Source organism: Nonomuraea marmarensis (assembly GCF_043197025.1).
Classification (GTDB): Bacteria; Actinomycetota; Actinomycetes; order Streptosporangiales; family Streptosporangiaceae; genus Nonomuraea; species Nonomuraea marmarensis.
The window spans coordinates 56,666-167,163 of record NZ_JBICRM010000010.1 but is presented as its reverse complement, the minus strand read 5'-3'; the positions used below and the strand labels follow the sequence as shown (position 1 = coordinate 167,163).

The window sequence follows — 110,498 nt, the reverse complement described above, 5'->3', positions numbered from 1 at the left end:
ACGGGCAGGTCGGGGTGACCGGGATGATCACGGCGCTGGCCGTCTCGGCGACGGTCGTGGACTCGACCCCGTTCTCGGCCGTCGGGGCGCTGACCCTGGCGACCGCCCCCGAAGTGGAACGCAAGTCGCTGTTCCGCGTGATGCTCGTATGGGGGCTCGCGATGGTGATCACCGCGCCTGCCGTGACCTGGCTGGTGTTCGTGTTGCCGAGCACCCTTTGACCGGCAAGGAGAGGAAACTCATGAAACAGCACGCGGATCGCCCGTGGCATGTGCTCCTGGGCGGGGCCCCGCTGCCGGTGGCCGCCCGCTACGCGGTGGAGGACCCGGCGACCGGCGCGCGGCTGGCCGAGGTCCCCGACTGCGCGCCGGAGGAGGTCGATCGGGTCGTCCGCGCCGCCGCCGAGGCGCAACGGGCGTGGGCGGGCCGGCCTCCCCGGGAACGCGCGGGGAAGGTACGCGAGTTCGCCGCGCTGCTACGGGCCAACGCCGAGGAGCTCGCGGCCCTGGACGCCGTCGACGCCGGGTTTCCGCTGGCCGTGATGCGCGCCGACGTGGCGGCGGCCGCGACCATCGTGGAGATCATGGCGGACCACGCGCTCGGGCTGGGCGGTCAGACGTACCCGCTGTCGGGCGACCTGCACTACAGCGTGCGGGAGCCGTACGGGGTGGTGGCGCGGATCGTGCCGTTCAACCACCCCCTGTTCTTCGCCGCGTCCAAGAGCGCCGCGCCGCTGGTGGCCGGCAACGCCGTGGTGGTCAAGGCGCCCGACCAGACCCCGCTCTCGGCGCTGCGGATGGCCGAGCTGGCCGCCGAGGTGTTCGGCCCGGACCTGTGCGCGGTGGTGACCGGCCGTGGCGCCGTCACCGGGCAGGCGCTGGTACGCCATCCGCTGATCCGCCGCATCGGCTTCATCGGCGCTCCCGCGACCGGACGGCTGGTGCAGCGCCAGGCGGCCGAGAGCGGCGTCAAGTACGTGAGCCTGGAGCTCGGCGGGAAGAACGCGCTGATCGTCATGCCGGACGCCGACCTGGCCAGGGCCGCCGCCGGCGCCGTCTCCGGCATGAACTTCACCGCCACCGCCGGCCAGTCCTGCGGATCGACCAGCCGGCTGCTGCTGCACGAGTCGGTCGCCGAAGAGGTGCTGGGCAAGGTCGTGGACCAGGTGCGGGCGATCAGGGTCGGGCACCCGCTCGCGGAAGGCACGCAGATGGGCCCGCTGATCGACCGCAGGCAGTACGACAAGTCCCTGACCGCGATCTCGGCGGCGACCACGGCCGGGGCCACGGTGCTGACCGGCGGCGGGCGGCCGGAAGGCGTGGGCGCGGACGGCTACTACGTCGCGCCCACCGTGCTCGGCGACCTGGCGCCGGACAACCCGGCCGCGGTCGAGGAGATCTTCGGCCCGGTGCTCTCCGTGCTGACGTTCCGCGACGAGGCCGAGGCGGTCGAGATCGCCAACCGCAGCGAGTACGGCCTCACCGCGAGCGTCTGGACCGGCGACGTCACCCGGGCGCATCGCATGGCCGCCCGGCTGCAGGCCGGATACGTGTGGGTCAACGGCAGTTCCCGGCACTACTGGGGGTTGCCGTTCGGCGGGGTGAAGGGGTCGGGGGTGGATCGGGAGGAGTCGCTGGACGAGCTGCTCTCGTACACCGAGACCAAGGCGGTCACCGTCGTTCTCGACTGAGATGCCGGGACGCCCTATTCTTGAGAGAGGAGAGTCTCTCTGTTGAGCAGAAAGTTGGAGTCAGACATGGCCGACCTGCCCTTCGATCCGGCCGATGTGCGGCGAGGGATGATCCCGGCGCACATCTACAACGACGACGAGGTGTTCCGGCTGGAGTGCGAGCGGCTGTTCAGCCGGGCATGGATCTTCGTCGGGCACGTCTCGGAGGTTCCCGAGCCGGGCGACTACGTGGTGCGGCAGGTGCTGAACGACTCGTTCATCGTCGCCAGGGGAGAGGACGGCCAGGTCAGGGCGCTGTTCAACATGTGCCTGCACCGGGGGATGCAGGTGTGCCGGGCCGAGATGGGCAACGCGTCGCATTTCCGCTGCCCGTACCACGGCTGGTCCTACCGCAACGACGGCAGGCTGGTCGGACTGCCGTTCCACCGGGACGCCTACGGCGGCGAGGCCGGCTTCCGCCGCAAGGGTCAGACGCTGTTGCCGGCGCCCGCGCTGGACACCTACAACGGGCTGATCTTCGTCAGCCTGGACCCCGACGCGCCGCCGCTGCTCGACTACCTCGGGGGCTTCGCCTTCTACCTCGACTACTACACCAAGCAGTCGGCGCAGGGCATCGAGCTGTCCGGGCCGCAACGCTGGCGGATCAAGGCGAACTGGAAGATCGGGGCGGAGAACTTCGCCGGCGACATGTACCACACGCCGCAAACGCACACGAGCGTGGTGGAGATCGGGTTGTTCCGCGAGCCGAGGGCGGAGAAACGTAAGGACGGCAGCACCTACTGGGCGGGCAACGGCGGCGGGACGACGTACAAGCTGCCGCCCGGCACGCTGGAGGAGCGGCTGCGCTACGTCGGGTACCCCGACGTGATGATCGAGCGGATGAGGCGGTCGTGGTCGGCCGACCAGCTCGACGTCGTCGGCAGGGACGGCTTCATGGTCTCGGCGGCGTCGGTGTTCCCGAATATGAGCCTGGTGCACAACTGGCCGCGGGTCGCCGACTCCGAGGAGGTGCTGCCGTTCATCTCGATCAGGACCTGGCAGCCGATCTCGGCGAACGAGACCGAGGTGCTGTCCTGGTTCGCGGTCGACGCGGGCGCGCCCGAGGAGTTCAAGGCCCTGTCGTACAAGGCGTACCTGATGTGCTTCGGCAGCACGGGCATGTTCGAGCAGGACGACGTGGAGAACTGGGTGTCGCTGACGCACACCGCGGGCGGCGCGATGGCCCGCAGGCTGCTGCTCAACAGCCGGATGGGGCTGCTGGCCGACGGCACCGAGATCACCCCCGCGCTGCCGAAGGAGCAGTTCGCCGGACCCGGCGAGGCGCACGTGGGCTACGGCGAGTACAACCAGCGCCACCTGCTGAACCGGTGGGTGGACTACCTGGAACGCCCCGCGACGACGGCGCGGTCCGTGCGACTCGGCGGCCAGGAGGTGACGGCATGACCTCCCATTCGGCGAAGTCCAGACTCGGCGGGCACGCGCCTGCGCTCCAGCGGACGGGACCGACCCTGCCGTTCGCCGACGAACGGCACCTGCTGGCGCACCAATGGCTGGTCGACGAGGCCTATCTGCTCGACGCCCAGGACTACGAGAGCTGGCTGGGCCTGCTCGCCGACGACATCCACTACCTCATGCCGGTACGGGTGACCACCGCGCGCGGCGCCGGATACGACTGCGCGCCGGGAATGGCGCACTTCGACGAGGACAAGTACTCGCTGAGCCGCCGGGTGGCACGCTTCCAGACCGAGCACGCGTGGACCGAGGACCCGCCGTCCCGGCTGCGGCACCACCTCGCGAACGTGCGCACGTTCGCCACGCCGGACCCCGGCCATCTCGTGGTCGACTCCGCGGTGCTGCTCTACCGCAGTCGGGGCGACGTGCGCGAGGCGGCCCTGATCTCCGCGGGGCGCGAGGACCTGCTGCGACGCGACGGCGACGGCTGGCGGCTGGCCAGGCGGACGATCCTGGCCGACGACGCGGTGCTGCGCACCCAGAACCTGGCGATCTTCCTATGAGAGCGGACGAGAGCGATGAGGTGATCGTGCTGGGCAACGAGTTCGCCGAGATCCGGGTCCGCCGCGTGGAGACCCGCAACGGGTCTCGGCTGCTCATCGAGTCGCCGAAGTCCGGGCATTGGGTGTCGTTGTGCCCGCTGGAGCTGGAGGCCCTGACCTGGCAGGGCACCCAGACGTTCTCCGCCATGATCGGTAAGCCGAACCAGCCGCTGATCGAGGAGGAGCCGTGAGCGGCTGGCTGGACGGCAGGCGGGCCCTGGTCGTGGGCGCCGGGTCCGGGATCGGCAGGGCGGTGGTGGCGGCGTTCACCGCCGAGGGCGCCAGGGTCGCCGCGCTGGAGCTGGACCCGGTCAAGGCCGGTGAGCTCGACTGCCCGGTGGTGGTCGGCGACGCCACCACGCGGGCCGCCAACGAGGAGGCGGTCGCCGCGGCCGTGGCGGCGTACGGCGGGCTGGACGTGCTGGTCAACTGCGTCGGCGTCTTCGACTTCTACCAGGGAGTCAGCGAGCTCGACGCCGATCGGCTGGACGAGGCGTTCGAGGAGATGTTCGCGGTGAACGTGAAGAGCCACCTGCATTCGGTGAAGGCCGCGCTGCCCGCGCTACGCGACAGCCGCGGCTCGATCGTGCTGACCGAGTCCACCTCGGCGTACTACCCGGGCCGCGGCGGCGTCCTCTACGTGTCCTCGAAGTACGCGGTGCGCGGGCTGGTCACCGCGCTCGCCCACGAGCTCGCGCCGGAGATCAGGGTGAACGGCGTCGCCCCCGGCGGCACGCTCAACACCGACCTGCGCGGGCTCGGCAGCCTCGGCCTGGACGGCAGGCGGCTGAACGACACGCCCGGGCGGGCGGCGGAGCTGGCCGGGCGGGTGCCGTTGCGGGTGGCGCTGTCGGGAGCCGATCACGCCTGGAGCTATGTGTTCCTGGCCTCCACGCGCTCCGGCGGCGTCACCGGAGGGGTCGTGCACACCGACGGCGGCATGGGAGTGAAGGGGTGAGCTGTGAAATCGCCGCATCCCTCGGACACGTACGCTGCACGCATGGAAGGAACCGAGGCCTATCCCGCAGCACCGGAGTACGGCGCCGCACCGCAGTATCCGATCGAATCGGTGGACAACGCCCTCCGTGTCCTCCTCCTTCTGGGAGAGCGGCCGAGCCTGCGACTGACCGACGTCAGCCGCCATCTGGGCGTGGCCTCCTCCACCGCACACCGGCTGCTGGCGATGCTGCAGTACCGGGGCTTCGTCCGGCAGGACGCGGCGACCCGCAGTTACGTCACCGGCCCGGCGCTGGACGGCGTGGCGCTGGCCGTGCTGCGCAGGCTCGACGTCAGGACGCTCGCCCACCCCGTGCTGGAGCGGCTCAACGCCGAGTTGCAGGAGACCGTGCACCTGGGCCGGCTGGAAGGCCGCGACGTGCACTTCATCGACTCCATCGAGAGCACGCGCGCCCTCCGCGTCGGCAGCAGGCTCGGCCGTTCCATCCCCGCGCACTGCACCTCGAACGGCAAGGCGATGCTGGCCACCCTGCCGGAGGAGGATCTGCTCAGGCTCTATCCCGGCGAGGAGCTGCCCACGCTGACCCCCAAGTCCGTCAGCACGAGGACCCAGCTCATGGAGGTTCTCGCCGAGGTCCGTCGGCTCGGCTACGCCACCAGCGACGAGGAGAGCGAAGAAGGCGTCTGCTCCATCGGCGTCGCCCTGCAGACCGGCCAGCCGGCCCGGCTGGCGGTGACGGCCTCGGCGCCCATCAGCCGCATGTCCCCGGCCACCCGGGAGAACATCCTCTTCGAGCTGCAGAAGGCGGCAGAAGAGATCAACGCACTACTGCTCTAGCGTCCCGCGATCATGCGGGGCGTCGTACGCACGATCGGAGGCACCACCCCGCATGAGCAACGCAATCCGAGACCTGGTCGCGACCTCGTCCCGTGTCCTGGCCGCGGAAGGGCACGGCGACCTCATCTGGGGTCACGCCTCCGCCCGCGACCCCGAGGGCCGAGGCGTGTGGATCAAGTCGGCCGGGTGGGGCCTGGAGGAGGTCGACGCCGACCGGGTGCACCTGGTCGACGGCGACGGCAACGTCCTCGACGGCGAAGGGAAGCGGCACAGCGAGTTCCCGATCCACACCGAGATCATGGCCGCCCGCCCGGACATCGGCGGGGTCGTGCACACCCACTCGCCGAACGCGGTCGCGCTGGCGGCGACCGGGCAGCCGCTGCGGCCGGTGAGCCACGCGGCCAACTACTTCGTGCCGCCCGAGGTACCCCGGTTCACCGAGACGGCCGACCTGATCCTCACCCCGGAGCTCGGCCGCTCGGTGGCGCGCACGCTGGGAGAGGCGCGCGCGGTCTTCCTGGTGAACCACGGGCTGGTGACCGTGGGTCCGACCCTGCAGATGGCGACGGTCGCCGCGGTGCTGCTCGAACGGGCCTGCGAGCAGCAGTTGCGCACCCACGCGGCCGGCGGGTGGCCGACCTGGTCGCCGCCGGGGGAGTCGCTGGCCAAGCGCGAGCACGTCTACCCCGATGCGGCCGTCTCCGGGGTGTGGGACTACCTCGTACGCCGCCTGTGATCCGCTCAATCTCGATCGTCCGTGACGCCATAGGTGGATGCCCGGAACAGGAACGAGGCCCAGGAGCGGTAGGGCCGCCACGCCTCGGCCAGCCTCCGGTACGCGGCAGGCGGCGCGTCCTCCGGCAGGCCGTACGCCTCGCGCAGGATCGTGAACAGGCGCGGCTCGTCGCCCGGGAACGCGTCCGGCGCACCCGCACCGCGGATCAGGATCAGTCCCGCGGAGAACGGCCCCACACCGGGCAGGGCGCGCAGCTCGGCCAGGGCCTCCTCCGGGCCGAGCGCGCGCAGGTGCTCGGTGGTGAGCACGCCGTCGAGCGCCGCGCGGGCCAGCCCGCGCAGCCACTCCTCCTTCTGCGCGGGCAGCCCGAGGCCCCCGGCCTCCAGCAGCGTCACGGGCGGAGGGAAGGCCGGGTACGTCCGCCCGTCCACGGTCACCTTCGCGCCGTACCGTTCCGCGATGCGCTGTTTGAGCCGGGAGGCGATGAGCATCGACGAGCGCTGCACGATCACCGCCCAGCACGCCGCCTCCCACGGGCTCCAGAAGCACACCGGCCGCAGACCGGGACTGCGCCGCTGCAGGTCGCCCAGCACCGGATCGGCGTCGCCGAGCTTGGCGAAGCCGGCGCCGTCCACGTCGAGGGAGAGGATCCGCGCCACCTCGCCCCGGATCCCCGGTCCCGCGGCCCGCGTGGTGGCGACGGCGACCCCGCCCGGCGCGCCGGTCACGGTCACGCCGATCGGCAGCCAGTCGGACTCCGCGCAGTAGGCAAAGCGCAACGCCCGCCCGTCGGAGGGTAGTCCGCTGGTGGCCGGCCAGTCCTCGACGAACCGCAACGAGGCGCCGAAGTCGAACGGGCCCTCGGCGGTGAGCCTGAATCCGTGCGTGGTCATGCGCGTATGTTAGGAGGCCGTCGGACCGGCCGGGACCCGTGGCTCGACGGAAACCCTTCTTGGCCAAGGCTTTCCCATAGCCAGAGGGCTGCTGGGCCAGGCCCTACTAGCTTGAAGGTGTGGGTAACTGTTTCTTGAGGTTGCGCCCACGGTCGATTCGCGGGCGGCTCACGCTGCTGAGCATCGTGACCATGCTGCTCATCCTCATCCCATTGGCAGCCGTCGTGAGCACGGTGATCTCGCAGATGATCGCTGATGTGATGTGGCAGGACACGCAGCAACAGGCGATCCTGGTGGCGGCAGCCGTTCGCGGGGGCTACCTGCCGCACGTGATCGTACCGACCGTACCGGGAGTCGACCTGGTGCAGGTCGTAGGACGGGACAAGCGGGTCATCGCGGCGTCCGCGGCGGCCAGGAACAAGCCGCCGATCAACATGGCCTGGCCTACGCCGGACGATCCGGTGCAGCATCTGCAAACCTGCTCCAACGGCGGCCCAGGCTGTCTTCGCCTCACGGCGCTCCGGGTCGATTCCAGGTCTGATTCCCCGGTGGTCTACGCCGCCCGGCACACCACGACCGTCATGTCCACCGGCTTCGTGGAGGCCATCGTGGGCGGGCAGGCCGCTGTCCTGGTCGCCTTCTTCGGCTGGATCTCGTGGAAGGTCACCGGGCGCATCCTGCAGCCCGTGAACGCGATCCGATCGGAGCTGGCCAATATCACCTTCAGTGACCTGAGCAATCGAATCGCCGAACCGGCGGGAGACGATGAGATCGCCCGGTTGATCCGTACCCTCAACCAGACCCTGCTCCGGCTGGAGCGGGCCACGCGGGAGCAGCGGCGGTTCGTCGCGGATGCCTCGCACGAGCTGCGCACCCCGCTGGCGGGGTTGCGCGTCAAGCTGGAGGAAGGCCAGATGCATCCGCACGACCTCGACGTGAACGGGCTGCTCGACCACACCCTCGGCGATGTCGACCGCCTGCAGGCGATCCTGGCCGACCTGCTCCTGCTCGCCGGTCTCGAGTCCCACGTGAGGGGTGTGCGTCAGCGGGTCGATCTGGCCGAGCTGACCCGCGCGGAGCTGGAGCGGCGGGCCTGTCGCGTTCCCGTGCGATCGAGCCTGGCGGACGGCGTCGCCGTGGAGGGCGTGCCCAGCCAGCTCAGCCGGGTCCTGATCAACCTGCTGGACAACGCGCAGCGGCACGCCCGGCACGGGATCGACGTCGAGGTACGCCGAGACCAGAGCGACGCGCTGCTGACGGTCTCCGATGACGGCCCCGGAATCCCCGAGGCCGATCGCGAGCGGATCTTCGAACGGTTCACCCGGCTGGATTCGGCCCGCAGCCGCGACCACGGCGGCACCGGCCTGGGCCTGGCGATCGCCAACGACGTGGTGCACGCCCACTCGGGAACCATTCTCGTCGGCGAATCCGCCGCCGGCGGCGCCCGCTTCGAGGTGCGGCTCCCGCTCGCCCCTCAGGCCGTCGCCAACTCTTCCCACTGACCGCGCTTTACCGGAGTTTTCGGGCACGCATGATCGGGTGGTCCGGACCAAGTCGCGAGAGAACAGGAGATCTTCGTGCGTCGACACCGACGACCCGTTCTGACGAGCCTGGCCGGGGTGTGCGTTGCCGTACTCGTGGCGGGACCCGCCGTGGCCGCGGCCGCTCCGCCGGATCCCGCGCCGGGAGGCCCGCAGCGGCCGTACGAGCCCGATGTCAACGGCCCGGAGAACATCGATTCGCTGACCGTCTCGGTGACACGTGAGAAAGGCACCAGGAAAGGCGTGACCGTGACCTTCGACCGGAAGAGCGTGAGCGCCTCCGGCGGGGTCCCGGCGGGGGCGCGGCGATTCGTGCTCCTTTATGACCCGTCGATCCGGTTCAACCCTGAGGCGTTCCCCACTTGCTCCCGTGACGTCCTGGTGGACGAGGGACCACAGGCGTGCCCGGCCGCCTCCCGGGTGGGACGGGCGGCGGGCACCCAGCTCGACGGGACCCGGCTGCAGGCGATCGGATACAACGCGCGGATCGCGGGCCGGCCGGGAATCCTGCTGCACTTCCCGGACACGGGTGTGCTCCTCGAGCAGACCATCGAGCAGGTGACGGCGCCCTATCGGGCGGACTACCGCTGGGCGATCGACGAGCTGATCATGCCCAACGACCAGCCGCCGGAGGAGCGCGCGGGTACTTCCCGGTTCGAGCTCACCTTCGGCGCCACGCGCTCGACGGCCGGTCGTACGGTGAGCTTCGTGGAGACCACCGCGAAACCCGGAGCCCGGCTGAAGTTCGGCTTGTGGAGCGAGTTCGTCACCGGCCAGGTGGTGCTGCCCACGGCGCACGCCGTACTTCCCGCGTCCTAGCGGGAACGGAGCGAGGGCCGTCCGTCCGGACGGCCCTTCGCTATGCCGCTAAGCTAATCCCACCCTTGACGAATCAAAATGAACAAACGTTTAATTCATTCATGGGGCGAATCGCGGGCGTCACCGCTGCTGAGACGCGGGAGCGGTTGCTGCGTGCGGCCGCCGAGGTGTTCGCCGAGCGCGGGTACGACGGCACGCGCGTGGCCGACATCGCCGCGGCCGCGGGGGTGAGCAACGGCGCGCTGTACGCGCACTTCGGGTCGAAGGCCAAGCTGCTGGTGGCCGCGTTGCGGGCGCACGGGCCGCGGTTGCTGGCCAGCCTGTTCGCCGCCGATCCCGACCGGTCGATCGCGGATCTGCTCATCGCCGTCGGCCGCCGGCTGCCGCACCGTCGCGAAGCAGGCGGCTATCTCATCGTCGAGGCGTTGGTCGCGGCCCGCCGGGACGAGGAGGTCGCCCAGCCGATGCGCGACTACGTCGGCGAACGCGCCGGCTGGCTGGCCGGGCTCGTACGCGTGGCCCAGGGCGGTGGCGAGCTCGACGGCGCGCTGTCGCCGGACGCGTTCGCCCACTTCTGCCTCCTGCTCGCGATGGGCAGCGCGCTGGTCACGCCGGACCTGCACGCGGTGGACGACGAGGAGTGGACCGCGTTGCTCACTCGCGTCGTCAGTGCCCTCGCCCCGCCCGAGACCACCGTACAGAGGGGAGCATCACAGTGAAAGTACAGATCGACTCCGCGCGATGCCAGGGGCACGGCCGGTGCTACGACCTCGCCCCCGAGCTGTTCAGCGAGGACGACGAGGGCTACGGGCAGGTCGTCGGCGAGGGCAGCGTGCCGCCGGACGAGGAGCGCGCGGCGCGCCTGGCGGTGTCCAACTGTCCCGAACGAGCGATCGAGATTCTCTAGGAGCCGTGGCATGACCGCCGATGACCGCTTCAGCCCGGACTTCCGGGAGACGCTGAAAGACCGTGCCCTCGGCGTCCGCAACGAGATCGTCACCGGCCCGGTCTCGGACTGGGCGACCGACTTCTCCCACGCCGAGCCGGAGTGGGCGGCCGACCCGTACCCGATCCAGGACGAGCTGCGGGAGCGTTGCCCGATCGCGCGCACCGAGCGGTTCGGCGGCGGGTGGTTGCCGACCCGCTACGAGGACGTCGCGGCCATCGCCTACGACACCGAGCACTTCTCGTCCCGGGCGATCATCATGAGCAACTTCCGGCCGCCCCGCGAGCTGGCCCCCGTGGGCGGCATCCCGCCGATCTCCTCCGACCCGCCCTTCCACCACCACGCGCGCAAGCTGCTGCTGCCGGCGTTCACCAAGAACGCGGTCGCCAGGCGGGAGGCGGCGACCAGGGCGTTGTGCCACACGCTCATCGACGCGCTGGAGGGGCAGGACGTCGTCGACGCCGCCCGCGACTACGCCCAGCACATCCCGATGCGGGTCATCGCCGACATGCTCGGCTTCCCGCCCGAGGACGGGCCGCGCTTCCGCGTGTTCATCGAGAACGCGCTCGAAGGCGTCAACCTGCAGCCGGAGGAACGCATCGCCCGTACGGAGAAGCTGTTCGACTACCTGTTCGCGCAGATCCGCGAGCACATCGACAACCCGCGCGACGACCTCACCAGCTACCTGATCGACGCCGAGTTCGGCGGCCAGAAGCTCGAGCCGTCCCACGTGGCGGGCACGATGGCGCTGCTGCTCATCGCCGGCATCGACACCACCTGGAGTGCGATCGGCGCGTCATTGTGGCACCTGGCGAAGACCCCCGCCGACCGCGAGCGCCTGGTGGCCGAGCCCGCCCTGCTGCCGACCGCGATGGAGGAGCTGCTCCGGGCCTACGCCCCGGTCACGATGGCCCGGCTGGTCAAGGAGGACATGCACTGGAACGGCGTCGACATGAAGTCCGACGACTGGATCCTGCTGTCGTTCCCGGCGGCCAACCGCGACCCGGCGCAGTTCGACCGGGCGGGCGAGGTCGTCATCGATCGCGAGGTCAACCGGCACGCCGCGTTCGGCCTGGGCATCCACCGCTGCGTGGGCTCGCACCTGGCCCGCATGGAGCTGCGGGTCGCCCTCGAGGTCTGGCTGGAGCGGATCCCGGCGTTCACCCTGGCCGACCCGGCGGCGGTGGCCTGGGCCACCGGTCAGGTCCGCGGACCGCGCACTCTGCCGATCCGCGTCGGCTGACCGCGGCCAGGCCGCGCTGTCAGGTGTGTCAGCTTGCCGGGAGCGAGGCGTACAGGTCGACGCCGTTGCCGTCGGGGTCGGCCACCGTGGCGTAACGCATCCCCCAGAACGCGTCGAACGGTTCCTTGATCCCGCGGTACCCGGCCTCGACCAGCTCGGCGTACTTGGCGTCCACTCCAGCCGGAGCGTCGAACTCGAAGCTCAAGAGGATACGGGGCCCGCCGGTCGGCGCACTCCAGCCGGGCAGGAACGGGGTGCGGAGGCCCTCGGTGTCCAGCATGATGTGCAGCCCGCCGGGCAGGTCGCAACCGGCGTGCTCGGGCATGCCGGCCTCGAGCTTGAACTCCAGTCCCAGGTGGGCGTAGAAGGCGATCGTGGCGTCCATGTCGGACACCACGATGTCGATCGTGTTCATCGTCGGATTCATGACGTGCTTCCTCTCTGGATCAGCAATTACGGCCTCCGGCCGGAGGCCTTCACCAGGGAGACGATTGGCGGCCCGGCCGATACGACACCTCGGCCGGGAACTTTGCGATCCGGGCTCAGTCCGGCCGGCTCGGGGGGAAGTCCACGGAGCGGGAGATGTCCTCGTGGGCGCTGATTTCGGTGAGCTTGGTGTGCAGTTCGCCGATTACCGCATCGTATCCGGCACTGCCCAGTACCAGCCGATGGGGCGGGTCGGGCCGGTTGATCGCCGCTATGACGGCTCGCGCGCCCGCGATCGGGTCCCCGGGCTGGTTGCCGTCCTGCTCGATCATGGTCGTACGGACGCCGTCCAGCAGCGGCCGGTAGTCCTCGATGCTCTCCCGCACCGGTTCGTGGGCGAACCCGGCGTAGGCGCGGGTGCGGAAGGCGCCCGGCTGCACGGCCAGCACCTTGATGCCCAGCGGCGCCACCTCCTGGCGGAGCACGTCGGTCATGCCCTCGATGGCGTGCTTGGCCGCGGTGTAATAGCCGAAACCGGGCACTCCTCTCAGCCCGGCGACCGAGGAGACGTTGACGATCCGGCCGCCGCGCCGGGCGCGCATCCCGGGCAGGACGGCGCGGGTGACCGCCAGGACGGCGAAGAAGTTCAGCTCGAACAGGTTCCTGACCGCCGCGTCGTCCATGCCTTCCACCGAGCCGTACCAGCCGCGTCCGGCGTTGTTGACCAGCACGTCAATGCCGCCGAAGCGGGCCTCGGCGGCCGCCACGGCCTGGTGGATCTGCCGGGTGTCGGTGACGTCGAGTCGCAGGGTCAGCACTTTGTCGCCGTGCGGCTTGGCCCACGTGTCCAGTTCCTCGGGTCTGCGGGCGGTCAGGGCCACGCGGTCGCCGGCCTCCAGCGCCGCGTCGGCGAAGGCCATGCCGAACCCGCCGGGTGTGCCGCCGGTGATGAACCAGGTCTTCATCATGGCTCGATGGTCAGGTGCTGGATGAGGTCGTCGCGCAGCGTGAAGCGGAAGCGCAGGTCCACCGTGCCCCCGGGGAAGTCGCCGGCCAGGTGCTGGGTGACGGTGTACTGGCGCTCGCCGGACTGCTCGGCGGCGAGCGGCGTGATCGTGTAGGTGAAGGCTTCGGCTGTTTCGTTCATCCACGCGGCGATCGCGGCGGCGCCGTCATGAGTGCGGCCTTCGTCGACCACCGTGGCGTCGGCGGCGAACAGGGCGAGCTGGGCCGCTGTGTCATGGTCGCTGTGGGCGCTCAGGTAGCGGGTGACGGTTTCGGGCAGCGCGGGCATGGCAGGTCCTTCGTAGGTCGATGTTGTGGCCGCAGGCACGCGGAAACAGAGGTGGTCTGCACACCTCTAATAACTGCTAAAATGAAAGGAACTGACTTCGATAATAGCAGTAACTTGTGTGAGGAGTGACCGTGCCAGGCCGCACCAGGCCAGAAGACCGCGAATGTCCGCTGTCCACCACGATCGAGCACATCGGCGAGTGGTGGACCCTGTTGCTGCTGCACGACGCCTTCGACGGCTACACCCGCTTCGACCAGTTCCAGGAGAACCTGCGCATCTCCTCCAGCATGCTCACCAGCCGGCTCAAGACGCTGGTCGCGGACGGCATCCTGGAGCGTCGCCCGTACCAGACGAACCCGGTGCGGCACGAGTACGTGCTGACCGAGATGGGCCACTCGCTGCGCCCGGTCATCGTCGCGATGGCGGCCTGGGGCAACGCCCGGCTGGCGCCCGAGCAGCGCAGCATGATCCTGGTCGACGCGGACACCGGTGAGGAGGTCGAGCCCGTCGTGATCGACGCCAAGACCGGCCGCCGCCTGGACGACAGCCGCGCGTACGTCTTCACCGCCGGACCGGCCGCCGGCCCGGCGATGCGCGCCCGCTACACCGCGTAGAACAGGCTCGGGTCGGCCGACAGGGGGGCCTTGGCTTTGACGCTCCACTCGTCGACCACGACCTCGATCCTGCCCTCCTCGATGCCGTCGAGCGCGGCGCGCGACACGTCCGCGGGATCGTTCATGTCGCCCTCGTAGCCGGCCATCATGTCCGTGTCGGCGGCCCCCAGGTGCACGCCCGTGACCAGGGTTCCCTGGCCGGCCAGTTCGAGGCGGACGCCGTTGGTCAGGCTCCACTCGGCGGCCTTGGCGGCGCTGTAGGCGTTGGCTCCGTCGTACGAGAACCAGGACAGGGCCGACAGGACGTTCAGTATCGCTCCGCCGCCGTTCGCGCCCAGGACGGGAGCGAAGGCGCGGACCACGTTGAGCGTGCCGTAGTAGTGGGTGTCCATTTCGAGGCGGATCTTCGCGAGGTCTCCGGCGATCAGGTTCGTGCTGGTGGCGACGCCGGCATTGTTGATCAGGAGCGTGACGTCCTGGGCGGCCGCGGCGGCGGCCCGCACCGATGCCGGATCGGTGATGTCGAGCCGCAGGGTCTCCACGCCCGGGAGGTCGACGAGTTCGGGGTTGCGCGCCGTCGCGTAGACCTTCTTCGCGCCCCGCTCCAGCAGTTGGCGGGCGAAATGGTGGCCGATGCCGCGGTTGGCGCCGGTGACGAGCGCGACGGAGCCGGAAATCCTCATGGTTGCCTCCTGGCAGGTGGTGGGTCACGGCTACGCTAAGACCTGACGTTGACGTCAGAGGCAAGTCTTGTGATCCGGATCACCGCGAGGAGGATTCATGCGCATCGGCGAGCTCGCCGCCAGGGCGGGCGTGAGCGTACGGGCCCTGCGCTACTACGAGGAGCAGCACCTGCTCAGCTCCGAGCGCAGCACCAGCGGCCAGCGGCACTATCCGGAGAGCGCGGTCGAGCGCGTCCGGCTGATCCAGCAGCTGTACGCCGCCGGGCTGGCCAGCAGGTCGATCGTGGATCTGATGCCGTGCGTCGTGACCGGCGAGGTGACGCCCGAGCTGCTCGACCGGCTGGAGGCGGAGCGCGACCGCATCGACACGCGCATCGGCGAGCTGACGAAGACCCGCGACCGGCTCGACAACGTCATCACGACGGCCGCCACGGCCGCCCGCGAGGGCCGGCCCTGCCCCCGGTAAGGCGCCGGTGTGAAACATCATCCGGAAATGCCGGGGTAGGGAGCGACCGTAGTCTGAAGAACAGGGAGAACGGGCATGAGCCGCATCGGGGAATGGCTGAAGAAGGCGGAAAACCTGGCCAGGGGGCACTCCAAGCAGGCCGACCAGTTGCTGGACAAGGCCGAGCGGTACACGAAGGAGCGCACCGGGCACAAGTACGACGAGCAGATCGACAAGGGCACGGACGCGGTGCAGCGTCGCTACGGCGGCGGCGAACAGCGGCCTGACCAGCAGCAGGAGCAGGAGCGCCGCAGGCCGGAGGGGTGACTAGCGGTCCTGGACGAAGGACAGGTAGCGGTCGGCTGAGCGGCGGACGGCCTGCGTGCCGTCCGTGTGGACGATGCGTTTCCACCAGCCGCCGTAAACCCGGTCGAACGCGTACGGCTCCAGCAACGACAGGGCGCGGCGCACGACCTGCGGACGTTCCGGGATGAAGTTTGGGTAGCTGTACATGAAGCTCACCCAGCGCCGGTCCTGGACGACCTGGAGGATGTCCCCGGAGAACAGGGCACCCTCGCCGCGGGACCAGTGCAGCACCTGGCCGCCTTCGAAGTGCACGCCCGCGTTGATCAAGGTGAGGTCCTCGGTGATCTGGTGGGTGTCGCCCTCCCAGAACACCACCGCGTCGTCCGGCCTGGCCACCCACTGCCGGTCGGCGGCGTGGATGTACACCGGGGCGTCGAACGCGTGGGACCACTCGATCATGGAGCCGTAGAAGTGGGGGTGGCTGATGGCGATGGCCGTCAGCCCACCCAGCTCCCTGACCTGGGCGATCAGGTCGTCGTCCAGGTAGGAGACCATGTCCCAGAGCACGTTTCCGGCCGGGGTGCGGACGAGGAGGGCGCGCTGGCCGATGGCGGTGGGCGGGGCGGTGCCGATGCCCACCACGTCCGGGCCCTCCTCCGCCACGCGACCACGGTGGCCCGCGGCCGCCAGCTCCGCCAGGGTGGTCCACTGCTGGCCGTCCCAGCCGACGTACTGGCGTTCGTCCTCGCAGATCGGGCAGTTCGGTCGGGGCTCGGCGTACTGGACTCCGCAGGTGCGGCAGATGGGCAGATCGGCGGGCATAGCCGCCAGCATAGGGGTCAGCCGCGGGCGGCCTCCATGACCTTGCGCGCGTCGCGTTCGAAGGACGCCCGGGCGCCGAGCGTGAGCAGGCCGCCGACCCCCTCGAACGCGACGCGCGCAAGGGCCACTACCGCCGCGGCCAGCGCGGCCGCCGTCGGGATCGAGCCCCCGTACGATGATCGCATGGTCAAGGGGGCGTTACTGGTCGCGGGCACCACGTCCGACGCGGGCAAGAGCGTGGTCACCGCCGGCATCTGCCGCTGGCTGGCCCGGCAGGGCGTGCGCGTCGCGCCCTTCAAGGCGCAGAACATGTCGCTCAACTCGTACGTCACCGCGGAGGGCGCCGAGATCGGCCGGGCCCAGGCGGTGCAGGCGCAGGCCGCGTTCCTGGAGCCGGTCGCCGACATGAACCCGATCCTGCTCAAGCCGGGCAGCGACCGCCGCAGCCAGGTCGTTCTCATGGGCAACCCGGTGGCGGACGTGGACGCGATGGAGTACGGCGCGCTCAAGGACCTCCTCCGCAGCACGGCGCTGGAGTCGCTGGACCGGCTCAGGAAGCAGTACGACGTGGTGGTGTGCGAGGGCGCGGGCAGCCCGGCCGAGATCAACCTGCGCCGCGGCGATATCGCCAACATGGGCCTGGCCAGGGCCGCGAACCTCCCGGTGATCGTGGTCGGCGACATCGACAGGGGAGGGGTGTTCGCCGCGTTCTACGGCACGGTGGGCCTCCTGGACGCCGCTGACCAATCGCATATTTCCGGATTTGTCATCAACAAGTTCCGGGGCGCGGCGGAGCTGCTGGAGCCCGGCCTCGACATGCTCAGGCGGCTGACCGGGCGCGCGGTCTACGGCGTGTTGCCCTGGCTCGACGGGCTCTGGCTGGACGTCGAAGACTCCCTGGCCCTGGACAACCGCAGGGTCACGGTACGCGGACCGTACGGCAGGCAGACCCTGCGGGTGGCGGTCGTCCGGCTGCCGCGGATCTCGAATTTCACCGACCTGGACGCGCTGGCCGCCGAGCCGGGCGTGGTGGTGCGGTTCGTGACCGATCCGGTCGAGCTGGACGATGCCGACCTGGTGGTGTTGCCCGGCTCCCGGGCCACGGTCACCGACCTGGCATGGCTGCGGGAGCGCGGCCTGGCGGCGGCCATCGAGGGTCGGGGAGGGCCGGTGCTGGGTATTTGTGGTGGGTTCCAGATGCTCGGGCGGGAGATCGTGGACGAGGTGGAGTCGGGAGCGGGGCAGGTCGAGGGGCTGGGGAGGTTGCCGGTGCGGGTCGAGTTCGCGGGGGAGAAGCGGCTTGGGCGGCCCGAGGGTGTGGCTTACGGGGAGCCGGTGCTGGCGTACGAGATTCATCATGGGCGGGCGTCGGTGGAAGGGGGCGAGCCGTTCCTCGACGGGTGCCGGGTGGGGAACGTCTGGGGCACCACCTGGCATGGGGCGCTGGAGAACGACGGTTTCCGGCGGGCCTTCCTGGCCGACGTGGCCCGGCGGGCGGGGCGGGACTTCGTACCGGCTCCTGACACGGACTTCGCCCGGCTCAGGGAGGAGCGGCTGGACGCGCTCGGCGACCTGGTCGAGCGGCACCTCGACACGGATGCGCTGCTCCGGCTCATAGAGGACGGCCCGCCGCCCGGCCTGCCGGTCCTACCGCCAGGCGCGCCTGCCGGCTAGTCCGCGCCGGTCCGTGCCATGCGCTGGGCGGTGATCCAGGCGTCGATCTGCTCCCAGTGGTCGAACAACCAGCGGATCCGGTCCTGGCGCTCGGTGGGCACTTCCGCGGCCGGGACCCGCCACCACTTCGCGGTGATGTGAGCGCTGAAGGGCAGCTTGCGCCAGACATCCCCGATCGTGATGAGCTCGTCGAGCCCGGTGTGCGCGACGAAGATGACGTCCGCGGATGGGCACGCCTCGATGGCCGTGATGGCGCCGTTCGGGCGGGGCGGCAGCAGGTGGTCCAGGCCGCGCGCCCGCTCCGCCTCCTCGGCCAGCCCCTTCTCCTCCAGCCGCCGGATCGCCAGCCGGCGGCGGCGCGGGGTGAAGTTCCCGCCCTCGGGGAAGATCACGAGGGCGTCCTGATCGTCCATCGTCGCGGCGAGGCGGTGGATCTCCTCGATGATCCGCTGCTGTCCGGATCTGCGCGGTACGAACGCGTTCGGCAACCGGTTGATCACCACGTCCAGCGACGGGTCGAACTGGAGGGCGGCCTTCATGACGATGCGCGGCCGCCGTCGATAGAGCGCTAAGAGGTGATAAATCAATAAAAAGGAGTCGCCGGGGCCCGCATGCCTAGAAAGCACAATGACCGGCCGGGTCAGCCGCGCCGCCTGTTCCTCCGCCGTGAGCTCCGGCTCCTCGACGTCCATGGTCAGCCGGAAGATCCGCACCGCGGCCGCGTACACCTTCGACAGGAACCACCTGATCAGCGCGTAATGCCGCTCCTGGCGCCGGGCCCCGCCGGCCACCCACAACCATAGGCACGCGATCAGCACGGCCGACTCCAGCGTCAGCCAGGCCACCCCGAACCAGACGAACCGCAGCCCCCGGCGCTGCGGCGGCGGCAGGCGCAGCGACGCGGCGGCCGTGACGACGAGCCAGAACGGCAGCGTCACCAGCATGAACACGGTCACGACGATGACCAGCGGAGCCAGCACCAACCGGCGCAGGAAACGTGGTGGGAGCAAGGTCGGCCTCCCTGAACGGTCAGGCCTTCATCCTCCTCCTGTCCGCAAATAGCGGGAAGACGCCTCGTAAGCCCGCTCGATGTACCGCGAGATCTGCGAAAGGTCGCGATAGCGCAGCGGCGAGAGCGGCTCGGCGACCCCGGCGGGCAACACGTGCACCTCCACCCCGGGCGGCAGGTTGGCCAGGTCCTCGGCGAAGCGGTGCCGGCGCGCGATCTCGAATGCCACCATGCCCACCTCCCAGAACCGCCTGGGCGGCGTCAAGGGCCGTTCGATCCGCCCGACGTGCAGGACGTAGACGCGCTTGGCCCCGAGCTGCACGGCCCGCCCGACGGGAATGCTGTGCACCAGCCCGCCGTCGAAGAAGTGCTCGCCGCCGATCACGACGGGCGGCAGCAGCCCGGGCACCGCGCACGAGGCCAGCACCGCGTCGACCAGCGGCCCGCTGGTGAACCAGTGCGCCGCCGCCCGCTCGACCGAGGCCGCCACGCACTGGAACGGGACTTCCAGCTCCTCGATCCGGGAAACCCGCACGGTCTTGCTCAGGACCTCACGTAGCGGCCCGATCGGGTGCAAATGGGTGCCCGTCCTGGCCAGCGTGGACAGCCGGGTCACCCATGAACCGGCGAACGCCGTACGTACGACATCGGAATGCCACAAAGACACCAGCCTGGCGACCGCCTCGGAAGGGGCGGCGGCGATGAGCGCCCCGTTCAGGGCCCCGACGGACGTGCCCACCACCAGGTCCGGGATGATGCCGGCCTCGTCGAGGGCCTGCAGCATGCCCACCTCGTGCGCGCCGAGCACGCCGCCGCCACCGAGCACGAACGCGGTCTCCACGCCACCACCCTCTCGTTGCCGCGTCCCGGAAGCAAAGACCTCGGCAGGCTGCCGAACCCCTCCGATGACGCGAAGCCCGGCAGGCGGGACGATTCCGCCATGACAGCAGTGGTGCAGGCCGAAGGGCTGACCAAGTATTACGGGAAACGCCGGGGTCTGGAGGATCTCACGCTCGAGATCCAGCCGGGCGAGATCTTCGGCTACCTCGGTCCGAACGGCGCCGGCAAGACCACCACGCTCCGGCTGCTGCTCGACGTGATCAGGCCCACCCGGGGCACAGTACGGGTGCTCGGCGCCGACCCGCGCGAGCCCGCGATCCGCTCCAGGATCGGCTACCTGCCGGGCGAGCTGGCGCTGGAGGGCCGCGAGCGGGCCAGGGACTACCTGCGCTTCCTCGGCCGGGTCCGCGGCGGCGTGCCGGACAGCCACATCGACGCGCTGGCCGAGCGGTTCGAGGCCGATCTGTCGGTGCAGATGCGCAAGCTCTCCAAGGGCAACAAGCAGAAGGTCGGGCTGATCCAGGCGTTCATGCACGAACCGGAGTTCCTCATCCTGGACGAACCGACCGGGGGGCTCGATCCGCTGGTGCAGCAGGAGTTCCTGGCCATGGTGCGGGAGGTGCGCAAGTCCGGTCGTACCGTGCTCATGTCCTCGCACGTGCTCGCCGAAGTCGAGAACGTCTCAGACCGGGTCGGCATCGTACGAGCCGGCCGTCTGGTGGCCGTCGAGGACGTGGCCGCGCTGCGCGAGAAGGCGGTGCGCCGGGTCGAGCTGCACTTCGACGCGCCCGTGCCGCCCGCGGCCTTCGCGAACCTGCCCGGCGTGCGCGACCTGCGCGTGGAGGGCGCCAGCGTGCGGTGCACCATCGACGGCCGCCCGGACGCCCTGGTCAAGGCGGCCGCCAGGTTCACCGTGGTGCATATGGTCAGCGCGGAGCCGGACCTGGAGGAGATCTTCCTGACCTACTACAGCGACGAGGAGCGGCGCCATGATCGCCAAGAGTCTGCGTGAGAGCCGGCGGGCGCTCATCTGGTGGTGCATCGGCATCAGCGCCTTCATGAGCGTCTATCTGGCCACGTACGCCAGCGTCAAGCTGGACCCCGCGACCTACGGCTCCGCGGCGATGGACAAGTTCCCGGGGCCGCTCAAGGACCTCATGGGCGGGTTCCAGGACTTCACCTCAGGCACCGGCTACCTGCAGACGGTCGTCTACCAGCTCTTCGTGCCGATGTTGTTCATCGTGTGCGCGGTGCTGGTGGCCAACCGGGCCATCGCGCAGCCGGAGGAGGCCGGGACGCTGGAGCTGGTCGTCACGCTGCCGGTGGACCGCAAGCGCCTGGTGCTGGACAGGTTCGCGGCGCTGGTCGTGTCGCTGCTCGTGGTGGCCGGGGTGACGCTGGTCGTCGCGTGGGCGGTCAGCGAGGCCGTGGAGATGAACGTGCCGTTCGACCGGATCCTGGCCGCGCACACGGGGGTGTTCCTGCTCGGGCTGCTGTTCGGCACCATGGCGCTGACCGTCGGGGCCGCCACGGGCCGCAGGGTGATCGCCTCGGCCATTGTGGGGGTGTGGGTGGTGGCCGGTTACGTGGTCGTCACGATCGGCGCCAGCGTCGACGCCATCGCCTGGCTGAAGTGGGTCTCGCCGTTCCACTACTACGCCGAGGGCAGGCCGCTCTATGAGGGGCTTCCGGTGGGGGACTACCTTGTGCTGGCGGGGGCGACGGCCGTGCTCGCGTTCACCGCCGTGCTCGCCTTCGACAGGCGTGACGTAGGAGTGTGATGGCGATCTCCGAGGTGCCCGCCGACCTGCTCGGCGGGCATCGTCAGGTGCTGGCGTCGTCCGCCGCGACCGGCCGATTACCGGATCGCGCGGCGCTCGACGACTATCGCGCCGCCGGCACGCGGGCCGCCGAGCTGGGGGTCCCGCTGCGGGTGCTGGTCGACTGCGCCCTCGCCGCCGGCGAGGGGCTGCCGTCGGTGCTGCCCGCGCTGCGCAAGGCGGTCTCCGCGCTGATGGAGGGGTACGAGCAGGCGCAACTCGCGGCCATCCGGAACGAGGAGGCGGCCCGCAGGGAGTTCGTGGACGACCTGCTCCAGGGGCGGGCCGAGCGGCTGGCGGAGCGGGCGGAGCATTTCGGGCTGCGGCTGGCCGAGTCCTACATGGTCGCGGTGGCCAGGGGCATGCGCGACGGCGACCAGGACCGGATCGAGCGGGACCTGATCGCCAGGTTCGGCTCGCACAACGTGCTCGTCGCCGTACGCGATGGGCTGCTGGTGTGCGTGGCCCCCGCGACGCTGCCCGCGGCGGTGGGGGAGTTCACCCACCATGTACGCGCCCGCTTCCCGGCCGGCTGGCGGGTCGGCGTGGGGCGTTCCCACCGTGGGCCCGGTGGGGTGGTGGCCTCTTACCGGGAGGCGGCGCAGGCCCTGGAGCTGGCCGACGGGCTGGGGCTCAGGATCGACGTGGTCAAGGCCGCCGACCTGCTGGTCTTTCCCGTGTTGCTGCGTGACAGGAGCGCCATCGAGGACCTGGTGACCAGCGTGCTGAGCCCCCTGCTGGGTGCGCGCGGCGGGCACGAGCCGCTGCTGGAGACCCTGGAGGCCATCTTCGCCTCGCACGGCAACCAGACGGCCGCTGCTCGGCGGCTGGGGCTCAGCCCGCGGGCGGTCACGTACCGGCTGGAACGCATCCGCCGCCTGACCGGCTTCTCACCGGACGATCCGACGCAGCGCTTCACCCTGGAGACCGCCGTGCTCGGGGCCCGCCTGCTGGGCTGGCCTACTCGTTGAAAGCCAGCCGGAGGCCGAAGCCGACGATGACCACGCCGGTCAGGCGGTCGAGGAAGCGGCGCACGGAGGGCGCACGCAGGAAGCCGCTCATCAGCGACGCGAACCCGATCAGCACCGCGCTCCACAACAACCCCTCGGCCACGTGCACGCTCGCCAGCAGCAGCCCCATCGCCGCGTGCGGCGCCCCGGCCGGGATGAACTGCGGCAACATCGCCACGTAGAACGCCCCGACCTTGGGGTTGAGCAGGTTCGTGACCAGGCCCCGCGTGAACCCCTTCCCGAACCCGACCGGCTCGGGCACGTCCGGATGGTCGGACCTGGTCAGGAGCATGCGCAGCCCCATCCACACCAGGTAGGCCGCGCCGGCCCAGCGCAGGATGTCGTAGGCCGGTTGCGAGGCCGCCAGCAGCGCCGACAGCCCCGCCGCGGTGAGCACGCCCCAGGTGAGCGTGCCGAGCTGGATGCCGAGCGTCACGCCCCAGGCCGGGCGCCGGCCGGCCAGCAACGACGTACGCAGGATGAGGGCCGTGTCGAGGCCGGGGGTGAGCGTGAGGAGGGCGACCACGGCGGCGAACGACCAGATTGATCCTGCGATGTCCATGGATATCAGGGTATGAGGAGCAATTTTCCGGTGGTACGGCGGCCCGCGAGGTCCTCGTGGGCCTGGCGCGCGTCGGCCAGCGGGTAGCGGTGCGAGATGTTGACGGTGAGTTGTTTCGCGGCGATCCAGCCGAACAGGTCGGAGGCCCGCTGGAGCAGCTCCTCCCGCTTGGCGATGTAGTGCGTGAGCGTGGGCCTGGTGAGGAAGAGCGAGCCCTTCCTGTTGAGCGTCTGGGGGTCGACAGGGGGGACGGGGCCGCTGGCGGCGCCGTACAGGGCCATGAGGCCGCGCGGCCGCAACACCTCCAGCCCGCCGTCGAACGTGGCCGCCCCGACGCCGTCGTACACGACGTCGATCTTGCCGCGCAGGGCCTCGGTGAAGTCCTCGTACCGCAGCACCTCGTCGGCGCCCGCCGCGCGGGCCAGCTTCTCCTTCTCGCTGGTGGACACCGTGGCGTGCACCTTGGCGCCCTTGAGCTTGGCCAGCTGGATCAGCAACTGCCCCATGCCACCGGCTCCGGCGTGAATGAGTATTTCCTCCCCTTCGCGTACGTCGTGGGTGGAGTGGGTGAGGTAGTGCGCGGTCATCCCCTGCAAGATCGCCGCCGCCGCCACGTCGGCGGGCACCCCGGCGGGCACCGGCACCACCCGAGCGGCCGGCACCACGGCCTTCTCGGCGTAGCTGCCCAGGATGTTCGCCCAGGCCACGGTGTCGCCCACGGCGACGTCCCGCACTCCGGCGCCCACGGCCGAGACGGTCCCCGCGCCCTCGTTGCCCATGGGGGTGGGGAGGGCGAGCTGATAGGTGCCGGCACGCTGGTAGATGTCGATGAAGTTGACCCCGCTGGCGGCGACGTCGACCACGATCTCCCCGTCACCGGGGACCGGGTCGGGGCGTTCGACGTATTCGAGAACCTCTGGGCCGCCCTGGGCGGAGACGATGATGGCATGCATGCCCCATAGTCAACTCCGCCCCGGGCGGCACGTGCCACCCGGGTCCTGGCGCAGGCGTGCCTCAGGGCTCCTTCCGGCCGCGTAGCTCGAAGTCGTCGAACGTCGTCATCAGTAGCGACTCGCTGTCCTGCGGAATACGCGCGAACAACCCCACGTACCCGTTCCCGATGCCGTTGGGGTCCTCCACCTGGTGCACCTGCCGGTCGTTCACCCACATCGTCAGCCGCACCGCGTTCCCGGCCTGCTCGCACAAGGCCACGATCCTGGCCTTGCCCGGCAATCCGTCCACCTGCACCGGCTGGGCCAGCGTGCCGCCGGACCCGTCCACGATGCGCCGGATCCGCGCCTTTCCGGTCGTGTCGAGGGCGAACTCGTAATAGGTGTCGTCATCGTCGGAGTTGTGGCAGTAGACGCCGTACTCGCCGGTGCCCGTCGACCTCTTGACCTCCGCGGTGACGCCGACGACCACGCTCGCGGGCAACATCGGCGTGGGCGTGGCGGACGGGTCCGGCGTGTTCGTGGGCTTGGCGATCAGGAAGGGTATGGGAGCCTTCGCCGCCCGCTCCTCGTACCCTTCCTCCACGTCCAGCCCGTACGTGCCGTCCGTACGGTAACCGTAGCTGGCGGTCTCGTCGGGATCGTAGGTGCCGTTCCAGCCGCCGGAGGTCTGCGTGAAGTCCTCGCGGTAGAGCACCCCCAGGTCGTCGGGCGGCCCGCTCGGGCTGAGCACCGCCCACGCGACCACGGACCCGCCCACGAGCACCGCCGCGGCCGCCGCGATGCCCGCGATCAGCTTGCTCCGGTGCGTCCGAGGGCCGGGCCGCACCTCGGTGAACGGCTTCGTGGCCTGCTGCCAGGCCAGCTGCACGGTGTGCGCCGCCTTCTCGGGTTCGGCGGAGCGCCCGACCAGGTGGTCGAGCAACTGCTGCGCGGTGGGCCGCATGGCCGGATCCTTGTGCAGCGCGGCCTTGACCAGCTCGTGCAGGCCGGGTTCGACGTCGTCGAGGTTCGGCTCCGTGTTGAGCACCTGGTAGACGATGGCCGGCAACGTGCCCCCGCCGAACGGCGCCTTTCCGCTGGCCGCGAACGCCACCAGGCATCCCCACGAGAACACGTCGCAGGCCGGCGACACCGGTTCGCCCCGCAGCACCTCGGGAGCCATGTAACGGGGCGTGCCGACCAGCTCGCCGGTGCCCGTGACGCCGCCGAGCGTGTCGAGCGCCCGCGCGATGCCGAAGTCGATCACCCGCGGGCCGACGGGGGACAGCAGCACGTTCGACGGTTTGAGGTCCCTGTGCACCACCCCGGCCCCGTGGATGGCGGTGAGCGCGGTGGCCACGCTGACGGCCAGCGCGTCGAGGCTGGAGCCGCGCAGGGGCCCGGACTGCTCGACGGCCTCTTCGAGGTTGGGCCCCGGCACGTATTCCGTGACCACATAGAGCTGGTCGCCGTCCAGCGCCGCTTCGATCACCGCCGCCGTACAGAACCTGCGCACCCTCTGGGCGGCATCGGCCTCCCTGCGAAACCGCATGCGGAACTGCTCGTGCTGGCTGAGCTCCGGGTTGATCACTTTGACGGCGACCCGTTGCCCAGCAGGATCCTCGGCGAGATGCACCGTGCCCATCCCGCCTCGCCCCAGCACGCTGAGCAACCTGTAGCGCCCGATGTGGGAGGTTTCACCGCTCACGCCGCGCAAGCTTACCGACACGGACCCGCCCACTGCAGACACCGGCCACGACACGGGTGTGCCGAGCACCGACCACCACCCCGATTCCCCAGGTCACACAGACCGGCACGGCCGCCATGACTGCCGCGCACAGGCTCAGGACCCTCCGCCCGGTGAACACCCCCAGGTCGGGATCGACCGGGCTCAGGCGCTTCCGGCCCCGAGCAGACCCGCACCCGGGTGGCAGCCGCCCTCATTCCCCGTACGCGGGAAATCGGCTCATCGGTCTCTACCTGATTGGCGGATGATCTCCACTATGAGCCAGGCGTTGGTGGATGGGTTACGACCCTTGCGGTTGGGCTCGCAGTGCTCTGGGTCCGCCCGCTGGGCGCGCTGTCGCGCGACCTCATGATTGGCGAAGGGGAAATCCCGGCTGAGATGCTTGTCGTAGTCGCTGATGTGTTTCCTGAGCCTGCGCCTGACTCCTTCCTGGTCGCAGGCAGCGGCGCAGTCCTCGAAGTGATAGAGGATCCACAGCTCGAAGCAGGGCAGAGAGACCGCCAGATTGACGTGTTCCTTGCGGGCCGCGATCAGGGCTTGGTCGAGCGTCTTGTGTTCATCGACGTCCACGACGCACCACACCTCGTCATAGGCGATGTTGGCGTCCCGCTGCGCCCGCGCCTCTCTGTCCTTCTTGTCGCGCTCGCGAATGGTGTACCCGACGATGGCTGCCGGGTCACGGCCGAGCCCGATCACCCTGCAGTTACGGATTTCCACGGGGAGAGAACGGAAGTAGTTTCGCATTCCTTCGAAGTATTCGACCTCCGTCACCTGGCCTTCGCACACGATCAGAACGCGCTTCTTGGGGGCTCGGCGGCCGGTGGGACGGTCAAGGCGCGGGGGGCTACGCCTGGGGCTCATGGCTTCTCCTTGGCCCCTTCCCGGAAGATTTCACGGATGCTCTCGAAGTTCACGTACGGTGCCGCCCCGTAGCGGCCCTGCAAGTAGCCGCGCTCGATGTTCTCGTCACGCCGGGTGTGGAACTCGGCTAGTGAATAGAGACTGGTCGCACCGGATTCATCTTTCTCCGTGAACCACACCTCGGCCCTGGCCAGGAGCTCCTCCTCGATCAGGGAACCAAGGAGCGTGGTGTCGTGCGAGGCGAAGATCAGCTGGGCGCCATTCGAGTTGATGCCGGGATCTTTGAACATCCGGATCAATGTCGAGCTCAGCAACGGATGCAGGCTGGAGTCGATTTCGTCGGCGACCAGAACGCCGCCGTTGTAGAGGACGGTCAGGGTGTGGCCCAATAGGGAGAGCCATGCTCTCGTGCCCGCGCTCTCTTCCGCCAAGCTGAGAGGGGGCGCTTCTCCCCGGCGGCGCAGGACCACTCTGGCTTCCGCCGGCGTCTCCACGAGCTCGGCCCGCTCGACTCCCAGGTCGGCCAGCCGCAGCAGTTCGTTGAGTGCCGGGGCGAAGACTTTTCGCTGCAGGATGTATTTCGCGATGTCGAGCCGGCGTTTTTCCTGTGACTCGCCATGCTGGACGAAGAGCACACTCATTGCCAGCATGTCGTAGATGCTGCTCAGCAGCGGATGGTTGTTGGATGCCGCGCATGAGAGGTAGAGCGAGTTCGGGCGGGTGAGCTTCAGTATGCGCTGCACTTCCCCGGAAAGGCCGCGGCCGAAGGTCATATCGGTCGGCCCGGTGCGGTCGAAGAGCTTCTTCGTCCGTCCCCGAGGAAAGGTATTCAGCCATTCGCCGAGGACCGCCGTATCGTCCACTTCGAAGCCGTACGAATAGCGGACGCCCTCGTGCAGAAAGTCTACCTCGAAGAACGAGGGCGTTCTCAGACCGGATTCTGAGAGCTTGAACGGCTGCCTGGGCACTCCCCTGGTCGGATCCCAGTGAGTGTGCGACGACCTGATCGCGCCGAACATCCACTGCAGGGCGTCAAGGACGTTGGACTTTCCCGACGCGTTCGCGCCGTAGATCCCGGCGACATGGAGCGGATCCGTGCGCTTCGGCTCTCCTCGACGCGAAACGGCGATCAGGGAAAGAGTCTGCTCGTCACGGATCGACCGATGGTTGGCGACCCTGAGGCGCAACAGCACGATCTTCTCCCCTCCGGTCAACCGGCCCCCACTCTACACTTTCAGGCCGCCTTACGAAGAGATTCCCCGTAACACCGCGCGTAAGTGCGTAGGCCAAGCAGCAAGGGGCACCCACAGCTGGGTCGTCAGCCTTCGTGCGAAGGAAAGGACTCGCGTACGTGGTCGAGCGAGGGCAGGCCGTTCTGCGGTGACACCACCAGCACGCGGCATCCCGCGGCGGTGGCGGCCGCGATGCCCGTGGGGCTGTCTTCGATGGCGACGCAACGCGACGGGGCCGCGCCGAGCAGGCGGGCCGCCTCCAGGTACGGGTCCGGGTACGGCTTGCCGCGCGCCGTGTCCTCGTTCGCGATCACCAGGTCGAACGTGTGCCCCAGCCGCGGCACCACCAGCTCCACGATGCTCCGGGGAGAGGCGCTGACCAGGGCCGTCGGGATGGCGGTCGCCGCCAGGTCGGCCAGCAGCTCCGGCGCCCCAGGCATGATCGTCAGGTCCTGCGCGATGCGGACGGCGAAGGCGTCCGTGAGCTGCCTGGCCACCGCCGCCGCGCACGGCTCGCCGCGGCGCAGCCGCCCGCCCAACGGCTCGTCCCCGTGCAGCCGCCCGGCCAACGGCTCGTCCAGGCGCAGCCGTCCGGCCAGTGGCTCGCCGCAGTGCGGCTGTCCAGCGAAAGGCCCGACCAAGTGGGCGGCCACGTCCTCGATCGTGCGGCCGTGGACGTGGGGAGCGTCGGCAGGGCCCAGCGGACGGCCGAGGGACTCGGCGACGGCGGCGGTCGCCTGCCACCACAGCCCCTCGGTGTCCACCAGCGTGCCGTCCATGTCCAGAAGGACCGCATCCAGGCCGCCGGGGTCAGACGGCATCGGCCGCCACGACCGGTGCGGGGACCGTGACCGTGCGGGTCGCCACCAGGACCGGGCGTTCCACCAGGCTGACCGAGACGCGGGTCCCGGGCGCGAGCCGTAGCGCCTCGTGCCCCGGCACGTCGGCGAGGACCTCGCCGCCCTCCACAGCGACCCTGAGCCGGACCGAGGCGCCGCGGAAGGACGCGGCCAGCACCTCGGCCGGACCATCCGCGACCGGTACGACCTTCACCGCCTCCGGACGGATCAGCACGTCCACGGACGGATCCGCGGGAACCGCGCCGTCCACCGGCAGGAGCTGGCCGAGCACCGTGACCTGGTCTCCCGAGACGTGCCCGGCCAGGTGGTTCATGGTGCCGACGAACTCCGCCACGAACGGCGTGGCCGGGCGGTCGTAGACCTCGGCGGGCGGGCCGGCCTGTTCGAGCCGTCCGTTCCGCAGCACCGCCACCCGGTCGGCGATCGAGAGGGCCTCCTCCTGGTCGTGGGTGACGAAGATGGTGGTGATGCCCAGGTCGAGCTGGAGGCGGCGGATCTCCTCGCGCAGTGACACGCGTACCTTGGCGTCCAGCGCCGACAGCGGCTCGTCCAGCAGCAGGACGCGCGGCTCCAGGGCGAGCGCGCGAGCCAGCGCGACGCGCTGCTGCTGGCCGCCGGAGAGCTCGTGCGGGTAGCGGTCGGCGTGCGTGGGGAGGCCGACGAGTTCGAGAAGCTCGTCCGCCTTCGTCCGCCTGGTGGCCACGGGCACCTTGCGCACGCGCAGGCCGAAGGCGACGTTGTCGCGGGCGTTCAGATTGGGGAAGAGGGAGTAGGACTGGAAGACCATGCCCGCGTCCCGCTTGTTGGCCGGCACGTTCGTGATGTCCTTGCCGTCCACCAGCACCGCGCCGGAGTCCGGCCGCTCGAACCCGGCCACGCACCGCAGCGCCGTCGTCTTGCCGCAGCCCGAGGGCCCGAGCAGGGCGACGAACTCGCCCGGCGCGATGACGAGGTCGAGGCCGTCGAGCGCGACGGTCTTGCCGAACTCCCGCCGCAACCCGCGCAGCTCCACCGATGCGGTCATTTCCGCTTCTCCTTACCAAATGCGCTAGATACGGCGAGTAGCAGCAGCCAGATGAGCACCAGGCTGAGAATCGACACCGCGACCGAGAGTTGCCCCTTGGAGCCCGAGACGGTCACGATCCACACCGCGAACGGCTCGTACCCCAGCAGGCTGGCGACGGTGTACTCGCCCAGCACGAGGGCCAGCGTCAGGAACGACGCGCTGGCCAGCGCCGAGCGCAGGTTGGGCACGATCACCCTGACCAGCACGTACGGCCACGAGGCCCCCAGATTGCGGGCCGCCTCCACCAGCGTCCGCACGTCCATTGTGCGCAGCCCCGCGTCCAGCGACCGGTAGACGAACGGCAGCACCAGCACCACGTATGCCAGCACCAGCACCAGAGGGAACGCCGGATCCTGCACCGCGATCAACGTGGCCCAGAACGGCGTCGGCGCCAGTACGTCCGTCCCGGTGCGCAGCGACGTGCTGATCCCGGCGACGAACGTGATCGGCGGCACCACCAGCGGCAACGTGCACAGCACCTCCATGAGGGGCCGCAGCCGCGGCGCGAAGAGCCGTACGGCCAGCATCGCGGGCAGCGCCAGCAGCAGGACCACCACGATCGTGGCGACCGCCAGCCCGAGGGACAACGACAACGACCGCACGAAGCCGTCGGCGCCGAGCAACTCGCCGTACGCCGAGAACGACACCCCGGTCGTCGGCGTGTAGATCGTGTACCAGAGCGAGGCGCCGAGCGGGATCAGGAAGTACGCCGCGGACAGCAGGAACACCGCCCCGCGCCACACCCGCGGCCGGGCGGGCGCTTTCACCCGGACGGCGACGGGCTCCAGGCCGGTCAGTGCAGCCATCGGGAGCTCCTCCTCTGCAGCGGCAGGTAGATCGCCATCACCAGCCCGGCCACCAGGACCATGTCGAGGCTGAGCGCCAGCGCGATGTTCTCGTAGCCGATCAGCACGTCGCCGGTGAGCGCGCTGGCGATCTTCAGGGTGACGAGCGGCACGACGGTCCCGACCATGGCGTTCGCGGTGGCGTACGCGGAGAAGGCCGAACCGAACAGCAGCACCACCCCGCCCAGCATCGACGGCGCCAGCACCGGCAGCGCGACGAAGCGCCAGTAGTGCCAGGCGGTGGCCCCGTTGTTGGCCGCCGCCTCGCGCCACTGAGGCCGCAGCCCGTCCAGCGCCGGGGCCATGGCCAGCACCATCAGCGGGATCGCGAAGTAGAGGTAGACCACGGCCAGCCCCCAGAAGGTGTACAGCGAGCCGGTCGGCAGCCCGACCAGGCCGCTGATCACGCCGGAGTTGCCGAGCGTGGCGATCCAGAAGAACGCCAGCGGCACCCCGCCGAAGTTGGCCAGCACGCCGGAGGCGGTCAGCACCGCCTCGCGCAGCAGGGCGAAGCGGGAGGTCACGACGGCGTAGGCGAGGAACGTCCCGAGCACGGCCCCCACCAGCGCGACCATGCCCGACAGCTTGACGCTGCCGATCATCGCGGTGAGGTAGCCGCCCTGGAGGCTCTGCGACAGGTTCGCCAGGGTCGGCCGGCCCTGTACCGTGAACGCCCCCGCCATCAGTGCGATGGCGGGGATGCCGAAGACGAGGGCGAAGAAGGCCAGCAGCGGCAGCGCTCCGAGCCAGCCCTTGGAACGGGCGCGGTTCATCCCGAGATCGCAGCGTCCCAGCCGCTGGCCAGCTTGGCCTTGGCCGCGTCCACCTGCTCGGTCGTCGGGAACGTGGGCGTGCCCTCCACCGCGGGCAGCGCGTCCGCCAGCGCCTTGTCGGCGGTGCCGTCGGTGGTCATCGAGGGCAGCAGGACGGGACGGGCGAAGCCCTTGAGGTAGAGGTTCTGGCCCTCGGCGCTGTAGAGGTATTCCTGCCACAGCCGCGCGGCGGCCGGATGCGGGGCGTCCTTGTTGACGGCCTGGGCGTACATCTGGAAGTACTGGCCGTCGTCGGGGATGTTCACCTTCCAGTCGAGGCCCTTGGCCGTCATCTGGGGCGCGTAGGCGGCGTTGTTGTAGTCCCAGTCGATGCTGATCTGGGTCTCGCCCTTCTCGATGGTCGCGGGCGTGGTCTCCACCGGGTTGTAGTTGCCGGCCGCCTTCAGCTTCTTGAAGAACTCGATGCCGGGCTGGATGTCGTCGAACGAGCCGCCGTTCGCGATGGAGGCCGCGTAGACGCCGGCGAAGGCCGAGCCGGACTTGGTCGGGTTGCCGTTCATCGCGACCTTGCCCTTGTACTCGGGCTTGAGCAGGTCGGCGAAGCTCGTCGGGCACGTGGCGATCTTCTTGGCGTCGCAGCCGATGGACACGTAGCCGCCGTAGTCGTTGACCCAGAGCCCGGTCGGCTCCTTCTGCCCCTCGGGGATCTTGTCGAACGTCTGCACCTTGTACGGCGCGAACAGGCCCTCGCCGGCGCCGCTGATCGCGAACGACTGGCCGAGGTCGAGCACGTCGGGAGCGCGGTCCTGGCCCTTGCGGGTCTTCACCGCGTTGATCTCGTCGGCGCTGGCCGCGTCGGGCGTCTCGCTCTCGATCTTGATGCCGTACTTGGCCTGGAACTTCTCGATGATCTCGCCGTAGTTGGCCCAGTCCGGAGGAAGGGCGATGACGTGCAGGTTGCCCTCCTTCTTGGCCGCCTCGACGAGCTTGTCGAGCCCGCCGAAGTCGGCGACGGAGGTGGCGGTGGCCGCGTTCGTGCCGCCCTCCGACGCCTGGGTGGTCTGCTGGCTGCTGGGTGCGGCGCCACACGCCGCGGTGACTACGGTTAGGGCTGCGACGACTCCGGCCGCACGGGCGCGAGGTGTGAACACGACGCCTCCATTATCCAGGGGGTGTGGAAAGAATCTAGGGGAACCTGTACAAACAAGCGAGCCCTAGTAAGTCGCATAAATATTGCTCTTTCATGAATAGGAAGGGTCGGGGATGGTTGCGCGCTATGAACGGATCGCCGATGAGTTACGGGGTGAGATCCTTTCCGGCGGGCATCCGATCGGTTCGCAGCTCCCCAGCGAGGCCGAGCTGGCCGAACGGTTCCGCGCGGCCCGCGGCACCGTGCGCCAGGCGGTGGCCGTGCTGGCCGCCGAGGGCCTGGTCGGCTCCAGGCAGGGCGCCAGGCGCATCGTGCTGGGCAGGACGCGCAGCCAGAGCTTCGCCGAGCTGCACAGCTTCGCGCAGTGGGCGCGGGCGAACGGTCACCGCTTCGGCGGCCAGGTGATCGACCAGCAGCGCAGGCCCGCGAGCACCGTCGAGTCGGCCAGGCTCGGCCGCGGCGAGGTGCTGGAGGTGCTGCGCCTGCGCTCGCTGGAGGGCGAGCCCGTGCTGGTCGAGCGGACGGTCTACGCCGGGTGGATGGCCGCCGCCGTCGAGCGGCTCCCCGCCGACTGCGAGTCGGTCACCGAGGCGCTGTACGACTCGATCGGGCTCGTGTTCGCTTACGGCGAGCACCTCATCGACGCGGTCCCCGCGGGCGCCCAGGACGCCCGCCTGCTCGGGGTGCGCCGCGGCAGCCCGCTGCTGCGCCAGCGCAGGACCACGACCACGCACGAAGGCCGTCCCGTGGAGTCGTCCGACGACCGCTACCGGGCGGGCAGCGTGACCTTCAGCATCCGCAACTCGATCGGCGCCAATCCCCTTGTGCGGCAAGCAGGCGACTTGCGCTTCAGGGCCTGAGAACATATGTTCGAGTCGTAGCGCCCGTCTTCCCCCGGGTGGCTTAGCAAACGACCAGAGCCGCGGGGAGAAGCGTCTTGAGCAGACTCTATGGCGATCCGATAGAGGTGTGGACCAGGGACGGGGAGCCGACCCAGTTCGTCTGGCGCGACCGGCTCTATATCGTCCGCCGCGTGCTCGACCACTGGGTGGTCGCGCGCGAGTGGTGGAAGACCAGCGAGGGCGATCCGGGTGAGCGCCAGTTCTGGCGGGTGGAGGCCAGCCCCGGGCGCGAGGTGGGTTCGTACGAGCTGCGTTACGACACCGCCAGCAACGGCTGGCTGCTGCTGCGGGCGTGGGACTGATGGCGCCCCCGTTCCCGCACCTCAACATGTGCTCCGCGTACTCCATGCGCTACGGCACCGCCTTCCCGCGGACGCTGGTGAGCCGGGCGGCCGAGCATGGCATGGACATCCTGGCGCTGACCGACCGCGACGGGCTCTACGGCGCGATCAAGCACGCGCAGGCGTGCGCGGAGGCCGGGATCTCTCCGGTCTTCGGCGTGAACCTGGCGCTCGACGTCCCCGCCTCGGCCTTCACCCCGGTTCCGGGGATCCGGACGCCGCGCCCCAGGACCGGGCCGAACGCCGAGGACCGCGTCACGGTGCTGGCCCGTGGCAAGGGCTGGTCCCGCCTGTGCCGCCTGGTCACGGCCGCCCACTATGCGGGCGAGCGCGGCGCTCCCAAGGTGACCCGCGAGCTGGTCGGCCAGTGGGCCGGCGGGCCGGGCGGCGATCATGGGTTCGGCGCCGAGGACGGGCTCGTGGTGCTGCTCGGCCCCAGGTCGGACGTGGGCCGCGCGGTGGCCGAGCGGCGCGACGAGCACGCCAGGACGCTGCTCGGCCTGTGGCGGGCCGCGGTGCCCGGCGTGGTGATCGAGCTGGTCGACCAGTACGGCTTCCGCGACGCCATCACGGCCGTGCGCATGCTCGGCCTGGCCGAGTCCATGGGCGTGCCCGCCGTGCTGACCAACGCGGCGCGCTACCTGGACCCGGCCGACCACCAGGTCGGCGACGTGCTCGACGCGGCCCGCCAGCTCGTCCCGCTGCACCCGCGCCACCTGGACCGCACCACCTCGCACGCCTACCTCAAGAGCACCAAGGAGATGTGGCAGGTGGCGGCCAAGGTCTGCGGCGCGGACCAGGAGCGGGTGGCGCGGTTGTTGTTCACCACCAGGCGGCTGGCGGAGGCGTGCTCGATGGAGCCGGTCGAACTGCTCGCGCTCAAGACCGGTAACTGGCATCTGCCCGAGATCGGCCGCGACCCGGTGCCGCTGCTGCGCCACCGCGCCGAGGACGGGCTGATCTCGCGCGGCCTCAACCGCTCGGACGACGCCAGGGAACGCCTCCAGGCCGAGCTGTCCATCATCGAGCAGAAGCGCCTGTCCGGATATTTCATAGCCGTGGCCGGCATCACGGACATGATCCGCGGCATGGGCATCCGCTGCGCCATCCGCGGCTCGGGAGCGGGCAGCCTGGTCAACTACCTCATCGGCATCGGCGAGGTGAACCCCCTCGACCACGGCCTGCTCATGGAACGCTTCCTCTCCGAGGGCCGCATCGGGCTGCCCGACATCGACGTGGACGTGGAGTCGGCCCGCAGGCTCGACTGCTACAAGGCCATCTTCGACCAGTACGGCGAAGCGCGCGTGGCCTGCGTGTCCATGATGGAGACCTACCGGGCACGCAGCGCCATTCGCGACGTCGCCGGAGCGATGGGCCTGCCTCCGCACGAAATCGACGCCATCGCGAAGGCGTTCCCGCACATCAGGGCCAGGCAGATCACCGCGTCGCTGAGCGACCTGCCGGAGCTGCGCGAGAGCCGGCTCGGCGAGGCGGGGCTCGACCGGGTGTTCCGGCTGGCGGAGAAGCTCGACGGGCTGCCCAGGCACATCGCGCTGCACCCGTGCGGCGTGCTGATCGGCAACTCGGGGCTGCGCGACCGGACGCCGGTGGAACGCAGCCTGCTGGAGTTCCCGATGTCGCAGTTCGACAAGGACGACGTGGAGGAGGCCGGGCTGCTCAAGCTCGACGTGCTGGGCGTGCGCATGCAGTCGGCCCTGGCGTACGCGCTGGGCGAGATCAAGCGCGTGGACGACGTTGTGGTCGAGCTGGACATCCAGCAGGGCGACGACCACCCGGACGTCCAACCAAATGTTCAGTACGTCCCGCACGACGATCAGGAGACCTACGACATGATCTGCGCCAGCCGCACCCTCGGCTGCTTCCAGATCGAGTCGCCTGGCCAGCGGGAGCTGGTGGCCAAGCTGGAGCCGCGCACGATGCACGACCTGATCGTGGACATCTCACTGTTCAGGCCGGGTCCGGTCAACTCCGACATGGTCACCCCCTACCTGGAGGCCAGGCACGGGTGGCGGCAGCCGTACTATCCGCACGAGGGGCTGCGGGACGCGCTGAAGGAGACGCACGGCGTCGTGGTGTTCCACGAGCAGGTGCTGAGGATCATCGAGGTGATGACGGGGCGGGACCTGTCGTTCGCCGAGAAGCTGCGGCGCACGCTGGACACGCCGGAGGGGCGGCAGCGGGTACGCAGGACGTTCGTCCCCATGGCCAAGGCCAACGGGTTCGACGACGCGGCCGTGGAGCGGGCGTGGCAGGTGCTGGACGCGTTCGGGGCGTTCGGGTTCTGCAAGGCGCACGCGGCGGCGTTCGCGCTGCCCACGTACCAGTCGGCCTGGCTCAAGCGGCATCACGCGGCGGCGTTCTTCGCGGGGGTGCTCACGCACGAGCCCGGCATGTACCCGCCGCGCGTCATCATCGACGAGGCCAGGCAGTGCGGGATCAAGATCCTGCCGCTCGACATCAACAAGTCGGGCAAGGACTGGCGGGTGGAACGGCTCGGGCTGCGCGTACGTCCTTCCGCGCTGGAAGGCCCTCAGCCGCGGCGGGAGTTCAAGATCGAGGAGATCGGCAAGGGGTACGCGTTGCGGGTGCCGTTCTCGGCGATCAAGGGGGTGAGCGAGGCGGAGGTCGAACGCATGGTGGCCGGGCAGCCGTACACGTCGCTGGCCGACTTCTGGGACCGCGCCCGCCCCTCGCGGCCCACGATCGAGCGGATCGTCCAGGTCGGCGGCCTGGACGCGCTGCACGACCTGCACCCCGGCGGGCCACGGTGGCGTCCTGGCGAGCTGACCCGCCGCGACCTGATCGCCCAGGTGGGGGCGCTCGACCGGGCCTCGGCGATCGGCGTCCGGGCGGGCCCGCGCAAGTCCAGGCGCTACACCGCCCGCCCCTCCCCGGTGGACCAGCCGTCCGTGCAGCTCCCACTGGGCTTCAGCGAGCATCTCCCGCCCGGGGAGCTGCCGGAGATGACGGAGACGGAGATGGTCGAGGCCGAGCTGGAGATCCTGGGCATCGACATCAGCCGGCACATCATCAGCTTCCACGACGAGCTGCTCGACGCCATCGGAGTGGTACGTTCCAGAGATCTCCTCGCGCAACGCAACGGCGCGAAGATCCTGGTCGCCGGGGTCAAGGTGGCGACCCAGACCCCGGCCGTGCGCTCGGGCCAGCGGGTCATCTTCACCACGCTCGACGACTCGACGGGGCCGATCGACCTGACGTTCTTCGAGTCGGTGCAGGGGCGGTGCGCGTCGACCGTGTTCGGCTCGTGGCTCATGCTGGCCAGGGGAGTGGTCCGGCGCACGGGCACGCGGGCGGTGTCGATGCGCGCGGTGGACTGCTGGAACCTGACGGACCTGGACGCGCTCTGGCGCTCCCAGGGCATCGAGGCGGTCCGCGCCCACCTCGCCCGGGCGCCGGAGGAGCTCGCGGGGGTCGGCGGCGGCAAGATCGAGTACGCCAACGGCTTCCGCCTCTCGCCCTACGCCGACCTCGGCCCGGCCATCGCGAACCCGCCCCGGCAACTCTGGCACGCCAGCCAGGGCAGCTCAGGCCCGACAGCGGCCTAACCGGTGCGGCCGATCGGGGTGGAGCCCGGGGTCGGGTGAGGTGGTTGCGACGCGAAGGTGTGTATCGTGCCGGGCTCCTCGGCGCGGGCCGAGTGGGAGTCGCACTGCAGCCGCGTCAGCTCGCGTACGGTGGCGGCGCACAGCAGGGCGGCCACCCCCGAGCAGCCCAGCTCCAGCACCCCCACCCCCGTCAGGTCGCCCTCGGAGGAGTCGAGCGGGAGCCGGATCATGATCAGCGCGAGCGTGGTCAGCCAGCTCAGCCACCACCCCGCCAGCAGCCCGAGCCACCGCGCGCGTTGCCCGGCGGGCGGCCTGGTGCCGCGCCACACCTCGTCCACCAGCACCGCGGGCGCCACCAGGTTGACGAACGGGATCAGCCAGGCGGCGGCGACCGGGCCTGAGGCGGCCGAGCGGTCGTTGGCCTGCCTGGCTCGCACCAGCCAGGTCACGTAGGCGGCCGCGGCCGCGATCGAGGTGCCCGCCACCAGCATCATCAGCACGGCGAACACCGTCACCGCCCCCACCACCGCCTCCGCGTCGGCCCCCTGGGGCCGGCCGCCGAACGCGGCGAGCTGGGCGGCCAGGTGGCGGCCGCGGGAATGCTCGAAGATCACGAGGGCGCCGAGGGAGAGGACCTGCGCGGCAAGCGTCACATATACGGCAGAGGCGGCTCTAGTAGGCGGTGCCTGTGTGTAGCGCACGTTGTTCTCCCCCCGGGCCATGCGCTGAGGTTCTGATTCACTTCTATCCCGGGAGCCCCGCAGTTAATCAGCTCACCACGCCGGATTCCCACGCCCAAGCTGCGATTTCAACTCGATTTCGGACACCGAGTTTGGCCTGGATACTGCCAAGGTGTGTCTTGACCGTGGAAAGTGACACGAACAGCTCGCCGGCCACTTCCTGGTTGGTCCGCCCCCTGGCCACCAGGCGCACGACGTCCAGCTCGCGATCGGTCAGCGGGTCGTTCGGCGGCAGCGCGGTCCGCCGGGGCTGGGCGAGGTGCTGCAGCAGCCGCACGGTCACCGACGGCGACACCAGCGCGTCGCCCGCCGCGGCCGCCCTGACCGCCTCGATCAGCAGCGTGGGCCCGCTGTCCTTGAGCAGGAACCCGGTCGCCCCGGAGCGCAGGGCTCCGTAGACGTACTCGTCCAGGTCGAACGTGGTGACGATGACCACCCGCAGCGGCTTCTCCACTCCCGGCCCGGCCAGTGCCCGGGTCACTTCGAGCCCGTCGAGCTTGGGCATCCTGATGTCGAGCAGGCACACGTCCGGCCTGAGCCGCCTGGCCTCCGACACCGCCTCGGCACCGTCGGCCACCGCGGCCACGACCTCCACGTCCGGTTGTGCGTCCAAAATCATCTGAAAGCCGGTACGCACCAGTTGCTGGTCGTCGGCGATGAGAACCCGAATAGTCACGGTTCCAACTCTAAGGATCAGCCGTTCGGCCGAGGCGGATATGGACTCACGGCCGATCCGCCGCCCCCTGCCCCGCCGAGAGTCTGTACGCCATGAACGACGTGCTTGTTGGACGAGCCCTGACCAAGCGGTTCGGGCAGACGGTCGCCTTGGGCGGCGTGGACATCACGGTACGAGCCGGCGAAGCCGTGGCGATCATGGGCCCGAGCGGTTCCGGCAAGTCGACCCTGCTGCACTGCCTGGCCGGGATCATGAAGCCGGACGCGGGCGAGGTGCACCTGCTCGGCCAGCGCATCGACACGATGCGCGAGCGCCGGCGCAGCGCGCTGCGCCGCACCCGCTTCGGTTTCGTCTTCCAGTTCGGCCAGCTCCTGCCCGAGCTGCCCGCCGAGGAGAACGTGGCACTCCCGCTCATGCTGGGCGGCGTGCCCAGGGCCCTGGCGGTACGGCAGGCCCGCGAGTGGTTCGCGCCACTCGGCCTGCACGCCATGGAGGCCAGGCGGCCGGGGGAGCTGTCCGGCGGCCAGGCCCAGCGGGTGGCCATCGCCAGGGCACTGGTGAGCAAGCCGGCCGTGGTGTTCGCCGACGAGCCCACGGGGGCGCTCGACCAGCAGACCGGGCACGACACGATGCGGCTGCTCGTGGAGGCGACCAGGCACAACGGCGCCTCCCTGATCGTCGTCACGCACGACCCGAACGTGGCCTCCTGGTGCGACCACACGGTCGAGGTCCGCGACGGCCGGCTCCTCGCAGCGGGCGGGGTACGCGCGTGAACCTCGACCTGACCTGGCGGCTGCTCAAAGGCGGCGGCCGCAAGGGCATGCTGGGCACCTGGCTCACGCTGGGCGCGGTCGCTGTGTCCACGGCGCTGCTGCTGTTCGCCGTGGCCGTGAACTTCGCCTTCGAGGCAAGGGGCGAGCGCGGCGCCTGGCGCAACCCCGTACCCGCGACTTCAGGGGCGGTCGCGATCGAGGCGGCGCGCTTCGACTACGTCGGCGACCGGGAGATCACCGTTGTCGACCTGGCCGCGCTCAACGGTGACGCGACCGCCGGAGCTCGGCTGCCGGGCCTGCCCCGCTTCCCCGGGCCCGGCGAGGTGTGGTTGTCCCCGGCGCTGGCCGAGCTGGCCAGGCAACTCCCGGCCGACCAGCTCGCCAGGCGCTACCCGGACCCCAAGGGCGTGCTCGGCGACGAGGCGCTGGTCCACCCGGGCGAACTGGTCGCGGTCGTCGGTCACGAGCCGGACGCGCCCGCGATGACGGCGGTTCGCAAGCAGGACTGGATCGTCGGCAAGGGCCCCGCCAAGGTGGCGAGCCTGGCGGGGACGCCGTCGGAGGACTCCGAGGCGTACCGCGCGCTCACGCTCGTCGCGAGCGTGCTCATGGTGGTGCCGCTGCTGGTGTTCGGCGGCGCCGCGGCCAGGCTCACGGTCGCCCGGCGCGACCAGCGGCTGGCCGCCCTCAGGCTGGTCGGCGCGACGCCGGGGCAGGTCATCCGGATGACCGTGGCCGAGGCCGTGCTCGTCGCCCTGGCGGGCGTGCTGCTCGGCGCCGCCGTCTACGCGGCCGCCGCGCCGCTGCTGGCCGGCATCTCGATCGGGGGCGGCCCGTGGTTCGTCGCGGACCTGTTCCCAGGGCCGCTGGTCCTGGCCGCCGTGCTGGTCGCGGTGCCGCTGCTGGTGGGGCTGTCGGCGGTGGCGGGGTTGCGGCGCGTCGTGGTGAGCCCGCTCGGGGTGGCCAAGCGGCAGACGCCGCCCGCCATGCGGTTCGTACGGGTGCTCGCCCTGCTGGCGGTGCTGGCCGCGTTCCCCGTGCTGAGCAGGGGATCCAGCGTCGCGCTCGTCGCCGTGGCGCTCGGCCTGGCGTTCCTGTGCCTCAATCTGGCAGGTCCCTGGGTGGTCGGCCTGATCGGCCGGATCACGGCCGCGAGCGCGCGCAGGCCCGCCCGGCTGCTCGCCGGCCGCCGGCTGGTCGACGATCCGCGCTCCGCCTGGCGGACGGTGAGCGGCGTGGCGCTGACCGGGTTCGTGGCGGGCTTCCTCGGCCTGCTCAACCCCTCGGCGTTCAGCGGCTCTCAGGAGCCTCCCCAGCTGCGGCTCTCCGTGCCGGTCACGCAGGCCACGGCCATCGCCGACCAGGCTCGCGACCGGCTGCGCGAGGCCGGGGTCCGCGCGACGGTGGAGGTCTCCCAGCAGGGACGCTCGGAACGGCTCGTGACCGCGGCTCTCGGCAGCCAGGCCGGCACGGCCGCGATCGACCGGGCGCGCACCGCGCTCGCCGGGCTGGTCCCCGGCCGCACCGCCACGACCGAGGCCGACGACGAGCGCTTCGGCATCCAGATCCTGGCCGACATCCGGGTGGGCACGATCGTGGTGTTGTCGGTGTCGTTCCTGGTGGCCATCGCCAGCTCGGGGATCACGGCCGCGTCGTCGATCCTGGACCGGCGGCAGACGTACGGGCTGCTGCGCCTGGCCGGCACGCCGCTGGAGGTGCTCGACCGGGCCCGCCGCGCGGAGACGCTCATCCCGCTCACGGTGATGGGCGGCGGGGCGATCCTGGCGGGGGTGTTCTGCGCGGTGCCGTTCATGATCGGTGGGATGCAAGCGATCGGTGTGATCACGCTGGTGACCTGCGTGGTCGTCGGCTTCGCCGGGGTGATCGGGGCGGGCGCGCTGAGCAGGCCGCTGCTGAGGTCGGTCACCGCCGACCCCGCGCCGCGCCCCGATTAGCCGGTCAGCCCAGCACCAGGTCGCGGACCAGCTTCAGCGAGGGCTCGTCGCGCGGCCCCATGACCAGCAGGCTCGTGACCGGGCTCTTGCGCCAGAGCTCCAGCCGTTCCTTGATCCGCCCGGGCGGGCCGACGAGCGAGATGCCGTCGGCCAGCTCGTCCGGGATCGCCCGGAACGCCTCGTCCCTGCGCCCGGCCAGGTAGAGCGCCTGGATGTGCTCGGCGGCCTCGGCGTAGCCCATCCTGCCGATGATGTCGGCGTGGAAGTTGCGCTGCTTGGCTCCCATGCCGCCGATGTACAGCGTGAGCATCATCTTCACGCCGTCCAGCGCGGAGCGGACGTCGCCGGAGATCACCACCATCACCATGGCGGCCACGTCGAAGCCCTCGGGAGCGCCCGACAGCGCCCCGCCGTACATCTCCTCGATCTTCTCCGGGAACGCGAACAGCGGCAGCCACCCCTGGGCCAGTTCGGCCGCCAGGGCGACGTTCTTCGGGCCCTCCGCCCCGAGATAGACGGGGATGTCCGGGCGGAGCGGATGCGTGATGAGCTTGAGTGGTTTGCCCAGGCCGCCCGCCAGCGGCAGCGGGTAGTGGTCGCCGTCGCTGGTGACCGGTTCTTCGCGGCGCCAGACCTGTCGCATGATGTCCACGTATTCGCGCGTCCTGGCCAGCGGTTTGGCGAACGGCTGGCCGTACCAGCCCTCCACCACCTGCGGGCCCGAGGCGCCCACACCGAGCAGCAGGCGGCCGCCGGTGAGGTGGTCCAGGGTCATCGCGGTCATCGCCGTCGTGACGGGCGGCCGGGCCGAGAGCTGGGCGATCGAGGTGCCCAGCTTGATGCGGGTCGTGCGGGCGCCGTACCAGGCCAGGGGGGTGAACACGTCACTCCCGTACGCCTCCGCCGTCCATACCGAGTCGTAGCCGAGCCGCTCGGCCGCCAGCACCGATTCTGTCGCGTCGTCGGCGTTGCGCTGCCAGTAGCCGAGGTTCAAGCCGAGCTTCATGTGACACCTCCGGAATTAAGTTCTATTACGGCTGCGGCGGCCGAAAGTGTCAATGGAGGATCTTCCGGGGTAGTCACACTCTGTGCTCATGGGTCTACGTCGTCTCGTCTGCCTGCTGCTCCTTCTGCTGCCGGCGGCCGAGCCCACGATGGCCGAAGGCGTCTCCCGGCCGAACATCGTCCTCATCGCGGCCGACGACCTCGAAACCGGTACGCTGCAGTACTTCCCGAACATCACCCAGGAACTCGTCCGCCAGGGCGCCTCGTTCGACCGGTTCTTCGTGGCCAACTCCTGGTGTTGCCCGTCCAGGGCGTCGATCCTGCGCTCCCAGTACGTCCACAGCCATGGCGTGATGACCAACACCGCGCCGGAAGGCGGCTTCGACCGCTTCCACGCCCTAGGTCTGGAACGTTCCACAGTCGGGACCTGGATGCAGCAGGCCGGATATCGCACGGGGCTCATGGGCAAATACCTCAACCATTATCCGGGGGCGACGGCCGAGGAGACGTTCGTGCCGCCCGGATGGAACGAATGGGACGTGCCGGTGCGCGACCTCTACGAGGAGTACGGCTACCGCCTCAACCAGAACGGCGCCCTGTACGACTACGGCTGGTCGGAGGAGGACTACCTGTCGGACGTGCTGGCCGGCAAGGCCCACGACTTCATCGCCGGGTCGCAGGAGCCGTTCTTCCTGTATCTGGCGCCGATCGGCCCGCACAACCCGGCCAACCCGGCCGTCCGGCACGTGGGAGCCTTCCCGACGGCCATGGCGCCGCGGACACCGTCGTTCAACCAGGACGACGTGAGCGACGAGCCGCTCTGGCTGCGCACCAGGCCCAAGATCCTGCAGCCCGGCCTGGACGAGGTCGACGAGCGCTACCGCGCCAGGCTGCGGGCCATGCTGGGCGTGGACGACCTGGTCGGCTCGGTGGTGCAGGCCCTGCGCGAGTCCGGCAAGCTCGACAACACCTACATCTTCTTCACCTCCGACAACGGCTTCCATCTCGGTACGCACCGGCTCAGGCAGGGCAAGACCACCCCGTTCGAGGAGGCGATCAAGGTCCCGCTCGTGGTCCGCGGCCCCGGCATCAGGCCCGGTTCCACGATCGGCCAGTTGGGGGCCTCGGTGGACCTGGCGCCGACGATCGCCGCGCTGGGCGGGGCCACGGCGCCGCCGTTCGCCGAGGGGCGGTCGCTGGTGCCGCTGCTCAAGGGGAGTCCGCCGGTCAAGGGGAAGCCGCCGGCGCCGTGGCGGCGGAACGTGCTGGTCGAGTTCAGGAGGCCGACCAACCGGGGGTCGGCCGCCCAGACCCCGGTGCCCGCCTATCAGGCGTTGCGTACCGAGCGGTATGCCTATGTCCGGTACGAGACGGGCGAGACGCAGCTCTACGACCTGACCTCGGATCCGTACCAGCTGTACAACCTGGCCGAGAACGCCGATCCCGCGCTGCTGGTCGACCTGGAGCAGCGGCTGCAGGCGATGATGGCCTGCTCGGGGGCCAACTGCAGGGAGGCCGATACCCGTCAATGATCGAACAGCGACGGATACGCGTGCGCCAGGTGGTCGGAGATCGCTCGAGCGGCCTCGCCTGCGTCGCCCCGGTCGATGGCCTGCAGGATGCGCTCGTGGTCGGCTCGCAGGATCGACGTGTCGCCCAGGCGCTCGACCGCTTCGACCGCGTACCTCCGCATCGAGTCCCGTAGCGACCGCATGATGGCGGCGATGAGCCGGTTGCCCGAGGCGTCCGCGATCGCGCAGTGGAAGGCCGTGTCGTGCTCCACGAACTCCTCCGCCGTCTTCGCCCCGTCCATCCCGGAAAGGGCGGCGGCGAGCGCGGAGGTGCCGGCTCGCGCGGAGGCCGCGTGGGCGGCGGCCCACTGCTCGATCATGTGCCGGGTGTCGATGACCTCCCGCAGCTCCAGGCTGGCCAGGCCGAGGTGCAGCCTGAGCAGGTCCGTCAGCGCCGTGTCGGGACGCGCGGTCAGTACGGCCCCCGCGTCCGGACCCCGGCCCACCTGCGAGGAGACCACGCCGAGGGTCTCCAGCACGCGCATGGCCTCGCGTACCGACGAGCGGCTGACGCCGAGCTGCTCGGCGAGCTGGCGTTCGGCGGGCAGCCGGTCGCCCGCGGTCAGGCCGTCCTCGGCGATGCGCCGTTCGATCTGTGCGAGCACGTCCTCGAACGTCCGGGTTCGCTTGACGGGACGCCAGCCGCTGCCGTCCAACGGAGCCTCCCTGGCCGGAAAGAGTGGGATTCGATATGGTCTGACCATACTGTGGTCGGACCATACTTTGGAAGGAGAGCCGTGCGAGTCGCCCTGTTCATCACGTGCGTGAACGACACGCTCTTCCCCGGCACCGGCAAGGCCGTCGTGTCGCTGCTGCGCAGGCTCGGCTGCGACGTGGACTTCCCCGCCGCCCAGACGTGCTGCGGCCAGATGCACGTCAACACCGGCTACCGCGAGGAGGGCGTACGGCTGGCGCGGCACTTCACCGAGGTCTTCGCCGGGTACGACGCCGTCGTCGCGCCGTCGGGGTCGTGTGCGGCCATGGTGCGCGAGCAGTACCCGAAGCTGGCGAAGCCGGGCAGCAGGGGAGCGGCGGCGATCGCCGAGGTCGCGCCGAAGGTCTACGAACTGTCCGAATTTCTGATCGATGTGCTGAAGACCGATGACGTCGGCGCATATTTCCCGCACCGGGTGACATATCACCCAACGTGCCACTCGCTCCGCAGCCTCCACCTGGGCGACCGGCCCACCAGGCTGCTCGCGAACGTCCGCGGGCTGGAGCTGGTGCCGTTGCCCGGAGCGGAGGAATGTTGCGGCTTCGGCGGCACGTTCGCGGTCAAGAACCCGGCCGTCTCCGCGGCGATGGGCGCCGACAAGACTCGCAGCATCCTGGACACGGGCGCCGAAGTGTTGTGCGCGGCGGACAACTCGTGCCTGATGCACATCGGCGGCACGCTGAGCCGCCAGAAGACAGGCGTCAGGACGATGCACCTGGCCGAGATCCTCGCATCCACGGAGGAGGCCCAATGAGCTCGACATTCCTCGGCATGCCCGGAAATTTCCCGCAAAATGCGGCGGAAGCCGTACAGAACTCACAGCTTCGCTACAACCTCCGGAAAGCCACCCACACCATCCGCGACAAGCGAGCCGCCGTCGTCGGCGAGCTGCCCGACTGGCAGGAGCTGCGCGCGGCCGGCAAGGCGATCAAGGACCACACCCTCCACAACCTCGACCGCTACCTGATCCAGGCGGAAGCGGCCGTGACCAGGGCGGGCGGCACGGTGCACTGGGCCAGGAACGCCGCCGAGGCCAACCGCATCGTCGCGGACCTGGTCAAGGCCACCGGCGAGACCGAGGTGGTCAAGGTCAAGTCCATGGCCACCCAGGAGATCGAGCTCAACCAGGCGCTGGCCGAGCAGGGCATCACCGCGTACGAGACCGACCTGGCCGAGCTGATCGTGCAGCTCGGCGACGACTTCCCCAGCCACATCCTGGTCCCGGCGATCCACCGCAACAGGTCGGAGATCCGCGAGATCTTCCTCGACAAGATGCCCAAGGTCTCGCCGGACCTGACCGACGACCCGCCCGCGCTGACCGAAGCGGCCCGGCTCCACCTGCGCGAACGCTTCCTCAAGAGCAAGGTCGCCATCTCCGGCGCCAACTTCATGATCGCCGAGACCGGCACGCTGGTGGTGCTGGAGTCGGAGGGCAACGGCCGCATGTGCCTGACGCTCCCGGAGACGCTCATCAGCGTCGTCGGGATCGAGAAGCTGCTGCCCTCCTGGCGGGATCTGGAGGTGTTCCTCCAGCTCCTGCCGAGAAGCTCCACGGGCGAGCGGATGAATCCCTATACGAGCATGTGGACGGGCGCCGTCGAAGGCCAGGACTTCCACCTGGTCCTGCTCGACAACGGCCGCACCGACGTGCTCGCCGACGAGGTGGGCCGCCAGGCGCTGCGCTGCATCCGCTGCTCGGCCTGCCTGAACGTGTGCCCGGTCTACGAGCGGGCGGGCGGACACGCGTACGGCTCGGTCTATCCAGGACCGATCGGCGCGATCCTCACCCCGCAGCTCAGGGGCATGTCGTCGGAGCTGGACGCCTCGCTGCCGTTCGCCTCCAGCCTGTGCGGCGCCTGCTACGACGCCTGCCCGGTGGCCATCGACATCCCGGAGGTCCTGGTGGACCTGCGGGCCAAGGCCCCGCACGCGGCGGCCGAGCGGGCGGGCATGAAGGTCGTCGGCTGGATACTCAACGACCACGAACGGCTGGCCAAGGCGCAACGCGCGGCCACCCGCCTGCGCAAGCTGGTGCCCAAACGGCTGCCGGGACCGCTGTCGGCGTGGACCGACACCAGGGACCTGCCCGATGTGCCGGAAGAATCCTTCAGAGACTGGTGGGAGCGAACCCGACGCAGCGAGTGGAGTGGAGGCCCGACGGAGGAGGGACTCCGCGGAGCGAGTGAGGAGCGGTGAGCGACCCATGGGGCAGGGAGCGGAATGAGCGCGCGTGAGGAGATCCTCGCCAGGATCGGCAAGGCCGTCGCCGGCGCGGGGGACGTGGAAATTCCGCGGAACTACCGGACGACGCAGCAGGTGGAGGACCTCGTGGGGTTGTTCGCCGAGCGGGTGGACGACTACCGCGCGATCGTGCGGGTGATCCCTGAGGCCGAGGTGCCCGGCAGGATCGCCGAGAGCGTGGGCGAGCGCCGCATGATCGTCCCCGACGGCTTCGACTGGGAAGGGGGCTGGACGGATCTGAACACGGCCGACGGCGTGATCACGAACTGCGCCGTGGCCATCGCGGAGACCGGCACGATCGTCCTGGACCACGGCCCTGGCCAGGGTACGAGGGCGCAGACGCTGGTCCCCGACTACCACCTGTGCGTGGTGCGAGCCGAGCAGATCGTCTCCTGCGTGCCGGAGGCGATCGCCAGGCTCGACCCGTCGCGCCCGCTCACCTGGATCAGCGGCCCGTCGGCCACCAGCGACATCGAGCTGAACCGGGTCGAGGGCGTGCACGGCCCAAGGACGCTGGAAGTGATCATCAGTACCTGAGCACGGCCGCCACGTCGGGGACGCGGTCGGTGAACCACAACTCCGCGTCCGTCATCGCGGCGGCCCTGGCCAGGGCGGAGTCCGAACGCTCCTCGATCGGCTCCTCGACGCCCCAGCGGCGCAGTTCGTCCGGGTCGGTGGCGAGCTGGGTGCCGCCCTCGCCGGTCCACACGCCCTTCGGCAGCTCGCCGGGCGAGAGCACCGCCTGCACCCTGCCCTCGCGCAGGGCGTGCGCGACCCTGGCCATCCCGACCGGTCCTCCGGACTCCTGGTGCCGCTCGATCAGCTGGCTACGCCTGTGGTCGAGCCATTGGTCGAGGGCCCGCTCCACGTCCTCCTCGAACTGCCCGTGGTCCGAGCGGCTGCCATGCTCGACCATCATGACCCGGTCCACGGACTTGGTGCCGAGATGTTGCAGCAGGTACGAGCGCGACTTCGGCTCCCCGGCCACCAGGACCAGCTCCGCGCCGATACGGCGGACCTGCTCGTCGATCTCGTGCGCGACGGCCACCGCGTTCTTCTCCCACGTCTCGTCCACCGCCCGCTCGTACCGCTTCTGCGACCAGCCGCCCTGCGCGGTCTTCTGCAGCGGCCACGAGGCGGCCTCCACGGTGGCCTTGCGCGGCGACCCGCCCGCGAACACCGTCAGCTCCGCCCCCGCGTGATCCACGATGACCCGGATGTGCGGAACGTTCTCGCCGCGCTGCATGAGCATGGGCGTGACGTGCGGCAACGGCGACCACCTGGCCAGCTCGTACGGCGCCCGCGTGAGCGACTCGGCCAGCACCACGTCACCGTGCGTGGCGAACAATGCCCGCCCGGCGGCGGCCTGGGTGGCCTCCTCTTCGAGGGCGTCCAGGGTCCTGGGGTCCACCTTCCGGTCGAGCCGGTCGCGCACGCTGTGCCAGTGGGCCTTCCGCTCCGGCCCGGTGAGCCCGCCCAGGTAGACGGACGCGTACGGGCCGCGCCGCTCGTACAACGGGCGGATGAAGTCGAGCCGCACCGCTCACCACCTCCGCTTTTCCACGCCGAGCCCGAGGGCCTTGGCCACGTCGGCCACGTTCGTGTAGCGGCGTTCTGGGAGGGATTCGACCATGTCGGCCACTTCGTCAGGAGCGGACACACGCTGGGCGTGACGTACCAGATCGTCCTTGGAGGCGGGCCAATGGGCGTCGCTCAGCCATTTGGCGAGATCGCTGCGGACATCGACACCGTGTCGCGTGATGCCCTCCGGGGTGCCCGGCACGTGTCCTGGCGGGTACGACTGCTGCGACTCCTCGCCGGGCGCCGGCATGGCCTCGGGCTGCTTCCATTCCTCGGCGTGCGTGGTGCCGCCGCCGCGTACCAGGCCCTCGGTCTCATGCTTCTGCTGATCGTCCAGGCGGGGGTTGTGCTTGTCGCTCCCACGTTGTTCCATAATCCGCCCCTACCCCCGCTTTCGTGGGCAAACATCGCGAGTGTGTACCCTGCCGAGCGTGTTCGTCCCTGATGTGAGCATCGCCACGGAACGGCTCACGCTCCGGCCGTTCGGCCCGCAGGACGCCGCCAGAATCCGCGCGATCGTGCGGTCCGGCGCCCGGTTCCTGCCGCCCGGCGCGCCCGCCACGGCGTCCGGCATCGTCCAGTGGCTCTCGAATGGCGTGCACGAGCTGCGCCGCTCGGGCCAGGGCCTGCACCTGGCCATGACCGGTGCCGACGGCCTCATCGTGGGCGCCATCAGCCTGTTCAAGACCTCGTGGAGCGCCGGCACGACCGAGGTCGGGTACGGCGTGCACCCCCTCTACCGCGGCCGCGGCTTCGCCACCGAAGCCGTGCGCGGGCTGGTGGACTGGGTGTTCGCGACCACCGAGCTGCGCAGGATCGACCTGACGGCCAACCTGGACAACGTCGCCTCGCTCCGCGTGGCCCAGAAAGCGGGCTTCACCTGGGAAGGCGTGCTCCGTGCCGCCGTCATGGAGGACGACGGCCCGCACGACCTCGTCGTCTTCGGCCTGCTGCGCGGCGACGGCCGCCTGCCCGCCGGCACGCTGCCCAGGACGGAACTGCGTACCCAGCGGCTGCTGCTGCGGCCGCCCACCGTCGCGGACGTCCCCGACCTGGCCGCCACCGGCGCCGACCCCTTCACGCAGGCCAACACGGGCATGCCGCGCGGCTACACGGAGGAGCACGCGCGGGCGTTCATCGACGGCTCCGAACGCAGGCGGATGAGGGGCGCGGGCATCACCTGGACCGTCGAAGAGCTGGAAACCGGCCGCTTCGCCGCGAACGTGGACCTGCGCGACCTCGACTGGAACGACCATACGGCCGAGATCGGCTACATGACCGCCCCATGGGCTCGCGGCAAGGGGTACGCGGGTGAGGCCGTGCTGGCGATCGCGCGCTGGCTGTTCGAGCGGCACGGTTTCGCCCGGCTCCAGCTCCGCGCGAACTTGGCCAACGCGGCTTCCCAGCGGGTGGCGGAGAAGGCGGGCTTCGTCCGCGAGGGCGTCGCCCGGGCCTCGCTCGGCGGCGAGGATCTGATCGTCTACAGCCTCATCCCTTCCGACCTGGCCTGAGGGCACGCCGGACTGACCTTCGTACCCTTTGTGAAACCCCTCCGCAGCCGTCACCCTTGAGATGAGGACGGTGAGGCGCAATGATCACGGTTGTCGGCTGGGACGGACACGAGTTCTCGGCCAGGGCGGTGGCCAAGCTGCACGAGGCCAAGCTCGTCGTGGGTCCCGACTCCATACTCGGGCAGCTCAAGCTCACCGCGCCGACCATGGCCGACGGGTCGCTGCTCGAAACCCTCGACGACCACCTCGAGCACGGCGAAGGCCCCGCGGTCGTGGTCGCGGAGGGCGATCCCGGCTTCTTCGGCGTCGTACGGACTTTGCGGGCGCACGGCCTCAAACCGGCCGTGTTGCCGGCGATCTCGCTGGTCACCCGCGCCTTCGCCCGCGCCGGGCTCAGCTGGGAGGACGCGCTCGTCGTCGCCCCGTCCGGCCCGCGCCAGCTCAACCGGGTGGTGAACGCCTGCCGCGCGCACCCCAAGGTAGCCCTGCTCGTCGCGCCGGGAGTCGGCCCGGGGGAGATCGCCAGGGAGCTGGCGCCGACCACGCCACGCGCTCTGATCGTGTGCGAGGACCTCGGCGGGCCGGACGAGCGGGTCACGCACAGCCGCATGGGCGAGGCCACCACCAGGCCCTGGAAGGACCCCGACGTGGTGCTCGTCCTCGACCCGCTGCACCAGCCCAAGGAGCCGGGCTGGGTGGCCGGCGCCCAGCCGGGTCCGGCCGAGTGGGCGCTGCCGTTCGAGAGCAGGATCCCGGCGGAGGTCAGGGCGTTCATCCTGGCCAAGCTCGGTCCCCGGCTCGGCGACCTGGTCTGGGACGTCGGCGCGGGCGCCGGCGAGATCGCCGTCGAGTGCGCCAGGATGGGCGCGGCCGTGGTGGCCGTCGAACGCGACGAGGAAGCCTGCGCCGAGCTGCGCGCCAACGTCCTCCGGCACGGCGTCAAAGTGGCTCTGACCAGGGGACAGGCGCCGCCCGCGCTGGAGCCGCTGCCCGACCCCGACGCCGTCTACGTGGGCGGCGGTGGCCCCGACGTCGTGGTCGCCTGCGCCGCCCGCGGCCCGCGTTCGCTCGTGTGCGCGGTCAGCAAGGTCGAGCAGGTCTCGGCCGTGCTCGACCGGCTGCGCGAGCAGGGCTACCGCGGCGAGGGCACCCAGATCCTGGCTTCCCGGCTGACGCTCGACCCCGACGGCTCACACCGTCTGACCGCCTCGGATCCCGTTTTCGTGGTGCACGCGACGCCTGCGCACACAGCGTGACCTGTTCCCTACCGGGGCGCATCGGTTATCCTCGCGTGACTTTGTCTACCGCACCGGAGAATCCCTCACAATGAAGCCGCCGCTCCTGCTGATCGGGCAGGGCTCACACGATGACGCCTACGCGGCGGAGTTCGGCAGGTTCGTACACCGGCTCCGCTGCCGGCTCGACCAGACGGGCGCCGACGTCTCCGGCGGCTATCTGGAGCGCGCCACGCCCCGGCTGAGCGAGTCCGTCGCCTCCCTGGTCGCCAGGGGACACCACCGGCTGGTGGCGCTGCCCCTGAGCCTCAGCAGGGTGGGCGAGGAGTTCCCCGCCGCGCTGGCCGAGGAGCAACTGCGCCATCCGACGCTGATGTACGACTACGGCCGCCCGCTCGGGCCCGACCCGCGCGTGCTCGCGCTATTGGCCGAGCGGCTCAACGAGGCCGCCGCCGAGATCTCCAAGCCGCGCGCGCTGGAGCTGGCGGGCGCCAGGCCCAGGCTCCGGGCCGTCGACGCGTTGTCCGTCGAGGACTTCCCCGCGCACGTCGAGCCGGGGGAGACCGCGGTCGTCCTGGTCGGCGAGGGCTCCACGGACGCGGCCGCCAACGCCGAGATCCACCGGGTCTCGCGGCTGTTCTGGGAGACGCACGCCTACGACTTCATGACCGTCGAGACCGCTTTCGTGTCGGTCACCCCTCCCGGCGTGCCCGGCGGGCTCGAACGGTGCCGCCGCCTGGGGGCCAAGCGGGTGATCGTGGTGCCGTACCTGCTGTTCGCGGGCGGTCTGCTGGAGCGCGTGTGGGCGCAGGCGCTCGCGTACGGCGCCGGCCACCCCGATCTCGACATCCGCTGCGCCGAGGTGATCGGCGACTGCGAGACCCTGGCCGACGTCGTGATCGACCGATACGAGGAAGCGCTCCAACTCGTCCCGTAAGTCGTTCCGTATGTGGAGGTTTGCCGTGCTCGCTGAGACGCTCGCCGCGATTCGCCCCGCCGACCCGGTGGCGCTCGCCGAGGCCCGCGCCCACCAGGACCGCCTCACCAAGCCCCGCGGCTCGCTCGGGGCGCTGGAGGACGTCGCGATCCGGCTCGCGGGCGCGGCGGGCGCCAGCCCGCCGCCCATGCCCGAGCCGGCTGCGCTGGCCATCTTCGCGGCCGACCACGGCGTGCACGCCCGCGGCGTCACCCCGTGGCCGCAGGAGGTCACCGTCCAGATGGTGGCGAACTTCCTGGCCGGCGGCGCGGTCGCCAACGCCTTCGCGGTCCAGGCCGGGGTGCCCGTGACCGTGGTGGACGTCGGCGTCGCCGCCGACCTGCCCGACGCCCCCAACCTGGTCAAACGCAAGATCGGGTACGGCACCGCCGACCTGTCGCAAGGCCCCGCGATGACCGTTGACCAGGCCGTCCGAGCGCTGGAGGCCGGCATCCTCGTGGCCCGCGACCTGGTGGCGTCCGGGGCGCGCTGCCTGATCACGGGGGACATGGGCATCGCGAACACCACCGCGTCCGCCGCGCTGATCTCCGTGTTCACCGGCAAGGACCCGGCCGAGGTGACCGGCAGGGGCACGGGGATCGACGACGAGACGTACGAGCACAAGGTGGATGTCGTCCGCGAGGCCGTCCGCGTGAACGGCCTGTCCGGTCTGTCCGCCGGCTTGTCGGCGCCCAGCGAGGCGCTGCGGGCCCTGGCCGCCGTCGGCGGGTTCGAGCACGCGGCCATCGCCGGCTTCATCCTGTGCGGCGCTGCGGCCCGCGTGCCGGTGATCCTCGACGGCGTCATCGCCGGCGCCGCCGCCCTCGTGGCCGCCGCGCTGGACCCCGCCGCGATCGACCACTGCGTCGCGGGCCACCGCTCGGCCGAGCCCGGTCACGCCGCCGCGCTCACCCATCTCGGGCTGCGCCCGCTGGTGGACCTGGAGCTGCGGCTCGGCGAGGGCACCGGCGGCCTGCTGGCGCATCCGCTGGTCTGCGCGGCCGTACGGGTGCTGCATGACGTGGCCACGTTCGATTCGGCGGGAGTGACCGAAAAGCCCGTGTGATGATGGTGGCACTGGAGGTGAGCAGTGTCTCGTTATGGCATGATGTACGGCCCGGACATCACTTTTCTCGGCGTGGAACGTTGCGACGTCAACGAACCGGCGAGCTACGACGGCGCCGATGTGGTGATCATCGGCGCGCCATTCGACGGGGGCACGTCCAACCGGCCTGGTGCCCGGTTCGGCCCGATGGCGCTGCGCCAGGCCTGCTACCTGCCGCACGACGGCTCCAGGCCGAGCCTGGCGTTGCGGGTGGACGCGCTGCGCGACCTGCGGGTGCTGGACGCGGGTGACGTCGAGTGCTACTCGGGCGACGTCGAAGGCGCGCTGGCCGCGATCGAGGAGGCGGTGCATCGCATCGCCGCGTCCGGCGCCGTCCCGCTGGTGCTCGGCGGCGACCACACGGTCGCGCTGCCCGACGCCAGGGGCACGGCCAGGGCGCACGCGGCGGGCCGTACCTCGATGATCCACTTCGACGCGCACGCCGACACCGGGGACATCGCCTTCGGCCACCTGTACGGCCACGGCCAGCCGATGCGGCGGCTCATCGAGTCCGGGGCCATCCGCGGCGACCGGTTCCTGCAGATCGGGTTGCGCGGCTACTGGCCGGAGCCCGAGACGCTGGACTGGATGGCCGCCCAGAACATGCGTTCCTACGAAATGACGGAGATCGTGGCGCGCGGGCTCGAGGAGTGCCTGACGGAGTCGTTCCGGATCGCGCTCGACGACTGCGACCAGATCTTCCTGTCCGTCGACATCGACGTCTGCGATCCGGGGCATGCGCCCGGCACCGGCACGCCCGAGCCCGGCGGGCTCTCGGCCAGGCAACTCCTCGATTCCGTCCGCCGGATCTGCTACGAACTTCCGGTGGCCGGGATGGAGGTCGTCGAGGTGGCGCCGCCGTACGACCATGCGGACATCACAGCCTTCCTCGGAAACCGGGTTATCCTTGAGGCGCTGTCAGCGATGGCCAGACGCCGGAAGGACGATGAGGGCGGGCCTCGCTGGGATCCTCGGCAGCCCCTTCTTGACGGTCGTTAACCCGTGCGCAGCAAATGGCGCGTTCGGAGCCGGTAGGTTTAGCTGCTAAACACAAGCTTCGCGAACGGGAGATTCCCCCCATGGGTCCCTACCTCCTCGGCCTGCGGCTTTCCGGCCGCCGGGTCCTCGTCGTGGGCGGCGGCCGCGTCGCCCAGCGACGGGTGCCCGCGCTGCTAGAGGCCGGTGCGGAGGTCACTGTCGTGTCGCCAAGCGTGACTCCGGCCCTCGACGACCTGATCGCCGCGGGCAGGGTGACCTGGCATGACCGGCCCTACGAGGTCGGCGACTGCGACGGGGCCTGGCTCGTACAGGCCTGCACCGACGAGCGATCCGTCAACACGGCGGTGGCCGCCGAGGCGGAGGCCAAGCGGGTGTGGTGCGTGCGAGCCGACGACAAGGACGCCTCCGCCGCCTGGACGCCCGCCACGGGGCGGGTCGACGAGATCAGCGTGGCGGTCACCGCGGGCGGCGACCCGCGCCGGGCCGCCGGCATCAGGGACGCGGTCGTGGACGCACTGCGCGACGGCACGGTCGACGCCCGGCGCAACCGCACCAAACCGGTCGGCGTGGCCCTGGTCGGCGGCGGGCCCGGCGACCCGGGGCTGATCAGCGTGCGCGGCCGGCAACTGCTCGCCCAGGCCGACGTGGTGGTGGCGGACCGGCTCGCGCCCCGCGCCCTGCTCGACGAGCTCGCCTCCGACGTCGAGCTGATCGACGCCGCCAAGGTCCCCTACGGCAGGTCGTTGCCCCAGGAAACGATCAACGAGCTGCTCGTGGACCGCGCCAGGCAGGGCAAGTTCGTGGTCAGGCTCAAGGGCGGCGACCCGTTCGTGTTCGGGCGCGGCGGCGAGGAGATGATCGCCTGCGCCCAGTCGGGCATTCCGGTGCTGGTGGTGCCCGGCATCACGAGCGCTGTGGCGGTGCCCGCGGCGGCCGGGGTGCCGGTGACGCATCGGGGGGTGAGCCAGGAGTTCCACGTCATATCCGTGCACGTGGCGCCCGACGACCCCAAGTCGACGGTCGACTGGCCCGCGTTGGCCCGTTCCCAGGGCACGCTGGTGTTGCTGATGGCCGTCGAGCGGTTGGCGAAGGTGGCCGAGGCGCTCCTTCGAGACGGACGTGCACCGGAGACTCCCGTAATGGTGGTGCAGGACGGTACTCTTCCGACCCAGCGGGCGGTTACCGCTTCGCTTGCCACTGTGGCCGACCGCGTGTCCGCGGCTGGGATACGGCCACCGGCGATCGTGATCGTCGGCGAGGTCGTGAGGGTCGGCCAGGAGGTCGAGATGGTTCGAGCGGAGCGCTTGCCGTGAACACGGCCATGGATGACGGACGGCAGGAGTCACCGGGGGAGCAGACGTTGAGCTTCCGCCCGGTGGGAGACGACGACGCCTCGGACGGCGCCGAGGCCGTACACGGCGACGGGCGTCCGGAGGACGGGCGGGCCACGCGCGACGGTCCTCCGGACGCCGCGGAGCCCACCGCCGAAGGGGCCTCCGCTTCCGAGGCGCCCGCCTCGGCTTCTGAGGCGCTCGCCGCCGGAGGGGCTACGGCTTCCGAGGAGCTCGCCGCCCATGGGGCCGCGGCTGCTGAGGAGGCGTCTGCCCCGGCGCCGGCTTCCGAGGTGGGTGACGACTCCGCGGGGTCCGGCGAGCAGCCCGATCCCGAGAAGCCGAGCCTTTTCACGGCCAAGACCCCGGCCAGGAAGCCCACCGCCGCTGCGGAGCGCGACCCGTCTGGCAAGCTCGTCGCCGGTGCGAGTCAGGCCGTCTCTGGGAGAGCCGCTGCCGCTGCGGAGCGCGACGCGTCCGGTAAGCGCACCGCTACCCCGGGCCGGACCAGCCCCGCTGCGGCGGAGGGCGACGCGTCCGGCAAGCGCACAGCTTCGGCTGGCCAAGGCGGGGCCGGTCGGCCCGCCGCGGACGCGGCTGAGGCCGAAAGGCCCTCCCTTTTCGTACGCCCCGCCGCACTCGGCGGGCCGGAAGGCCAGCGGCGCCGTCCCGCCCAGGACGCGCCTGCCGCGCCCGACTCGCGGGACGAGGCGGAGGGGGAGCCGCCGGTCGAGGCGGCCGCCGCTCCGGCTCGACGCGGCACCCCCGAAGGACGCGCCGGATCGAGGACCCCCGAGGCGCCCGCCGAATCGGCGGTGCGGCCGGAAGCTGCCGAGGATTCCGGCGAGCTGGAATCGGCGGACGAGCAGCCGTCAGCAGCCGACGGGCAGCCGTCAGACACGGACCCGCCAAACGCGCAGGAGCCCCAGGCCGTCGAGCAGCCGTCCGAAGAGTCGTCGTCCGGTCCGGAACCACGGGACGAGAAGCAGCCCCGCGACGCGGAAGGGCGTGCGGAGGAGTTGCCTGCCGCGGCGGCCGAGACGCTCATGACGGCACTCGACATGCTCCGCGAAAGCGTCGCCGACCTGCGCTTCGGGCTCGACCTGCCCGGCGTGGAGGAGGCCAGGCAGGCGCAGGCCGACCTGCTGGCCCAGCTCGAGGACTACGTGTTGCCCCGGGTCAGGACCAGCGCCGCGCCCGCCCTCATCGTGATCGCGGGCTCGACCGGGGCGGGCAAGTCCACCCTGGTCAACTCCCTCGCCGAGAAGAACGTCTCGCGCACCGGCGTACGCCGCCCGACCACCGGCACCCCCGTCCTGGCCTGCCACCCGGACGACCGCAAGTGGTTCGCGGAGGGAGAGCTGCTCGGCGGCCTCGAACGCCTCGACAAGCCGGCGCCGGAAGCCGGGATGCGCAGCATGGTCGTCGTCGCGACCGAGAAACTCCCGCAGGGCGTCGCGCTGCTCGACACCCCCGACATCGACTCGGTGGTCGAGGAGCACCACGAGGTCGCGCACCGCATGCTCGACGCGGCCGACCTGTGGATCTTCGTGACCACCGCCGCCCGCTACGCCGACGCCCCCGCATGGAACCTGCTGCGTCTCGCCAAGGAACGCGGCGCCCGGCTCGCCATCGTGCTCTCTAGGGTTCAGCCCAAGTCCGCCGACGTGGTTCTGAAGCACTTCGTCCGCATGCTCACCGAATACGGCCTGGGCGAGATCGACAGGTTCATCATCAACGAGGCGAAGGTGACCGACGGCAAGCTGCCCGACAGCGAGGTCCTCGACCTGCGGCTCTGGCTGGCCGAGCTCTCGGTCGACGAGGAGCGCCGGGCCCAGGCCGTACGCGAGACTCTCAACGGTGTGCTGGACAGCTTCCGCACCCGCGTGCCCGCGCTGGCCAGGCACCTGGAGGGGCAGGTCGCGTTCAGGGCCGAGCTGCGCGGCGACGTGGAGGCGGCCTTCCTCGGCGCGCTCAGCCAGATCGACAAGGCGTCGAAGAACGGCTCGCTGCTGCACGGCGAGGTGCTGGCCCGCTGGCAGGACTTCGCGGGCTCCGGCGACCTCATGCGCTCGTTGCAGCTGCGCAAGCGCGGCCGCGCGGCCAAGCACGCGCCGGAGCGCGTGCTGGCGTTCAAGGCGGCGATCCGCGCCGGCCTCGAGTCGGTGATCGTCGCTGCCGCCAACCGCGCCGCCGAGGAGGTGGTCGCGCGCTGGCGGCACCGCGCGGAGCTGGGCGGCACGCTCGGCCAGGGCCTCGAAAGACCCTCGGACAATCTCGTACGTCTCACCAGCCGCGCCATCGCCTCCTGGCAGGAGCACCTGAGCGAGCTCGTACGCACGGAGGGCGTGGCCAAGCGGTCGGTGTCGAAACTGGTGTCGTTCGACCCCGATTCGCTGGCGCTGATCTTCACCGTCGCGATGTTCAGCGGGGGCAACGGCGAAGGGGTGCCGCACCGGCTGGTCAACGCCCTGCTCGGGGCCGAGTCGCTGCGCGGCATCGGGGCCAAGGCGCTCAGCGACCTGCGGGCCAGGATCGGCATGTTGTTCGACGAGGAATCCATGCGTTACGTGCAAGCGCTCGACTCCGCAGGCATTCCCGACGAGTCCGTCGCCACCCGCCTCTACCAGGCAACGTACAACCTCGAGGTCGCTCGATGACCACCATGACCACCAGGCCGGCGCTCGCTCCCCGGTTGTCCGCGCTCACCAAAGTGGTGGAGCTGGGCCCTGGGCGGCTGGACAAGAAGCTGCTCAACGAGGCCAGCGGGCTGCTGTTGCGGTCCGGAGACCGGCTCAAGCTGTCGTCGGAGCACACGGTCGTCGCCCTCGCGGGCGGCACGGGCAGCGGCAAGTCGTCGCTGTTCAACTCGCTCTCCGGGCTGGAGCTGTCGCCCACGGGCGTACGCAGGCCGACCACCGCCCGTACCCACGCCTGCGTGTGGGGGCTGGAGGGCGCGGGGCCGCTGCTCGACTGGCTGCAGATCCAGTGGCGGCACCGCTTCTCGCGCGCCAGCGCGCTCGACAAGGGCGACAGCCAGCTCCATGGGCTGATCCTGCTCGACCTGCCCGACCACGACTCCATCAGGGCGCTCACCGACACCGAGGCCGATCGGCTCATCGGGCTGGCCGACCTGGTGGTGTGGGTGCTGGATCCGCAGAAATACGCCGACGCCTCCACGCACCGGCGCTATGTGACAGAGCTGGCGGGGCATGAGGCGGTGACCGTGTTCGCGCTCAACCAGGCCGACCGGCTGACCGCGGAAGAGCTGGCCGAGCTGGTCATCGACCTCAACGACCTGCTGCGCCGCGAAGGCGTCGAACACCCCAGCGTGGTCCCCACCTCGGCGGTCACCGGGCGGGGCATCGAAAGCCTCAAGAGCGTCATCGCGACCGCCGTCGCCCGCCGGCGTGCCGCCATCCAGAAGCTGGAAGCCGACCTCCACCGGCTGGAGCAGCGCCTCAGCCAGTCCATGCCGCTGGGCGAGGCCCTGTCCGCGCCCTCGTCGGTCGACGAGGCTCGCAGGATGGGGCTGACGGACGCGTTGTGCGACGCGGTGGGCGTACCGGCTGTGGGCGAGGCCATGGAGAACGTCTACGCGGAGCGGTCCAGCCGGTGGGTCGGGTGGCCGTACCCGCGGTGGTTCTCCAAGTTCCGCTCCGATCCGCTGAAGAGCCTGCGGCTCGAGGACGTGGGCGAGGAGATCCGCGGCATCACGACCGGGTCGGTGAGCGCGCAGTCCGCCGAGGTGGCCAATGCCGTGCAGGCGCTCGCGGACGGGCTGTCCATGGGGATGCACCCGGTGTGGCGTACGGCCGTGCACCAGGCGGCCAGGTCCCGCTCGGGGCAGCTCCCGCAGGCCCTGACCGAGGACCTCACGGAGGTGGCGCCGCAGCTCGACCGGGTGCCCGGGTGGTGGCGGCTGCTCAAGGTCTGGCAGTACTTCCTGGTGGCGGCGTTCGTGGCCGGGGTGGCCTGGCTGGCGGCGGGCCTGCTCATGCCGGGTCAGCTACCGCCTGCGCTTGAGCTGCTGGGCGACAGCGCGACGTTGCCGTGGGTGGGGCTCATGATGGCTTCGGTGCTGGGGTTGGGTGCCTTGTCGGGCATCGCGTCCCGCAACTTCGTCGAGCTGGGGGCGTCTCGGGAACGGGAACGGCTGGAGCGCGAGATGCGTCGCAGGGTGGCGGCGGTGTCGGCGACCATGGTCGTCGAGCCGGTCGAGCGCGAGCTGGGCCGCCACCACGCCTTCTACACCGCTCTGAGGGACCTCTCGGCCTGACCCCCATCGCCGTCGTCCAAAGCGCTGCCGAGTCCTTAGCCGTCTCCAGGAAGCGCTGTTTCAGAGCCGTCGCCGTCGTGCGGCGGCTCTTTCGCCTGTCCACCCTCGTGGGCGGCGGCCTTGTCCACAGCCGGTGCCATCGCTCACCCTTCATCCACAGAATCCCGTTCCACCGCCCGCCGCCTCGCCCGCCCACGGCACCGTGTTCCCAGATCGCGGGCAGCCGGCCCGCCGCATGGGAGGCACGGGATGAACGACATCTACATCACGCTCACCGGCAACGTAGCGGCAGAGCCGAGGCAATACAGCTTCGACGACGGCACCAGGATCACCTCGCTGAAAGTGCTCACCTCACACCGCTACTTCGACAAGAAGTCGGGGCAGTGGACGGATGGCGACAAGGTCTGCTTCACGGTCCGCTGCTGGCGCGCACTGGGAGAAAACGTCGCCGCCTCCGTACGCGCGGGGCATCCGGTGGTGGTGTCAGGCAAGCTACGCATCCGTGAGTTCGGCCCCGAGGGCGATCGTCGTTTCATGCCCGAGGTGGAGGCCAGCGCGGTGGGTCATGACCTGCGCTGGGGCAGCGGCGTCTTCACCAAGCCGGACCGAGGCGGCGGGGTGGGCACGATGAGCAAGGAGATGCGCGAGCGCCTCGACGAGGAGACCCGGGACTGGGCGATGGCGTCCCGAAACCTCCGCGGCCGCACCCGCGCGGAAGCCACTGCCGCAGCCGTTCTGGGCACCGGCCGCGCCTTGGGGGTGGAGAACGACACTCGCCTCGCCTTGGAGGCGGAGGGCGGCGCCGTACGCACGCTGAGGGCGGAGGGCGACACACCGCGCGTGCTGGGAGCAGAGAGCGACACGATGCGTGCGCTGGGAGCGGAGGGTGACACGGTGCGCATTCTGGGTGCCGAGGGCGACGAGACGGTGCGCGCTGAGGGCGACGACGGAAAGGACCGTGATGCCGAGCAAATGACGCTGGAGGAACGAGCGGCGGCGTAGCGGCAGCGGCGGCGGGTGCAGGGGCATCGACCGCCGGACCGGTGCCCCTGCACAGGTCGAACAGCCCGCCGCCGGTGACAAGGGGGACTGGTCCGGAGCGGGCGAGCAACGGCAGGAGCAGAAGCATGGAGGACGAGCTGGATGGAGGGGAAAAGAAGCACAGGGGAGGAGCCAGATGGAGGGGGGAGGGGGCACCGGCCAGGTCCCGTTGACACCCCGAGGGCGGCGGCCGATGGTGTGTTGCCCGCGTCAGATGGCTAGAGCATCTGTCAGGTCCAGGTCACGCCCCGCACCATGGCTGCTCCTTTCCAGCACGGCCCGCTCGCGGATTGAGCAGGTGTCGTCATTGCCAACGTATCGGTTCCCATCGCACAACGCACACTCCGCAATTATTGTGTTACACATCGTTAGTCAGGGAGGAGACGAGATGGCGGCGACCAGTCACGCCTCGATCGGCACTCGCGACGGTGTGTCAACGCTGGCCGGCCGCTGGCCGTTGCTCGGGCAACGCCGCGCGCTCGTGGTCTACTTGTGCGCGATAGTCGCCCTTGATCTCGTCGCGATCATGCTGTTCGCGGCCTCCACGGTTTTCCAGTGGCGGGATTTGCTCACGTTCACCGCCCTCATGGGCTGTGGCGCGGTCTGCATCGAGGCCACCAGACGCCTGGGCGTGCCCGCCGGGGTCTCGCGGGACCTGTTGTCGGCCTGGTGGTTGCCGGTGGCACTGCTGCTGCCTCCGGTCTATGCCCTCTTCGCGCCGATCGTCCTGCAGATCCTGCTCCAGGTACGTGTGCGGGCCACGGTCCTCTACCGCAGGGTGTTCAGCGCAGCAGCCATCGGGCTGGCCGGGTGCACGGCGTCTGTCGTGTTCCACCGGTTCGTCGAGGATCCCTGGGTGTTGTCGCGGGGGAGCGGCTCGCCGATCATCTTCGCGGTGCTGGCCGCCGTGCTCTTCTCCCTGCTCAACATCGCCCTCATCGCCTTCGCCGCGCACACGGCCGACCCCGACACCACCTGGCGGGAGGTCCTGTGGGACAGGGAGAGCGTCCTGCTGGACATCGTCGAGCTGTGCCTGGGCGTCACGGTCTCGATCGCCTGCGGCCTCAACCTGGCCCTGCTGGTGCTGGCGCTCCCGCCGGTGGTGTTGCTGCAACGCAGCCTCCTGCACGCCCAGCTCCAGGCCGCCGCTCGCACCGACGCCAAGACCGGCCTCCTGAACGCCGCCGCCTGGCAACGCGAAGCCGACACCGAAATAGTCCGGGCCCGCCGCACCGGCGACACCCTGGCATTGCTGATCATCGACATCGACCACTTCAAACGGGTCAACGACGCCCACGGCCACCTGGTCGGCGACCAGGTTCTCGTCGGGGTGGCGGCCACGCTGCGCAGCCAGCTGCGCGACTACGACCTGGTGGGCCGGTTCGGCGGTGAGGAGTTCGTGGTCCTCCTGCCGGGTGCCGACGTCCACGAGGCTCGCCAGGTCGCCGAACGCCTCCGTACCCACATCGGCCACATGACCATCCCCGCCGACGACACCCCGATCAGGATCACCATCTCGACGGGGGTCGCCTTGATGAGCGTCCACGGCGACGACCTGATCGACCTGCTGGCCGCTGCCGACCTGGCCCTGTATCGAGCCAAGGAGCTGGGACGCGACCGAGTCTGCATCCCCGCCGTCCAACCACCCCCACGCACCCTCCCAAAGACCCCACCCCCTGACCCCTCGTAGATCACCCTCAGTACCGCTGAGGAGGACCGGCGGAAGCCCGGGTTGGGAGCCCCTAAGCTAGAGGGCATGCCGGAGTACATCTACACCCTGCAGCGCGTGCGCAAGGCGCACGGCGACAAGGTTGTCCTTGACGACGTCACGCTGTCGTTCCTGCCCGGAGCCAAGATCGGTGTCCTGGGGCCGAACGGCACCGGGAAGTCGACGCTGCTCCGGATGATGGCCGGCCTGGAGCACCCGTCCAACGGTGATGCCAAGCTCATGCCGGGCTTCACGGTGGGCATGCTCCAGCAGGAGCCGCCGCTCAACGAGGAGAAGACCGTCCTCGGCAACGTCCAGGAGGGCGTCGCCGAGACGATGGCGATGCTCCAGCGCTACAACGACATCGCCGAGCAGATGGCCACCGACTACAGCGACGAGTTGCTGAAAGAGATGGGCAAGCTGCAGGACCAGCTCGAGCACCGCAACGCGTGGGACCTCGACAGCCAGCTTGAGCAGGCCATGGACGCCCTGCGCTGCCCGCCGCCGGACGCCGACGTGACCACGTTGTCGGGTGGTGAGCGCCGCCGGGTGGCGTTGTGCAAGCTGCTCCTGGAAGCGCCCGACCTGCTGCTGCTCGACGAGCCCACCAACCACCTCGACGCCGAGAGCGTGCAGTGGCTGGAGCAGCACCTGGAGAAATACGCGGGCACCGTGCTGGCCGTGACCCACGACCGCTACTTCCTGGACAATGTCGCCGGCTGGATCCTGGAGCTCGACCGTGGCCGCGCCTTCGCGTACGAGGGCAACTACTCCACCTACCTGGAGGCCAAGGCGCAGCGGCTCAGGGTCGAGGGGCAGAAGGACGTCAAGCGGAAGAAGCGCCTGGAGGACGAGCTCGACTGGGTTCGGTCCAACCCCAAGGCCCGCCAGACCAAGAGCAAGGCCCGGCTCCAGCGCTACGAAGAGATGGCGGCCGAGGCCGACAAGCACCGCAAGCTCGACTTCGACGAGATCCAGATCCCGCCGGGCCCGCGGCTGGGCACCACGGTGATCAAGACGGACCAGCTCAGCAAGGGCTTCGGCGACCGGCTGCTGATGGAGGATCTGACGTTCGACCTGCCCCGCAACGGCATCGTCGGCATCATCGGCCCCAACGGCGTGGGCAAGACCACGCTGTTCCGCATGATCACGGGTGGGGAGACGCCCGACAGCGGTTCGGTCACGGTCGGTGACACGGTCAAGCTCTCCTACGCGGACCAGAGTCGTGGCGGCATCGACGCGAACAAGAACGTCTGGGAGGTCGTGTCCGACGGGCTCGACCACATCAAGGTCGGCAACGTGGAAATGCCGTCCAGGGCGTATATCGCGGCGTTCGGGTTCAAGGGGCCTGACCAGCAGAAGAAGGCGGGGGTGTTGTCGGGCGGCGAGCGCAACCGGCTCAACCTCGCGCTCACCCTCAAGCAGGGCGGCAACGTCCTGCTGCTCGACGAGCCCACCAACGACCTCGACACGGAGACGCTGTCGTCGCTGGAGAACGCCCTGCTCGACTTCCCGGGCTGCGCCGTGATCACCTCGCACGACCGGTGGTTCCTCGACCGCATCGCCACCCACATCCTGGCGTGGGAGGAAGGGTCGAACTGGTTCTGGTTCGAGGGCAACTTCGCCGACTACGAGAAGAACAAGATCGAGCGGCTGGGCGCCGACGCCGCACGCCCGCACCGCGTGACGTACCGGAAGCTCCACCGCGACTGATCCATCTCCTTTCGGTGGCGTGCGGCGCCGCTCCTGGGTGAAACCGGTGCGGCGCCGTTCCTCGGCGAAACTCTTATCTGGTACGGCAAAGCCAACGGCACGCCACCCGCCGCACGGGGCACAGCGCCTCCAGGGCGACGCCCGCTGACCCGCACGTGGCCGGCCGCCGTCACGCCAGGCTCGCCGGCCGACTGGGTGGTATGCGGTGTTGGCCGTCTGGGTGGCGCATGCTCCTGGCCATCTGGGCGGTGAGCATCCATTCGCCACCATGGCGACCCCGACACCGTGGCCCAGGCGTGAACGGCCTTCAGGGTTCGGTGTGGACCTGGGACAAGGCGGCGAGGGATTCCACGAAGAAGTAGATCACTCGGAAGAATGCCAGCACATCCCCCCGTTCCAGCCGCAACCCCCGATACATCACCACCCGCCCGGGATCACCCCCTTCCCGCAACTCCCGCCAGGTCGTCTGCCCGGCGGCCAGAACATAGTCGGCGTCCCCGGGATCGTCGGTGATCGCGGCGTCCGCGCACTTGCCGTCCTTCCAGCTCAGCACCAGGTACGCCCCTGTCTCCCGCACCCCCAGCGCCCACGTGGCGGTGTAGCCGGTACGGGCGCGGTCGATCCAGGCCCAGTACGCCGGGAGTTTGCCCTCCTGCGCGGGCCCGGCGTCCACAGCGGCGCGGGCGGCTTCGGCCCATTCCGGGGTGAAGAAGCGCATGCGTCAGCCTCCGGCGAGCTCTGGTTCGATGCGGGCGACCATGTCCTGGATGTCCGGCGCGAGAGCGATGCCGACGTCCGTCAGCTTCATGTGGAGCTGGCGGATCATCAGGCGCCTGACCTCCTCCGGCGCCCAGCCCAGCGACTCGAGGGCGAGCCTGCGGCTGGTGGCGCCGTTGATGACGAGGATCGTACGGAGCGTCTCGTGGATCTGGAGCAGCAGCCGCGGATCCTCCTGCACGGAGTCGCGCAGGAACCGCATCCCGAACTGCACATGCCTGGCCTCGTCACGACATGTGGCGGTGAACCCGGTGTAGTAGCCGGGCAGGAACCCCCGCTCCCGGCAGTAGGTCAGCGTGATCTTCATCACCGACAGCGCCAGCACACCCTCGATCCACAGGAAGTACGTGGTCCCGTACCGCACCCGGGCGGCCGGATCCTCGGGATCCTTGCGCAGCTCGTCGGCCTGGTAGGCGAGCAGCCCGAAAGGCCCTGCGAACGTCTCGGACACGTGCTCGAACGAGGCGTCCAGCACCGCCTGCACCGAGTCGCCGGGCATGCCGACCACTTCACGATAGAAGCGGTCGAAGAACACCGTGTGCCGGGCCTCGTCCTCGATCTGGCTGGACATGTAGATCTTGGATTCCTCGGAGCCGCCCAGCATGAACACCGGCAGCTCCACCTCCACCTGCCGCTCCCCATGGTGGAACCCCGCGGAGATCCCCACGAACGCGTCCCGCTCCTCCTGGGACATGCCCTGCCGCCAGTCGACGACATCCTGGGCGAAGTCCAGCTCGTAGACGTCCCACCGCTGGCGTAGATAGCGTTTGTACAGCTCGGTGTAGTCGGGCAGCCGCTTGAGGTCGCGGTGCACGTACGCGAGCACGTCGTCGATGTCGAGGTCGCGGATGCCGCGCAGGTCGGAGTCGGCGACGTTGGACAGCTCGGTCATCCCTTGGCCTCCCCGAGCGCGGTTTGGACGGGAGTGCGGGCGGGGCGCCGCCAGGGCCCGTTGAACAGCACGATCGCGGGGATGAACAGGACGAGGCAGCCCAGCGCCACGAACAACCACGTCTGCCAGTTCGTCGCCTCGACGACGTGCGGGATGACCAGCAGCCCGATCACCGCGATGCCCTTGCTGAGGAACCCGAACAACCCCCAGGCCGTGCCCTGCAGCCGCGGGTCGGCGTCTTCCGCGTCCTCGGAGTAGTTGGCCATCCAGGGCGCGTACGCCACCCCGAGCGAGCCGCCGAGCAGCGCGCCGATCACCATCAGCAGGCCGGTGGACACGCCTTCCTGCCCGAGTGAGACGGCGAGGTAGGCGGTGACGATCACGGCGGCGATGGTTCCGCCGAGGGAGAACGGCTTGCGCAGCTGCGTTCGGTCGGACAGGCGGCCTGTTACGATCAACGTGAGCAGATTGAGACTCCAGAACGCCGCCATGATCGTGGAAGCCTGCGCACTGCTGATACCGAGCGCCCCGACCAGCATGGTCTGCCCGAAGAGCGACAGCGTGATGTAGAGCACCAGCCACAACGAGATCCCGACGACGTGCGCCCAGATGTTCCGCCTGGCGAAGAGCGACCGCAGCCTGGGCGGCTGCCTCAGATCGACGACCTCGGTGGCGGCCCGTTCGGTGTGCTGGATCCTGGCCCGCAGCTCAGGAGACAGATCCGCGATGTTGACCGCGATGACCACCGAGATCACCAGCGAGAAGCACCCCATGATGACAAACTGCGAGCGCCACGAGTCGTTGAAGATCGGCAGGGTCAAGCCCGCGATGGCCGCGGCCAGGAAGTTCGCGCCGACGGGGCCCCAGGTCCAGAAGCCGAACGCCTGAGCCCGCCCCAGGCGCGGCGAGAAGTCGCGGATCAGCGGCGCGGTGCTGGCCATGGCCACGCCGTCCACGAATGCCAGCACGATGCGGGCGATCAGCAGATCGCGCGGGCTGTGCACGAGCGTCATCGCGAAACAGCACACGGCCGTCAGGGCCATGAGCGGGATGAGCAGCCGCACCCGGCCGAGCCGGTCGGTCAGCCTGCCACCCAGGATGGAGGCGATCGCCCCGGCCACCGCCGCCGTGCCGGACACGGCGCCGTACGTGGCCAGCGTCATGTTCAGATCTTTGAGCAGGAGGGGCACGACGGGCGCGATCTGCCCTTCGTAGGAGCCGATGAGGATGGCCAGCACCGCCATCGTCAGGATCTTCATGCGGCGGGCGCCGGTCGGATATTCGTCGAGCTCGCGGACGTAGGACAGCCTCATGGCGGGCCTTTCTGGTCGGGCTGGACCCCGTCAGTAGGTTCTAGAAGCAAGCTCTAGAATCTATTTCTGAGATGCTGCTCCTCACATCACCCGCCGTCAAGAGTGAGCCGCTGGTTGGCCGCTAGAATCAAATTCTAGGATCGCCTGGAGTAAGGAGTCGTGCGTTGGATCTGGAACTCGACGGCCTCGACGTGTCGTTCGACCACACGGCCGTGGCCGCTCCCCGGATCAGGGACCTGCTGCCGATCTACCGCGACCTGCTCGGCGGCCGGCACCTGGGCGGCGGGGGCGACAACCGGGTCGCCGGCTACCGCACGCTGCAGCTCACGTATGCGAACGGCGGCCGGGTCGAGCTCATGGAGCCGCTGGCCGGATCGACGTTCTTCGACAGCTTCTTCGAGCTCACCAGGGGCAGGGGCGGCGTCCACCACCTGAACTTCCACGTCGACGACCTGACGGCGGCCGTGTCCCGGCTGACCGCCCGCGGCTACCGCCTCCATGGCCTCAACCAGGCGGATCCCCGCTGGAGGGAGGTGTTCCTGCACCCGAAGGAGGCACACGGCGTCCTGATCCAGCTCGCCCAGCCGGGCCCACGCGCTCCGGGCGAGCCCCGCCCGACCCTGGAGGAGGTGCTGTCGGGCAACGGCCGAGACGGCACGGGCGTGCCGAGCCCATGAGCTCTTCCCTGGATGTGGAACCCCCGGCTTCGAGGACGAGGGCCCGTACGTGATCGCGGTCGTGGAGTTGGAGGAGGGCGTGCGCATGATGACGACTTCTAATGTCGCCGGGTCCGCGACGACTTCTGATGTCGCCGGGTCCGCGACGACTTCTGATGTCGCCGGGTCCGCGACGACTTCTGATGTCGCCGGGTCCGCGACGATCGCGATCGCGGGCGCGGCGGAAACGGACGAGGTCGACCGCCGCCCTGGGCCTTGGCGGCGCTCTACTGCCGGGAAGATCACGCTGATCGTGGTTGGATTACCTGCGGAGGGCCCGCTTCCCGGCCCGACGAGCAGGAGGTAGCACGTGAAAGGCGAAGTAGTCGATGATTTCGAGCTGCTGGACCAGGAGGGGACTCCGCGGCGGCTCACCGAGTTCCTGGTTGCCGGGCCTGTGGTGCTGTTCTTCTACCCCGGCGCGATGACCCGGGGATGCACCGCGGAAGCGTGCCACTTCCGCGACCTGGGCGCCGAGTTCGCCGAGTACGGCGCCCAGCCCGTGGGGATCAGCGCCGATCCCGTGGACCGCCAGCGGCAGTTCGCCGATCTGCACGGATTCGGGTTCCCGCTGCTGTCCGATCCGGATCGGGCGGTGGCCGACCAGTTCGGGGTACGACGCCGACTGGTGCCCGGGCCGCTGAGCACGAAGCGCATGACGTTCGTGATCGACAGTGAGCGGCGGATCGTGGACGTGATCCACAGCGAGATCGACATGAACGGGCACGCGGATCGGGCACTCCAGGTGCTCCGCGCCCGATCCCCACGCTGAGCGTCACCCATCCCCGGACGGCACGGGATGGCACGGGATGGAACGCCTCTCATGCAAAAGGCAAAACGCAAGGGAGTACAAGCCGCGATGGCGAAGTTCATGGACGTGCACAGTGGGTTCGTCGGGGTCACGCAGGAGCAACTGCGGGAGGCGCACGAGCGCGACCTGGCGATCGAGGAGTCCGAGGGCGTGCACTTCGAGCGCGCCTGGCTGGACCCGGAGTCCGGCAAGGTGTTCTGCCTCTCGACCGGGCCGTCCAAGGAGGCGGTGATGCGCGTGCACGAGAAGGCCGGGCATCCGACGACAGAGGTCCACGAGCTACCGATCGAGGTCGAGTAGCAAGGGGCCGAATGGGCTGGTCCCAGCCGGGACCAGCCCGAGGGTCAGGTGCCGCTCTCGTCGGCGGGTCGCCAGGTGACCAGGGCGTCCAGGGCCTCGACGCGGGAGCCGGTGACGAGGAGCGGGTTGATCTCCAGGGACTCCAGGCCGTCGCCCAGGGTTTCCGCGAAGGCCGAGATGCGCGCCACCACCTCGGCCAGCGCGTCCAGGTCCGCTGGCTCGCCGCCCCTGGCCCCGCGCAACAGCGCCGCGCCCCGCAACTCGGAGAGCGCCCGCCGCACCTCCCCGGCGTCCACCGGCAGCACCCGCAACGCCGTGTCCCGCAACACCTCCACCCAAACCCCGCCGAGCCCGACCGCGAGCGTGAGCCCCCAGGCGGGATCCCGCACAATGCCGACGAGCAACTCGACCCCGCCGATCCGCTGCGGCTGAACGAGAACACCGGCCAACGACGGCAGCGCGCCCGCCAGCGAGTGGTACGCCTCCCGTACCTCATCGGGGCCACTCACCCCAAGCCGCACACCTCCGATGTCGCTCTTGTGGCCGAGCCCTTCGGCCGCGATCTTGAGCACCACCGGATAGCCGAAGCCGTCGGCCGCCGCCACCGCCTCCGGCTCTGTACGTACCAGAACGGACGGCACCACCGGCAGCCCCGCGGAGGCGAGCAGGGCGGACGCGCGATGCTCGGCCCACACACCGGTGGCTCCGGCCGGGACGGCGCCAGGGGGGTGGGCAGGAGGCTGGGCGAGTGCGCGGGAACGGGCCTCCGACCAGCGGACAGCGGCGCCGATGGCCTGGAGGCCATGCTCGATCCCGCCCACCACGTACGGGAACCCAGTCTCCTGCTGCACCCGCCGCCCGAACTCCGTGACATCCGTCAGCACGTTGCTCACCACCACGACCGGCACCGGCGAGGCGGCGATGCGCCCCGCGCTGGCCGAGTAGAGGGCGAACGCGGGAGCCGGGTCGGGCGGCGCGATCCTGGGCGGCTCGGACAGGAGCATGACCAGGTCGATCCCGGGGTCGGCGGTTACCACCTCCAGCGCCCGCCCCAGCAGGGTGCGGTCGATGAGGACGTAGCCGGTGACGTCGAGCGGATTCTGTACGGTGCCGAAGGACGGCACGATCTCGGCCAGCCGCGCCACCGTCTCAGGCGCGAACGGCGGCAGTTCCAGCCCCTCGTCCTCGGCCCGGTCCGCGATGATCTCCGAGGCCCCGCCGGAAGGGGTGACCACGCCGACCCGGCGCCCCGGCAGCGGCCCGGACGACGCCAGCAGCCCGGCCGTGATGATCAGGTCCTCCAGCGACCGCACCCGGATCACGCCGAGCTGGCGCAGGGCCGCGTCGATGACGTCGTCGTCGCCCACGAGCGCCCCCGTGTGCGCCTGCGCGGTGTGCGAGGCCAGCCGGCTGCGTCCGATCTTGAGCGCCACGATCGGCTTGCCCGCCGCCAGCGCCCGCCGCGCCACCCGCGAGAACTCGGCCGGGTTCCTGATCGTCTCCAGGAACAACGCGATGACCTTGGTGGCCGGGTCGTCCACGAGGTAGTCGACCACGTCGGTGACGGTGACGACCGTCTCGTTGCCCATCGAGGTGAGCAGGCTGAAGCCGACGTTGCGGGCCTGCGCGAACGCCAGGACCGAGCTGGCCAGCGCGCCGCTCTGCAGCACCACGCCGACGGAGCCGCGCAGCAGGGGCGAGGGGATGGGCAGCCCGTACGGGGTCACGCCGACGGCGGCGTTGATATACCCGTTGCCGTTCGGCCCAAGGATCGTAAGCCCATTTTCCACAGCAAAAGCCGAAATCTCGGACTCCAGCCGCGCCCCCTCCTCCCCGGCCTCCCCGAACCCGGCCGTGAGGACCACGTAACATCGGATCCCCAGCTTGGCCCCTTCCCGCAGCACCCCGAGCACGGCGCCCGTCGGCACCATGACGTATGCCAGGTCCACCGGCGAGGGGATGTCCGTCAGCCTCCGGAAGGCGGGCGAGCCGTGCACGACGCCACCCCGGGGGTTCACCAGGTGCACAGGCCCGGGAAAGCCGTGCGTACGCAGGTTGAGCAGCGTGCTGACCGACCACCCCGACTTGTCCGTGGCCCCGACCAGAGCGATCGAACGCGGATTGAACAGCGCCTCCACCGACATACGATCACTCCCCGATGAGGCCGAGCCGAGCGTGCCCCTTGATCAGATTGCGGGCGATCGTACGCCGCTGGATCTCGTCGGTCCCCTCGAAGATCCGCAGTAGCCGCAACTCGCGGTACCACCGTTCGATCGGCAGCTCCTTCGTGTACCCCATACCCCCGTGGATCTGCAGCACCCGATCAACTACCTGGTTGGCCATCACGGCCCCGTTCAGCTTGGCGATCGACGAGGCGTGCCGGGCGTCCATGCCCTCCCGCACCCGCCACGCCGCGTACAACGTCAGCCACTTCGCCGCCTCGATCTCCACCTGCGAGTCGGCGATCATCCACTGGATGGCCTGGTACTCGGAGATCGTCTGCCCCATGGACTTGCGGATCTTGGCGTAGTCGATGGCCATGCCCAGCATGCGCTCGGCCGACCCGATGGCCCTGGCGGGGATCATGTAACGTCCCTGCCCGATCCACTGCATGGCCAGCTCGAAGCCCTTGCCCAGCTCGCCCAGGATGTTCTCCTCGGGCACCCGGACATCCTGGAACACCAGCGCCGCGGGCCCCCACTGCCCCATCGTCGGGATCGGCTCCGACTTCCACCCCATGTCGCGGTCCACCAGGAAACACGTCACCCCGTACGGCTCCGCCACGGCGAACACCATGACGAAGTCCGCCTCGTTCCCGCCGGTGATGAACGTCTTCTCGCCGTTGATGATCCACTCGGCGCCGTCGCGGACGGCCCGGGTGCGGATGTTGCGGGCGTCGGATCCGGCGCCCGGCTCGGTGATCGCGAAGCAGGAACGCCGCTCGCCCTCGATGGTCGGGACCAGGTAGCGCTGCTTCTGCGGCTCGGTGCCCGCATAGAGGATGTTGTCGGCGGTGCCGCCGAACGAGAACGGCACGAACGTCCTGCCCAGCTCCATGGCGATGATCGCGGACATGATCGGGCCGAGCGCCGCGCCGCCGTACTCCTCGGGGGTGTTGATGCCCCAGAAGCCCGACTTCCTGGCCTTGGCCCGCAGGTCACGCAGGGTCTCGGGGTCGAGCGCCGGGCGGCCCTCGCGCTCGTTGCGCAGCACCTCGGGCTCCAGCGGCATGACCTCCTTCTCGACGAAGGACCGTACCGTGTCGCGGATCTGCCGTTCCTCGGTGGTGAGCGAGAAGTCCACGGCCGCCTCCTACGGGTATTTCTAGAATCGATCTCTAGGAAAAGATTCTAGCTTCGACGGCCGCCTGTCAAGAATCAGATTCTAGAATTTGGCGGGATAGAATGCCTCGCATGGCACGCAAGTCCTCGTGGGAGTGGAGCCGTACGGCCCAGACCCGCCAAAGCATGCTGCAGGCGGCGCGAGAGGTCTTCAGCGAGCACGGCTTCGCCGAGTCCAACGTCTCCGAAGTGGTCGCCCGCGCCGGGTCCAGCGTCGGCAGCCTCTACCACCACTTCGGCGGCAAGACCGAGCTGTTCCTGGCGCTCTACGAGGACCACCAGGCGGCGCACGAGCAGGCGTCGGCCTCCAGCGTGGCCAAGGCCAAGAAGGCCGGCGTCTCCGACCCGGTCGAGCTGCTGATCGCCGGGGCCCGCGCCTACCTCGCGGGCGCGTGGGAGCGGCGCGACCTGGTCAGGCTGTTCATCGACGGCGACGGGCCGCCGGGCTTCGAGCTGATCCGCCGCACCCGGGGCAGGGAGTGGGTACGCCAGAACGCCGTGCTCCTGGGCGCGGGCGGCGAGCCGCTCGACCGGTTCACCGTGGCGGTGCTGACCAGCATCATCGGCGAGGCCGCCCGCGAGGTCGCCACCTCCGACACCGAAGAGGAGGCCAAGGAGGTCATCGAGGCGGCGATGACGCTGATCCGCCGCCTCGACCCGCTGCAGGTCCTCGAAGAGGGCTAACCGCCCGCAACGATCGTCGCGCGGCCGCGGTCCAGTACTACCGTCCCGTCGTCCTTGGCCGTCCTGAACAGCACCTCCGACCCGTCCACCCAGATCGACACCGTCAGCGACTCCCCTGGGAACACGGGGCTGGTGAACCGCCCCGACATCCCCCGGAACCGCGCCGGATCCGACCCCGCCACCGCGTGCAGCAGCGCCCGCCCCGTCACCCCATAGGTGCACAGCCCGTGCAGGATCGGCCGGTCGAACCCGGCCCTGGCGGCGAACGAAGGGTCGCTGTGCAGCGGGTTGTAGTCCCCGGACAACCGGTAGATCAACGCCTGCTCCGGCAGGGTCGAATGGGTCACCTTGTGATCGGGCGCCCGATCGGGCAGGGCCCACGAGTCCCGGGGCCCGCGATCGCCGCCGAACCCGCCCTCGCCCCTGATGAACACCGCGCTCCGGTTGGCGATCACCAGCTCACCGGTACGCAGGTCCACGGCCCTGGCCTCGGTGGTCACCAGCGCGCCCGAGCCCTTGTCGTAGATCCCCGTAACGCGAGAGGAAGTCCGCACGCCACCTTCTGCGGGCAGCTCCCTGCGCAGCTCGAAGGCCTGCTCGGCGTGCACCAGCAGGGCCGGGTCGAAGTCGCCCAGCCGCCGCCCCGGCGCCTGCGCGGCCAGCACCGCGAACGTCGGCAGCACCCGCTGCCCCTTCTCCGTCGTGAACTCCAGCTCGGAGGTGCCCGCTCCGACGCCGAGCGCGTACAGCATGGTGTCCTTCGAGGTCCACGTGCGCTCGTGGGCAGGGCCCTCGACACCGATCAGGGTGTGGTCGAGCGGCATGTCAGTCCTCCCGTCCCGGGATGCGGCCGTTGGTCAGGGCGTTGGCCGCGGCCTTGTCGACCAGGGCCGGGATGACCGCACCCAGCTCGGCCGGGTCCCACCGGCCGCCCTTGTCGACGCCGGGACCGGCGTGCCAGCCCTCGGCCACGCTGATCACGCCCGCCCGCACGTTGAACACCCGCCCGGTGATCCCCCGGGCCTCCGCGCCGGCCAGCCAGACCACCAGCGGCGCGATGTCGTCGGGGTCCGCGCCGGTCGCGCCGGAACGCATCAGGCCCTCGGTCATGCGGGTGAGCGCGGCGGGGGCGATGGCGTTCACGGTCACGCCGTACCGCTCCAGCTCGCGCGCCGCGATGACGGTCAGGCCCGCGATGCCGGCCTTGGCGGCACCGTAGTTTCCCTGCCCGGGATTGCCGTAGATGCCGGAGGACGAAGTGGTGTTGATGATCCGGGCGTCCACCGGCTCGCCCGCCTTGGCCTTCGCCCGCCAGTAGGCGGCGGCATGGCGCAGCGGCGCGAACGTGCCACGCAGGTGCACCTTGATCACGGCGTCCCACTCGTCGGCGGTCATGTTGACGAGCATCCGGTCCCGCAGGATGCCTGCGTTGTTGACCAGCACGTCCAGGCCGCCGAAGTGGTCGATGGCCGAGCGCACCAGCCGCTGCGCGCCGTCGAAGTCGGAGACGTCCTCGCCGTTGACGACCGCCTGGCCGCCCATGGCCTCGATCTCCGCCACCACCTCGGCCGCTGCCCCGGACGAGCCGGTGCCGTCGACCTCCGCGCCCAGGTCGTTGACCACCACCTTGGCGCCCTGCCTGGCGAACTCCAGCGCGTGCCCGCGCCCGATGCCCCTGGCCGCACCCGTGACGATCACCACGCGGCCTTCGACTATCCCGCTCATCCGACACCTCGATCCTTGACCGGCTGACGATCTGAATAAGATTCTAGTATCAAAATCTAGAAAGGACAGGCCCTTGCCGGCGACGACCACCCCCATCGGCTACGCCTGGCGCACGTTGTCGGTCGTCAGCCTGGCCAGCGTGCTGACCGGTCTCGGTGGCAGCGCGATCAACGTCGCATTGCCCGAGATCGCCAGGCGCACCGGGGCGGACGCCTCGGCCGCGAGCTGGATCCTCCTGGGCTTCCAGTTGACCACGACTGTCCTCATGGTGGTATTCGGGCGCCTGGCGGATATGTTCGGCCGGCGCAGGATGTATCTCCTCGGGCTGGCCACGTACACGGTCGCCGCCCTGCTCGCGGGCCTGGCCCCGAACGCCTGGGTGATCGTGGTCATGCGGGTGGTCCAGGCGGCCGGGGCCGCCATGTTGCTCACCAACAGCGCCGCCCTGGTCAGCGATGCCTTCCCGCGCGAGAGGCTGGGGGAGGGCATGGGGGTCTACGTGGCCTCGTTCTCGATCGCGGGGCTGATCGGGCCGACTCTGGGCGGGGTGCTCGCCGAGAGTCTGGGCTGGCGGTGGGTGTTCTGGTTCAACGTGCCGATCGGGCTGGTCTGCCTCGTGTGGGGAGCGCTCGTACTCCAGCCGAAGTCATCGGACGACGGCGAGCGTGGGCTGGACGTGCCGGGGAACGTGCTCGTGCTGGTCACGCTGGGCGGGTTGCTGCTGGCGCTGTCAGAGTTCACCAGGCTCGGGTGGGAGCACCCGGTGGTGCTGTCCGGGCTGGCTGGGTTCGCGGTCGGGTTGCCGCTGTTCGTGGCCAGGCAGTCGCGGGCGGCGCATCCGGTGGTGGACATGAGCCTGTTCCGCGATCGGGCGTTCGCGTTCGGCACGCTCGCCTCCTTCCTCAACGCCGTCGCGCGCATGGGCATGGTCTTCCTCGTCGCGCTGTACTTCCAGGCCGTGCGCGGCGATGACCCCGTACAGGCTGGGTTGAAGGTGTTGCCGCTGGCCGTCGCGGCCATGACCGCGTCGGTCAGCTCGGGCTTCCTGCAGCGCCTGATGAGCGCCCGCACGCTGGCGGTGGCCGGGGCGGCGACGACCACCTGCGGGTTGCTGGTCATGCTCGCCGTGATGTCCTCGACCACTCCGTACGCGGCCGTGGCGCTCGGGCTCGTGCTCATCGGCGCCGGCTCGGGCGTGTTCCTGCCCTCCAACACCACCGCCATCCTGGACGGCCTGCCCTCCGACCGGCTCGGCATCGTCAACGCCATGCGCCTCATGCTGCAGAACACCGGCAACGTCGTCGGCACCGGCCTGGTCCTGTCGATCATCATCGCGCCGCTCCCCGCCGCGCTGCACCAGAGCGTCTTCGCGGGCACGCTCTCCCAGCTCCAGGGCGGCGCGGTCGAGCAGCTCGTGACCGGCTACCGCTGGGCGCTGGCGTCCATGGCCACGATCTCGGTGCTGACTGTCCTGGCCTGCCTGGCCCGCCGCCGGGCCACCTGACCGCGGCGGGTACGGTTGCGGACGTGGTTGAACGCACCCAGGCCCGCCGACACGTCTACCCCCGGACGGTGAGATTCGCCGACATCGACTCCCAGGGACACGTGAACAACGTCCGCTTCCTCGACTACCTGGAGGACGCCCGGTTCGGCATGTTCCACATCGATCCGTACAACGCGGGTGACGAGCCGTTCAAGGGCCTGGTCGTGACCCGCCACGAGATCGACTACCGCCGCCCGCTCGGCTTCCGCGCCGACCCGGTGCGGGTCGAGACGTGGGTGACGGAGATCAGGCCGGTACGGTTCACGCTGCAGTACGAGATCCGCGACGACGCCGACGTGTTCGTCACCGCCAAGTCGGTCCTCGCGGCCTACGACGTCGAGCGGGCCGCACCCCGCAGACTCACCGAGAGCGAGCTGGCCTACCTCAAACGCTTCTCGTGAAGCGCTGGCTGATGCTGGCGCTCGGCGTCAACGCCCACGCCAGCGTCACTCTGGGACTCTTCGGCCTGCCCCTCGTCATGCCCGAAATAGAGCGACATTTCGGGGTTCCGCTGGCGGTGGCCGGAATCATCGCGAACGCCCCGGCGATCGGTATTCTGGTCGCCCTCGTCGCCTGGGGCGCGCTGGCCGACCGGCACGGCGAGCGGCTGGTCCTGGGCGCCGGCGTGGGGCTGGCGGCCGTGTTGTTCGCCGCCGTCGCCCTCGTGGAGCAGTCCTGGGCGGTGATCGCGCTGCTCGCCCTGGCGGGCGCGGCGGGCTCGGCCGCGATGGTCGGCGGCGGCCGGATCGTGTTGCGCTGGTTCCGGCCGCCGGAGCGCGGCGTCGCCATGGGCCTGCGCCAGGTCTCCTTCACCCTCGGCATGGCCGTCGGCGCCTTCGCCCTCCCGCCCGTCGCGCAGGCACACGGCCTGCCCGGCGTGCTCGTCGTCTGCGCCTGCGTGAGCCTGCTGGCCGCCGTACTGGCCGCGCTCTTCCTGGCCGAGCCGCCGCACCCGATCTCGGGGTCGGGCACGGCGCCGGCGGGCACGCCGTACCGGCAGCCGACGTTGTGGCGGGTGCACGCCACCAGCGCGTTACACGTGGTGCCGCAGATCGTGGTCAGCACGTACGGCGTGACCTGCCTCGTGCGCCTGTACGGGTGGGACAGCGTGGGGGCCGGGCAACTGTTCGGGGTGGCGGCGATCGGCGGGGCCGCGGTGCGCATCGCGGTCGGCCGCTGGTCCGACAGGACAGGCCTGCGCATGCGGCCCCTGCTGCTGCTCACCCTCTGCACCCTGGGCGTGCTGGCGCTGCTGATCGCAGGGACGCTCACCCGCACCTGGCTCGGACCCGCCATGCTCGCGCTGGCCGCGGTGATGACCGTGGCGGGCAACGGGCTCGCCTACCTCGCGGCGGGCGAGCTGGCGGGCCCCGCCTGGGCGGGCCGGGTGCTCGGCACCCACAACACCATCCAGAACACCGTCTCCCTGGCCGTCACGCCGCTGGCCGGAGTGCTGATCACGAACACGGGGTACTGGGCCGGCTTCGCCGCGGGCCTGGCGTGCGCGCTGATCTCGTTGCCCGTCATCCCTCTCCGCGGCGAGCGCTCATGAGCCACACCGCGGTGTCCGGCGGCAACATTCCCCTCTTCAACGGCCCGCTCGACAGCAGCACGTCGTCGTGCTCCGGCAGGGGTACCGATCTCAGGCCGCAGTTGATCCCGCAGGTCAGCGAGCCGCGGATGAAGAAAAGCACACCCGGGGGAGACTCCAGCCACTCCAGCGTGTAAGGAATGGATCCGGCCAGGTCACGGCGGCAGGCCAGGGCCCGGCGGTAGAACTCCAGCGTCGAGCCGGCGTCCCCTTCCTGCTTCTCCACGCTCAGCTCCGCGAACGTCTCCGGCTGCGGCAACCACGGCTCCACCGCGTCGGGCGAGAACCCGTGCGAGGGCGGGTCCACCGTCCACGGAATCGGCACCCGGCACCCGTCGCGCCCCGGCAACTCGCCCTTCGACTGGACGAACACCGGGTCCTGCCTGGCCTCGTCGGGCAGGTCGGTCACCTCGGGCAGTCCCAGCTCCTCGCCCTGGTAGAGGTAGGCGGACCCGGGCAGGGCCAGCATCGTCAGCAGCGCCGCCCGGGCCCGCGACAACCCCGTGCCGGGGTCGGCGGTCTCGTAGCGGGTGCGGTGGCGTACGACGTCGTGGTTGGACAACACCCACGTCGCGAACGGAACCGCCGCGAGGGTGTCGTCGATCACCTTCCTGAACGCCGCCGGCGACCACGGCGCCTGCAGCCAGGCGAAGTTGAAGCTCTGGTGCAGCTCGTCGGGCCGCACGTAGCGGGCGAGGTCCTCGGAACTGTCGGTCCACACCTCGCCCACGGCAATGCGCTCGCCCGGATAGCCGTCCAGCAGCCTGCGCCACTCGCGGTAGACGCCGTGCACCTCGGGCTGCCCCCCACACCGGCGAGGCCGTCTTGAACGACTGGTCGCCCACGTCGGGCAGCCCCTCCGCCTTGTACAGCCCCATCGCCACGTCGATACGGAACCCGTCCACCCCCCGGTCCAGCCAGAACCGCAGGATGTCCAGGAACTCCGCGTGCACCTCGCGATTGCGCCAGTTGAAGTCGGGCTGCCCGGGCGCGAACAGATGCAGGTAAGACTGCCCGTCCGCCACCTTCGTCCACGCGGGCCCGCTGAACGTGGACTGCCAGTTGTTGGTCTTGTCGCGAAAGATGTACCGATCGCGCTGCTCACCCCGCAACGCTGCCTGGAACCAGGGATGCTCGGAGGAGCTGTGATTGGGCACGATGTCCACGATCACCCGCAGCCCGTACGTGTGCGCGTCGGCCACCAGCGCCTCGAAGTCGGCCAGCGTCCCGAACAACGGATCGACGTCACGGTAGTCCGCCACGTCATAGCCGCCGTCCGCCATGGGGGAGCGGTAGAACGGCGTCAACCAGATGGCGTCCACCCCCAGCCGCTGGAGGTACGGCAGGCGCTCGCGCACCCCGGCCAGGTCGCCGACGCCGTCTCCTGAGGCGTCGGCGAAACTGCGAACGTAGATCTCGTAGACGACGGCATCACGCCACCAGGGGATATCCATGTGGCGTGTCATGCCCGTTTACGTAGGTGAGTTCACCAGGCTGTGGGCCGCGTAGACCAGATAGTCCCAGAGCTGGGTCGCCTGCTCCTCGGTCAGGCCGAGCGAGTCGACCGCGTCACGCATGTGCCGCAACCAGGCGTCCCGCTCCGGCTTGCCGATCACGAACGGCATGTGCCGCATCCGCAACCTGGGGTGGCCGCGTTGCTCGCTGTAGGTCTTGGGGCCGCCCCAGTATTGGATCAGGAAGCCCCGCAGCCGCTCCTCGGCGCCCGACAGGTCGGGCTCCGGGTAGAGCGGCCGCAACAACGGGTCTTCTGCGACCCCCTCGTAGAAGCGGTGCACGAGGCGCCGGAAGGTCTCCTCGCCTCCGACGGCGTCGTAGAAGGAGGTCTCAGTCACGCTCTTAGCCTATGCGGTGGAGACCATGGCGATGCCCGCGGAGTCGAGCGCCGCCTTGACCCGGAGCCTGAGCTCCCTGGACACCGCCGCCTGCTGGGCGGGCAGCGTCTTGGCGGTGATGCGGAACACCAGCGAGCTGTCGGACAGTTGCTCCACGCCGAACACCTGCGGCTGCTCCACGATCTTGCTCTCGCGGAGCTCGGGGTCGGCCCAGATCTCCTCCGCCACGTGCTCCAGCAGGACGCGTACGCCCACGACGTCGGCGTCGTAGGCCACCGGGACGTCCATGTAGGCCCGCGACCAGCCCTGTGACTCGTTGCCGACCCTGGTGATGGTGCCGTTGCGCACGTACCAGACGCGGCCGTCCGCGTCGCGCAGCCTGGTGACGCGCAGGGTGACCGCCTCGACCGTGCCGACCGCGGCGCCCGCGTCGATCACGTCGCCGACGCCGTACTGGTCTTCGAGCAGCATGAACATGCCCGCGATGAAGTCCTTGACCAGCTCCTGCGCGCCGAAGCCGATGGCCACGCCGAGGATGCCGACGCTGGTCAGCAGGGGCGCGATGGGGATCGTCAGCCGATCGAGCACGGTCAGGACCGCGGTGCCCAGGATGACGATGGAGGCGACGTGCTTGAGCACCGAGCCCATGGTCTCGGCCCGCTGCTTGCGCCGCTCGTTGAGCAGCGCGTCGATCCCGTCGGTCGCTGTGTCCTTGCGGAACCTGCTGGTGATGGAGCCACCCGTGGCCGCACGGTTGACCACTCTGGTGATCAGCCGGTGCGAGACGTTGCGGAGTACGAACCCCAGCACGAGGATCAGGACGACGGTGATCGCACTGGCCACCAGGGGTGCCCAGGGCGCATTGTCCAACACCCTCACGAGGGTAGAGCAAATGACGGTGTCGGATTGGCACATCGCCGCCGCATCCTTGCTCATCCTCGCGAAGTCCAGCACATCGGACGACGGCGTCGGTGTGGGCGATGGCGACGGTGTGACCAGCAGTAACACTGGGTGGATCCCCCTCCGGAAACGGTTCGGTCGGCTTTGGACCGTTGCGATCCAAAAATACCGCCGACCGAACCGCCCGCCGTCACATCACGCCGGGGAAGACGGGGTCGCCAACTCTCTGGGCCGCGGAGGGAGAGAGCGGACGCTCCTATGACGGACGGCTCGGGGCGGGACACACACCCGGAAGCATGTCCCGTGCCGGTTCCGGGAGGGATCCCCCGAACACCCGCCCGGCGTACCGGACGGGCTGCTCTGTGAGTGCGGCACGCGGCCGCGGGCGCAGGCGGAGGCCGGCGGGGTGGCCAGGGCCTCGGGGTTCGGGCCGGAACCGGCGGAGTGACCAGGGCTCCGGCATACGGGAGACCCTCCGCACCGGTCACTCCGCCGGCTCCGTGTTAGCCGCCGTGGGTGCGGTGAGCCGCGGTGGCTGCGCTCCACCCGGTTCACCACGTCATCACTCCCCCACGGCGGCGAGTACGCGTGCGACCTTCGTCGCCGCACCAGCCGGGTCGTCGGCCGTGTGCATCCGTTCGCCCCAGGACCAGCAGTACCACCAGTCCGGCATGTCGGACACATTCGTCGGCCGACAGGTGACGTTCTCCGACAGGCTCGTCGCGTTCGGGTTGATCACCCGTACGAAGATCCGCCCGTTCTGGGTCTGGACCACTCGTGCGAGCATTCCGCGGGCGTCGAGCTCGGTCACCAGACGCTCCAGGTGCTCGAAGTTGTCGTCCCCCACCGTTCGCCCTCCTAGGAATCGCTGCTGGTGGGCCAAAGATGTCTCATGTCAAGGCGGGGCGCAACGAGGGTCCCCTGCTCACAGGGCGTTGCTTCTCCCTCATGGGTATTAAGAAACAGTCCCTCGGAGGACGATCCTTAACCGTACGGTGGATGCGGGCGATTCCCATCCCGCCGTCATTGGTTCATAGTCATGGGTAGGCGCACAGCAACATAGGGGCTACGCTAAGTCACCAGTTGCGGACCGGTCGAGACATGCGTGAGAGGGGCCGGGATGTCCGGCAGACAGCATAGGGAGACGGAGATCGCCCGGCGGGTCAGGGCCAAGGGCCTGGCAGCCGGGCGCACGTCGGCCCAGATAGCTGATGAGATCCACGAGTCGTGTACGTCCCTGTTCAGCACGACCCGGATAAAGGCGCACCGCCTATCCTTCGGAATCGCGCTGGCAGACGTCATCGAGCAGATCAGAGCCCTGTTCGAGCGTGACTCGAAAGCGATGCCCGGCATCGGAGAGACCCTGCTCTCGGCGTACGAGAGCGGGCTCAAGCGCCCAGGACCCGAATACCTGCATTACCTGTGCACCGTCTACCGGGTCGAGCCCGCCGCGCTCGGCTTCGACGGGCCGTGCATCTGTGGCCACGGCCACCGGATGCCGGGGGTGCTGGGCGGCGCGGAGCGGAAAGATCCGCTGTTGCCCACCGAGCGGGAGCTGAACCTCCAGCCGATGATCACCGAGCCGGAGGCCCAGGAAGACGAGAACATCCTTCGCCGTACCCTGTTAAATCTGCTCAACACCGACACCAACCTGACCCAGCAACTGGACGGACCGGTGCTCGGCGCGTGCGAGGGCATCAGGCGCCGGATGGACGAGACGCTCGTCTCGGCCACCGTGTCCGCCGCGATGCTCGACCAGTGGGAAGAGGCGACGATCAGCTTCGGCCGTCAATACACCACGACGGGTCCGCTCAGACTGCTGTGCGACGTGATGCTCGAGCTGAGCGCGGTCCGCACGGCCATGTCCCGCCGTCAGCCCAACGACCTGCAGGATCGCCTCTGCAGGATGGCCGCCCAGCTCGCCGGGCTGAGCGGCATGATCATGATCAATCTAGGCGACCACCGGCTGGCGCGCTCGTTCTTCCGCACCGGGCGCACCGCGGCGGACGAGACGGGTGACCGTGCGCTCCGCGCGTGGATCACGGCCCGCGAGTCGCTCGTACCCCTCTACTTCGGCGACGCCCGCGAGGCGCTCAACCTGGCGAAGAAGAGCCGCGACCTGGCCGGCTCCACGCCGTGCCCAGCGCAGACCATGGCGCCGGTCGTCGAGGCCAGGGCGCTGGCCATGCTGTCGGGCACCGACAGCAAGAAAGAGGTCGTCGACCAGGCCAAACGCGCGCTCGCGAGGGCGCGTAACGCCTTCTCGCACATGAAGACCGAGGATCAGGAGGACCTGGCCTTCGGCTACACCGAGCGGCAGCTCTACTTTTACCAGGGCGACGTGCTCACCAAGCTCGGCCAGACGATCGAGGCCGAAGTGGTGCTCGACCAGGCACTGGACAAGTACGAAGACCACATCGTCGACCAGACGCTGATCCGGCTCGACCAGGCCCAGTGCAAGCTGATCGACGGCGACGTCACCGAGGCACTGAACATCGGGACGCGGGCGTTGAGCCTGGTCGGCGACGAATACCTGACCGACTTCATCGTGCGTCCCGCCCTGGCGCTGGAGCAGGCGATCATGTCGCGGAACGCGCACGCTCCAGGACTGGACGGCTACCGGGCCGAGTTGCGCCGGACCAGGGTCCGCCAGGTGGAAGGGGGCGGTGCATGAAGCTGAAGATCCGGCGCTATCGCTGGTCCGATCTCGACACCATCCTCTCGCTGCACCAGATCTGCCTCGCCGGAGTCGGGCTCGTCCCCGGCGACGGCGTCTACTACGACGACGACTTCCCGCGCATCCAGGAGATCTACCTGGCCTGCGGCGGGGACTTCCTGGTGGGCGAGGTCGGCTCGCGAGTCGTCGCCATGGGCGGGCTGAAACCCGTTGACACGAGGACGGCCGAGGTCTGCCGGCTGAGAGTCCATCCCGAGTTCCAGCGGCGCGGCTTCGGCGCGGCCATGCTCCTCGCGCTGGAGCAGCGCGCGATGGAGCTCGGGTTCCACAGCGTCAGAGGTGACACCACGCTCAACCAGGAGGCCGCACTGGCGCTGTACGTGCGCCAGGGCTGGCGCGAGCTCTCCAGACAGCAGGTGGGCGACCTGATCGTCGTCTACGGGGAGAAACGCCTGTTCCCCCCGGCGGTCATCGAACTGTAGAACCCTCGGCTCCGGACTCACCCCTCCTGGGCCGTCCCCTCCGGTGACCTCTCCCGGACTCTCTCGGCGTGACTTCGCCGCCGATCCCCCTCCTCGCACACTTCTTGCCGGGCGGCATCCGCCGAATTCCTGAAGAGGGCAAACGCCGGAATCGGCCGGTTGCCGGCCTCCCCAGATAAGGATGTACGAACCCGCGGGTGAGGCTCTTACCACCGAGGTATAGAGGAACATCACCGGCTGCTGCCTGTACATCACCGGCTGTGAATAGTAGTGAGATGCTTCTGCCATGGCAGTCGTGCCCGCTCCCCGGCCCCTCCTGGGAGCCGTGCTTCTGTTGTTCGTCAGCGCCGCTTGGGGGTCGGCGTTCCCGCTGATGAAAGATCTCATCCATCGGTTACCGGTCGAAGACCTGCTTGCCGAGCGATATGTGATCGCGGGCCTGACGCTGCTCCTCATCAGGCCGGGCTGCCTTCGGGGGCTTCCGCGCGAGACGTGGATCTACGGGGTCGTACTCGGGGTCATGTTCGGGGTGGGGCAGGCGGGCCAGGCCATCGCGCTGCACAGCCTGCCGTCGGCCGTGTCCGGGTTCGCCGTCGGCTGCAGCGTGGTGATCACGCCGATCCTGGCGCTCGTCCTGTTCAAGGCGAAGGTGCCGTGGCGGATCTGGGCCGGGGTGATGCTGGCGCTGGCCGGTATGGCCGTGTTCACGTTGCTGCGTGGGGTGGAGGACAACGAGATCTCGGTGCTCGCGCTCGGGGTCACGCTCACCGCCGCCGCGCTCTACTCGGGTCACACGCTGCTGCTGGCCCAGCTGTCCAAGCGGGGGGCGGGCTTTCACGCGTACTCGCTGACCGTGATCCAGCTCTTCACCATCGGGCTGCTCACCGGGACCGTCGCGGTGCGGGACGGGATCGTGCTGCCGAGCGGCGCGCCGGACTGGATCATCCTGGCGCATCTGTCCGTGGTGTCGTGCGCGCTGGGGTTCCTGGCCCGCTCGTACGGGCAGGCGCACGTGCCCGCGGTGCCGAGTGCGATCCTGATGTCGTCGCAGCCCCTCTGGGTGGCCGCGATCGCGGTGATCGGGTTCCAGGAGCAGGTGGGGTGGAGCATGATCGTGGGCGGCGGCCTGATGGCCGGCGCGATGTTGCTCGCCCTGCCCGCCAGGACCGCCGCCCTGGGCATGGGACGCCGGCGCCGAGATCTTCACTGGATCGCGGGCCGGGCGGCCAGGGCGCTGGCCAACCGGCGGATCAGGCGTGAGGACCTGCTGAAGCTCGAGGCCCCAGCCGCGCCGTTCATCGCCAAGAGCGCCTGCGCGAACGTCGAGTCGTGCCCGTGGCACACGCGCTCGCTCAAGGGCGGCGGGGAGCCCAGCCTCGAGCGGCTGATCGAGCGGGCCACCGTCATCGTCCGTGCCAAGCACCTGCCGGGGCTCGGCTGCTGCCGGTCGGTCACGCTCCTCGGGCGCTGCCTGTGCCACCTTATGGAAGAATCCGGGCAGGCGCGTACGACGGCGGTGTCGCGGTGGTTTCGGTCCAAGTAGGTCACCCATGCTAATCAAAAGGCAAGTGCTTTTTATCCTTTAACCTCCCACTTATTCGCCATAAAGCTTGATATTCGGTGGTGTGCCCTAATAATGGTGAATTACCCCCAAGTGGAGAGGTACGTCATGAAGCGCATCGTTGTCCGCAAGCCTGGCACCGCGCGGCTCGCTGGGACCTCCAGCGTCATTCACAAGGGGTGACTGAGGCGAGGTCCCACCTCACAGTTCAGGGTGAACCACCCGCCCGATGGGGGGCCGCGCCGCTGCTGATGCCGTTGATCGACGGGCATCGGCGGCCGCGCGGCCCCTACACTGTCGCCGCCGCCCTGCTGCGCCACCTGGTGCCGCAGGCGCTGGAACGGGCCGGCGACCTGGTGGCGGCCCACGACATCGAGATCCTGGCCGCCGCGCCCGAACTGGCCGAGCTCGTGCCCGCCAGGCGGGTCACGATCGACGCGGGCCTGACGGACGACGAGCGCATCCTGGTGCCGGGGCCCGGCCGTACGCTGCGGCTGGCCAACGGGCTCGCGGAGTTCTTCCGCGACGCCGTACGCCCCGGGCGGGCGATCGCAGTGTGCAACGGCGCCGCGGCGGACCCTACGGACATCGAGTTGCTCGAGGTCATGATGCGGCGGATCCCGCCCTCGACCCTCATGATCATGCTGTACTCGGACGGCCCCGAGCCCCCGCCCGACACGCGTGACGCCGACGAGCTGTGGGCCGTGGTGGACCGATGCGTGCGCGACGGCTTCCTGCACGCCGTCGTCGAGCTGGGGGAGCGCGGCATGTCCCGCACCGAGCCGGGCGGCGCGCGCTGGTGGCGCTTCGCCCAGCGCACCGCGACCGCGCTCGGCGGGCTCGGGCGCGTCGAGGAGGCCCGCGCGTTGTGGGACCGGGTGCGCGGGGCCAGCCAGGATCCGGCGATGCACGCCGCGAGCGCGTACGGGACCGCCATGCTCGACGCCCGCCACCCCGACCCCGCGCGCCGCGACCTGGTCAGGGCCAGGGCCTGGATCAACACGGCGATCGCCATCTCCAGCCTGTTGCCAGAGCCCTTGGACCGGGCCTTCAAGCTCGGCTTCGACCGCAACGGCCTGGCGCTGATCGAGTTGCGGCACGGCCGGCTCGACGCCGCGTTGTCGCTGGTCGAGTCGGCCATCGAGCTGGCGCGCGAGCTGGGGGAGCACCATCCGCTGCATCGGATGGTGCTGCTGGCCAACCGGGCTCAGCTGCTGGCCGCGCTGGGGCGCACCAAGGAGGCGCTGGAGGACTACGCCGCCGCGATCGCGTTGGACCCCGACTTTCCCGACTACTACCTGGAGCGGGGGAACCTGCTGTTCCGGCTGGGTCGGCACGAGGAGGCGCTGGCGGACTTCGAGCGGGCCATGCGGGCCGGGCCGCCGCTGCCGGAGGCGTACTACAACCGGGCTGAACTGCGTACCGTGCGGGGTGAGGTGGAGGGGGCGCTCGCGGACCTGGGGCGGGTGATCGAGCTGGACCCCGCCTATCTGGACGCCTACATCAACCGTGCGGGGCTGCTGGCCGCCGCCGACCGGGACGAGGAGGCCAGGGCCGACGTCGCGGCCGGGCTCGCGCTGGCGCCGGGCAACCCGCACCTGCTCACGGTGCTGGGCCAGGTGGAAACGGCGGCGGGCAGGTTCACCGAGGCGGAGGCGGCGCTGGACCTGGCGGTGGAGTCCGCGCCCGGACTCGTGTCCGCCTGGGGGAACCGGGGCGTGTTGCGGTACGCCGCGGGCGATCTGGAGGGCGCCGTCGAGGACCTGACGCGGGCCATCGAGCTTCAGCCCCAGGGTGACCTCTACGCCAACCGGGCTGTCGCCCTGCGCGCCCTGGGCCGCGACGCCGAGGCCGAGGCCGACGAGCGCCGCGCCTGAGGCTTGACACCCGCCTGCCGATGGAGGATGTTCCGTATACGGAACGGCTCTGTGGAGGTGCAGTCATGCGGCCCAATTCCCGGTTCGCGCAGGTGCAGCCGATCGGCCTCGACGAGGTGGCGGCCGCGGCCGGGGACGATCCCGACGTGCTGCGGCTGGAGAACCTCGACACCGACGTACCACCCCCGCCCGTCGCCGTCGCCGCCACCAGGGAGGCATTGGCGGAGATGACGGGCAACAGTTGGTTGCCGTTGACCGGGTTGCCGGCGTTGTGCGAGGCGGTGGCGGCCGACCTGCGTGTGCGTACCGGGCTGGACTTCGACCCGCTGCGCCAGGTGGTGATCACTTCGGGCGGCACGTCGGCGGTCATGCCGGTGTTGCTCGCCACCACCGAGCCGGGCGACCCGGTGGTGCTCACTGACCCCACGTACGCCGGGCTGCTCCAGCGGGTACGCCTGGCGGGCGCGCGGCCGTACCTGGTGCCGTTGCGGGTGGACGGCGGGCACTGGCGGCTGGACCGCGAGGCGCTCGACCGGGTGCCCGCGGCGGCGGCGCTGCTGCTGATGAGCCCCTCGATGCCGTCGGGGGTGGTCTTCGACCGGGCCGACTGGGAGGCGGTTGCCAGGGTCTGCGAGCGTACCGGCGCGTACCTGATCTACGACGCGGCCATGGAGCGCATCGTCTTCGACGGCCATCCGCGGGTCAACCCGTGCCAGGTGGACGGGCTCGCCGGGCGTACGATCATCGTCGGCTCCGTGTCCAAGGAATACCGCATGATCGGCTGGCGGATCGGCTGGGTCGCGGGTCCCGCGGACATCATGTCGCGGATCATGGTGGCGGCCATCTACAACACGACGGTGGCCAGCGGGTTCCACCAGCTCGGCGCCGCCGCCGCGGTCAAGGAGCCGTCGGGGGTGGCGGAGGCGGTGGCCGAGTACCAGGCCCGCCACGACACCGTCATCCAGCAGCTCGACGGGCTGCCGGTGGTGCGGGCGGGCGGCGGCTGGTCCTGCCTGGTGGACGCCGAGGCCATGGGGCTGACGGCGGCCGACCTGTCCGCGCGCCTCCTCGAACGCGGCCGCGTCGCCGCCACCCCCATGACCGCATGGGGCGAGACGGTCGCCCCCCGGTACGTGCGCCTGGTCTTCAGCAACGAGCCCGTCAAGCGCCTGGCCGAGCTGCGTGCCCGGTTCGAGGCCGCCCTGGCGTGAGCTCCTACCGGTTCGCGGCCGCCATCGGGATGAGCAGGGTCTTGCCGGTGACCGCGCGCGCCTCGATGGCGGCGTGCGCCGCGGCGGCGGACTCCAGGGGGGGCGTGGCGCCGATCGTGGTGCGCAGGCGGCCGGCGGCGGCCTCCTCCATGGCCGCCATGGCCAGCTCGCGCAGGTCCGTCCATGGCCAGGCGACGGCCGTCACGCGCGGGTCCGGCGTGGTCATCGGGCCGCCCGCCATGCCGTACACGCTCAACCTGCCGCCGTCCTTCAGCAGCCGTTGGGAGGCCGCGCCGATCCCGCCGCCGACCCCGTCGAAGACCAGGTCCAGGCCGCCTGTAGCGGTGCGTACCAGGTCTGTCCAGCCCGGGTCGGTGTAGTCGACCGTCAGCTCGGCGCCCAGGCTCGCGGCCAGCTCGCGCTTGGCCGCGCTACTCGCCGCGCCGGCCACGCGGGCCCCGGCGGCGCGGGCGAGCTGCACGAGCAGGCTGCCCACGCCGCCGCCGGCGGCCTGCACCAGCACCCACTCGCCCGGCCGCGGCGCGGCGGCGCGGATCAGGCCCACGGCGGTACGCCCGTCGGCCAGCAGCGCCACGGCGACCTCCGGTGACAACTTCTCGGGCAGGGGGATGAGCTCGTCGGCGGCGGCCACCGCCAGCTCCGCATAACCGCCGTAACCGCCCAGCGTGCTGACCACCCGCGTGCCGGTCAGCGCTCTGTCCACGCCCTCGCCCACGGCGAGCACGGTTCCCGCGACTCCGTTGCCCAGGATCGCGGGCAACTCGGCGCGCCGCGGGCCTCGATCCGCGCGTACCTGGGTCTCCACGAACGTGACGCCCGCCACGGACACCTCCACCAGCACCTGCCCGGGTCCGGGAACCGGATCCGGCACCTCCTCCACGACCAGCGCCTCCGGGCCGCCGTACTGCCTCAGGACCACCGCACGCATGACATGCCTCCCGTTATTCGGAGCGATTCGCTCCGAAATTGTAGCCTGGCAATATCCTGTACGGCATGGCGAGACGCGGCAGGCAGGCCGAGGCGGCGCGAAACGATCTGCGGCTGTTGCGGGCGGCGCACGAGGTGTTCACGACGCAGGGGTTCGACGCGCCCGTGTCGGCCATCGCCAAGGAGGCGGGCGTGGGCATGGGCAGCCTCTACCGCCGCTACCGCACCAAGGAGGAGCTGCTCCAGCGCCTGTGCCTGATCGCCATGGAGCGGGCCGTCGAAGCGGCCGAGGCAGGCATGGCCGAGGCGGATCCGTGGGACGGCCTGGCTCTTTACGTGCGCACCTGCGTGGCCAACAGGTCGGGCGCGCTGGCGCCGGTCGCGGGCACCATCGAGGTCACCGACGAGATGTGGCGCACCTCGCGCAAGGCCACCGAACTGGCCGGCGGGCTCATCGCCAGGGCGCGCGAGGCCGGAGTGCTCAGGAGCGACGTGACCACGCTCGACATCTCGCTGCTCATGGAGCAGTTCAGCCGCCCGGCCCCCGATCGGGAGCAGCCGAACGTCAAGGCGCGCCTGCTGACCATCGCGCTCGACGGGCTGCGCGCCCCGGGCGCCTCTGAGCTGCCCGATGAACCGCCGAGCATGGAGTGGTACGAAGCGCGCTGGGGGAGTGCCCCGTAGGTCTACGGTTGAGGTGTGGGCTTCAACGAGCTGCTCAAGGACCTTGATCACAGTGCCAGCGCCCAGGCCGCGGGTATCAGACGCGGCTATGGCGGGCCCCCTGCCCGTACGGTGTGCGTGCGATCGGGCCTGGCGCGGCTGCGCTGTGCCTCCCTCCTCAAGCCCCTCTACGCCTGGGTGAGCGCGGCCCACATTCCCGACGCCGACCGGTGGCGCCGCCATGCCGAGCCCGCCGTGGTCATCTCCTCCAACGCCGACACGCTCAACCTGTGGCTCGCCGTCGGCCCGCGCGTCATCCTCGACGACCTCCGCCAGCGCACCGGCGTCGCCTGGTCGCCGCCGAACGGCGACCCTTCGCGGTTCGGGTCCGTGGAGGTGGCGGCCGACGAGGTGGCGACCGCCTACGCGGTGCTCGCCCAGGCCGCCGCCGCGGGCGACCCGGTCGCGGGGACCATTCTAGAGTGGATGCGGCAGGTCGGGACGTCTCAGGCGTTCGGGGCTCGCGAGGCGCTCAAGTCGCCGGAGGCCGGGGTCAAGTGCGGCTGGTACGGCGCGCCCGACGAGACCTGCCTGCGTACGCATGCCGTGGCCGTCCTGCCCCGGGGCGGCACCAGGGCCACCGTGGTGGTCGGGATGACCGCGCTGCCCTATACCGACCTGCGCGAACGCGGGATCTACCAGGACAAGGTGGCCAAGGGGCTGTCGGTGGAGGCCGAGCACGAGAAGGTGGCGGGGGCGCTGCTGCGCGGGCTGCTGACGACGGCGCTGGCCGAGCTGGGTCACTCCCCAAGGGATGGCGGCTGACCCACTACGAGGGTCTCGACGACCTTTGCCAGGTTCGGCGGCTCTACTCGCTCGGGCAGCTGTTCGGCCCACTCGTAGCCGCGGAAGGCGTGGCGTTCTTCCTCGGTGAGGTCTCCGGGGTCCACTTCCGGCCGAACCCCATCGAACCTGGCGAGAAAGAACGGTTCGGTCTTCACGTACCGGACGCCGAGCCACGAGAAGTCGCGTGCGACCTCGACGAACCGATCCAGCACGGCCGAGCCCGGCAGTCCGGTCTCCTCGGTCAGCTCCCGCCTGGCCGCCTCCAGCGCCGTCTCGCCCGGATCGATCCCGCCGCCCGGCGGCTCCCAGACGTCCATCCGGCTGACGGGGTCGTACCAGTGCATGAGCAGCACCCTGCCGTCGCGATCGAGGCAGACGACGCGCGCGGCGGGCCGGCGGTCAGCCATCCTTTTCCTCGTCGAGGACCAGCCCCAGGAGGCCGGGGAAACGGTCGTCGAACTCGGCGCGCCGCAGGCGGTTGAGCCGGCGGGTGCCCTCGTCGCGTTGTTCGAGCAGGCCGACGTTGCGCAGCACCGAGAAATGGTGGCTGAGCGTGGACTTGGCCACCGCCAGGTGGGCGAACGTGCCGCACGGCCGCGTCCAGTCGGGTACGTCGGCCAGTTCGCGGACGATGCGGCGGCGCACCGGGTCGCCCAGCGCGTCGAGGGCGGCCTGGAGGGAGACCTCGAGGGGCGAGGTGTGGGTCAGGTTGCGCGTCCTGTTCGACTGCGGTCGAACATCCGTGTAGTGTTCCATCTCGATCGAACATCCTACGCGAGGGGAGCGGCCGTGGACATCGGGCGCGTTGGAGTGTGGCATCCGACTCTGAGCAAGGTCCCGGCCGAGGAAGCGCGACGGGCGGCGGCGCGGATCGAGGAGCTGGGCTACGGCTCGATCTGGGTCAACGAGGGCTTGGGCAGCAAGGATCCGTTCGCCGTGTCCGCGATCCTGCTGGCGGCCACCGAGCGCGTCGCCGTCGGCACCGGCATCGCCAACCTCTGGGCCCGAGACGCCACGTCCATGGCGGCGGCAGGGGTCACGTTGACCGAGGCATATCCAGACCGTTTCCTGCTGGGCATAGGAGTCAGCCACGGCCCGCTGGTCTCCTACCGAGGCCACGACTACACCAAGCCGCTGAGCACGATGCGCACCTACCTGGACGCCATGGACCAGGCGGAGGAGATCCTCCCCAAGGCCAAGCCACGCAGGATCCTGGCGGCGTTGAGACCGAAGATGCTGGAGCTCTCACGAGAGCAGGCAGACGGCGCCCACTCCTATTTCGTCCCCCCGGAGCACACCTCCCAGGCCCGCCAGATCCTCGGCCCCGACCGCCTCCTGATCCCGGAGCAGGCGGTCGTCCTCGAGTCCGACGCCACCCGCGCCCGCGCGATCGCCCGCACCCACATGGCCTACTACCTGACGTTGCCCAACTACCTCAACAACCTGCGCACGCTCGGCTACACGGACGCCGACTTCGCGGACGGCGGCAGCGACCGCCTGACGGACGCCATCGTGGCCTGGGGCGACGCGGGCGCCATCACCAAACGGGTCCAAGCCCACCTGGACGCGGGCGCCGACCACGTCGCCCTCCAACCGCTCTCCCCAGACGCCCCAAACCTCGCCGACGCCCTCACCCAACTGACCCACCTCGCCCTGCCTCTCGGCCTGTAGTGCCCGTACCGGCGCTGCCGGTTCGTGGCGTTGCGCTGTACTTCGGCGGTGCCGCGTTTGACCTGGAGTGCGCTCTAATTCGTAACGTTGGCTTCATGACAACGCCGCAACACAAGATCGGGTCGGGTTTCGGAGCCAGGAGCACTGCGGACGACGTGCTCCAAGGGATCGATCTGTCGGGAAAGCTGGCGATCGTCACCGGCGGCTACTCGGGCCTCGGGCTGGAGACCACGAGGGCACTGGCTCGCGCCGGTGCGCACGTCATCGTCCCCGCCCGCCGTCCCGACACAGCGCAGGAGGCGGTCGGAGGCATTGACGGGGTCGAAGTCGACGAGCTCGACCTCGCCGACCTGGACAGCGTGCGCCGGTTCGCCGAGCGTTTCCTCGCCACCGGCCGCAATGTCGAGATCGTCATCAACAACGCCGGGATCATGGCCTCGCCGGAGACCAGGGTCGGTCCCGGGTGGGAAGCACAGTTCGCGACCAACCACCTCGGCCACTACGCGCTGGTCAACCGCCTCTGGCCGGCGATCGCACGAGGCCAGGGACGGGTCGTGGCCGTCTCGTCCGGGGGTCACCGCCGCTCGGGCATCCGGTGGGACGACGTCCAGCTCGAGCGGGGTTACGACAAGTGGCAGGCGTACGGGCAGGCGAAGACCGCGAACATCCTGTTCGCCGTACAACTCGACCTGCTGGGCCGGGACGCGGGGGTACGCGCGTTCTCGCTGCACCCCGGCTCCATCCTCACCCCGCTGCAGCGCCACCTCGCCAAGGAGGAGATGGTCGCCGCGGGCTGGATCGATGAGGAGGGCAACGCGCTGGACCCCGCGTTCAAGACGCCCGAGCAGGGCGCGGCCACGCAGGTGTGGGCGGCGACGTCACCGCAGCTGGCGGGCATGGGCGGCGTCTACTGCGAGGACTGCGACATCGCCGAGCGCTTCACGGAGGGCGCACCGTCGGGGGTGCGCGACTACGCGATCGACCCCGGGCAGGCGGCCCGCCTGTGGACGTTGTCCGCCGAGCTCACCGGCGTCAACGCCTTCGCCCTAACGCCCTGACCGCTGCTCCACATGCGGCCCACCGGCGCCCGTCGTCACCGTTTCATGGCGCCGTCGGCGATGGCGTCCGCCGCGTCGCCGATGGCCACACCGACGATCTCCAGGCGGCGTACCAGCTCTCGCTCCTTCATCGCGTCCGGCGTGAGCTCGCCGGAGAAGATGCGCGAGATCTCGTACTGGTACATCCGCCGGATGGCCCCACCCGCCTTCTTCGCCTCCAGGGCGTCCTGGACCACCACGGAGGGGCGGGAGGCGAGGTCGCGGACGGCGTTCTCGAGGGCGTCGATGCCGACGATGACCTGGTCGAGCAGGGGAGTGAAGCGGATCTGGTCCGGCACGCGGTAGAGGTGGGACTCGCGTACGAAGTCTCGCAAGGAGTCCAGCACGTCGTCGATCGAACGCGACAGCCGGAACAGGTCCTCGCGGTCGATGGGCGTGATGAGGGCCGTCTTGAGCTCGTCGATGAGGCGGGCGCGTTCTTCGTCGCCGAGGTGCTCGATCGAACGCATCTGCTCGTGCGCCCCCGTCCTGCCCACCTCGCCGCCGATCATGGCCATCGCCAGCCAGGCGCCTTCCTTGGTGGCTTGGAGCTGCCCGAGCAGGGCCTCCGTGAGCGCGCTGTCCATGCGACCGGTCATGAGGTCCCGGATCCGCCGCAGCCGCTTCACCGCCCGGCCGCCTTCGAGCAGCAACGGCCCTTCACATCCGCACTCACGCTTGCAATGCCTCCATCAGTTACCTTCACGGGAGCTCCATGCCCGCGAACCCCTTCACGAGCGCGGCCAGCCCCCAGCCGAGCAAGCCGCTGGCCGGCAGCGTCAGCAGCCAGGCTGCGACGATCTTGCCCGCGGCGTACCAGCGAACCCGGCCGCCGCCCTGCGCCACGCCGGCGCCGATGAGCCCGCCGGCGATGGCCTGGGTCATGCTCACCGGCATACCCACGGCAGCGCACGCGATCACCGCCGCACCCGCGGCCAGCTCGGCCGCGACTCCGTGCGGGGGTCTGGAGGCGATGATCTCCCGGCTGAGCGTACGGCCTGCTTTGGGGAGGCCGTACAAGGTGCCGAACGCGAACAGAGCGGCCGCCAGCGACGTGTACGGCAGCGGCGCGTCCGAGAAGCCGAACGCGATCATGAACACGGCGAGCATCTTCTGCGCGTCGTTGGCCGCGTAGGCGAGGGTCTGCAGCAGGAACCCCACCCAGTGCCAGCGCTACAGCCCCCGCGCCGTGGTCACTACCACCAGCACCCGGATGAGCACCCAGGCCAGCAACCCGCCCGCGATGGGCGCCGCCAGCCCGAACGCCAGCACCAGCACCACCGACCCGGGCGAGACCGGCAGCCCCCACCCCAGCCCCGCCCCGGTGAGACCGCCGACGACGGCCAGGGTGAGGCTGGTCGGACGGCCCTTGGCGCTGAGCACGGCCACCACGGCCAGCGACGAGATCACCGCGATCGTCATCGCGATCTTGCCGCCGGGATCGTCGAAGGTGGCCAGCCTCGTCACGAACGTCAGTGCCACCCGATGCGTGACCAGCGGAATGACCGCCACCAGCAGCGCGAGGACGAGAATGCCGGTCACCGGGCGTACGGTGGGCAGCTTGAGCCCGGTCGCGAGGAGGGCGCCGCCGTCGTTGATCCCGGACACGACGGCGAAAAGGACAGCGACCACGACCAGTACGACGGCATCCAAAGGCACGCATCCCATCCCAACCCGCCCGGCTCAGCCGAGGCAAGCCCGATAACGCCGTCCACGGCGAACAGCCGCGAGACCGAACGCGCGTCGCCAACCCGTCGCTCCAGGTAATCTCGATCCTGGCCGGCGACCTGTACTCTGCCCAGACCAGCCGCAAGGCACCCAACGATCCCACGTCCGCGAGAGTGAAGGCATGACCAGTCCCGCCGAATACGTCCTGACACTGTCCTGCCCCGACCGCCCCGGTGTGGTGGCCGCCGTCTCCGGCCTGCTGGCCGGGCACGCATGCAACATCATCGAGAGCCAGCAGTTCGGCGACAGGATCGGACAGCGCTTCTTCATGCGCGTACAGTTCGCGGGACCCTTGAGCGAAGACGAGCTCAACACGGCCTTCGCCACGCTCGCCCCGGACTTCGCCATGGAGTTCAGGCTGCGCGACGTGGCCAGGAAGCCGCGGGTGCTGATCATGGTCAGCAAGTTCGACCACTGCCTGAACGACCTGCTCTATCGCGTCAGGTCGAAGGCCCTGGACATCGAGATCGTCGCGGTCGCCTCCAACCATCCCGACCTGCGTCCGCTCACGCAGTCGTACGGGATCGACTACCACCACCTGCCGATCACGCCCGAGACCAGGGCCAGGCAGGAGGCCGAGGTGCTGGCGCTGGTGGAGCACTATCAGGTGGACCTGTTGGTGCTGGCCCGCTATATGCAGGTGCTTTCCGAGGGCCTCTGCGAGAAGCTGGCGGGCCGGGCCATCAACATCCACCACTCGTTCCTGCCGTCGTTCAAGGGCGCCAAGCCCTACCACCAGGCACACAACCGCGGCGTCAAGCTCATCGGCGCCACCGCCCACTACGTGACCTCCGACCTGGACGAAGGGCCGATCATCGAGCAGGAAGTGGCCAGGGTCAACCACAGCCACTCGCCCGAGGACCTGGTGGCGATCGGGCGGGACGTGGAGTGCGTGGCACTGGCCAGGGCGGTCAAGTGGCACGCCGAGCAGCGCGTGCTACTGGACGGCCACAAGACCATCATCTTCCCCCGCTAGACCCGCTTGTCGGCTCGTGGCCGGTTCACCGTGGTGGTCAGTCGGCGATGGCGCCTACGAGCAGGGGCCCGTTCAGCAAGTCGGCCGTGAACGACACTCCGGTGATCTTGGCCGCCAGGGAGAAGGCCCTTGCAAGGCCGTTGTGCGACATGTCCTCCCATCTCGTTTCCCAAGTATCGTCACCGTCCTCCTCCGGAGGCAGCCCGACCTCACGCATGAGCCGGTTGAGCCGATCCTTGTCGCTGCCGTGCCGATCGCTGGGCATGATCGGCCGGAAGCTGGTGACGACGTCGCCGTCGACCGCGTAGCTGAAATCGTCTTCCGCGTAGTCGTGCCGAGCGACGGTCACCACCTCGCACCCCTCGGACAGCCGCGCCAGCACCTCCGGCAGCGCCGCCTTCCAGCCCCACAGCTCGACCGCGACGCACCACTCGCCGGCCAGGATCGCCCCGACGTAGCCGCCGCCATCCCCGCCGTCGGTCTTCTGGACGAACTCGTAGACCACTTCGTCTAGCTCGGCGAAGCTCATCTCCCGTCCCGGAGGCTCGGCCGGGCCGAAGCGGCGTAGCGCCTCGTCGGGACCGAGCCCGCGTAAGAAGGAGATGCAGTAAATGTCGTTGAGGGGATTGGCCGGGTTTCCGTTGGAGGCCTGCAGCCAGCGGTATGAGGCCAGCGGATCGGTCGTCATGCCGCCAGATACTGGCAGGCGCCACCGACAGAACGGCCCGCGTTCCCTAGCCGATGACGACGACCAGTTTCCCCCTCATATGTTCGTGCCGCTGGGCGACACGGCTCCGGGGCTCTGGCGGCGCTACCTGAGCATGATCTTCGACGGCCTCCGCCCGGAAGCCGCTCACCCGCTGCCCGTCCCCGCCCCACGCTCCCTGGCCCCGCCCGACGGACCCGCCTCCACGGCTCCATGACCCGACCGGCCTCCGGACCAACTGGCCGCGCGTGATCGGTCAGATGGGGCCGATGAGCGGCGGCCCCGATCGTCCGACCTTCAAAGGCTCACGGCCGGTACGTCCCGAAGTACCAGGGATTGCCCTCCGGATCCTTGCAGCCGTACTCGCGAGACCCGTAAGGCTGGTCCACCAGCCCCATCGTGATCTCGGCCCCCGCGGCCCTGGCCTGATCGTGGTGGGCGTCCACGTCGTCCACCGCGACGTAGATCCCGGGCCCGCCCGACTTACCTTCGCCGATCATGATCAGGTCGTCGCCGACCAGCAGCTCGGCGTGGTTGACCACGCCGGAGTCGTTCTTGGACACCTCGTGCACCCGGAATCCGAACGCGCTGGTCAGGAAGTCGATCCCGGCCTGGCAGTCCTGGTAACGGGCTAGTGCGTACACGGTTCGCATGGCCTCAGGATGCCCGCTGGGGCTCCTCGGGTCTTGGACGAATCTGACCGGGCGTCGTGTCGCCGAGCACCCGGAACTCGCGATTCATGTGCGCCTGATCGTAGAAGCCGCAATCCGCCGCCACCCGCGCGATGGAATCACCCGACCGCAACAGCCGCATGGCCCTCGAGAACCTGATCACCCGAGAAGCCGTCTTCGGCGGTAGCCCGATCTGGTCCTGGAAACGGGCGACGAGATGGCGATGGCTCCAGCCGAGCGACTCCGCCAGCGAAGACACACCCAGCCGGCCGCCCGACTCCAGCAGCCGCGCCCACGCCCACGGCAGCTCAGGGCCGAGCGAAGGCCCGGACAGGATGCGCTCGGTCAGGATGCGCTCGGTCAGCGTCAGCCGGTCCCGCCACGACAGCGTCGAGGCCAGCCGGTCCACCACCATGTCCGCCCACGGCCCGAGCAGGTCGCCGACCGGCACCACGAGGTTCGTCAGGTGCCGCATCGGCACGTCGTACAGCCTCCTGGCCCCGAACGGCGTGAGCACCACCTCCACACCCTCACAAGGCCCCACCGTGCGAGTGACGGTGAACCGGTCACCCAGCCCGCCCGAGAACGCCGTGACCCGCTGCCCGCCCGCCTCCATCGGCGCGCCGAACGCCAGGATCAGCACGGCCCCCGGCATGGCCATCTCGGACCGGGTCACCGGCGAGCCGTAGTCCTCGCGGTACGCGCACAGCCGCGTCACATAGGGCCGCAGCGCAGCGCTGGGCGCGGCCTCGACCATGGCCAGCCCCAGCGTGCTCATGCTTTCGAGACTATAGGCCGGTGTGCCGCGCGAGGAAGGTCAGCACGTCGGCCGACAGGTCGACCGTCCTGCTCACCGAACGAGCGCCGTGCCCGACCTCGGCCTCGTTGCGCAGCAGCACCGGCCGCTCGGCCGTCGAGGCGTGCTGCAGCGCCGCGCACATCTTCCACGCGTGCAGCGGGTGCACGCGCGTGTCGGACTGGAAGACGGTGAAGAGCGTCGCGGGGTACGGCACCGACTCCTGTACGTGGTGATATGGCGAGTAGGCCCGCAACCAGCCGAACTGCTCGGAATCCTCGGCGGAGCCGTATTCGACGTTCCAGGTGGCGCCGAGCCCGAACTGCTCATATCTGATCATGTCGAGCAGCGGCGCCGAGCAGACGACGGCGGCGTAGAGCTCAGGGCGTTGCGTGAGCGCGGCACCGACCAGCAGGCCGCCGTTGGAGCCACCGGAGATGCCGAGCTGCCCGGCCGTGGTCACGCCGGTGGCGATGAGGTGCTCGGCGGCGGCGTGGAAGTCGTCGAACACGTTCTGCTTGTTGGCCAGCATGCCCGCGCGGTGCCACTCCTCGCCCTCCTCGCCGCCGCCGCGCAGGTTGGCGATCGCGTAGACGCCGCCGGCCTCCACCCAGGTCAGGATCGAGGCGGAGTAGCCGGGGGTCTGGGACAGGCCGAAACCGCCGTAGCCGTACAGGATCGTGGGCCGCGGCCCCGGCGTGTCGTCGGCGGGAGAGATGATCAGCATGCGGACGTCCGTGCCGTCCTTGGACTGGTAGACGACCTGCGAGGTGCGCACCGGCGGCACCTCGACCGCGCCGGGGGAGGCCGCCCAGAGCGTCGTCTCGCCCGTCCTGGCGTCGTAGCGCTGGATGGAGGGCGGCGTGGTGTTGTCGGTGTAGCCGAACCACGCCTCGTGGCCGCCCTCCGGACGCTCAGCGATGCCGCCGATCGAGCCGAGCCCAGGCGTGGGCACCTCGCCGACGCGCTCGCCGGTCTCCAGGTCGTGCACGGTGATCTCGCTGATCGCGTGGCGGGTCCAGCCCACCAGCATGACCGGGCGCTCCAGGTCGTCGAGGATCGCGAAGTCGCTCAGCACCGCCTCGGGGTCCTCGGGGATCAGATCGCGCCAGGTCTCGAAGCCGGGCTCGGCCGGGTCGGTGACGCACACCCTGGCCCTGGGCGCGTCGCGGTCGGTGTGCACGTAGAGCCTGCCGTCGCGGCCGAACACCAGCCCGGACTGCGCGTCCACGCCCTCCTGTACGACCTTCAGCTCCGGCCGGTCGATCGGGGACGCGGTCAGGTCGGCCACCCAGATGTCGTTGCGCGGCGCGGTGCCCTCGTGCGCCGACACCTGCAGCCAGCGGCCGTCGCGCGACACCGAGACGCCGTAGTAGTTGGTCATCTTCAGGCCCTGCCCGAAGAGCATCTTGTCGTCTTCGGTGGAGGTGCCCACGCGGTGCAGGTAAACGCGGCGGTGGAACTGTGTCTCGTTCTCCGGCACCTCGGTGCTCGGCAGCCTGCGTACGTAGTAGAACGCCTCGCCGCCGGGTAGCCACGCGATGGGGGAGTAGCGGCAGCGGTCGATCGGCCCCTCGACCCGCTCCCCCGTCGTGACGTCCATCACGTAGAGGATCGACTCCTCGTCGCCGCCCACCGAGATCTGGTACGCCAGCAGCCGCCCCTCCTTGTCGGGCTGCACCGCGTCCAGTGTGGTCAGGCCGGAGGGGTCGAGCTCCATCGGGTCGATCAGCGCCCGCTCTGTCCCGTCGGGCTCGACGACGTAGTAGACGGCGTGCTCCTGGTCCGGCGTGCGCCGGATGAAGAAGTGGCGGCCGCCGCGCCAGGACGGCGTGCCCACGGAGCCCGACCTGAGCAGCTCGGCGATCCGGCTCTTGAACCGCTGCGGCCCCCGGCGCTCGGCGTACAACTCGGCCTGCGCGAGCAGCCATCCCTTGGTCTCCGGACTGTCGGGATCCTCGAGCCACCGATAAGGGTCGGGCACGGGCGTTTCATGCAGGAGGTCGACGGTGTTTTCGCGGCGTGCGGTCGGGTAGAGCTCTCGCGTCATGCAGGAACCCTACTGCCAATGAGCATGCGTAAAGCCCTGGTGAAGCGGGCATAAAACGTATCGTGCGTCCCTCTAGTCATTCCGGCTGGAGGTTTTGGGGTGGCGGGGACCACGGTGCAAACGCCAGACTTGGTGACAGGACGGTGCCGTGGTGACCATCCGCTGGACCGTCCGGCGGAGGTCCACGTGACGGAAGCACGAGTGCCCCAGGAGGGGCCGACAGGCGGGACATGCCGCGGCATGTCCCCTTTGATACGCGCGCAGCAGGGAGAGGCCCGATGATGCGCCAAGTCCTGCTGCTTAATGCCACCTATGAGCCACTGACTACTCTCTCGCTGCACCGCGCCATCGTGCTCGTGCTGCGGGAGAAGGCCGACGTCGTCCACCGTGACGGCAGGGGCGCGGTGCTGCGCTCCGCGAGCTGCACGCTCGACGTCCCCTCGGTGATCAGGCTCCGAAGATATGTCCGTATCCCCTACCGGTCGCGCATCCCCCTGACCAGGGCCGCTCTCATGCGGCGCGACGACTACCGCTGCGCCTACTGCGGCCAGCGGGCCGAGACCATCGACCACGTCATCCCCCGGTCCAGGGGTGGCGCGCACACGTGGGAGAACTGTGTCGCCTCCTGCACCACGTGCAACCACAGGAAGGCCGACAAGTACCTCGAGGAGCTGGGGTGGACGCTACGCGTCAGCCCCGCGGTCCCACGGGGCGCCCACTGGCGGCTCATCGGCGCGTCGCTCGTCGGAGACCCCCTGTGGGCACCGTACTTGGAGGCGGCCGCCTGACACGCGGGGGGCTTGCCCCCCGCGACCCCCCCAAAAAAAGGCATGGAAGAGGCGTTTTGTCTGCGCGGGGAGCGAGCTCCCCGCGCTGTCAGGCACCGGGGGGAGCGAGCTCCCCCCGGTGCCTGACAGCATGAGCAGGCATGTGGACCTTTACCTCGGACGTTGGGGAATATGCTGCGGTCGCCGAGCCCTTCCTGCTCGGCGACCCGGTGGGTAACACCGTCCCGCTGACCATCCTGGCCAACCTGAGGGCGGGCATGCCTGCCAAGGATCCCTACTTCGGCTGGTGGACGGTCGATGGCGAGGTGCTCGGCGCGGTGTTCCGCACGCCGCCGCATCCCGTCGGGCTCACCGGCATGCCCGTCGAGGCCGTCGCGCCGTTGCTGGAGGCGCTCGGCGTCGTCCACGCGGTCGTCGGTCTGCTGAGGCTGGCGGAGGAGATCATCCGGTTACGGGGGACGCCCGACAGGGTGGTGTCGGAGCGGCTCTACCGCCTCGGCCCGCTCGCCGTCCCCGACGTGCCCGGTCACGGCAGGCAGGCTGTTCCGGCCGACTTCCCGTTGCTGGTCAGCTGGTATCAGGCCTTCGGCGACGAGGTGATGCTCGGCCAGGGCGAGGACGTGGCCGAGCGGGTCGCGCAGCGGCTGGCGGCCCGCGAGCTGTTCGTGTGGGAGGCCGGTGGGGCGCCGGTCTCGCTCGCCGCGCTCTCCCCGGCGGCCGGCGGGGTCTGCCGCGTCGGTCCCGTCTACACGCCCCCCTCATGCCGCAGGAACGGCTACGGCGCCGCCGTCACGGCGTTCGCCAGCCAGGTCGGGCTGGCGGAGCGCTGCGAGCAGGTCGTCCTCTTCACCGATCTGGACAACCCCACGAGCAACGCCATCTACCAGGCGATCGGCTACCAGCCCGTCTCCGACTACGCCCACATCACTTACGGCGGGCCGCGTTCAACGGTCCGCCGCAGCTAGCGGAGTCTGCGGCTACGGCGGGCCGCCTCCAGCGGAGTGTGCGGCTACGCTTAGCTCATGCCGCGATACGACTTCCGCTGCCGCGCCTGCGGCTCCACATTCGAGGTGTCCCGCCCCATGTCGGCCTCCGACGCCCCGGCGGCCTGCCCGGAGGGGCACGACGACACGGTGAAGCTACTGTCCACGGTGTCCATGACGGGCAGCGCGGCCGCACCCAGGGCCGGCGGCTGCTGTGGCGGAGGCTGCTGCTCCTAGGCGGTCGTGACCGGGGTCCGCGTCAGCGCGTCCACCGCCAGCCGGGCGAGCCGCTCGACGGTGGCGATCCCCGTCTCCATGCTCGGGCTCCGTTCCGACAGCACCGCGATCAGCAGCTCATGACCGTGTACGCCGAGCCGCCCCACGCTGTTGACCGTCCACAGGCCGTCATGCACGTGGGCGGGCAGCCACCCGTTCTTGAGCGCCACCTCGCCCCCGGCCGCGCTGACACCCCACGCCTGCGACGGGTGCACGGACGACATGAGCTCCAGCGCATAGCGCCGGTTGCGGGCCGACACGGGTCCTTCGGGATCGGTGAGCCGCTCCAGGACCTTGACCTGGTCCGACGGCCGGCTGCGGGTCCAACCCCAGTAGAGCCCTGATCCCAGCGAGGTGTGCTCGACACCCAGCCGGTGCAGGACCCTGGTCAGCCCGTCCCGCCCGCCGATCCTCATGTACAGCTCGTGCGCGCAGTCGTTGTCGCTGTGGCGGATCATCCCGGAGGCCAGCCTGCGCTCGTAGGCGTCCAGGCCTCGGGGCCGGTGCAGGAGCAGGGCCAGCAGGATGTCCACCTTGGCCACGCTGGCCAGCATGAAGGGCGTGCGCTCGCGGAAGGCGTACCTGGCTCCGGTGGTCCGGTCGTAGACGGCCAGCGTCGCGCGGCCGGGACGGCGGCGCAGGTAACGGTCCAGCGAGCGGTCGAGAGCGCGCCGCGCGGCCACGGGCAGCGCGCTCTCGACGACGACCCCGCCCGGCTGCGGGACCGGGACGGCCGGGCGCGGCGTCGTGATCGAGGTGCCAGAGCCGGGCACGAGGAGCAGGGCGGCGAAGAGCGAGATCCCCCGAACGCGCATGTCCGGGAGCCTGCCACCCGCCACCCCAACGTCCGGGGTTCCGGCCGGTCAAGCCTCGGCCAGTTTCCTACGCGGCCCTGGGGCGCCTGCGGCGCTGGAACGGCAGGAACCGGTCGGCCAGGTGCGGACGGGACGGCGTGAGCGTGGGCTCGACCGCGATGATCCGGTCGAACCTGAACGCCCTGATCGCCCGGCGCATCCTGCACACCCCGACCAGATACCAGTATTCGCGGTGGACCAGGCACGTCACCGGCTCGACGTCACGAGCGGTGATGTTGCCGGAGGCGTCTCGGTAGTGCAGGCGGACCATGAGACGGCTGGTGATGGCGTCGGCCATGAGCCTGGCCCTGGAGGCGACCTCCACGGGCAGCGGCTCGGTCAGTGTCGCGAGCGTGGTGGCGATGACGTCGTCGTCGAGCTCCAGGTGCTCGAATGCGTGCTGTAGGCCGCGCCTGGCGGTGACGGCCTGCGGGCCTGATCCGAGGTGGGCGAGGGAGAGGGCGAGGGCGGCGATCTCGGCGGTCGTCAGCGGGCGAGTATCGTGCTTCACGACTGTCGTCATACCCCAAGAATAGGGACGACCACCGACAATTTTCGAAAACCTGTGCGGCAGGCGAGAACCCCCGTCGCCCGCCGCACAGGCCGTGTCAGCGCGAAAGCTGCGACAGGTCGCGCGAGGCGCCCGTGGAGGCGGAGGTCGTCATCGCCGCGTACGCCTGCAGCGCCACGCTCACCGGCCGGTTGCGGTCGCGCGGCCGGTAGCCGCCCAGGTCGGCCAGCAGCCGCTCGCGCCGCGCGGCCAGTTCGGCCTCGGGCACCCGCAGCTCCAGCGTCCGGTTGGGGATGTCGATGTCGATCAGGTCGCCGTCCTCGACCAGCGCGATCGCGCCACCCTCCGCCGCCTCGGGCGAGGCGTGCCCGATCGACAACCCGGACGTGCCACCGGAGAAGCGGCCGTCGGTGACCAGCGCGCACACCTTGCCGAGCCCCCTGCCCTTCAGGAACGACGTCGGGTAGAGCATCTCCTGCATGCCCGGACCGCCCTTGGGGCCTTCGTAGCGGATGACCACCACGTCGCCCTCCTTGACCTGCCCGCCGAGGATGCCCTCGACCGCCTGCTCCTGCGACTCGAACACCACCGCCGGCCCGCTGAACTTCCAGATCGACTCGTCCACCCCGGCCGTCTTCACCACCGCGCCGTCACGCGAGATGTTGCCGTAGAGGACCGCCAGCCCGCCGTCCACCGAGTACGCGTGCTCCAGGTCCCTGATGCACCCGGCCGTGCGGTCGAGGTCGAGGTCGTCCCACCGGTTGTCCTGCGAGTACGGCTTGACCGTGCGCACGTTGCCAGGAGCCGCGTGCCACAGCTCGACGGCCTCGGGCAACACGGACGGCGACTGCACGTCCCAGGAGGCCAGCAGGTCGGCCAGCGTGCCGCCGTTCACGGTGGGCACGTCGCGGTGCAGCAGCCCGGCCCGGTCGAGTTCGCCCAGGATGGCCGGGATGCCGCCCGCGCGGTGGACGTCCTCGACGTGGTATTTGCTCGTCGCGGGGGCCACCTTGCACAGGCACGGCACCCGCAGCGAGATCTCGTTGATCTCCTTGAGCCCGAAGTCGACCTCGGCCTCGCGGGCCGCGGCCAGGATGTGCAGGATCGTGTTGGTCGAGCCGCCCATCGCCACGTCGAGCGTCATCGCGTTCTCGAACGCCTCGCGGGTCGCGATCGAGCGCGGCAGCACCGACTCGTCGCCGTCCTCGTAGTAGCGGCGGGTGATCTCCACGAGCTGCCTGCCCGCGTCCTCGAACAGCTGCTTGCGCGCCTTGTGCGTGGCCAGGATCGTGCCGTTGCCCGGCAGCGCCAGGCCGATGGCCTCGGCCAGGCAGTTCATCGAGTTGGCGGTGAACATGCCCGAGCACGAGCCGCAGGTCGGGCAGGCGCTCTCCTCCATCTCCAGCAACTCGGCGTCGGAGACGGAGTCGTCGGCGGCGGCGATCATCGGGTCGATCAGGTCGAGCTTCTTGCCCGGCGTCGCTGTGTTGTTTTGCGCGCCTCCGACACGACCTGCCTCCATGGGCCCGCCCGAGACGAAGATCGTCGGGATGTTCAGCCTGAAGGCGGCCAGCAACATCCCCGGCGTGATCTTGTCGCAGTTGGACACGCAGATCAGCGCGTCCGCGCAGTGGGCGTTGACCATGTATTCCACGGCGTCGGCGATCAGCTCGCGCGACGGCAGCGAGTAGAGCATGCCGCCGTGTCCCATCGCGATGCCGTCGTCGACCGCGATGGTGTTGAACTCGCGGGGAATCGCCCCCGCCTCCCTGATCGCCGCGGACACCACGTCGCCGACCTCGCGCAGATGCACGTGACCAGGCACGAACTGGGTGAAGCTGTTGGCTACGGCGATAATGGGCTTGCCGAAGTCGCTCCCGGCTACGCCGGTCGCCCGGAGCAGGGCCCGGGCACCGGCCATGTTCCTGCCGTGGGTGACTGTACGTGACCTGAGGGCGGGCATTGGGCATCTCCCATCGCTAGCGAGTCTTCCCATGGTACGACCACCGCCCGGTAACTGAGACGCCTGTCCACACCTCGGACAGTCGATGATCTACCACCGGCCTGGTCTAGGCGGGCAGCCGGACGGCGGCGAGCTGGGTCGCCTGGGCCACCAGACGACCCTTGTCGTCCCACACATGGGCCACCTCGTCCATCCGGTCGCCGCCGACGTCCGTGGCCGTCAGTCGCACCCTGATCGGGCCGGGCGCGGGCAACCTGCGGATGTACGCCGACAGCTGGATCGTCGGCACCCAGCCCGACAGGCCCAGGTCGAACGAGACCGGCGGCACCGGGTCGCACGCCACCAGCAGGCTCAGCGGGTCCCAGTCGGAGCCGTCGGCCAGCCGTTGCCAGGTTGCGATGACGCCGCGCCTGGAGGGCGCCCCGAAGGCGAAGGCCAGGTGGCCGGGGTCGATGCGCTCCTCGACCACGGCCATCAGCGGCACCGGGAAGCTCGCGCCAGGAGGATCGATGGGGGCCAGGAAGCAGTCCTGCTCGGGAGGGAGCTCCACGGGCTCGTGCGACGACCACCAGGGGTCCGAGTCGTCCAGCAGGCCGAGCGTGATGTGCGCCTCGACCCGGGTCCTGCCGTCCTGCACCAGCGCGGCCCTGACCTGGGCCACGCTCCTGCCCACCCGCAGCGTCTCCACCCGCGCGACGGCCTCGCCGGGCTCGGGCGGCTCGACGAAGGAGCCGCTGACGGCTGTCACATGCGGATGCCCGGCGCCCGCCGCGCTCTCGCAGGCGGCCCGGCCCAGCACCGCCAGCAGGTAACCGCCGTGCAGCCGGGTGCCGACGCTCCACTGGGCGTCCAGCACGGCGCCGAACTCGCCCTCGCCCCGGGCGGTCAATGCGGTTGCTTCCCGAAAAGTCCCCATTTTTCGTAAATCCCTTCCGCAGGAGCTCAGATTGACATCGCTAACCTGACGGCGTCAACCTGAGATCCATGACCACCAGACGCGTACGCGCCAGGCGCGGAGAGGGGCTGCTGCTGCGGGAGGAGATCCTGCGCGCGGCCGAGGACCTGCTGGCCGAGTCCGGCACCGAGGACGCACTCACGCTGCGCGCGGTCGCCCTGCGAGCCCGGGTGTCCACGCCCTCGGTCTACCTGCACTTCGCCGACAAGGAGGCGCTCGTCGAGGCGGTCTGCATGCGGGTGTGGGACGACCTCGGCAGGCTGTTCACCGAGAACCTGGGTGGCGACCCGTTCCTCGCGCTTGGCAAGTGCGGCCGCGCGTACGCCCGGTTCGCCCTCGACCATCCGGTCCAGTACCGCGTGCTGATGATGCGGCCGTCAACCGGGCCCGGCGTGCCCCCGGCCGCCGCCGAATGCTTCCGCCACATGGTGAACGCGGTCTCGGCCTGCGTAGAGACCCGCGTGCTCGAAGGCGATCCTGAGGAGCTCGCGCTGGGCCTCTGGTCGGCCGTGCACGGCTGCGCCTCCCTGCTCATCGCCCAGCCGTCGTTCCCGTGGCCGCGCGACAGGGAGGCGCTGATCGACCACATCGTGCGCATGGCCGGATTCGGCACCGCGCTGTATTCGCGCCTCCCGCAGACGCTCCCGCCGAGCGCGGAGCTGGTCGCCGAACTGGACGACTTCGGCGTACGGCTGGCGGCCCACAAAAAGAGAGCCCGCGGGGACGAGCCCCACGGGGAAGCGGACCTCGACGGCGGAGGGTGATCGAGCGCCATGACGAGCAGGGCGAACACCTGGCGGGTGCGGTCCAGCACCCGAAGTGTTCGCCCTGCTCGTCACTCTGTCGCCTGCTGCATCAGGCAGGGAGAGCTGCCCAGGACGCGCAGTTCGCAAAATCCCCCGTCGCCGGGAAGTTGATGTCGCCCGCAGCGGTCGCGACGGTGCACTGGGTGGTGTAAATACCGGCGGCGGTCCGCGCGGTGATCCGCAGGGCGTCGGTCGCGGCGACTGGAGGCGTTCCCGCGAGAGGAGCAGTCGCGGGATCGCCTTCGGTCACGGTGATGTTGATGACGTAACCATTCTGGCTGTTCGGCACGTTTCTGAGACTCAGCCAGCGGTCTCCGGCCGCGTTCCGAGGATCATGGATCCACGGCACGCCAGCGTTGGCTGAGACGCGGAAGACCGTCGGCGCTGTGTCCCCCGTGAGGACGATGCCGACGGAGTCGAGGTCCTGGTACGCCGACGGCTTATGAATCATCGATCCGGTCGTGTTCGCTTGGTGCTCGGCGAGGTCGGCCTTCGTCGTGGTGGTGGCACTGGCCATGGCCACCGAACCGGACGATACGACCGTTCCACAGGCCATCGCCGTCGCGATGGCCAATACCCGCAGGCGACCGCTGACACCCAGGCCTGATGTCGCGCCGCTCCTTCGAGAAATCAATTGATTTCCCTCCAATGATGAGGATTGGATTTCTGGTCATCGCGCCATGGGCGATGCGTTTTCGAAGATACCCGACCCGCCAAACGCGGACACGTCCCTGCATATTCGATAAAGGCAAATAGATGCTATGCCAAGATAAAAGCGACGTTCCTTAATCCTGATCTTTCATGATCTTGGAGAGTTCGGCCCTCTTTGGAGCGCCTCGGTGTAGTTCGCCCCATTTAGCGGCATCGCCGTGGAGTGAAATGAGGCGTGCGATCCAGCACGAGTAGGTCCGGTCGACGGCACTTCAGCCCTTCTCTGTAGTTGGCCCGAGCGCCAGGCGCAGCAATGCATGCCATGGCCGCGGGAACACGGCGTCCGGAGGCGAGCCGGGACGGCCCAGCCTCGGTGGGATCTCCCGCGCTCAGGGAGTCCAGACCGGTATGGCCGAACACCGGCATCGAGTGGGGTCAGGGGATGGTCGCCACGGAAATTCCCCGAATCGCGGGAGTAAAATTGCCCACACCATTCGGGAGATCATTGATGAATGCATCGAATGCCACGGCAATAACGGGTTGGCGCATTCCTCCGCCCAGACGGCGGACCTTAGTTCGGGTTCCCCGTGTCCCTTCGGTCGGCGTGTCCGACGGGCTCAGCAGTGGAGGATATGTCCCGAGTCGCACCGAACGCCAGGGGTATTGTCGCATTTCGGTGGCTGGCAATATGTCGCGAGCACTTTCCTGGTTTCGTCGCGTGCCCCCCACCTGTTATTCCCGCGCGACCGCGCTCTTGCGCTGTCCCCCGAAATGAGAGTGGCGGAAATCGACGACGCGGGCCGAGGACGGCTCCAAGTCCAGCGTGCGGGCGAGATTGGCTTCTCGCCTGGTTCGACCCGACGCAGCCGCTCACGTCGCTGAGAGGCAGGGACGGGCGGCCACCGGACGCCGGCAACGTGACCGCGATCCGTCCGCATCAAACGGGCAGGGGCGCCCTCAACCCTTGGTGACACCGCCAGGACCCTCGCCGGATGCCGGTGAAGGTCCTGGCTTGGGTTAACCAGCCTTAACCTTCGCCGTATCTGGCGGGCAGGACCTGGGCGGCGATGTCGTAGATGCGGTCGATCTCGCCCTCGGTCAGCGCCCGCTCCCGCTTGGTGATCCACTTGCGTGCCCGGTCGCCCTGGTAGACGTCCACGCCGCGAATGGTCATGATCTTCCACGGCACCGGAGGCCCGTAGATGGCGAGCGAGGGCACGACGGACACCTCGCGGCCGAACGCCTTGGTGATCAGCTCGCTGGCCTGCGACGCCTCCAGGTTGGCCTCGGCGATCCGGGCCTTCATGTCGAAGGGGCCGTGGAAGAGCTTCTTGCCCATCTGCACGCGTACGGGCAGTCGCTTGTCCCACTTCTCGGAGTCGACCGCGTACACGCCGGTGGGGCCCACCACGAGGTGGTCGATCTGGGCGTCGCTGCCCGGGATCGCCCTGGCGTGCAGCGTGCGGTAGCCGCTGCGTTCTAGCTTGCGCAACTGCGCTTCGGTACGGCGCTCCGCCACGGACGTCCGCCGCCAGGCCGGCACGGACGAGTTGGAGCGCGCACGATAGACCGCCTCGAGGATGGCCGCGATCACACCTGCGGTGACGCCAACCCGCCAGTCGCGCACAAGGA

112 protein-coding genes and 2 pseudogenes (2 of these 114 running past the window's edge) are annotated in these 110,498 nt (G+C 70.1%); 62 read left to right on the top strand and 52 right to left on the bottom strand.

The features are described from left to right. From ACFLIM_RS18980 to ACFLIM_RS18945, 8 genes are all read left to right on the top strand, one after another. Positions 1-221, top strand: the 3' portion of a protein-coding gene (locus tag ACFLIM_RS18980) for an SLC13 family permease (protein ID WP_393167142.1). Its footprint begins 1,093 nt before the window's first position; only the last 221 of its 1,314 coding nucleotides appear in the window; its start codon lies off the left edge, out of view; the stop codon is at positions 219-221. A gap of 20 nt (positions 222-241) precedes the next feature. Next, positions 242-1,690 carry an aldehyde dehydrogenase family protein gene (locus ACFLIM_RS18975; protein ID WP_393167140.1) on the top strand — a complete coding sequence of 483 codons (1,449 nt, stop codon included), beginning with the start codon at positions 242-244 and terminating at the stop codon, positions 1,688-1,690. A 66-nt stretch (positions 1,691-1,756) separates the two neighbouring features. Next, positions 1,757-3,133 carry a Rieske 2Fe-2S domain-containing protein gene (locus ACFLIM_RS18970; protein ID WP_393167138.1) on the top strand — a complete coding sequence of 459 codons (1,377 nt, stop codon included), beginning with the start codon at positions 1,757-1,759 and terminating at the stop codon, positions 3,131-3,133. Further along, complete coding sequence (locus ACFLIM_RS18965) at positions 3,130-3,705, top strand: 3-phenylpropionate/cinnamic acid dioxygenase subunit beta (RefSeq protein ID WP_393167137.1); 576 nt, start codon at positions 3,130-3,132, stop codon at positions 3,703-3,705. Before ACFLIM_RS18970 ends, ACFLIM_RS18965 begins: the two co-directional genes overlap by 4 nt. Continuing rightward, on the top strand, positions 3,702-3,935 hold the full coding sequence (locus tag ACFLIM_RS18960) for a hypothetical protein (protein ID WP_393167135.1): 234 nt from the start codon (positions 3,702-3,704) through the stop codon (positions 3,933-3,935). Before ACFLIM_RS18965 ends, ACFLIM_RS18960 begins: the two co-directional genes overlap by 4 nt. Further along, positions 3,932-4,702 carry a 3-(cis-5,6-dihydroxycyclohexa-1,3-dien-1-yl)propanoate dehydrogenase gene (gene hcaB, locus ACFLIM_RS18955; protein WP_393167133.1) on the top strand — a complete coding sequence of 257 codons (771 nt, stop codon included), beginning with the start codon at positions 3,932-3,934 and terminating at the stop codon, positions 4,700-4,702. Before ACFLIM_RS18960 ends, hcaB begins: the two co-directional genes overlap by 4 nt. A 42-nt stretch (positions 4,703-4,744) precedes the next feature. Further along, complete coding sequence (locus ACFLIM_RS18950) at positions 4,745-5,539, top strand: IclR family transcriptional regulator (protein ID WP_393167131.1); 795 nt, start codon at positions 4,745-4,747, stop codon at positions 5,537-5,539. A 52-nt stretch (positions 5,540-5,591) separates the two neighbouring features. Further along, positions 5,592-6,275, top strand: a complete 684-nt coding sequence (locus ACFLIM_RS18945; RefSeq protein WP_393167129.1) for a class II aldolase/adducin family protein — start codon at positions 5,592-5,594, stop codon at positions 6,273-6,275. 5 nt (positions 6,276-6,280) lie between these two features. Here the strand turns inward: ACFLIM_RS18945 and ACFLIM_RS18940 are convergent, their stop codons facing one another. Beyond that, positions 6,281-7,168: a DNA-3-methyladenine glycosylase family protein gene (locus ACFLIM_RS18940; protein WP_393167128.1), complete on the bottom strand. Its 888-nt coding sequence runs from the start codon at positions 7,166-7,168 to the stop codon at positions 6,281-6,283. Between the two features lie 134 nt (positions 7,169-7,302). Between ACFLIM_RS18940 and ACFLIM_RS18935 the strand changes: the two genes are divergently transcribed. From ACFLIM_RS18935 to ACFLIM_RS18915, 5 genes are all read left to right on the top strand, one after another. Beyond that, positions 7,303-8,670, top strand: coding sequence for a sensor histidine kinase (locus ACFLIM_RS18935; RefSeq protein WP_393167126.1), 1,368 nt, complete (start codon positions 7,303-7,305; stop codon positions 8,668-8,670). Positions 8,671-8,745: 75 nt separating this feature from the next. Beyond that, complete coding sequence (locus ACFLIM_RS18930) at positions 8,746-9,528, top strand: hypothetical protein (RefSeq protein WP_393167124.1); 783 nt, start codon at positions 8,746-8,748, stop codon at positions 9,526-9,528. A gap of 101 nt (positions 9,529-9,629) precedes the next feature. Next, positions 9,630-10,247 (top strand): TetR family transcriptional regulator, encoded by a 618-nt coding sequence (locus ACFLIM_RS18925; RefSeq protein WP_393167122.1) that lies wholly within the window; start codon positions 9,630-9,632, stop codon positions 10,245-10,247. Continuing rightward, a complete protein-coding gene (locus tag ACFLIM_RS18920; protein ID WP_393167121.1) occupies positions 10,244-10,435 on the top strand; it encodes a ferredoxin in 192 nt (63 codons plus the stop codon). Before ACFLIM_RS18925 ends, ACFLIM_RS18920 begins: the two co-directional genes overlap by 4 nt. Positions 10,436-10,445: 10 nt before the next feature. Then, on the top strand, positions 10,446-11,717 hold the full coding sequence (locus ACFLIM_RS18915) for a cytochrome P450 (RefSeq protein WP_393167119.1): 1,272 nt from the start codon (positions 10,446-10,448) through the stop codon (positions 11,715-11,717). A gap of 28 nt (positions 11,718-11,745) precedes the next feature. Here ACFLIM_RS18915 and ACFLIM_RS18910 read toward each other — a convergent pair whose 3' ends face one another. From ACFLIM_RS18910 to ACFLIM_RS18900, 3 genes are all read right to left on the bottom strand, one after another. After that, positions 11,746-12,144, bottom strand: coding sequence for a VOC family protein (locus ACFLIM_RS18910; RefSeq protein WP_393167118.1), 399 nt, complete (start codon positions 12,142-12,144; stop codon positions 11,746-11,748). 115 nt (positions 12,145-12,259) lie between these two features. Next, entirely contained in the window at positions 12,260-13,111 is an 852-nt protein-coding gene (locus tag ACFLIM_RS18905) for an oxidoreductase (RefSeq protein ID WP_393167117.1), read from the bottom strand. After that, positions 13,108-13,437, bottom strand: a complete 330-nt coding sequence (locus ACFLIM_RS18900; protein ID WP_393167116.1) for a nuclear transport factor 2 family protein — start codon at positions 13,435-13,437, stop codon at positions 13,108-13,110. Before ACFLIM_RS18900 ends, ACFLIM_RS18905 begins: the two co-directional genes overlap by 4 nt. Positions 13,438-13,568: 131 nt before the next feature. On the opposite strand from ACFLIM_RS18900, the gene ACFLIM_RS18895 reads away from it, so the two are divergent. After that, positions 13,569-14,051 carry a winged helix-turn-helix transcriptional regulator gene (locus ACFLIM_RS18895; RefSeq protein WP_393167114.1) on the top strand — a complete coding sequence of 161 codons (483 nt, stop codon included), beginning with the start codon at positions 13,569-13,571 and terminating at the stop codon, positions 14,049-14,051. Here the strand turns inward: ACFLIM_RS18895 and ACFLIM_RS18890 are convergent. After that, complete coding sequence (locus ACFLIM_RS18890; RefSeq protein ID WP_393167112.1) at positions 14,039-14,734, bottom strand: SDR family oxidoreductase; 696 nt, start codon at positions 14,732-14,734, stop codon at positions 14,039-14,041. The two genes, ACFLIM_RS18895 and ACFLIM_RS18890, sit on opposite strands and share 13 nt — an antisense overlap. A gap of 97 nt (positions 14,735-14,831) precedes the next feature. Between ACFLIM_RS18890 and ACFLIM_RS18885 the strand changes: the two genes are divergently transcribed. Next, on the top strand, positions 14,832-15,200 hold the full coding sequence (locus ACFLIM_RS18885) for a MerR family transcriptional regulator (RefSeq protein WP_393167110.1): 369 nt from the start codon (positions 14,832-14,834) through the stop codon (positions 15,198-15,200). A gap of 75 nt (positions 15,201-15,275) precedes the next feature. After that, on the top strand, positions 15,276-15,506 hold the full coding sequence (locus ACFLIM_RS18880; protein ID WP_393167109.1) for an antitoxin: 231 nt from the start codon (positions 15,276-15,278) through the stop codon (positions 15,504-15,506). Here ACFLIM_RS18880 and ACFLIM_RS18875 read toward each other — a convergent pair whose 3' ends face one another. After that, entirely contained in the window at positions 15,507-16,307 is an 801-nt protein-coding gene (locus tag ACFLIM_RS18875; RefSeq protein ID WP_393167107.1) for an MBL fold metallo-hydrolase, read from the bottom strand. Between the two features lie 17 nt (positions 16,308-16,324). Continuing rightward, positions 16,325-16,498 carry a hypothetical protein gene (locus ACFLIM_RS18870; protein ID WP_393167105.1) on the bottom strand — a complete coding sequence of 58 codons (174 nt, stop codon included), beginning with the start codon at positions 16,496-16,498 and terminating at the stop codon, positions 16,325-16,327. Between ACFLIM_RS18870 and ACFLIM_RS18865 the strand changes: the two genes are divergently transcribed. Then, positions 16,491-17,981, top strand: a complete 1,491-nt coding sequence (locus ACFLIM_RS18865) for a cobyric acid synthase (RefSeq protein ID WP_393167103.1) — start codon at positions 16,491-16,493, stop codon at positions 17,979-17,981. The genes ACFLIM_RS18870 and ACFLIM_RS18865 overlap by 8 nt on opposite strands. Here the strand turns inward: ACFLIM_RS18865 and ACFLIM_RS18860 are convergent. Together ACFLIM_RS18860 and ACFLIM_RS18855 are read right to left on the bottom strand one after the other, a co-directional pair. Next, positions 17,978-18,991: a 1-acyl-sn-glycerol-3-phosphate acyltransferase gene (locus ACFLIM_RS18860; RefSeq protein ID WP_393167101.1), complete on the bottom strand. Its 1,014-nt coding sequence runs from the start codon at positions 18,989-18,991 to the stop codon at positions 17,978-17,980. The genes ACFLIM_RS18865 and ACFLIM_RS18860 overlap by 4 nt on opposite strands. A gap of 27 nt (positions 18,992-19,018) precedes the next feature. Then, positions 19,019-19,831, bottom strand: coding sequence for a patatin-like phospholipase family protein (locus ACFLIM_RS18855; protein WP_393167099.1), 813 nt, complete (start codon positions 19,829-19,831; stop codon positions 19,019-19,021). Between the two features lie 99 nt (positions 19,832-19,930). On the opposite strand from ACFLIM_RS18855, the gene ACFLIM_RS18850 reads away from it, so the two are divergent. The 3 genes from ACFLIM_RS18850 to ACFLIM_RS18840 are packed head-to-tail and all read left to right on the top strand — an operon-like array spanning position 19,931 to position 22,621. Continuing rightward, positions 19,931-20,842, top strand: coding sequence for an ABC transporter ATP-binding protein (locus ACFLIM_RS18850; protein WP_393167097.1), 912 nt, complete (start codon positions 19,931-19,933; stop codon positions 20,840-20,842). After that, positions 20,820-21,611: an ABC transporter permease subunit gene (locus ACFLIM_RS18845; RefSeq protein ID WP_393167095.1), complete on the top strand. Its 792-nt coding sequence runs from the start codon at positions 20,820-20,822 to the stop codon at positions 21,609-21,611. The genes ACFLIM_RS18850 and ACFLIM_RS18845 overlap by 23 nt, the downstream gene beginning before the upstream one ends. Beyond that, on the top strand, positions 21,611-22,621 hold the full coding sequence (locus tag ACFLIM_RS18840; RefSeq protein ID WP_393167093.1) for a PucR family transcriptional regulator: 1,011 nt from the start codon (positions 21,611-21,613) through the stop codon (positions 22,619-22,621). Before ACFLIM_RS18845 ends, ACFLIM_RS18840 begins: the two co-directional genes overlap by 1 nt. Here ACFLIM_RS18840 and ACFLIM_RS18835 read toward each other — a convergent pair. The 10 genes from ACFLIM_RS18835 to ACFLIM_RS18790 form a co-directional block, all read right to left on the bottom strand. Next, positions 22,611-23,222 carry a LysE family translocator gene (locus ACFLIM_RS18835; RefSeq protein ID WP_393167091.1) on the bottom strand — a complete coding sequence of 204 codons (612 nt, stop codon included), beginning with the start codon at positions 23,220-23,222 and terminating at the stop codon, positions 22,611-22,613. The genes ACFLIM_RS18840 and ACFLIM_RS18835 overlap by 11 nt on opposite strands. A 5-nt stretch (positions 23,223-23,227) precedes the next feature. Further along, positions 23,228-24,175: a quinone oxidoreductase family protein gene (locus ACFLIM_RS18830; protein WP_393167089.1), complete on the bottom strand. Its 948-nt coding sequence runs from the start codon at positions 24,173-24,175 to the stop codon at positions 23,228-23,230. Positions 24,176-24,236: 61 nt separating this feature from the next. Beyond that, on the bottom strand, positions 24,237-25,862 hold the full coding sequence (locus ACFLIM_RS18825) for a serine/threonine-protein kinase (RefSeq protein WP_393167087.1): 1,626 nt from the start codon (positions 25,860-25,862) through the stop codon (positions 24,237-24,239). A 258-nt stretch (positions 25,863-26,120) separates the two neighbouring features. After that, complete coding sequence (locus ACFLIM_RS18820; RefSeq protein WP_393167085.1) at positions 26,121-26,762, bottom strand: RloB family protein; 642 nt, start codon at positions 26,760-26,762, stop codon at positions 26,121-26,123. Beyond that, positions 26,759-27,955, bottom strand: coding sequence for an AAA family ATPase (locus tag ACFLIM_RS18815; RefSeq protein WP_393167083.1), 1,197 nt, complete (start codon positions 27,953-27,955; stop codon positions 26,759-26,761). The genes ACFLIM_RS18820 and ACFLIM_RS18815 overlap by 4 nt, the downstream gene beginning before the upstream one ends. 125 nt (positions 27,956-28,080) lie before the next feature. Continuing rightward, the gene (locus ACFLIM_RS18810; protein ID WP_393167081.1) at positions 28,081-28,815 is read right to left on the bottom strand and encodes an HAD family hydrolase; all 735 of its coding nucleotides are present in this window, start codon (positions 28,813-28,815) and stop codon (positions 28,081-28,083) included. After that, positions 28,805-29,878, bottom strand: coding sequence for an ABC transporter ATP-binding protein (locus tag ACFLIM_RS18805; protein ID WP_393167079.1), 1,074 nt, complete (start codon positions 29,876-29,878; stop codon positions 28,805-28,807). The genes ACFLIM_RS18810 and ACFLIM_RS18805 overlap by 11 nt, the downstream gene beginning before the upstream one ends. After that, positions 29,875-30,726 carry an ABC transporter permease gene (locus ACFLIM_RS18800; RefSeq protein WP_393167077.1) on the bottom strand — a complete coding sequence of 284 codons (852 nt, stop codon included), beginning with the start codon at positions 30,724-30,726 and terminating at the stop codon, positions 29,875-29,877. The genes ACFLIM_RS18805 and ACFLIM_RS18800 overlap by 4 nt, the downstream gene beginning before the upstream one ends. Further along, positions 30,714-31,538 (bottom strand): ABC transporter permease, encoded by an 825-nt coding sequence (locus ACFLIM_RS18795; RefSeq protein ID WP_393167075.1) that lies wholly within the window; start codon positions 31,536-31,538, stop codon positions 30,714-30,716. The genes ACFLIM_RS18800 and ACFLIM_RS18795 overlap by 13 nt, the downstream gene beginning before the upstream one ends. Continuing rightward, on the bottom strand, positions 31,535-32,689 hold the full coding sequence (locus ACFLIM_RS18790) for an ABC transporter substrate-binding protein (protein ID WP_393167073.1): 1,155 nt from the start codon (positions 32,687-32,689) through the stop codon (positions 31,535-31,537). The genes ACFLIM_RS18795 and ACFLIM_RS18790 overlap by 4 nt, the downstream gene beginning before the upstream one ends. 112 nt (positions 32,690-32,801) lie before the next feature. Between ACFLIM_RS18790 and ACFLIM_RS18785 the strand changes: the two genes are divergently transcribed. The 3 genes from ACFLIM_RS18785 (at position 32,802) to ACFLIM_RS18775 (ending at position 37,518) form a co-directional block, all read left to right on the top strand. Next, positions 32,802-33,548 carry a GntR family transcriptional regulator gene (locus ACFLIM_RS18785; RefSeq protein ID WP_393167071.1) on the top strand — a complete coding sequence of 249 codons (747 nt, stop codon included), beginning with the start codon at positions 32,802-32,804 and terminating at the stop codon, positions 33,546-33,548. Between the two features lie 77 nt (positions 33,549-33,625). Next, positions 33,626-33,892: a DUF6504 family protein gene (locus ACFLIM_RS18780; protein ID WP_393167069.1), complete on the top strand. Its 267-nt coding sequence runs from the start codon at positions 33,626-33,628 to the stop codon at positions 33,890-33,892. After that, positions 33,892-37,518 carry a DNA polymerase III subunit alpha gene (locus ACFLIM_RS18775; RefSeq protein WP_393167067.1) on the top strand — a complete coding sequence of 1,209 codons (3,627 nt, stop codon included), beginning with the start codon at positions 33,892-33,894 and terminating at the stop codon, positions 37,516-37,518. Before ACFLIM_RS18780 ends, ACFLIM_RS18775 begins: the two co-directional genes overlap by 1 nt. Here ACFLIM_RS18775 and ACFLIM_RS18770 read toward each other — a convergent pair. After that, entirely contained in the window at positions 37,515-38,219 is a 705-nt protein-coding gene (locus ACFLIM_RS18770; protein ID WP_393167065.1) for a DUF4328 domain-containing protein, read from the bottom strand. The genes ACFLIM_RS18775 and ACFLIM_RS18770 overlap by 4 nt on opposite strands. A 67-nt stretch (positions 38,220-38,286) precedes the next feature. Further along, positions 38,287-38,934, bottom strand: a complete 648-nt coding sequence (locus tag ACFLIM_RS18765) for a response regulator (RefSeq protein WP_393167063.1) — start codon at positions 38,932-38,934, stop codon at positions 38,287-38,289. A 92-nt stretch (positions 38,935-39,026) separates the two neighbouring features. On the opposite strand from ACFLIM_RS18765, the gene ACFLIM_RS18760 reads away from it, so the two are divergent. Next, positions 39,027-39,707 carry an ABC transporter ATP-binding protein gene (locus tag ACFLIM_RS18760; RefSeq protein WP_393167061.1) on the top strand — a complete coding sequence of 227 codons (681 nt, stop codon included), beginning with the start codon at positions 39,027-39,029 and terminating at the stop codon, positions 39,705-39,707. Continuing rightward, on the top strand, positions 39,704-41,662 hold the full coding sequence (locus ACFLIM_RS18755; protein ID WP_393167059.1) for an FtsX-like permease family protein: 1,959 nt from the start codon (positions 39,704-39,706) through the stop codon (positions 41,660-41,662). Before ACFLIM_RS18760 ends, ACFLIM_RS18755 begins: the two co-directional genes overlap by 4 nt. A gap of 4 nt (positions 41,663-41,666) precedes the next feature. Here the strand turns inward: ACFLIM_RS18755 and ACFLIM_RS18750 are convergent, their stop codons facing one another. Next, complete coding sequence (locus ACFLIM_RS18750; RefSeq protein ID WP_393167057.1) at positions 41,667-42,668, bottom strand: LLM class F420-dependent oxidoreductase; 1,002 nt, start codon at positions 42,666-42,668, stop codon at positions 41,667-41,669. Positions 42,669-42,756: 88 nt separating this feature from the next. Here ACFLIM_RS18750 and ACFLIM_RS18745 point away from each other — a divergent pair, with 88 nt between their 5' ends. Next, positions 42,757-44,199 (top strand): sulfatase family protein, encoded by a 1,443-nt coding sequence (locus tag ACFLIM_RS18745; protein WP_393167056.1) that lies wholly within the window; start codon positions 42,757-42,759, stop codon positions 44,197-44,199. Here ACFLIM_RS18745 and ACFLIM_RS18740 read toward each other — a convergent pair. Next, positions 44,193-44,894: a FadR/GntR family transcriptional regulator gene (locus ACFLIM_RS18740; protein WP_393167054.1), complete on the bottom strand. Its 702-nt coding sequence runs from the start codon at positions 44,892-44,894 to the stop codon at positions 44,193-44,195. The genes ACFLIM_RS18745 and ACFLIM_RS18740 overlap by 7 nt on opposite strands. A gap of 81 nt (positions 44,895-44,975) precedes the next feature. Between ACFLIM_RS18740 and ACFLIM_RS18735 the strand changes: the two genes are divergently transcribed. The 3 genes from ACFLIM_RS18735 to ACFLIM_RS18725 are packed head-to-tail and all read left to right on the top strand — an operon-like array spanning position 44,976 to position 47,731. After that, a complete protein-coding gene (locus ACFLIM_RS18735) occupies positions 44,976-45,707 on the top strand; it encodes a (Fe-S)-binding protein (RefSeq protein WP_393167052.1) in 732 nt (243 codons plus the stop codon). Beyond that, positions 45,704-47,149: a lactate utilization protein B gene (locus tag ACFLIM_RS18730; RefSeq protein ID WP_393167050.1), complete on the top strand. Its 1,446-nt coding sequence runs from the start codon at positions 45,704-45,706 to the stop codon at positions 47,147-47,149. The genes ACFLIM_RS18735 and ACFLIM_RS18730 overlap by 4 nt, the downstream gene beginning before the upstream one ends. Positions 47,150-47,173: 24 nt before the next feature. After that, positions 47,174-47,731: a LutC/YkgG family protein gene (locus ACFLIM_RS18725; protein ID WP_393167048.1), complete on the top strand. Its 558-nt coding sequence runs from the start codon at positions 47,174-47,176 to the stop codon at positions 47,729-47,731. Here ACFLIM_RS18725 and ACFLIM_RS18720 read toward each other — a convergent pair. Further along, positions 47,721-48,734 carry a baeRF2 domain-containing protein gene (locus tag ACFLIM_RS18720; protein WP_393167046.1) on the bottom strand — a complete coding sequence of 338 codons (1,014 nt, stop codon included), beginning with the start codon at positions 48,732-48,734 and terminating at the stop codon, positions 47,721-47,723. The genes ACFLIM_RS18725 and ACFLIM_RS18720 overlap by 11 nt on opposite strands. A gap of 3 nt (positions 48,735-48,737) precedes the next feature. Continuing rightward, entirely contained in the window at positions 48,738-49,148 is a 411-nt protein-coding gene (locus ACFLIM_RS18715) for a DUF2795 domain-containing protein (RefSeq protein WP_393167044.1), read from the bottom strand. Between the two features lie 58 nt (positions 49,149-49,206). Between ACFLIM_RS18715 and ACFLIM_RS18710 the strand changes: the two genes are divergently transcribed. The 11 genes from ACFLIM_RS18710 to ettA all read left to right on the top strand — a co-directional run bounded on the left by ACFLIM_RS18710 (position 49,207) and on the right by ettA (position 64,673). Further along, a complete protein-coding gene (locus ACFLIM_RS18710) occupies positions 49,207-50,286 on the top strand; it encodes a GNAT family N-acetyltransferase (RefSeq protein ID WP_393167042.1) in 1,080 nt (359 codons plus the stop codon). Between the two features lie 80 nt (positions 50,287-50,366). Beyond that, positions 50,367-51,542, top strand: a complete 1,176-nt coding sequence (gene cbiE / locus ACFLIM_RS18705; protein WP_393167040.1) for a precorrin-6y C5,15-methyltransferase (decarboxylating) subunit CbiE — start codon at positions 50,367-50,369, stop codon at positions 51,540-51,542. Between the two features lie 70 nt (positions 51,543-51,612). Continuing rightward, entirely contained in the window at positions 51,613-52,458 is an 846-nt protein-coding gene (locus ACFLIM_RS18700; RefSeq protein ID WP_393167038.1) for a sirohydrochlorin chelatase, read from the top strand. Positions 52,459-52,483: 25 nt separating this feature from the next. Continuing rightward, positions 52,484-53,563, top strand: coding sequence for a nicotinate-nucleotide--dimethylbenzimidazole phosphoribosyltransferase (gene cobT / locus ACFLIM_RS18695; RefSeq protein ID WP_393167036.1), 1,080 nt, complete (start codon positions 52,484-52,486; stop codon positions 53,561-53,563). Positions 53,564-53,602: 39 nt separating this feature from the next. Continuing rightward, complete coding sequence (gene speB / locus ACFLIM_RS18690; RefSeq protein ID WP_393167034.1) at positions 53,603-54,601, top strand: agmatinase; 999 nt, start codon at positions 53,603-53,605, stop codon at positions 54,599-54,601. Positions 54,602-54,681: 80 nt separating this feature from the next. Further along, positions 54,682-55,914, top strand: a complete 1,233-nt coding sequence (gene cobA / locus ACFLIM_RS18685) for a uroporphyrinogen-III C-methyltransferase (protein WP_393167032.1) — start codon at positions 54,682-54,684, stop codon at positions 55,912-55,914. After that, the gene (locus tag ACFLIM_RS18680) at positions 55,911-58,592 is read left to right on the top strand and encodes a dynamin family protein (RefSeq protein WP_393167030.1); all 2,682 of its coding nucleotides are present in this window, start codon (positions 55,911-55,913) and stop codon (positions 58,590-58,592) included. Before cobA ends, ACFLIM_RS18680 begins: the two co-directional genes overlap by 4 nt. After that, entirely contained in the window at positions 58,589-60,211 is a 1,623-nt protein-coding gene (locus tag ACFLIM_RS18675) for a GTP-binding protein (RefSeq protein WP_393167028.1), read from the top strand. The genes ACFLIM_RS18680 and ACFLIM_RS18675 overlap by 4 nt, the downstream gene beginning before the upstream one ends. Positions 60,212-60,460: 249 nt before the next feature. Next, positions 60,461-61,213 (top strand): single-stranded DNA-binding protein, encoded by a 753-nt coding sequence (locus tag ACFLIM_RS18670; RefSeq protein WP_393167026.1) that lies wholly within the window; start codon positions 60,461-60,463, stop codon positions 61,211-61,213. A 427-nt stretch (positions 61,214-61,640) separates the two neighbouring features. Further along, positions 61,641-62,942, top strand: a complete 1,302-nt coding sequence (locus ACFLIM_RS18665; protein WP_393167023.1) for a GGDEF domain-containing protein — start codon at positions 61,641-61,643, stop codon at positions 62,940-62,942. 66 nt (positions 62,943-63,008) lie between these two features. Then, on the top strand, positions 63,009-64,673 hold the full coding sequence (gene ettA, locus ACFLIM_RS18660) for an energy-dependent translational throttle protein EttA (protein ID WP_393167020.1): 1,665 nt from the start codon (positions 63,009-63,011) through the stop codon (positions 64,671-64,673). Between the two features lie 307 nt (positions 64,674-64,980). Here ettA and ACFLIM_RS18655 read toward each other — a convergent pair whose 3' ends face one another. Genes ACFLIM_RS18655 through ACFLIM_RS18645 form a run of 3 tightly spaced genes read right to left on the bottom strand, consistent with a single transcriptional unit; the run spans position 64,981 to position 67,655 of the window. Next, positions 64,981-65,391 carry a hypothetical protein gene (locus tag ACFLIM_RS18655; RefSeq protein ID WP_393167018.1) on the bottom strand — a complete coding sequence of 137 codons (411 nt, stop codon included), beginning with the start codon at positions 65,389-65,391 and terminating at the stop codon, positions 64,981-64,983. Between the two features lie 3 nt (positions 65,392-65,394). Then, positions 65,395-66,342, bottom strand: a complete 948-nt coding sequence (locus ACFLIM_RS18650; RefSeq protein ID WP_393167016.1) for a ribonucleotide-diphosphate reductase subunit beta — start codon at positions 66,340-66,342, stop codon at positions 65,395-65,397. Continuing rightward, complete coding sequence (locus ACFLIM_RS18645; RefSeq protein ID WP_393167014.1) at positions 66,339-67,655, bottom strand: MFS transporter; 1,317 nt, start codon at positions 67,653-67,655, stop codon at positions 66,339-66,341. Before ACFLIM_RS18645 ends, ACFLIM_RS18650 begins: the two co-directional genes overlap by 4 nt. A gap of 164 nt (positions 67,656-67,819) precedes the next feature. Between ACFLIM_RS18645 and ACFLIM_RS18640 the strand changes: the two genes are divergently transcribed. The 4 genes and pseudogenes from ACFLIM_RS18640 to ACFLIM_RS18625 all read left to right on the top strand — a co-directional run bounded on the left by ACFLIM_RS18640 (position 67,820) and on the right by ACFLIM_RS18625 (position 69,482). Beyond that, positions 67,820-68,332 carry a VOC family protein gene (locus tag ACFLIM_RS18640; RefSeq protein WP_393167012.1) on the top strand — a complete coding sequence of 171 codons (513 nt, stop codon included), beginning with the start codon at positions 67,820-67,822 and terminating at the stop codon, positions 68,330-68,332. A 31-nt stretch (positions 68,333-68,363) separates the two neighbouring features. Then, positions 68,364-68,678: pseudogene (locus ACFLIM_RS18635) on the top strand (hypothetical protein); the annotation flags it as partial. 3 nt (positions 68,679-68,681) lie between these two features. Continuing rightward, positions 68,682-69,143 (top strand): peroxiredoxin, encoded by a 462-nt coding sequence (locus ACFLIM_RS18630; RefSeq protein ID WP_393167010.1) that lies wholly within the window; start codon positions 68,682-68,684, stop codon positions 69,141-69,143. 87 nt (positions 69,144-69,230) lie between these two features. Further along, complete coding sequence (locus tag ACFLIM_RS18625) at positions 69,231-69,482, top strand: SCO4226 family nickel-binding protein (RefSeq protein ID WP_393167008.1); 252 nt, start codon at positions 69,231-69,233, stop codon at positions 69,480-69,482. Positions 69,483-69,526: 44 nt separating this feature from the next. Here ACFLIM_RS18625 and ACFLIM_RS18620 read toward each other — a convergent pair whose 3' ends face one another. Together ACFLIM_RS18620 and ACFLIM_RS18615 are read right to left on the bottom strand one after the other, a co-directional pair. After that, positions 69,527-71,626: an acetate--CoA ligase family protein gene (locus ACFLIM_RS18620; RefSeq protein WP_393167006.1), complete on the bottom strand. Its 2,100-nt coding sequence runs from the start codon at positions 71,624-71,626 to the stop codon at positions 69,527-69,529. Between the two features lie 4 nt (positions 71,627-71,630). Continuing rightward, positions 71,631-72,785 carry an acyl-CoA dehydrogenase family protein gene (locus ACFLIM_RS18615; RefSeq protein WP_393167004.1) on the bottom strand — a complete coding sequence of 385 codons (1,155 nt, stop codon included), beginning with the start codon at positions 72,783-72,785 and terminating at the stop codon, positions 71,631-71,633. Between the two features lie 110 nt (positions 72,786-72,895). Between ACFLIM_RS18615 and ACFLIM_RS18610 the strand changes: the two genes are divergently transcribed. Further along, the gene (locus ACFLIM_RS18610) at positions 72,896-73,507 is read left to right on the top strand and encodes a TetR/AcrR family transcriptional regulator (protein ID WP_393167002.1); all 612 of its coding nucleotides are present in this window, start codon (positions 72,896-72,898) and stop codon (positions 73,505-73,507) included. Here ACFLIM_RS18610 and ACFLIM_RS18605 read toward each other — a convergent pair. Both ACFLIM_RS18605 and ACFLIM_RS18600 read right to left on the bottom strand, forming a co-directional pair. Beyond that, positions 73,504-74,331, bottom strand: a complete 828-nt coding sequence (locus tag ACFLIM_RS18605) for a MaoC/PaaZ C-terminal domain-containing protein (RefSeq protein ID WP_393167000.1) — start codon at positions 74,329-74,331, stop codon at positions 73,504-73,506. The two genes, ACFLIM_RS18610 and ACFLIM_RS18605, sit on opposite strands and share 4 nt — an antisense overlap. Position 74,332: 1 nt before the next feature. Further along, positions 74,333-75,232, bottom strand: a complete 900-nt coding sequence (locus ACFLIM_RS18600; RefSeq protein WP_393166998.1) for an SDR family oxidoreductase — start codon at positions 75,230-75,232, stop codon at positions 74,333-74,335. A gap of 73 nt (positions 75,233-75,305) precedes the next feature. Here ACFLIM_RS18600 and ACFLIM_RS18595 point away from each other — a divergent pair, with 73 nt between their 5' ends. From ACFLIM_RS18595 to ACFLIM_RS18585, 3 genes are read left to right on the top strand one after another with little or no spacing between them, the layout of a single operon-like run. Further along, a complete protein-coding gene (locus tag ACFLIM_RS18595; RefSeq protein WP_393166996.1) occupies positions 75,306-76,736 on the top strand; it encodes an MFS transporter in 1,431 nt (476 codons plus the stop codon). A 23-nt stretch (positions 76,737-76,759) separates the two neighbouring features. Beyond that, positions 76,760-77,176: an acyl-CoA thioesterase gene (locus ACFLIM_RS18590; RefSeq protein WP_393166994.1), complete on the top strand. Its 417-nt coding sequence runs from the start codon at positions 76,760-76,762 to the stop codon at positions 77,174-77,176. Then, positions 77,173-78,327 (top strand): MFS transporter, encoded by a 1,155-nt coding sequence (locus tag ACFLIM_RS18585; protein ID WP_393166992.1) that lies wholly within the window; start codon positions 77,173-77,175, stop codon positions 78,325-78,327. Before ACFLIM_RS18590 ends, ACFLIM_RS18585 begins: the two co-directional genes overlap by 4 nt. On the opposite strand, the pseudogene ACFLIM_RS18580 reads toward ACFLIM_RS18585, so the two are convergent. The 4 genes and pseudogenes from ACFLIM_RS18580 to ACFLIM_RS18565 all read right to left on the bottom strand — a co-directional run bounded on the left by ACFLIM_RS18580 (position 78,299) and on the right by ACFLIM_RS18565 (position 81,966). Beyond that, positions 78,299-79,820: pseudogene (locus ACFLIM_RS18580) on the bottom strand (glycoside hydrolase family 13 protein). The gene ACFLIM_RS18585 and the pseudogene ACFLIM_RS18580 overlap by 29 nt on opposite strands. 18 nt (positions 79,821-79,838) lie before the next feature. Further along, entirely contained in the window at positions 79,839-80,219 is a 381-nt protein-coding gene (locus ACFLIM_RS18575; RefSeq protein ID WP_393166990.1) for a globin, read from the bottom strand. Positions 80,220-80,228: 9 nt separating this feature from the next. Further along, positions 80,229-81,092 carry a mechanosensitive ion channel family protein gene (locus ACFLIM_RS18570; protein ID WP_393166988.1) on the bottom strand — a complete coding sequence of 288 codons (864 nt, stop codon included), beginning with the start codon at positions 81,090-81,092 and terminating at the stop codon, positions 80,229-80,231. Positions 81,093-81,681: 589 nt separating this feature from the next. Further along, positions 81,682-81,966, bottom strand: coding sequence for a hypothetical protein (locus ACFLIM_RS18565; protein WP_393166986.1), 285 nt, complete (start codon positions 81,964-81,966; stop codon positions 81,682-81,684). Positions 81,967-82,239: 273 nt separating this feature from the next. On the opposite strand from ACFLIM_RS18565, the gene ACFLIM_RS18560 reads away from it, so the two are divergent. From ACFLIM_RS18560 to ACFLIM_RS18540, 5 genes are all read left to right on the top strand, one after another. Further along, positions 82,240-83,793: an XRE family transcriptional regulator gene (locus ACFLIM_RS18560; protein WP_393166984.1), complete on the top strand. Its 1,554-nt coding sequence runs from the start codon at positions 82,240-82,242 to the stop codon at positions 83,791-83,793. Then, positions 83,790-84,278 (top strand): GNAT family N-acetyltransferase, encoded by a 489-nt coding sequence (locus tag ACFLIM_RS18555; protein ID WP_393166983.1) that lies wholly within the window; start codon positions 83,790-83,792, stop codon positions 84,276-84,278. The genes ACFLIM_RS18560 and ACFLIM_RS18555 overlap by 4 nt, the downstream gene beginning before the upstream one ends. 286 nt (positions 84,279-84,564) lie before the next feature. Then, complete coding sequence (locus tag ACFLIM_RS18550; protein ID WP_393166981.1) at positions 84,565-85,821, top strand: DMT family transporter; 1,257 nt, start codon at positions 84,565-84,567, stop codon at positions 85,819-85,821. 269 nt (positions 85,822-86,090) lie between these two features. Further along, entirely contained in the window at positions 86,091-87,716 is a 1,626-nt protein-coding gene (locus ACFLIM_RS18545; protein WP_393166979.1) for a tetratricopeptide repeat protein, read from the top strand. 65 nt (positions 87,717-87,781) lie between these two features. Further along, a complete protein-coding gene (locus ACFLIM_RS18540) occupies positions 87,782-88,927 on the top strand; it encodes a pyridoxal phosphate-dependent aminotransferase (protein ID WP_393166977.1) in 1,146 nt (381 codons plus the stop codon). 4 nt (positions 88,928-88,931) lie between these two features. Here the strand turns inward: ACFLIM_RS18540 and ACFLIM_RS18535 are convergent, their stop codons facing one another. Next, positions 88,932-89,876: a zinc-binding dehydrogenase gene (locus ACFLIM_RS18535; protein ID WP_393166975.1), complete on the bottom strand. Its 945-nt coding sequence runs from the start codon at positions 89,874-89,876 to the stop codon at positions 88,932-88,934. A gap of 65 nt (positions 89,877-89,941) precedes the next feature. Between ACFLIM_RS18535 and ACFLIM_RS18530 the strand changes: the two genes are divergently transcribed. Next, the gene (locus tag ACFLIM_RS18530) at positions 89,942-90,559 is read left to right on the top strand and encodes a TetR/AcrR family transcriptional regulator (RefSeq protein WP_393166973.1); all 618 of its coding nucleotides are present in this window, start codon (positions 89,942-89,944) and stop codon (positions 90,557-90,559) included. Positions 90,560-90,574: 15 nt separating this feature from the next. Next, positions 90,575-91,363 (top strand): hypothetical protein, encoded by a 789-nt coding sequence (locus ACFLIM_RS18525; protein WP_393166971.1) that lies wholly within the window; start codon positions 90,575-90,577, stop codon positions 91,361-91,363. On the opposite strand, the gene ACFLIM_RS18520 is transcribed toward ACFLIM_RS18525, so the two are convergent. Then, entirely contained in the window at positions 91,339-91,791 is a 453-nt protein-coding gene (locus ACFLIM_RS18520; RefSeq protein ID WP_393166969.1) for an NUDIX hydrolase, read from the bottom strand. The genes ACFLIM_RS18525 and ACFLIM_RS18520 overlap by 25 nt on opposite strands. Next, on the bottom strand, positions 91,784-92,140 hold the full coding sequence (locus ACFLIM_RS18515; RefSeq protein WP_393166967.1) for an ArsR/SmtB family transcription factor: 357 nt from the start codon (positions 92,138-92,140) through the stop codon (positions 91,784-91,786). The genes ACFLIM_RS18520 and ACFLIM_RS18515 overlap by 8 nt, the downstream gene beginning before the upstream one ends. 33 nt (positions 92,141-92,173) lie before the next feature. Here ACFLIM_RS18515 and ACFLIM_RS18510 point away from each other — a divergent pair, with 33 nt between their 5' ends. Both ACFLIM_RS18510 and ACFLIM_RS18505 read left to right on the top strand, forming a co-directional pair. Next, on the top strand, positions 92,174-93,055 hold the full coding sequence (locus ACFLIM_RS18510) for an LLM class F420-dependent oxidoreductase (protein ID WP_393166965.1): 882 nt from the start codon (positions 92,174-92,176) through the stop codon (positions 93,053-93,055). Positions 93,056-93,150: 95 nt separating this feature from the next. Further along, positions 93,151-94,113 carry an SDR family NAD(P)-dependent oxidoreductase gene (locus tag ACFLIM_RS18505; RefSeq protein WP_393166963.1) on the top strand — a complete coding sequence of 321 codons (963 nt, stop codon included), beginning with the start codon at positions 93,151-93,153 and terminating at the stop codon, positions 94,111-94,113. Between the two features lie 35 nt (positions 94,114-94,148). On the opposite strand, the gene ACFLIM_RS18500 is transcribed toward ACFLIM_RS18505, so the two are convergent. From ACFLIM_RS18500 to ACFLIM_RS18490, 3 genes are read right to left on the bottom strand one after another with little or no spacing between them, the layout of a single operon-like run. After that, positions 94,149-94,805: a DUF47 domain-containing protein gene (locus tag ACFLIM_RS18500; protein WP_393166961.1), complete on the bottom strand. Its 657-nt coding sequence runs from the start codon at positions 94,803-94,805 to the stop codon at positions 94,149-94,151. Positions 94,806-94,854: 49 nt separating this feature from the next. Continuing rightward, positions 94,855-95,313 carry an inorganic phosphate transporter gene (locus ACFLIM_RS18495; RefSeq protein ID WP_393166959.1) on the bottom strand — a complete coding sequence of 153 codons (459 nt, stop codon included), beginning with the start codon at positions 95,311-95,313 and terminating at the stop codon, positions 94,855-94,857. 12 nt (positions 95,314-95,325) lie between these two features. Then, positions 95,326-95,811 (bottom strand): hypothetical protein, encoded by a 486-nt coding sequence (locus ACFLIM_RS18490; protein ID WP_393166957.1) that lies wholly within the window; start codon positions 95,809-95,811, stop codon positions 95,326-95,328. Positions 95,812-96,001: 190 nt separating this feature from the next. Between ACFLIM_RS18490 and purU the strand changes: the two genes are divergently transcribed. After that, positions 96,002-96,856, top strand: a complete 855-nt coding sequence (gene purU / locus ACFLIM_RS18485; protein WP_393166955.1) for a formyltetrahydrofolate deformylase — start codon at positions 96,002-96,004, stop codon at positions 96,854-96,856. 37 nt (positions 96,857-96,893) lie between these two features. On the opposite strand, the gene ACFLIM_RS18480 is transcribed toward purU, so the two are convergent. From ACFLIM_RS18480 to ACFLIM_RS18465, 4 genes are all read right to left on the bottom strand, one after another. Continuing rightward, a complete protein-coding gene (locus ACFLIM_RS18480) occupies positions 96,894-97,544 on the bottom strand; it encodes a DUF6461 domain-containing protein (RefSeq protein ID WP_393166953.1) in 651 nt (216 codons plus the stop codon). Positions 97,545-97,867: 323 nt separating this feature from the next. Then, the gene (locus ACFLIM_RS18475) at positions 97,868-98,215 is read right to left on the bottom strand and encodes a VOC family protein (protein WP_393166951.1); all 348 of its coding nucleotides are present in this window, start codon (positions 98,213-98,215) and stop codon (positions 97,868-97,870) included. A gap of 4 nt (positions 98,216-98,219) precedes the next feature. Then, positions 98,220-99,011 carry a helix-turn-helix domain-containing protein gene (locus tag ACFLIM_RS18470; protein WP_393166949.1) on the bottom strand — a complete coding sequence of 264 codons (792 nt, stop codon included), beginning with the start codon at positions 99,009-99,011 and terminating at the stop codon, positions 98,220-98,222. A 10-nt stretch (positions 99,012-99,021) separates the two neighbouring features. After that, the gene (locus ACFLIM_RS18465) at positions 99,022-101,079 is read right to left on the bottom strand and encodes a prolyl oligopeptidase family serine peptidase (protein WP_393166947.1); all 2,058 of its coding nucleotides are present in this window, start codon (positions 101,077-101,079) and stop codon (positions 99,022-99,024) included. A 281-nt stretch (positions 101,080-101,360) separates the two neighbouring features. On the opposite strand from ACFLIM_RS18465, the gene ACFLIM_RS18460 reads away from it, so the two are divergent. The 3 genes from ACFLIM_RS18460 (at position 101,361) to ACFLIM_RS18450 (ending at position 103,087) form a co-directional block, all read left to right on the top strand. Further along, entirely contained in the window at positions 101,361-101,867 is a 507-nt protein-coding gene (locus ACFLIM_RS18460) for an HNH endonuclease (RefSeq protein WP_393167357.1), read from the top strand. 140 nt (positions 101,868-102,007) lie between these two features. Beyond that, the gene (locus ACFLIM_RS18455) at positions 102,008-102,832 is read left to right on the top strand and encodes a GNAT family N-acetyltransferase (protein WP_393166945.1); all 825 of its coding nucleotides are present in this window, start codon (positions 102,008-102,010) and stop codon (positions 102,830-102,832) included. Positions 102,833-102,889: 57 nt separating this feature from the next. Further along, positions 102,890-103,087 (top strand): FmdB family zinc ribbon protein, encoded by a 198-nt coding sequence (locus tag ACFLIM_RS18450; RefSeq protein WP_393166942.1) that lies wholly within the window; start codon positions 102,890-102,892, stop codon positions 103,085-103,087. Here the strand turns inward: ACFLIM_RS18450 and ACFLIM_RS18445 are convergent. The 4 genes from ACFLIM_RS18445 to ACFLIM_RS18430 form a co-directional block, all read right to left on the bottom strand. After that, positions 103,084-103,941 (bottom strand): serine hydrolase, encoded by an 858-nt coding sequence (locus ACFLIM_RS18445; protein ID WP_393166940.1) that lies wholly within the window; start codon positions 103,939-103,941, stop codon positions 103,084-103,086. The genes ACFLIM_RS18450 and ACFLIM_RS18445 overlap by 4 nt on opposite strands. A gap of 67 nt (positions 103,942-104,008) precedes the next feature. Further along, positions 104,009-104,503 (bottom strand): helix-turn-helix transcriptional regulator, encoded by a 495-nt coding sequence (locus ACFLIM_RS18440; protein WP_393166937.1) that lies wholly within the window; start codon positions 104,501-104,503, stop codon positions 104,009-104,011. An 85-nt stretch (positions 104,504-104,588) separates the two neighbouring features. Continuing rightward, on the bottom strand, positions 104,589-106,454 hold the full coding sequence (gene ilvD, locus ACFLIM_RS18435; RefSeq protein ID WP_393166934.1) for a dihydroxy-acid dehydratase: 1,866 nt from the start codon (positions 106,452-106,454) through the stop codon (positions 104,589-104,591). Positions 106,455-106,560: 106 nt separating this feature from the next. Further along, positions 106,561-107,343, bottom strand: a complete 783-nt coding sequence (locus tag ACFLIM_RS18430) for a thioesterase family protein (RefSeq protein ID WP_393166931.1) — start codon at positions 107,341-107,343, stop codon at positions 106,561-106,563. Between the two features lie 95 nt (positions 107,344-107,438). Here ACFLIM_RS18430 and ACFLIM_RS18425 point away from each other — a divergent pair, with 95 nt between their 5' ends. Then, positions 107,439-108,173 carry a TetR/AcrR family transcriptional regulator gene (locus ACFLIM_RS18425; RefSeq protein WP_393166929.1) on the top strand — a complete coding sequence of 245 codons (735 nt, stop codon included), beginning with the start codon at positions 107,439-107,441 and terminating at the stop codon, positions 108,171-108,173. 91 nt (positions 108,174-108,264) lie between these two features. Here the strand turns inward: ACFLIM_RS18425 and ACFLIM_RS18420 are convergent, their stop codons facing one another. Beyond that, on the bottom strand, positions 108,265-108,789 hold the full coding sequence (locus ACFLIM_RS18420; protein WP_393166926.1) for a hypothetical protein: 525 nt from the start codon (positions 108,787-108,789) through the stop codon (positions 108,265-108,267). A gap of 1,104 nt (positions 108,790-109,893) precedes the next feature. Next, on the bottom strand, positions 109,894-110,498 hold the 3' portion of the coding sequence (locus tag ACFLIM_RS18415; protein ID WP_393166924.1) for a nuclease-related domain-containing protein. It continues 223 nt past the right edge of the window; only the last 605 of its 828 coding nucleotides appear in the window; its start codon lies off the right edge, out of view; it ends in the stop codon at positions 109,894-109,896.

Excerpts from the sequence above, each read along its gene's own strand:
- ACFLIM_RS18775 (WP_393167067.1), top strand. The coding sequence starts at position 33,892 with ATGGCGCCCCCGTTCCCGCACCTCAACATGTGCTCCGCGTACTCCATG.
- ACFLIM_RS18810 (WP_393167081.1), bottom strand. The coding sequence starts at position 28,815 with ATGCCGTCTGACCCCGGCGGCCTGGATGCGGTCCTTCTGGACATGGAC.
- ACFLIM_RS18950 (WP_393167131.1), top strand. The coding sequence starts at position 4,745 with ATGGAAGGAACCGAGGCCTATCCCGCAGCACCGGAGTACGGCGCCGCA.
- ACFLIM_RS18530 (WP_393166973.1), top strand. The coding sequence starts at position 89,942 with ATGGCGAGACGCGGCAGGCAGGCCGAGGCGGCGCGAAACGATCTGCGG.
- ACFLIM_RS18515 (WP_393166967.1), bottom strand. The coding sequence starts at position 92,140 with ATGGAACACTACACGGATGTTCGACCGCAGTCGAACAGGACGCGCAAC.
- ACFLIM_RS18650 (WP_393167016.1), bottom strand. The coding sequence starts at position 66,342 with ATGACCGAGCTGTCCAACGTCGCCGACTCCGACCTGCGCGGCATCCGC.
- speB (WP_393167034.1), top strand. The coding sequence starts at position 53,603 with ATGATGTACGGCCCGGACATCACTTTTCTCGGCGTGGAACGTTGCGAC.
- ACFLIM_RS18915 (WP_393167119.1), top strand. The coding sequence starts at position 10,446 with ATGACCGCCGATGACCGCTTCAGCCCGGACTTCCGGGAGACGCTGAAA.
- ACFLIM_RS18550 (WP_393166981.1), top strand. The coding sequence starts at position 84,565 with ATGGCAGTCGTGCCCGCTCCCCGGCCCCTCCTGGGAGCCGTGCTTCTG.
- ACFLIM_RS18745 (WP_393167056.1), top strand. The coding sequence starts at position 42,757 with ATGGGTCTACGTCGTCTCGTCTGCCTGCTGCTCCTTCTGCTGCCGGCG.
- ACFLIM_RS18440 (WP_393166937.1), bottom strand. The coding sequence starts at position 104,503 with ATGACGACAGTCGTGAAGCACGATACTCGCCCGCTGACGACCGCCGAG.
- ACFLIM_RS18730 (WP_393167050.1), top strand. The coding sequence starts at position 45,704 with ATGAGCTCGACATTCCTCGGCATGCCCGGAAATTTCCCGCAAAATGCG.
- ACFLIM_RS18890 (WP_393167112.1), bottom strand. The coding sequence starts at position 14,734 with ATGAGGATTTCCGGCTCCGTCGCGCTCGTCACCGGCGCCAACCGCGGC.
- ACFLIM_RS18670 (WP_393167026.1), top strand. The coding sequence starts at position 60,461 with ATGAACGACATCTACATCACGCTCACCGGCAACGTAGCGGCAGAGCCG.
- ACFLIM_RS18850 (WP_393167097.1), top strand. The coding sequence starts at position 19,931 with ATGACAGCAGTGGTGCAGGCCGAAGGGCTGACCAAGTATTACGGGAAA.
- ACFLIM_RS18665 (WP_393167023.1), top strand. The coding sequence starts at position 61,641 with ATGGCGGCGACCAGTCACGCCTCGATCGGCACTCGCGACGGTGTGTCA.
- ACFLIM_RS18805 (WP_393167079.1), bottom strand. The coding sequence starts at position 29,878 with ATGACCGCATCGGTGGAGCTGCGCGGGTTGCGGCGGGAGTTCGGCAAG.
- ACFLIM_RS18925 (WP_393167122.1), top strand. The coding sequence starts at position 9,630 with ATGGGGCGAATCGCGGGCGTCACCGCTGCTGAGACGCGGGAGCGGTTG.
- ACFLIM_RS18475 (WP_393166951.1), bottom strand. The coding sequence starts at position 98,215 with ATGCGAACCGTGTACGCACTAGCCCGTTACCAGGACTGCCAGGCCGGG.
- ACFLIM_RS18900 (WP_393167116.1), bottom strand. The coding sequence starts at position 13,437 with ATGCCCGCGCTGCCCGAAACCGTCACCCGCTACCTGAGCGCCCACAGC.
- ACFLIM_RS18835 (WP_393167091.1), bottom strand. The coding sequence starts at position 23,222 with ATGGACATCGCAGGATCAATCTGGTCGTTCGCCGCCGTGGTCGCCCTC.
- ACFLIM_RS18885 (WP_393167110.1), top strand. The coding sequence starts at position 14,832 with ATGCGCATCGGCGAGCTCGCCGCCAGGGCGGGCGTGAGCGTACGGGCC.
- cbiE (WP_393167040.1), top strand. The coding sequence starts at position 50,367 with ATGATCACGGTTGTCGGCTGGGACGGACACGAGTTCTCGGCCAGGGCG.
- ACFLIM_RS18465 (WP_393166947.1), bottom strand. The coding sequence starts at position 101,079 with ATGACGCGAGAGCTCTACCCGACCGCACGCCGCGAAAACACCGTCGAC.
- ACFLIM_RS18645 (WP_393167014.1), bottom strand. The coding sequence starts at position 67,655 with ATGAGGCTGTCCTACGTCCGCGAGCTCGACGAATATCCGACCGGCGCC.
- ACFLIM_RS18700 (WP_393167038.1), top strand. The coding sequence starts at position 51,613 with ATGAAGCCGCCGCTCCTGCTGATCGGGCAGGGCTCACACGATGACGCC.
- ACFLIM_RS18470 (WP_393166949.1), bottom strand. The coding sequence starts at position 99,011 with ATGAGCACGCTGGGGCTGGCCATGGTCGAGGCCGCGCCCAGCGCTGCG.
- ACFLIM_RS18600 (WP_393166998.1), bottom strand. The coding sequence starts at position 75,232 with ATGAGCGGGATAGTCGAAGGCCGCGTGGTGATCGTCACGGGTGCGGCC.
- ettA (WP_393167020.1), top strand. The coding sequence starts at position 63,009 with ATGCCGGAGTACATCTACACCCTGCAGCGCGTGCGCAAGGCGCACGGC.
- ACFLIM_RS18970 (WP_393167138.1), top strand. The coding sequence starts at position 1,757 with ATGGCCGACCTGCCCTTCGATCCGGCCGATGTGCGGCGAGGGATGATC.
- ACFLIM_RS18875 (WP_393167107.1), bottom strand. The coding sequence starts at position 16,307 with ATGCCCGCCGATCTGCCCATCTGCCGCACCTGCGGAGTCCAGTACGCC.
- ACFLIM_RS18880 (WP_393167109.1), top strand. The coding sequence starts at position 15,276 with ATGAGCCGCATCGGGGAATGGCTGAAGAAGGCGGAAAACCTGGCCAGG.
- ACFLIM_RS18620 (WP_393167006.1), bottom strand. The coding sequence starts at position 71,626 with ATGTCGGTGGAGGCGCTGTTCAATCCGCGTTCGATCGCTCTGGTCGGG.
- ACFLIM_RS18795 (WP_393167075.1), bottom strand. The coding sequence starts at position 31,538 with ATGAACCGCGCCCGTTCCAAGGGCTGGCTCGGAGCGCTGCCGCTGCTG.
- ACFLIM_RS18845 (WP_393167095.1), top strand. The coding sequence starts at position 20,820 with ATGATCGCCAAGAGTCTGCGTGAGAGCCGGCGGGCGCTCATCTGGTGG.
- ACFLIM_RS18480 (WP_393166953.1), bottom strand. The coding sequence starts at position 97,544 with ATGACGACCGATCCGCTGGCCTCATACCGCTGGCTGCAGGCCTCCAAC.
- cobA (WP_393167032.1), top strand. The coding sequence starts at position 54,682 with ATGGGTCCCTACCTCCTCGGCCTGCGGCTTTCCGGCCGCCGGGTCCTC.
- ACFLIM_RS18960 (WP_393167135.1), top strand. The coding sequence starts at position 3,702 with ATGAGAGCGGACGAGAGCGATGAGGTGATCGTGCTGGGCAACGAGTTC.
- ACFLIM_RS18610 (WP_393167002.1), top strand. The coding sequence starts at position 72,896 with ATGGCACGCAAGTCCTCGTGGGAGTGGAGCCGTACGGCCCAGACCCGC.
- ACFLIM_RS18910 (WP_393167118.1), bottom strand. The coding sequence starts at position 12,144 with ATGAATCCGACGATGAACACGATCGACATCGTGGTGTCCGACATGGAC.
- ACFLIM_RS18785 (WP_393167071.1), top strand. The coding sequence starts at position 32,802 with ATGGTTGCGCGCTATGAACGGATCGCCGATGAGTTACGGGGTGAGATC.
- ACFLIM_RS18725 (WP_393167048.1), top strand. The coding sequence starts at position 47,174 with ATGAGCGCGCGTGAGGAGATCCTCGCCAGGATCGGCAAGGCCGTCGCC.
- ACFLIM_RS18975 (WP_393167140.1), top strand. The coding sequence starts at position 242 with ATGAAACAGCACGCGGATCGCCCGTGGCATGTGCTCCTGGGCGGGGCC.
- ACFLIM_RS18455 (WP_393166945.1), top strand. The coding sequence starts at position 102,008 with ATGTGGACCTTTACCTCGGACGTTGGGGAATATGCTGCGGTCGCCGAG.
- ACFLIM_RS18840 (WP_393167093.1), top strand. The coding sequence starts at position 21,611 with ATGGCGATCTCCGAGGTGCCCGCCGACCTGCTCGGCGGGCATCGTCAG.
- ACFLIM_RS18555 (WP_393166983.1), top strand. The coding sequence starts at position 83,790 with ATGAAGCTGAAGATCCGGCGCTATCGCTGGTCCGATCTCGACACCATC.
- ACFLIM_RS18800 (WP_393167077.1), bottom strand. The coding sequence starts at position 30,726 with ATGGCTGCACTGACCGGCCTGGAGCCCGTCGCCGTCCGGGTGAAAGCG.
- ACFLIM_RS18560 (WP_393166984.1), top strand. The coding sequence starts at position 82,240 with ATGTCCGGCAGACAGCATAGGGAGACGGAGATCGCCCGGCGGGTCAGG.
- ACFLIM_RS18505 (WP_393166963.1), top strand. The coding sequence starts at position 93,151 with ATGACAACGCCGCAACACAAGATCGGGTCGGGTTTCGGAGCCAGGAGC.
- ACFLIM_RS18425 (WP_393166929.1), top strand. The coding sequence starts at position 107,439 with ATGACCACCAGACGCGTACGCGCCAGGCGCGGAGAGGGGCTGCTGCTG.
- ACFLIM_RS18450 (WP_393166942.1), top strand. The coding sequence starts at position 102,890 with ATGCCGCGATACGACTTCCGCTGCCGCGCCTGCGGCTCCACATTCGAG.
- ACFLIM_RS18715 (WP_393167044.1), bottom strand. The coding sequence starts at position 49,148 with ATGGAACAACGTGGGAGCGACAAGCACAACCCCCGCCTGGACGATCAG.
- ACFLIM_RS18605 (WP_393167000.1), bottom strand. The coding sequence starts at position 74,331 with ATGCCGCTCGACCACACCCTGATCGGTGTCGAGGGCCCTGCCCACGAG.
- ACFLIM_RS18760 (WP_393167061.1), top strand. The coding sequence starts at position 39,027 with ATGAACGACGTGCTTGTTGGACGAGCCCTGACCAAGCGGTTCGGGCAG.
- ACFLIM_RS18445 (WP_393166940.1), bottom strand. The coding sequence starts at position 103,941 with ATGCGCGTTCGGGGGATCTCGCTCTTCGCCGCCCTGCTCCTCGTGCCC.
- ACFLIM_RS18830 (WP_393167089.1), bottom strand. The coding sequence starts at position 24,175 with ATGCATGCCATCATCGTCTCCGCCCAGGGCGGCCCAGAGGTTCTCGAA.
- ACFLIM_RS18520 (WP_393166969.1), bottom strand. The coding sequence starts at position 91,791 with ATGGCTGACCGCCGGCCCGCCGCGCGCGTCGTCTGCCTCGATCGCGAC.
- ACFLIM_RS18545 (WP_393166979.1), top strand. The coding sequence starts at position 86,091 with ATGCCGTTGATCGACGGGCATCGGCGGCCGCGCGGCCCCTACACTGTC.
- ACFLIM_RS18460 (WP_393167357.1), top strand. The coding sequence starts at position 101,361 with ATGCGCCAAGTCCTGCTGCTTAATGCCACCTATGAGCCACTGACTACT.
- ACFLIM_RS18945 (WP_393167129.1), top strand. The coding sequence starts at position 5,592 with ATGAGCAACGCAATCCGAGACCTGGTCGCGACCTCGTCCCGTGTCCTG.
- purU (WP_393166955.1), top strand. The coding sequence starts at position 96,002 with ATGACCAGTCCCGCCGAATACGTCCTGACACTGTCCTGCCCCGACCGC.
- ACFLIM_RS18820 (WP_393167085.1), bottom strand. The coding sequence starts at position 26,762 with ATGAGCCCCAGGCGTAGCCCCCCGCGCCTTGACCGTCCCACCGGCCGC.
- ACFLIM_RS18535 (WP_393166975.1), bottom strand. The coding sequence starts at position 89,876 with ATGCGTGCGGTGGTCCTGAGGCAGTACGGCGGCCCGGAGGCGCTGGTC.
- ACFLIM_RS18965 (WP_393167137.1), top strand. The coding sequence starts at position 3,130 with ATGACCTCCCATTCGGCGAAGTCCAGACTCGGCGGGCACGCGCCTGCG.
- ACFLIM_RS18905 (WP_393167117.1), bottom strand. The coding sequence starts at position 13,111 with ATGATGAAGACCTGGTTCATCACCGGCGGCACACCCGGCGGGTTCGGC.
- ACFLIM_RS18675 (WP_393167028.1), top strand. The coding sequence starts at position 58,589 with ATGACCACCATGACCACCAGGCCGGCGCTCGCTCCCCGGTTGTCCGCG.
- ACFLIM_RS18625 (WP_393167008.1), top strand. The coding sequence starts at position 69,231 with ATGGCGAAGTTCATGGACGTGCACAGTGGGTTCGTCGGGGTCACGCAG.
- ACFLIM_RS18750 (WP_393167057.1), bottom strand. The coding sequence starts at position 42,668 with ATGAAGCTCGGCTTGAACCTCGGCTACTGGCAGCGCAACGCCGACGAC.
- ACFLIM_RS18540 (WP_393166977.1), top strand. The coding sequence starts at position 87,782 with ATGCGGCCCAATTCCCGGTTCGCGCAGGTGCAGCCGATCGGCCTCGAC.
- ACFLIM_RS18940 (WP_393167128.1), bottom strand. The coding sequence starts at position 7,168 with ATGACCACGCACGGATTCAGGCTCACCGCCGAGGGCCCGTTCGACTTC.
- ACFLIM_RS18655 (WP_393167018.1), bottom strand. The coding sequence starts at position 65,391 with ATGCGCTTCTTCACCCCGGAATGGGCCGAAGCCGCCCGCGCCGCTGTG.
- ACFLIM_RS18865 (WP_393167103.1), top strand. The coding sequence starts at position 16,491 with ATGGTCAAGGGGGCGTTACTGGTCGCGGGCACCACGTCCGACGCGGGC.
- ilvD (WP_393166934.1), bottom strand. The coding sequence starts at position 106,454 with ATGCCCGCCCTCAGGTCACGTACAGTCACCCACGGCAGGAACATGGCC.